Annotated in this window: 98 protein-coding genes, 3 tRNA genes, 2 rRNA genes and 1 pseudogene (2 of these 104 cut by a window edge); 62 read left to right on the forward strand and 42 right to left on the reverse strand. The window is 43.2% G+C overall.

Translation table 11 applies throughout. The features are described from left to right. From ACO6S0_RS14030 to ACO6S0_RS14055, 6 genes and pseudogenes are all read right to left on the reverse strand, one after another. Positions 1 to 743: ribosomal RNA gene (locus ACO6S0_RS14030) — 23S ribosomal RNA — on the reverse strand; it reaches 2,102 nt to the left of the window's first position. A gap of 157 nt (positions 744 to 900) precedes the next feature. Next, positions 901 to 980: pseudogene (locus ACO6S0_RS14035) on the reverse strand. Positions 981 to 984: 4 nt separating this feature from the next. Beyond that, a tRNA-Ala gene (locus ACO6S0_RS14040) sits at positions 985 to 1,061 on the reverse strand. A gap of 199 nt (positions 1,062 to 1,260) precedes the next feature. After that, positions 1,261 to 1,334, reverse strand: a tRNA-Ile gene (locus tag ACO6S0_RS14045). Between the two features lie 137 nt (positions 1,335 to 1,471). Then, a 16S ribosomal RNA gene (locus tag ACO6S0_RS14050) occupies positions 1,472 to 2,995 on the reverse strand. The 16S and 23S rRNA genes sit together here with 2 tRNA genes alongside, the layout of an rRNA operon. 306 nt (positions 2,996 to 3,301) lie before the next feature. Next, positions 3,302 to 5,500, reverse strand: coding sequence for a putative porin (locus ACO6S0_RS14055; RefSeq protein ID WP_422348955.1), 2,199 nt, complete (start codon positions 5,498 to 5,500; stop codon positions 3,302 to 3,304). 141 nt (positions 5,501 to 5,641) lie between these two features. Between ACO6S0_RS14055 and ACO6S0_RS14060 the strand changes: the two genes are divergently transcribed. The 4 genes from ACO6S0_RS14060 (at position 5,642) to ACO6S0_RS14075 (ending at position 10,858) form a co-directional block, all read left to right on the forward strand. Then, the gene (locus ACO6S0_RS14060; RefSeq protein WP_422348956.1) at positions 5,642 to 6,238 is read left to right on the forward strand and encodes a ribonuclease HII; all 597 of its coding nucleotides are present in this window, start codon (positions 5,642 to 5,644) and stop codon (positions 6,236 to 6,238) included. Positions 6,239 to 6,266: 28 nt separating this feature from the next. Continuing rightward, positions 6,267 to 8,726 (forward strand): ribonuclease HII, encoded by a 2,460-nt coding sequence (locus ACO6S0_RS14065; RefSeq protein ID WP_422348957.1) that lies wholly within the window; start codon positions 6,267 to 6,269, stop codon positions 8,724 to 8,726. Between the two features lie 129 nt (positions 8,727 to 8,855). Further along, positions 8,856 to 10,175, forward strand: a complete 1,320-nt coding sequence (locus tag ACO6S0_RS14070; protein WP_422348958.1) for an OmpA family protein — start codon at positions 8,856 to 8,858, stop codon at positions 10,173 to 10,175. A gap of 2 nt (positions 10,176 to 10,177) precedes the next feature. Next, the gene (locus tag ACO6S0_RS14075) at positions 10,178 to 10,858 is read left to right on the forward strand and encodes a hypothetical protein (protein ID WP_422348959.1); all 681 of its coding nucleotides are present in this window, start codon (positions 10,178 to 10,180) and stop codon (positions 10,856 to 10,858) included. Between the two features lie 39 nt (positions 10,859 to 10,897). On the opposite strand, the gene lipB is transcribed toward ACO6S0_RS14075, so the two are convergent. The 3 genes from lipB to ACO6S0_RS14090 are packed head-to-tail and all read right to left on the reverse strand — an operon-like array spanning position 10,898 to position 12,553. After that, entirely contained in the window at positions 10,898 to 11,614 is a 717-nt protein-coding gene (lipB, locus tag ACO6S0_RS14080) for a lipoyl(octanoyl) transferase LipB (protein ID WP_422348960.1), read from the reverse strand. A gap of 32 nt (positions 11,615 to 11,646) precedes the next feature. Then, complete coding sequence (locus tag ACO6S0_RS14085) at positions 11,647 to 12,387, reverse strand: hypothetical protein (RefSeq protein WP_422348961.1); 741 nt, start codon at positions 12,385 to 12,387, stop codon at positions 11,647 to 11,649. A gap of 10 nt (positions 12,388 to 12,397) precedes the next feature. Further along, positions 12,398 to 12,553 carry a YqaE/Pmp3 family membrane protein gene (locus ACO6S0_RS14090; protein WP_116183855.1) on the reverse strand — a complete coding sequence of 52 codons (156 nt, stop codon included), beginning with the start codon at positions 12,551 to 12,553 and terminating at the stop codon, positions 12,398 to 12,400. 91 nt (positions 12,554 to 12,644) lie between these two features. On the opposite strand from ACO6S0_RS14090, the gene ACO6S0_RS14095 reads away from it, so the two are divergent. The 7 genes from ACO6S0_RS14095 (at position 12,645) to ACO6S0_RS14125 (ending at position 22,855) form a co-directional block, all read left to right on the forward strand. Then, positions 12,645 to 13,694: a response regulator transcription factor gene (locus ACO6S0_RS14095; RefSeq protein WP_422348962.1), complete on the forward strand. Its 1,050-nt coding sequence runs from the start codon at positions 12,645 to 12,647 to the stop codon at positions 13,692 to 13,694. A 96-nt stretch (positions 13,695 to 13,790) separates the two neighbouring features. Beyond that, the gene (locus tag ACO6S0_RS14100) at positions 13,791 to 14,348 is read left to right on the forward strand and encodes a thioredoxin family protein (RefSeq protein WP_422348963.1); all 558 of its coding nucleotides are present in this window, start codon (positions 13,791 to 13,793) and stop codon (positions 14,346 to 14,348) included. A 109-nt stretch (positions 14,349 to 14,457) separates the two neighbouring features. Further along, positions 14,458 to 16,146: a lysine--tRNA ligase gene (gene lysS / locus ACO6S0_RS14105; protein ID WP_422348964.1), complete on the forward strand. Its 1,689-nt coding sequence runs from the start codon at positions 14,458 to 14,460 to the stop codon at positions 16,144 to 16,146. A gap of 146 nt (positions 16,147 to 16,292) precedes the next feature. Beyond that, positions 16,293 to 19,028 carry a PSD1 and planctomycete cytochrome C domain-containing protein gene (locus ACO6S0_RS14110; RefSeq protein ID WP_422348965.1) on the forward strand — a complete coding sequence of 912 codons (2,736 nt, stop codon included), beginning with the start codon at positions 16,293 to 16,295 and terminating at the stop codon, positions 19,026 to 19,028. 1 nt (position 19,029) lies between these two features. After that, on the forward strand, positions 19,030 to 20,538 hold the full coding sequence (locus tag ACO6S0_RS14115; RefSeq protein ID WP_422348966.1) for a DUF1501 domain-containing protein: 1,509 nt from the start codon (positions 19,030 to 19,032) through the stop codon (positions 20,536 to 20,538). A gap of 34 nt (positions 20,539 to 20,572) precedes the next feature. Then, a complete protein-coding gene (locus ACO6S0_RS14120) occupies positions 20,573 to 21,448 on the forward strand; it encodes a sugar phosphate isomerase/epimerase family protein (RefSeq protein ID WP_422348967.1) in 876 nt (291 codons plus the stop codon). 12 nt (positions 21,449 to 21,460) lie between these two features. Next, the gene (locus ACO6S0_RS14125) at positions 21,461 to 22,855 is read left to right on the forward strand and encodes a c-type cytochrome domain-containing protein (protein ID WP_422348968.1); all 1,395 of its coding nucleotides are present in this window, start codon (positions 21,461 to 21,463) and stop codon (positions 22,853 to 22,855) included. A 14-nt stretch (positions 22,856 to 22,869) separates the two neighbouring features. Here ACO6S0_RS14125 and ACO6S0_RS14130 read toward each other — a convergent pair whose 3' ends face one another. Continuing rightward, positions 22,870 to 23,415, reverse strand: a complete 546-nt coding sequence (locus ACO6S0_RS14130; protein ID WP_422348969.1) for an RNA polymerase sigma factor — start codon at positions 23,413 to 23,415, stop codon at positions 22,870 to 22,872. A 90-nt stretch (positions 23,416 to 23,505) separates the two neighbouring features. Between ACO6S0_RS14130 and ACO6S0_RS14135 the strand changes: the two genes are divergently transcribed. From ACO6S0_RS14135 to ACO6S0_RS14145, 3 genes are all read left to right on the forward strand, one after another. Then, positions 23,506 to 24,663 (forward strand): FecR family protein, encoded by a 1,158-nt coding sequence (locus tag ACO6S0_RS14135; protein WP_422348970.1) that lies wholly within the window; start codon positions 23,506 to 23,508, stop codon positions 24,661 to 24,663. Positions 24,664 to 24,739: 76 nt separating this feature from the next. After that, the gene (locus ACO6S0_RS14140) at positions 24,740 to 27,982 is read left to right on the forward strand and encodes a TonB-dependent receptor domain-containing protein (RefSeq protein WP_422348971.1); all 3,243 of its coding nucleotides are present in this window, start codon (positions 24,740 to 24,742) and stop codon (positions 27,980 to 27,982) included. Positions 27,983 to 28,099: 117 nt separating this feature from the next. After that, positions 28,100 to 29,530, forward strand: a complete 1,431-nt coding sequence (locus tag ACO6S0_RS14145; protein ID WP_422348972.1) for an SLC13 family permease — start codon at positions 28,100 to 28,102, stop codon at positions 29,528 to 29,530. A gap of 78 nt (positions 29,531 to 29,608) precedes the next feature. On the opposite strand, the gene ACO6S0_RS14150 is transcribed toward ACO6S0_RS14145, so the two are convergent. Both ACO6S0_RS14150 and ACO6S0_RS14155 read right to left on the reverse strand, forming a co-directional pair. After that, positions 29,609 to 29,911 carry a hypothetical protein gene (locus ACO6S0_RS14150; protein ID WP_422348973.1) on the reverse strand — a complete coding sequence of 101 codons (303 nt, stop codon included), beginning with the start codon at positions 29,909 to 29,911 and terminating at the stop codon, positions 29,609 to 29,611. Between the two features lie 355 nt (positions 29,912 to 30,266). Further along, positions 30,267 to 30,998: a hypothetical protein gene (locus ACO6S0_RS14155; RefSeq protein WP_422348974.1), complete on the reverse strand. Its 732-nt coding sequence runs from the start codon at positions 30,996 to 30,998 to the stop codon at positions 30,267 to 30,269. Between the two features lie 267 nt (positions 30,999 to 31,265). Here ACO6S0_RS14155 and ACO6S0_RS14160 point away from each other — a divergent pair, with 267 nt between their 5' ends. The 4 genes from ACO6S0_RS14160 (at position 31,266) to ACO6S0_RS14175 (ending at position 35,665) form a co-directional block, all read left to right on the forward strand. Continuing rightward, on the forward strand, positions 31,266 to 33,764 hold the full coding sequence (locus ACO6S0_RS14160) for a zinc-dependent metalloprotease (RefSeq protein WP_422348975.1): 2,499 nt from the start codon (positions 31,266 to 31,268) through the stop codon (positions 33,762 to 33,764). Between the two features lie 173 nt (positions 33,765 to 33,937). After that, a complete protein-coding gene (locus tag ACO6S0_RS14165) occupies positions 33,938 to 34,126 on the forward strand; it encodes a hypothetical protein (protein ID WP_422348976.1) in 189 nt (62 codons plus the stop codon). Positions 34,127 to 34,231: 105 nt separating this feature from the next. Next, positions 34,232 to 34,678: a hypothetical protein gene (locus tag ACO6S0_RS14170; protein WP_422348977.1), complete on the forward strand. Its 447-nt coding sequence runs from the start codon at positions 34,232 to 34,234 to the stop codon at positions 34,676 to 34,678. 168 nt (positions 34,679 to 34,846) lie between these two features. Next, positions 34,847 to 35,665: an SH3 domain-containing protein gene (locus ACO6S0_RS14175; protein WP_422348978.1), complete on the forward strand. Its 819-nt coding sequence runs from the start codon at positions 34,847 to 34,849 to the stop codon at positions 35,663 to 35,665. Between the two features lie 49 nt (positions 35,666 to 35,714). On the opposite strand, the gene ACO6S0_RS14180 is transcribed toward ACO6S0_RS14175, so the two are convergent. Then, positions 35,715 to 36,551: an NmrA family NAD(P)-binding protein gene (locus ACO6S0_RS14180; RefSeq protein ID WP_422348979.1), complete on the reverse strand. Its 837-nt coding sequence runs from the start codon at positions 36,549 to 36,551 to the stop codon at positions 35,715 to 35,717. A gap of 18 nt (positions 36,552 to 36,569) precedes the next feature. Continuing rightward, entirely contained in the window at positions 36,570 to 36,971 is a 402-nt protein-coding gene (locus ACO6S0_RS14185) for a DUF5367 family protein (RefSeq protein WP_422348980.1), read from the reverse strand. A 76-nt stretch (positions 36,972 to 37,047) separates the two neighbouring features. Between ACO6S0_RS14185 and ACO6S0_RS14190 the strand changes: the two genes are divergently transcribed. After that, positions 37,048 to 38,133: an adenylate/guanylate cyclase domain-containing protein gene (locus ACO6S0_RS14190; protein ID WP_422348981.1), complete on the forward strand. Its 1,086-nt coding sequence runs from the start codon at positions 37,048 to 37,050 to the stop codon at positions 38,131 to 38,133. Here the strand turns inward: ACO6S0_RS14190 and ACO6S0_RS14195 are convergent, their stop codons facing one another. Continuing rightward, a complete protein-coding gene (locus ACO6S0_RS14195; RefSeq protein WP_422348982.1) occupies positions 38,134 to 38,991 on the reverse strand; it encodes a helix-turn-helix transcriptional regulator in 858 nt (285 codons plus the stop codon). Positions 38,992 to 39,059: 68 nt separating this feature from the next. Between ACO6S0_RS14195 and ACO6S0_RS14200 the strand changes: the two genes are divergently transcribed. From ACO6S0_RS14200 to ACO6S0_RS14220, 5 genes are all read left to right on the forward strand, one after another. Further along, entirely contained in the window at positions 39,060 to 39,467 is a 408-nt protein-coding gene (locus tag ACO6S0_RS14200; RefSeq protein ID WP_422348983.1) for a VOC family protein, read from the forward strand. A 114-nt stretch (positions 39,468 to 39,581) separates the two neighbouring features. Next, on the forward strand, positions 39,582 to 40,166 hold the full coding sequence (locus ACO6S0_RS14205) for a TetR family transcriptional regulator C-terminal domain-containing protein (protein WP_422348984.1): 585 nt from the start codon (positions 39,582 to 39,584) through the stop codon (positions 40,164 to 40,166). A 113-nt stretch (positions 40,167 to 40,279) separates the two neighbouring features. Continuing rightward, entirely contained in the window at positions 40,280 to 41,068 is a 789-nt protein-coding gene (locus ACO6S0_RS14210; RefSeq protein ID WP_422348985.1) for a carboxymuconolactone decarboxylase family protein, read from the forward strand. Between the two features lie 16 nt (positions 41,069 to 41,084). Further along, positions 41,085 to 41,858, forward strand: a complete 774-nt coding sequence (gene budA / locus ACO6S0_RS14215) for an acetolactate decarboxylase (protein WP_422348986.1) — start codon at positions 41,085 to 41,087, stop codon at positions 41,856 to 41,858. A gap of 24 nt (positions 41,859 to 41,882) precedes the next feature. Then, positions 41,883 to 42,767, forward strand: a complete 885-nt coding sequence (locus tag ACO6S0_RS14220) for an SDR family oxidoreductase (protein WP_422348987.1) — start codon at positions 41,883 to 41,885, stop codon at positions 42,765 to 42,767. A 129-nt stretch (positions 42,768 to 42,896) separates the two neighbouring features. On the opposite strand, the gene ACO6S0_RS14225 is transcribed toward ACO6S0_RS14220, so the two are convergent. Next, positions 42,897 to 43,421 carry an FMN-binding protein gene (locus ACO6S0_RS14225; protein WP_422348988.1) on the reverse strand — a complete coding sequence of 175 codons (525 nt, stop codon included), beginning with the start codon at positions 43,419 to 43,421 and terminating at the stop codon, positions 42,897 to 42,899. Continuing rightward, positions 43,405 to 44,328: a DUF6607 family protein gene (locus ACO6S0_RS14230; protein ID WP_422348989.1), complete on the reverse strand. Its 924-nt coding sequence runs from the start codon at positions 44,326 to 44,328 to the stop codon at positions 43,405 to 43,407. The genes ACO6S0_RS14225 and ACO6S0_RS14230 overlap by 17 nt, the downstream gene beginning before the upstream one ends. Positions 44,329 to 44,430: 102 nt before the next feature. On the opposite strand from ACO6S0_RS14230, the gene ACO6S0_RS14235 reads away from it, so the two are divergent. Genes ACO6S0_RS14235 through ACO6S0_RS14245 form a run of 3 tightly spaced genes read left to right on the forward strand, consistent with a single transcriptional unit; the run spans position 44,431 to position 48,600 of the window. Next, positions 44,431 to 46,596, forward strand: a complete 2,166-nt coding sequence (locus tag ACO6S0_RS14235) for a TonB-dependent receptor plug domain-containing protein (protein ID WP_422348990.1) — start codon at positions 44,431 to 44,433, stop codon at positions 46,594 to 46,596. A gap of 5 nt (positions 46,597 to 46,601) precedes the next feature. Further along, entirely contained in the window at positions 46,602 to 48,143 is a 1,542-nt protein-coding gene (locus tag ACO6S0_RS14240) for an HmuY family protein (RefSeq protein WP_422348991.1), read from the forward strand. Positions 48,144 to 48,153: 10 nt separating this feature from the next. Next, positions 48,154 to 48,600: a DoxX family membrane protein gene (locus ACO6S0_RS14245; protein WP_422348992.1), complete on the forward strand. Its 447-nt coding sequence runs from the start codon at positions 48,154 to 48,156 to the stop codon at positions 48,598 to 48,600. A gap of 258 nt (positions 48,601 to 48,858) precedes the next feature. Here the strand turns inward: ACO6S0_RS14245 and ACO6S0_RS14250 are convergent, their stop codons facing one another. From ACO6S0_RS14250 to ACO6S0_RS14260, 3 genes are all read right to left on the reverse strand, one after another. Continuing rightward, positions 48,859 to 49,275, reverse strand: coding sequence for a DUF1348 family protein (locus tag ACO6S0_RS14250; RefSeq protein WP_422348993.1), 417 nt, complete (start codon positions 49,273 to 49,275; stop codon positions 48,859 to 48,861). A gap of 107 nt (positions 49,276 to 49,382) precedes the next feature. Then, positions 49,383 to 50,342: an alpha/beta fold hydrolase gene (locus tag ACO6S0_RS14255; RefSeq protein WP_422348994.1), complete on the reverse strand. Its 960-nt coding sequence runs from the start codon at positions 50,340 to 50,342 to the stop codon at positions 49,383 to 49,385. Between the two features lie 262 nt (positions 50,343 to 50,604). Continuing rightward, positions 50,605 to 51,159: a TetR/AcrR family transcriptional regulator gene (locus tag ACO6S0_RS14260; protein WP_422348995.1), complete on the reverse strand. Its 555-nt coding sequence runs from the start codon at positions 51,157 to 51,159 to the stop codon at positions 50,605 to 50,607. Between the two features lie 428 nt (positions 51,160 to 51,587). Here ACO6S0_RS14260 and ACO6S0_RS14265 point away from each other — a divergent pair, with 428 nt between their 5' ends. Then, the gene (locus tag ACO6S0_RS14265; RefSeq protein WP_422348996.1) at positions 51,588 to 51,992 is read left to right on the forward strand and encodes a hypothetical protein; all 405 of its coding nucleotides are present in this window, start codon (positions 51,588 to 51,590) and stop codon (positions 51,990 to 51,992) included. Between the two features lie 2 nt (positions 51,993 to 51,994). Here ACO6S0_RS14265 and ACO6S0_RS14270 read toward each other — a convergent pair whose 3' ends face one another. After that, the gene (locus tag ACO6S0_RS14270; RefSeq protein ID WP_422348997.1) at positions 51,995 to 52,327 is read right to left on the reverse strand and encodes a hypothetical protein; all 333 of its coding nucleotides are present in this window, start codon (positions 52,325 to 52,327) and stop codon (positions 51,995 to 51,997) included. A 115-nt stretch (positions 52,328 to 52,442) separates the two neighbouring features. Between ACO6S0_RS14270 and ACO6S0_RS14275 the strand changes: the two genes are divergently transcribed. The 5 genes from ACO6S0_RS14275 (at position 52,443) to ACO6S0_RS14295 (ending at position 55,305) form a co-directional block, all read left to right on the forward strand. Beyond that, on the forward strand, positions 52,443 to 52,640 hold the full coding sequence (locus ACO6S0_RS14275) for a helix-turn-helix transcriptional regulator (protein ID WP_422348998.1): 198 nt from the start codon (positions 52,443 to 52,445) through the stop codon (positions 52,638 to 52,640). 5 nt (positions 52,641 to 52,645) lie between these two features. Beyond that, entirely contained in the window at positions 52,646 to 53,509 is an 864-nt protein-coding gene (locus tag ACO6S0_RS14280; RefSeq protein ID WP_422348999.1) for a helix-turn-helix domain-containing protein, read from the forward strand. A gap of 80 nt (positions 53,510 to 53,589) precedes the next feature. Then, complete coding sequence (locus ACO6S0_RS14285; protein ID WP_422349000.1) at positions 53,590 to 53,823, forward strand: hypothetical protein; 234 nt, start codon at positions 53,590 to 53,592, stop codon at positions 53,821 to 53,823. Further along, positions 53,820 to 54,824, forward strand: coding sequence for an NAD(P)/FAD-dependent oxidoreductase (locus tag ACO6S0_RS14290; RefSeq protein WP_422349001.1), 1,005 nt, complete (start codon positions 53,820 to 53,822; stop codon positions 54,822 to 54,824). The genes ACO6S0_RS14285 and ACO6S0_RS14290 overlap by 4 nt, the downstream gene beginning before the upstream one ends. Before the next feature lie 127 nt (positions 54,825 to 54,951). After that, positions 54,952 to 55,305, forward strand: coding sequence for an endonuclease domain-containing protein (locus tag ACO6S0_RS14295; protein WP_422349002.1), 354 nt, complete (start codon positions 54,952 to 54,954; stop codon positions 55,303 to 55,305). 141 nt (positions 55,306 to 55,446) lie between these two features. On the opposite strand, the gene hemL is transcribed toward ACO6S0_RS14295, so the two are convergent. The 4 genes from hemL to ACO6S0_RS14315 form a co-directional block, all read right to left on the reverse strand. Beyond that, positions 55,447 to 56,724 carry a glutamate-1-semialdehyde 2,1-aminomutase gene (gene hemL, locus ACO6S0_RS14300; RefSeq protein ID WP_422349003.1) on the reverse strand — a complete coding sequence of 426 codons (1,278 nt, stop codon included), beginning with the start codon at positions 56,722 to 56,724 and terminating at the stop codon, positions 55,447 to 55,449. A gap of 87 nt (positions 56,725 to 56,811) precedes the next feature. Then, a complete protein-coding gene (locus ACO6S0_RS14305) occupies positions 56,812 to 57,669 on the reverse strand; it encodes a glucosaminidase domain-containing protein (protein ID WP_422349004.1) in 858 nt (285 codons plus the stop codon). Beyond that, positions 57,666 to 58,571 (reverse strand): 1-aminocyclopropane-1-carboxylate deaminase/D-cysteine desulfhydrase, encoded by a 906-nt coding sequence (locus ACO6S0_RS14310; protein WP_422349005.1) that lies wholly within the window; start codon positions 58,569 to 58,571, stop codon positions 57,666 to 57,668. The genes ACO6S0_RS14305 and ACO6S0_RS14310 overlap by 4 nt, the downstream gene beginning before the upstream one ends. Before the next feature lie 9 nt (positions 58,572 to 58,580). Beyond that, a complete protein-coding gene (locus tag ACO6S0_RS14315; RefSeq protein WP_422349006.1) occupies positions 58,581 to 58,910 on the reverse strand; it encodes a hypothetical protein in 330 nt (109 codons plus the stop codon). A gap of 167 nt (positions 58,911 to 59,077) precedes the next feature. On the opposite strand from ACO6S0_RS14315, the gene ACO6S0_RS14320 reads away from it, so the two are divergent. Together ACO6S0_RS14320 and ACO6S0_RS14325 are read left to right on the forward strand one after the other, a co-directional pair. Then, positions 59,078 to 59,239, forward strand: coding sequence for a DUF5522 domain-containing protein (locus ACO6S0_RS14320; RefSeq protein ID WP_422349007.1), 162 nt, complete (start codon positions 59,078 to 59,080; stop codon positions 59,237 to 59,239). A 69-nt stretch (positions 59,240 to 59,308) separates the two neighbouring features. Further along, positions 59,309 to 59,896 (forward strand): DUF4136 domain-containing protein, encoded by a 588-nt coding sequence (locus ACO6S0_RS14325; RefSeq protein WP_422349008.1) that lies wholly within the window; start codon positions 59,309 to 59,311, stop codon positions 59,894 to 59,896. Positions 59,897 to 59,981: 85 nt separating this feature from the next. On the opposite strand, the gene ACO6S0_RS14330 is transcribed toward ACO6S0_RS14325, so the two are convergent. Further along, positions 59,982 to 60,449: an Lrp/AsnC family transcriptional regulator gene (locus ACO6S0_RS14330; protein WP_422349009.1), complete on the reverse strand. Its 468-nt coding sequence runs from the start codon at positions 60,447 to 60,449 to the stop codon at positions 59,982 to 59,984. A gap of 157 nt (positions 60,450 to 60,606) precedes the next feature. On the opposite strand from ACO6S0_RS14330, the gene ACO6S0_RS14335 reads away from it, so the two are divergent. Next, positions 60,607 to 62,373 (forward strand): aromatic amino acid hydroxylase, encoded by a 1,767-nt coding sequence (locus ACO6S0_RS14335; protein ID WP_422349010.1) that lies wholly within the window; start codon positions 60,607 to 60,609, stop codon positions 62,371 to 62,373. Here the strand turns inward: ACO6S0_RS14335 and ACO6S0_RS14340 are convergent. From ACO6S0_RS14340 to alaS, 4 genes are read right to left on the reverse strand one after another with little or no spacing between them, the layout of a single operon-like run. After that, on the reverse strand, positions 62,341 to 62,967 hold the full coding sequence (locus ACO6S0_RS14340) for a DUF4230 domain-containing protein (protein ID WP_422349011.1): 627 nt from the start codon (positions 62,965 to 62,967) through the stop codon (positions 62,341 to 62,343). The two genes, ACO6S0_RS14335 and ACO6S0_RS14340, sit on opposite strands and share 33 nt — an antisense overlap. Next, entirely contained in the window at positions 62,964 to 63,926 is a 963-nt protein-coding gene (locus ACO6S0_RS14345) for a GSCFA domain-containing protein (RefSeq protein ID WP_422349012.1), read from the reverse strand. Before ACO6S0_RS14345 ends, ACO6S0_RS14340 begins: the two co-directional genes overlap by 4 nt. A 7-nt stretch (positions 63,927 to 63,933) precedes the next feature. Next, positions 63,934 to 64,587 (reverse strand): hypothetical protein, encoded by a 654-nt coding sequence (locus ACO6S0_RS14350; RefSeq protein WP_422349013.1) that lies wholly within the window; start codon positions 64,585 to 64,587, stop codon positions 63,934 to 63,936. A gap of 3 nt (positions 64,588 to 64,590) precedes the next feature. Next, positions 64,591 to 67,215, reverse strand: coding sequence for an alanine--tRNA ligase (gene alaS / locus ACO6S0_RS14355; protein WP_422349014.1), 2,625 nt, complete (start codon positions 67,213 to 67,215; stop codon positions 64,591 to 64,593). Between the two features lie 105 nt (positions 67,216 to 67,320). On the opposite strand from alaS, the gene ACO6S0_RS14360 reads away from it, so the two are divergent. The 6 genes from ACO6S0_RS14360 (at position 67,321) to ACO6S0_RS14385 (ending at position 70,981) form a co-directional block, all read left to right on the forward strand. After that, entirely contained in the window at positions 67,321 to 68,298 is a 978-nt protein-coding gene (locus tag ACO6S0_RS14360) for a M23 family metallopeptidase (RefSeq protein ID WP_422349015.1), read from the forward strand. Beyond that, positions 68,298 to 68,627 (forward strand): MerR family transcriptional regulator, encoded by a 330-nt coding sequence (locus tag ACO6S0_RS14365; protein ID WP_422349016.1) that lies wholly within the window; start codon positions 68,298 to 68,300, stop codon positions 68,625 to 68,627. The genes ACO6S0_RS14360 and ACO6S0_RS14365 overlap by 1 nt, the downstream gene beginning before the upstream one ends. A gap of 25 nt (positions 68,628 to 68,652) precedes the next feature. Then, positions 68,653 to 69,252 (forward strand): LemA family protein, encoded by a 600-nt coding sequence (locus ACO6S0_RS14370; protein WP_422349017.1) that lies wholly within the window; start codon positions 68,653 to 68,655, stop codon positions 69,250 to 69,252. A gap of 2 nt (positions 69,253 to 69,254) precedes the next feature. Then, complete coding sequence (locus ACO6S0_RS14375; RefSeq protein WP_422349018.1) at positions 69,255 to 69,692, forward strand: TPM domain-containing protein; 438 nt, start codon at positions 69,255 to 69,257, stop codon at positions 69,690 to 69,692. Next, positions 69,673 to 70,458, forward strand: a complete 786-nt coding sequence (locus ACO6S0_RS14380) for a TPM domain-containing protein (protein WP_422349019.1) — start codon at positions 69,673 to 69,675, stop codon at positions 70,456 to 70,458. Before ACO6S0_RS14375 ends, ACO6S0_RS14380 begins: the two co-directional genes overlap by 20 nt. Before the next feature lie 85 nt (positions 70,459 to 70,543). Further along, positions 70,544 to 70,981 carry a hypothetical protein gene (locus ACO6S0_RS14385; protein WP_422349020.1) on the forward strand — a complete coding sequence of 146 codons (438 nt, stop codon included), beginning with the start codon at positions 70,544 to 70,546 and terminating at the stop codon, positions 70,979 to 70,981. A 14-nt stretch (positions 70,982 to 70,995) separates the two neighbouring features. On the opposite strand, the gene ACO6S0_RS14390 is transcribed toward ACO6S0_RS14385, so the two are convergent. Together ACO6S0_RS14390 and ACO6S0_RS14395 are read right to left on the reverse strand one after the other, a co-directional pair. Beyond that, complete coding sequence (locus tag ACO6S0_RS14390; protein WP_422349021.1) at positions 70,996 to 71,466, reverse strand: nuclear transport factor 2 family protein; 471 nt, start codon at positions 71,464 to 71,466, stop codon at positions 70,996 to 70,998. Positions 71,467 to 71,492: 26 nt separating this feature from the next. Then, entirely contained in the window at positions 71,493 to 71,900 is a 408-nt protein-coding gene (locus ACO6S0_RS14395) for a nuclear transport factor 2 family protein (protein ID WP_422349022.1), read from the reverse strand. A gap of 215 nt (positions 71,901 to 72,115) precedes the next feature. Here ACO6S0_RS14395 and ACO6S0_RS14400 point away from each other — a divergent pair, with 215 nt between their 5' ends. After that, positions 72,116 to 77,683 carry an alpha-2-macroglobulin family protein gene (locus ACO6S0_RS14400; protein ID WP_422349023.1) on the forward strand — a complete coding sequence of 1,856 codons (5,568 nt, stop codon included), beginning with the start codon at positions 72,116 to 72,118 and terminating at the stop codon, positions 77,681 to 77,683. Between the two features lie 91 nt (positions 77,684 to 77,774). Continuing rightward, positions 77,775 to 80,069 carry a penicillin-binding protein 1C gene (pbpC, locus tag ACO6S0_RS14405; protein WP_422351834.1) on the forward strand — a complete coding sequence of 765 codons (2,295 nt, stop codon included), beginning with the start codon at positions 77,775 to 77,777 and terminating at the stop codon, positions 80,067 to 80,069. Positions 80,070 to 80,072: 3 nt separating this feature from the next. On the opposite strand, the gene der is transcribed toward pbpC, so the two are convergent. After that, the gene (gene der / locus ACO6S0_RS14410; protein WP_422349024.1) at positions 80,073 to 81,374 is read right to left on the reverse strand and encodes a ribosome biogenesis GTPase Der; all 1,302 of its coding nucleotides are present in this window, start codon (positions 81,372 to 81,374) and stop codon (positions 80,073 to 80,075) included. A 76-nt stretch (positions 81,375 to 81,450) separates the two neighbouring features. On the opposite strand from der, the gene ACO6S0_RS14415 reads away from it, so the two are divergent. Beyond that, positions 81,451 to 81,951 (forward strand): GTP-binding protein, encoded by a 501-nt coding sequence (locus ACO6S0_RS14415; RefSeq protein ID WP_422349025.1) that lies wholly within the window; start codon positions 81,451 to 81,453, stop codon positions 81,949 to 81,951. 14 nt (positions 81,952 to 81,965) lie between these two features. On the opposite strand, the gene era is transcribed toward ACO6S0_RS14415, so the two are convergent. Then, a complete protein-coding gene (era, locus tag ACO6S0_RS14420; protein ID WP_422349026.1) occupies positions 81,966 to 82,850 on the reverse strand; it encodes a GTPase Era in 885 nt (294 codons plus the stop codon). Then, positions 82,837 to 84,201 carry an alanine/glycine:cation symporter family protein gene (locus tag ACO6S0_RS14425; RefSeq protein ID WP_422349027.1) on the reverse strand — a complete coding sequence of 455 codons (1,365 nt, stop codon included), beginning with the start codon at positions 84,199 to 84,201 and terminating at the stop codon, positions 82,837 to 82,839. Before ACO6S0_RS14425 ends, era begins: the two co-directional genes overlap by 14 nt. 566 nt (positions 84,202 to 84,767) lie before the next feature. On the opposite strand from ACO6S0_RS14425, the gene ACO6S0_RS14430 reads away from it, so the two are divergent. Further along, positions 84,768 to 84,840, forward strand: a tRNA-Met gene (locus ACO6S0_RS14430). 58 nt (positions 84,841 to 84,898) lie between these two features. Here the strand turns inward: ACO6S0_RS14430 and ACO6S0_RS14435 are convergent. From ACO6S0_RS14435 to ACO6S0_RS14460, 6 genes are read right to left on the reverse strand one after another with little or no spacing between them, the layout of a single operon-like run. Then, positions 84,899 to 85,411 (reverse strand): hypothetical protein, encoded by a 513-nt coding sequence (locus tag ACO6S0_RS14435; protein WP_422349028.1) that lies wholly within the window; start codon positions 85,409 to 85,411, stop codon positions 84,899 to 84,901. Beyond that, complete coding sequence (locus tag ACO6S0_RS14440; RefSeq protein WP_422349029.1) at positions 85,398 to 86,588, reverse strand: hypothetical protein; 1,191 nt, start codon at positions 86,586 to 86,588, stop codon at positions 85,398 to 85,400. Before ACO6S0_RS14440 ends, ACO6S0_RS14435 begins: the two co-directional genes overlap by 14 nt. 2 nt (positions 86,589 to 86,590) lie before the next feature. Then, positions 86,591 to 88,759, reverse strand: a complete 2,169-nt coding sequence (locus ACO6S0_RS14445; RefSeq protein WP_422349030.1) for a type II secretion system protein GspD — start codon at positions 88,757 to 88,759, stop codon at positions 86,591 to 86,593. 3 nt (positions 88,760 to 88,762) lie between these two features. Then, on the reverse strand, positions 88,763 to 90,175 hold the full coding sequence (locus ACO6S0_RS14450) for a GspE/PulE family protein (protein ID WP_422349031.1): 1,413 nt from the start codon (positions 90,173 to 90,175) through the stop codon (positions 88,763 to 88,765). Then, on the reverse strand, positions 90,175 to 90,633 hold the full coding sequence (locus ACO6S0_RS14455; protein WP_422349032.1) for a hypothetical protein: 459 nt from the start codon (positions 90,631 to 90,633) through the stop codon (positions 90,175 to 90,177). The genes ACO6S0_RS14450 and ACO6S0_RS14455 overlap by 1 nt, the downstream gene beginning before the upstream one ends. Positions 90,634 to 90,656: 23 nt before the next feature. Continuing rightward, positions 90,657 to 91,070, reverse strand: coding sequence for a hypothetical protein (locus ACO6S0_RS14460; protein WP_422349033.1), 414 nt, complete (start codon positions 91,068 to 91,070; stop codon positions 90,657 to 90,659). Positions 91,071 to 91,367: 297 nt separating this feature from the next. Here ACO6S0_RS14460 and ACO6S0_RS14465 point away from each other — a divergent pair, with 297 nt between their 5' ends. The 10 genes from ACO6S0_RS14465 to ACO6S0_RS14510 all read left to right on the forward strand — a co-directional run bounded on the left by ACO6S0_RS14465 (position 91,368) and on the right by ACO6S0_RS14510 (position 107,645). Next, positions 91,368 to 92,765 (forward strand): fibronectin type III domain-containing protein, encoded by a 1,398-nt coding sequence (locus ACO6S0_RS14465; protein ID WP_422349034.1) that lies wholly within the window; start codon positions 91,368 to 91,370, stop codon positions 92,763 to 92,765. A 12-nt stretch (positions 92,766 to 92,777) separates the two neighbouring features. Next, positions 92,778 to 94,232, forward strand: coding sequence for a fibronectin type III domain-containing protein (locus tag ACO6S0_RS14470; protein WP_422349035.1), 1,455 nt, complete (start codon positions 92,778 to 92,780; stop codon positions 94,230 to 94,232). 111 nt (positions 94,233 to 94,343) lie between these two features. Beyond that, the gene (locus ACO6S0_RS14475; RefSeq protein WP_422349036.1) at positions 94,344 to 95,531 is read left to right on the forward strand and encodes a fibronectin type III domain-containing protein; all 1,188 of its coding nucleotides are present in this window, start codon (positions 94,344 to 94,346) and stop codon (positions 95,529 to 95,531) included. 35 nt (positions 95,532 to 95,566) lie between these two features. Continuing rightward, positions 95,567 to 99,157: a hypothetical protein gene (locus tag ACO6S0_RS14480; RefSeq protein ID WP_422349037.1), complete on the forward strand. Its 3,591-nt coding sequence runs from the start codon at positions 95,567 to 95,569 to the stop codon at positions 99,155 to 99,157. A gap of 92 nt (positions 99,158 to 99,249) precedes the next feature. Further along, positions 99,250 to 104,757 carry a DUF6443 domain-containing protein gene (locus tag ACO6S0_RS14485; RefSeq protein ID WP_422349038.1) on the forward strand — a complete coding sequence of 1,836 codons (5,508 nt, stop codon included), beginning with the start codon at positions 99,250 to 99,252 and terminating at the stop codon, positions 104,755 to 104,757. 2 nt (positions 104,758 to 104,759) lie between these two features. Continuing rightward, complete coding sequence (locus ACO6S0_RS14490; RefSeq protein ID WP_422349039.1) at positions 104,760 to 105,233, forward strand: hypothetical protein; 474 nt, start codon at positions 104,760 to 104,762, stop codon at positions 105,231 to 105,233. A gap of 414 nt (positions 105,234 to 105,647) precedes the next feature. Next, on the forward strand, positions 105,648 to 105,905 hold the full coding sequence (locus ACO6S0_RS14495; protein WP_422349040.1) for a hypothetical protein: 258 nt from the start codon (positions 105,648 to 105,650) through the stop codon (positions 105,903 to 105,905). Positions 105,906 to 106,072: 167 nt separating this feature from the next. Continuing rightward, positions 106,073 to 106,630 (forward strand): REP-associated tyrosine transposase, encoded by a 558-nt coding sequence (locus ACO6S0_RS14500; protein ID WP_422349041.1) that lies wholly within the window; start codon positions 106,073 to 106,075, stop codon positions 106,628 to 106,630. 162 nt (positions 106,631 to 106,792) lie between these two features. After that, positions 106,793 to 107,008 (forward strand): hypothetical protein, encoded by a 216-nt coding sequence (locus tag ACO6S0_RS14505; RefSeq protein WP_422349042.1) that lies wholly within the window; start codon positions 106,793 to 106,795, stop codon positions 107,006 to 107,008. Between the two features lie 202 nt (positions 107,009 to 107,210). After that, positions 107,211 to 107,645, forward strand: a complete 435-nt coding sequence (locus ACO6S0_RS14510) for a hypothetical protein (protein ID WP_422349043.1) — start codon at positions 107,211 to 107,213, stop codon at positions 107,643 to 107,645. A 134-nt stretch (positions 107,646 to 107,779) separates the two neighbouring features. Here ACO6S0_RS14510 and ACO6S0_RS14515 read toward each other — a convergent pair whose 3' ends face one another. Next, positions 107,780 to 108,223, reverse strand: a complete 444-nt coding sequence (locus ACO6S0_RS14515; RefSeq protein WP_422349044.1) for a hypothetical protein — start codon at positions 108,221 to 108,223, stop codon at positions 107,780 to 107,782. A gap of 105 nt (positions 108,224 to 108,328) precedes the next feature. On the opposite strand from ACO6S0_RS14515, the gene ACO6S0_RS14520 reads away from it, so the two are divergent. The 6 genes from ACO6S0_RS14520 to ACO6S0_RS14545 all read left to right on the forward strand — a co-directional run. Beyond that, positions 108,329 to 108,556, forward strand: coding sequence for a helix-turn-helix domain-containing protein (locus tag ACO6S0_RS14520; protein WP_422349045.1), 228 nt, complete (start codon positions 108,329 to 108,331; stop codon positions 108,554 to 108,556). A gap of 307 nt (positions 108,557 to 108,863) precedes the next feature. Next, the gene (locus tag ACO6S0_RS14525; protein ID WP_422349046.1) at positions 108,864 to 112,310 is read left to right on the forward strand and encodes a T9SS type B sorting domain-containing protein; all 3,447 of its coding nucleotides are present in this window, start codon (positions 108,864 to 108,866) and stop codon (positions 112,308 to 112,310) included. Positions 112,311 to 112,385: 75 nt separating this feature from the next. Continuing rightward, complete coding sequence (locus ACO6S0_RS14530) at positions 112,386 to 113,105, forward strand: hypothetical protein (RefSeq protein ID WP_422349047.1); 720 nt, start codon at positions 112,386 to 112,388, stop codon at positions 113,103 to 113,105. After that, positions 113,102 to 113,800, forward strand: a complete 699-nt coding sequence (locus ACO6S0_RS14535; protein WP_422349048.1) for a hypothetical protein — start codon at positions 113,102 to 113,104, stop codon at positions 113,798 to 113,800. The genes ACO6S0_RS14530 and ACO6S0_RS14535 overlap by 4 nt, the downstream gene beginning before the upstream one ends. Next, entirely contained in the window at positions 113,797 to 114,255 is a 459-nt protein-coding gene (locus ACO6S0_RS14540; protein ID WP_422349049.1) for a hypothetical protein, read from the forward strand. The genes ACO6S0_RS14535 and ACO6S0_RS14540 overlap by 4 nt, the downstream gene beginning before the upstream one ends. Then, on the forward strand, positions 114,252 to 115,343 hold the 5' portion of the coding sequence (locus tag ACO6S0_RS14545) for a hypothetical protein (protein WP_422349050.1). Its footprint extends 177 nt past the window's final position; the window shows 1,092 of its 1,269 coding nt (coding positions 1–1,092); its start codon is at positions 114,252 to 114,254; the stop codon falls past the right edge of the window. Before ACO6S0_RS14540 ends, ACO6S0_RS14545 begins: the two co-directional genes overlap by 4 nt.

Raw genomic sequence — 115,343 nt, forward strand, 5'->3', positions numbered from 1 at the left:
ACAGCTTCAACCTGCCCATGGGTAGATCGCACGGTTTCGCGTCTACTACTGCTAACTAAAGCGCCCTGTTCAGACTCGCTTTCGCTACGGCTGCGCACCAGAAGTGCTTAACCTCGCTAACAAAAGTAACTCGTAGGCTCATTATGCAAAAGGCACGCCGTCACCCATAAATGGGCTCCGACCGCTTGTAGGCGTATGGTTTCAGGGTCTCTTTCACTCCGTTATTCACGGTTCTTTTCACCTTTCCCTCACGGTACTGGTTCACTATCGGTCTCCCAGGAGTATTTAGCCTTGGCGGATGGTCCCGCCGGATTCACACAGGGTTTCACGTGCCCCGCGCTACTCAGGATACCACTATCTTTAATGCGACTTGCCCGTACGGGACTGTCACCCCTCTCGTGCAGCTTTCCAACTGCTTCCGGTTGATCGCACAAAGAACATCGTGGTCCTACAACCCCAACATTGCCGAAACAACATTGGTTTGGGCTGCTCCGCTTTCGCTCGCCACTACTAACGGAATCACTCTTGTTTTCTCTTCCTCCGCCTACTTAGATGTTTCAGTTCAGCGGGTTAGCTTCCCGATAAATCGGGATGACTGGCCTTCAACCAGCCGGGTTGCCCCATTCGGACATCCGCGGATCAAATCTCGTGTGCAGATCCCCGCGGCTTTTCGCAGCTTATCACGTCCTTCGTCGCCTCTGGGAGCCTAGGCATCCCCCATACGCCCTTCTCTTGCTTGTCGCACCTCCCGGCATAAAGCCGGGAAATGCCCTCGTAATCCTTATATATTCTATTCTACTTCGTGTTTCTTCTTCGACTTCGCAGCAACGGGACAAAATCCCATCGCGCTCCGTCCCAATATGTCAATGAACGTTTATGCCAAACTTGATCTGGCATCCGTGGAGAATACCGGAGTCGAACCGGTGACCTTCCCGACGCTGCGGTCGGGACGCCCTGGCCCCAAAAAACGGCCAAGTCTCTCTTTGGTGGAGAATACCGGAGTCGAACCGGTGACCTCCTGCGTGCAAGGCAGGCGCTCTAGCCAGCTGAGCTAATTCCCCATTTTCAGCGAACAGTCAACAGTTATTAGTCAACAGTCCTAAACGGCTCACCATAACGTGATAACTCAACCTCTAAAATTTCCTGTTTCAAATGAACTTCGGCCCCCTTCGCACAAGGCTCCGGTGACCACAGTAGTCTCAGGCAGACTCCCTTCGACTGCGCTCAGGGCAGACTTCTCGTCCTTCTTCGACAACTTTGTAGTCTCAGGCAGACTCGAACTGCCGACCTCTACATTATCAGTGTAGCGCTCTAACCAGCTGAGCTATGAGACTGTTTGGCCTAAAATCGCCAGTATGTTTGCATATTGCAAGACAGCATAAAAGAAACAAGAAACCACCCGATGGCGGACTTGGACGTCCGGTCGTCTTCCTGCCCCTCTACCGGATCGCTCCGGTGGGCAAGTCTCTAGAAAGGAGGTGTTCCAGCCGCACCTTCCGGTACGGCTACCTTGTTACGACTTAGCCCTAGTTACCGATTTTGCCCTAGGCCGCTCCTCGCGGTGACGGACTTCAGGCACTCCCGGCTTCCATGGCTTGACGGGCGGTGTGTACAAGGCCCGGGAACGTATTCACCGGATCATGGCTGATATCCGATTACTAGCGATTCCAGCTTCACGGGGTCGAGTTGCAGACCCCGATCCGAACTGTGACCGGCTTTGTAGATCCGCGCCCCCTTGCGGGGTGGCTTCCCTCTGTACCGGCCATTGTAGCACGTGTGTGGCCCAGGACGTAAGGGCCGTGATGATTTGACGTCGTCCCCACCTTCCTCACGGTTTGCACCGGCAGTCCCGTTAGAGTCCCCGACTTGAATCGCTGGCAACTAACGGTAGGGGTTGCGCTCGTTATAGGACTTAACCTGACACCTCACGGCACGAGCTGACGACAACCATGCAGCACCTTGTAACGAGTCCGAAGAAAAGCCTATCTCTAAGCCTGTCCCGTTACATTTAAGCCCTGGTAAGGTTCCTCGCGTATCATCGAATTAAACCACATGCTCCACCGCTTGTGCGGGCCCCCGTCAATTCCTTTGAGTTTCATTCTTGCGAACGTACTCCCCAGGTGGGATACTTATCACTTTCGCTTGGCCGCCGAGTCCGAAGACCCGACAGCTAGTATCCATCGTTTACGGCGTGGACTACCGGGGTATCTAATCCCGTTCGCTACCCACGCTTTCGTCCATCAGCGTCAGTACGTTGTTGGTTACCTGCCTTCGCGATCGGTGTTCTATGTGATATCTATGCATTTCACCGCTACACCACATGTTCCGGCAACCCCACAACGACTCAAGACCGCCAGTATCAAAGGCAGTTCTACGGTTGAGCCGCAGACTTTCACCCCTGACTTAACGGCCCGCCTACGGACCCTTTAAACCCAATGATTCCGGATAACGCTCGGACCCTCCGTATTACCGCGGCTGCTGGCACGGAGTTAGCCGGTCCTTATTCTTACGGTACCGTCAGCTGTCCACACGTGGACAGGTTTCTTCCCGTATAAAAGCAGTTTACAACCCATAGGGCAGTCATCCTGCACGCGGCATGGCTGGATCAGTCTCCCGACCATTGTCCAATATTCCTCACTGCTGCCTCCCGTAGGAGTCTGGTCCGTGTCTCAGTACCAGTGTGGGGGATCCCCCTCTCAGGGCCCCTAACCATCGTTGCCTTGGTAAGCCGTTACCTTACCAACAAGCTAATGGTACGCATGGCCATCCCTGTCCGATAAATCTTTAATCCCTCCACCATGCGGTGGTGGGATACCATGGGGCATTAATCCAAATTTCTCTGGGCTATTCCCCTGACAGGGGCAGGTTCCATACGCGTTCCGCACCCGTGCGCCGGTCGCCGGCGGATTGCAAGCAATCCCCGCTGCCCCTCGACTTGCATGTGTTAGGCCTGCCGCTAGCGTTCATCCTGAGCCAGGATCAAACTCTTCATTGTAAAAAGTTGAATAATTTCAACTCCCAAACAACCCAAGTAACTGACATCAAAATGGTTCCTCGTTATTCTCTTTTACGCTGTCTATACAATATGTCAAATGAACTTCAAAAAAAGAAGAAAAAAACAGGCCCAAAGGACCCCGTCTCTTCTTTAAAAAACGCCCCGCCTTATCAGCTAAGCGGGTGCAAATATAAACAGGTTATTTTTACTCAGCAAATAGTTTCGGCTATATTTTTTGTCAAAAAAATGAATGATTTTGTAACCCGCTGTTTTTCAACAATGAATTATCCGATAATTATTCCAACTTTATGAAAAGAAATTCCAAACCAAACCAAAACGGATTACAAAATCACGGTAAGGGTAATTTGGAGCCGAGTAATAATTAGGTTCCGAAGTAAACAAGGTGTTAAAGTGTTCCGCCTTCAGATAAATCCTTGTTTGTCTAACTTTTGCATTAATAAAGAAGTCCAGCAGCGGGTAACCTCCAAACTCCTCATTGTTTTGAATATAAAACTCCCCTAACAATGGATTGTATGCATTCATATTATAGGAAGTAAAATATTTAAACGTTACGCCTGTTTGCAAGAACATTGCTTTTTTAAATACATCCTTGGAGAAATACAAGGTGTTCCTTGTCAATACTTGAGGTAAATTAATTACGTTATTGTCCTGCGTTACATTTTGATACAAGACCGTATTGGCCAAAGCCCACCTTCTCCATTTAACCTCCTTAAAATATTTTACACGCAAATGATTTATGGTAGATGCTTCTTGAAATGGCCTCACAAAAGCGGTTTCCTCCCCATTGTCAATTTGTTCTTGGGTTGCGGTAGATTGGAAATAGGTATAATTATCAATGGCACTGTACTCTGCTTCCAAATGGCCCAAAAGCTTTGAGTCAATCCCAAAACTTATGTTCTGAATTTGCTGTTTGTCAAACGTAGCCGTGTTTTGCCAATTGTAATTTCGATAATCGCTCTGATACAACAAATAATTGAAATCAGGCATTCTGGACGAAGCATGAATTCCTCCGCTAATCTTATAGCTATCGTTGATTTGATACTCCATCCTGGCGTTAAAGGCGTTTCCTGCCAATTCTCCAGATATATTATAATTAAGGTCACCACTCAACCTTAACCGTCCCAAATCTTTGAGATAGGTTCCCCCGACACTTATCTCCTCTCCTTCCAATTTGTTTTGAATAATCCCTGTATCAGTTTCCAAAATGCTATTGAAAAAGTAGTTGTAGTTATACAAGCTCACCATTCCCGTAAGTTTTCCCAGGATACGGTTGGAAAACTGCGCGGAAACCTTATTGAACATGGTCTTTAAACGAGCGCGGTCCTCGATAGGGGTAACAAAGGGATCACTTCCAAAAGCACTATTCTGGGAAGATTGGGTAAAATCATAAAATTTGGTCTCATAAGTGAACTCATGACCCAAAGTCAAGCTGGTGGGCAATCCCTTTGTGGAATCCTTTTTTACATTGAACAGTTTCCACTGGTGATCAAAATAGTACCGCTTGCCCAAAATTCTATTGTTGGCATTGGTGTATACAACATCTATTCGGGAACGATCAGAAAAATCATCGGTGGCTGTGCTCTCAAATTGTTCTCTGAGCAATAGTCCTCCATTTTCCTCAGATTCCAAATCTTGAGCCGTAATATGACCACGAAGGGCATAATTGTTCTTCTTGTTCACATAGTTGAAGGTAGTCCTAAAGTTGCCCGATTGGGTTTGATCAAACCTATATTTCCCTAAAGACCTAAATCCTTTATACGCTATGGAAGCGCTAAACTGTTTTGAAAGATTGAAAGCCAGTAAAGCATCCAACAGCTGTCCTTGCTCCAAGGTTGTCTTAAACATGAGCTCCGTCATTGGTGTGGGGACATGATAATAATTAATGTCCTCTACTTCAAAATAATTGGCATGGCGAGCGGTGGCCCCGATAAGTGGGTAGTACGAATTCTTGGAGAACGTCCTTCCCAAAACATTATATGGACGGCCAATGTTCTCAAAGGGCATTACTTCAAAATCATCCTTTCGTAGATAATTGTATTTGTACTCCTTTCTTATGGTCAAGGTAGTATCCAAAATGGTCGTATCCCTTGCATAGGAAATAATCTTGTAATCATCAATACGAACCGTATCCTCCACCAATTCAGGTATCCTGGGCCTATTCAGCATAGGTTTTTTCTTGGTCGGTTTCTTTTTGGCCAAGGAATCCAACTTCTTTGGCTTTCTTACGGAATCTCTTGCTACCGTTACGGAATCCAGCTCCTTCATTTTAGCAATTGAATCCAGTTTCGCAGGAATTGAATCCGATTTTTTCGCCAAGGAAACAGAGTCCAACTTAACGGTCAAAGAATCCAATTTTTGAACTTTGGGAATGGAGTCCTGGCTTGTGGGCAGGGAATCAATCTTTTTTGGCGGTGGAACGGAATCCTGTTGGGCAAACAAGGACAGATTCACAACAAAGAGTAGGGCAAAAAATACAAATCTCATTCCGTACTATTGGTCAGGCAAAGGTATATGTTTTGTTTCTAAAGAAATGTGAAAGTTTAGTTGTAGAAAAACTAAGGTTTTTTTTTAGGGCATTTCTTCTTAGTTTTCAACGGTCCAAGATGATGAGTGCCATATTTAACCATGCTCAAAAACCACTACAAATTTATAAATGAAGCCGGTACCGATGAGGCAGGCAGAGGTTGTCTGGCCGGGCCCGTGACCGCAGGGGCCATTATCTTGCCTGAGGATTTTCAGAATGGCATATTGAACGATTCCAAACAACTTACCGAACTTAAAAGGGAACAGCTGAGACCTATTTTGGAAAGTGAGGCCGTTTCCTATTCGGTTTGTCACGTTTTTGAAGAGGAAATTGATAGCATCAATATTTTGAACGCCTCCATTTTGGCCATGCACCGCGCACTTGACGGATTGCAAACCACACCCAGCTTTATTTTGGTAGATGGAAACAGGTTTAAACCTTATTTGGAAATTGGACATGAATGCATCATCAAAGGTGATGGAAAATTCATGAGCATAGCGGCCGCTTCGGTTTTGGCCAAAACCTATAGGGATGAGTTTATGGCAAAAATCCATGAGGAGTACCCCATGTACAATTGGAAAAAGAACAAAGGATACCCTACCAAGGAACACCGCGACGCCATAAGAGAATTTGGTCTCACCAAATACCACAGAAAAAGCTTCAGACAGCTTCCGGAACAATTGACTCTGGACTTCTAAAAACCTAAATTTGTTCCAAACTTCAAAAATGAAACATAAGGCACTACTCTATTTGCTTGCTCCATTTCTTCTTTGCTGCAAGCCTGAAGTGCAATCAACCGATTCCTTGTTGAGTCATTTATTGCCCAACGCCAGTTTGATCATCAAGATCAATAACCTCTCCAATTTTAAAAGCGAACTGAAAAACAGTACATTTTTGGAAAAAACCAAGAGTTTTGGCATTCACCACGACTTGGAAAAGAAACTAAAGGGGCTCCAACACCTTAGTACTGACGCTGAATGTTTAGCAGCCTTTTATGAAGTGGGAAAGAACAATCACGAGTTTGTTTTTACCTTGAAACGGAATGCCACTAGCTTTTCGGCGGACAGCATTGGTGACCGCACGGTGGAGACTTTGACATATCAAAACAAAAACATCACCAAATATACACAGGGCGACCAAGCGATATTCAGTCTTCAACTGGACGATGTTTTGCATTTGAGCTCTTCCCAAATACTAATTGAAAATATAGCTAGAACCCCAAATCCCAATACCGCAAGCGGGTTGCTTAAACGATTGTACAGCGCATCGGCCCCATCCAAATCCGCAACATTTTTTGTTCATTTGGATGAACCCTCCTCAATGCCCTCAGCCCAGATCAAGGAGGGGCAAGACCGCACACAGTCCTTTTCGGATTGGTTGTCCCTGGATTTTTCAGCCAACTCGGATCAAATTAGTCTAAGCGGTGTTGCATTGGCTTCCGATTCCACAAAAAATTTCATCAATTTATTTAAAGGTACCAGTCCATTGGCCAATAAGGCCCAGCTTTTTGCTCCGCAAAACACCCAAGCCTTGGTTTCCTACACTTTTGATGACTATTCCGTCTTTGCTAAAAATCAGAATGAGTATTTAAATAGGGTGAAGCCCGCCGATTCGCTGTTCAATACCATTGAGGAACTGGGCATTATCCGGGTAAACGATGACAAGGTTGTACTTCTCAATTCTTTCGGCACAGAAAGTATTTCTGAATTTCTAAACAATGATAAATCTGGCACTTCCAATTATCAAGGGAGTGAGATTCTGTCCTTAAAGTCCAAGGATTTCTTAACCGAAGGATTTAATCCTTTATTGACTGGGTTTGAATCCAATTTTTGCACCATTCTCGAGAATACTTTTGTCTTTTCTGAGAAAAAGGAAGCACTGCAAACCGTATTGAGCAATTATAAAAGCAGTGCCACTTTTGGCAATACAGATGCATTTAAGACCGCTGCCGAAACCCTGGCCAACGAATCCAGCATTCTGTTTGTCTCCAATGCCTCCGGAGTGGATTACTTTGCCGAAAAGGATTTGGTGCCAGCAATGAGTGATGCCTTCAAGGCATCCAACTTTAAGGATCATACTTTTGCAGCCCAGTTTGTATCGGACAATGGATTTTCCCATGCCAACATTAGTATTGGTAAGATTGCCAAAACCGTTACTTCAAAATCTGTCACGCCCCTGTTCACTTTGGAACTTGATACCGATTTGGCCATAAACCCACAGTTTGTGAAAAACCATCGTACCAACAAACAAGAAGTTGTGGTACAGGATCAAAATAACATATTGCACCTTATTTCCACAGATGGGAAAGTACTTTGGAAAAAGCAGTTGGAGGGAAGAATCCAAGGCAAGATCCATCAAGTGGACATCTACAAAAATGGTAGGTTGCAGTTGGCATTTTGCACCAGCAACGAGTTTATGATCGTAGATCGAAATGGGGAAGACGTACCTCCTTTCAAAATGAAATACGAGGGAGGAAATTTGAACCCGCTTGCCGTTTTTGACTATGAAGGACGGAAGGACTATCGCTTCGTGGTCACCCAAGGTGAAAAGGTTTTTATGTACAACAATCGGGGTAAAATTGTGGATGGCTTCACCTATACCCGGGCTCAAAGTCCCATTTTATCTGCACCCAGCCATTTTAGAATGGGGAATAAGGACTATCTCGTATTTCAATTGGAGGACAAAACGCTAAAAATCCTTCACCGATCTGGGGGAGACCGCATCAAAGTGCCCGAAAAAATCGATTTCTCCAACAACGGTGTCTTTCTATATAAGAATAAGTTTTCCGTCACCAATAAAAAAGGAGTACTTCACCAAATAGATGCCCGGGGCAAACTCACCAGCACCAATTTTAATCTTAGTCCAGACCACGGAATGTACACCACCAGTAAAACCCTGGTGTTCATGGATGATAACGTACTTACAATTAAAGGAAAAAAGGTGGAGTTGGAGCTTGGGGTATATACCCAACCGAAGATCTTCTACATCTATGACAAGATTTATGTGAGTGTAACCGACATCCAAAGTCAAAAAATCTATCTTTTTGACAGCCAGGCAAAATCCATTCCCAACTTCCCTGTTTTTGGAAACTCCCTCATTGATATGGTGGATATGGACAACGACAAGCGGTTGGAGCTCGTGGCCAAGGATCAAGAAAATTCCATCATTGTCTATAGGATCAATTAAAGCCCTCAATTGCAGCTTATACATAAGTTGGAACAGATCACACATCTTGTTCTTATTTGCGGGGATAACTTTTGTAGTTTTCTAGTGGATTTTTTAACTTAAGAGACACACTATCAAAACACTATAGCAATGAAAACCTCATCCCCTGGCAAAATCCTATTGGGTTTTGTCCTCGTATTTGGGTTTTGTCTTAGCGGCAATGCCCAATTATTAAAAAAACTTGGTAAACGTGCAGAAAGAGCTGCTGAACGTACCATAGAACGACGCGTTGATAAAGAAACCTCGGAAAAAACCGATCAGGTCCTGGACAGCATTTTGGAGCCAGGCTCTGGAGGAAACAAACAAGGCCCAAACACCACACCCAGTCCAACTGGAAATGAGCCCAATACCCAAGGTGGGCAATCTGGAGGGCCAACTGGTTCATCTGGCCCTAAAACCATAGAGGTCTACAGCAAGTTTGATTATGTCCCTGGCGACAAGCAGTTGTTCTTTGATGATTTTGGGAATGATTTTATTGGGGATTTCCCCTCTAAATGGAACACCAATGCAGGTGGAGAGGTGGTGACCTTGGGAGATTCTCCACAGAAATGGTTCGGATTTAAATCGGGATACAATATTTATTACATCCCCAATGTTCCGCAACTGCCGGAAGAATACACCATTGAATTTGATTTAGCAGCGGTTGGCCTGGACAGACAAACGTCTTCCACAGCACAATTACAGATTATGCTCAGCAATGATGAAAAATTTGATATGGGCTCCAATTTTGCCTTCGCCGAAATTCCATTCTGTCAATACGCTGCCATAGGGGTAACTGTTGCAAATCGAATTAATGGCAAACGGGAAATACGAAGCACTGTTAAGGCCGATCTTCGGGATGAGGTCTTGGATACTCCCCATATCTCCATTGCTGTAAACAAGCAGCGTTTTAGACTTTGGGTGAACGAGATAAAATACATTGATGTGCCCCAATTGGTGCCAAACGGAGCCATCTTGAGTACCTTAAAGTTTCATGTAAACAATTTCAAGGACGGGAAAGAACAAGTTTTTATTTCCAACCTGAAAATTGCCGAGGGGGGTGTTGATCTACGCCGAAAGTTGATTGCCGAAGGCAAAATCTCCACCAACGGAATTCTCTTTGACACTGGATCGGCCAATATAAAACCAGAATCCATGGGTATCATTAGACAGATTTATCAAGTACTACAGCAAGATGGAACCATCAACCTAAAAATTGTGGGCCATACAGATAGTGATGGAAGTGACGAAAACAACATGGCACTTTCCAAAAAAAGGGCGGCATCGGTAAAAAATGCCCTGGTATCCGTTTATGGAGTTGACACCAATAGATTAACAGTTGATGGCAAAGGGGAATCTGAGCCGGTAGCCGACAACAACAGCCCAGATGGCAAAGCGCAAAACAGAAGAGTTGAATTTATCAGACAATAAAAATGAAAAAGTTTTTTAGCCTTTTACTGTTCCTGGGCCTAATTTTTGGCGAGTGTGCACTGGCCCAAACTGATTGTAGTAAGTACTATCCCATTTCGGATGGTGCCAAATTTGAAATTTCCATGTACAACAACAACATGAAACCACAAGGAAGAGTGGTCTATTCCGTCAAAAACGATGGTGGGGACAAAGTGCTCTATACCATGGAATTGTTTGACAAGAACGGAACTCCCATTAGCGACTCTACCTATGGCATGCAATGCGAAGAAGATGGTGTTTCCATTGATTTTAAATCCATGATGGGTTCCATGACCAACCGGTTTGGAGATATGGAAGTGGACATAAGTGGCAACAACATTTATCTGCCCAACAATTTGGAGGTGGGCAATATTCTTCCGGATGCCGAAATGGAAATATCCGTTACAGGGGCACCAGTGGCCATGAAGTCCACCGTAAGAATGGTTGACCGGACGGTGATCGGGGAAGAAGAAATTACCACTCCCGCGGGCACTTTTCCCTGCAAAATCCTTGCGTACAGCACAGAAATGAAAATGGGGATAAAAAACACCGGCTATACCAAGCAGTGGTTGGCCGAAAATGTGGGTATGGTCAAAACCGAAGACTACAACAAAAAAGGAGGGAAACTAAGAAACATTAGCTTGCTTACCTCTTATGAGCAATAAGCTGCCATCAACCCAGCCAGAATTGAAAACCGAGGAGCTCTAAACCTCGGTTTTTTGTTGTAGCAACTCGGCTTTAAAAAGTTGTACAAAATGGTACTGTAGTTTTTGCTTCACCTCATCCATATCCACCACTTTTTGACCCAACTCCACGTTTAAGGAGGTAACGGCCTTGTCCTTGATCCCGCACGGAATCATAAGGTCAAAATAACCCAAATTGGTATTCACGTTCAAGGCAAAACCGTGCATGGTCACCCATCTGCTAGCACGTACACCCATGGCACAAATCTTTCGGGCAAAGGGGGTGCCAACATCCAGCCAAACCCCAGTTTCTCCTTCGGAGCGTTCACACTTTAGTCCGTATTCTGCCAAGGTCAAAATCACCATTTCTTCCAAAAACCGAAGGTACTTGTGGATATCTGTAAAGAAGTTGTCCAAATCCAAAATGGGATAGCCCACAACCTGCCCAGGTCCGTGGTAGGTAATATCCCCTCCTCTATTGATCTTATAAAAAGAAGCCTCTTTGGCTTTCAACTGGGTCTCGTCCACCAAGAGATTGTCCATATTTCCGCTTTTCCCCAGAGTGTAAACATGGGGATGTTCCACAAACAGAAAATGGTTCTGGGTGGGCTCTTGGGTGCCGTTTCTCCTATTTTGGATTTTCTGATCTACAATTTCTTGGAACAATGCTTCCTGATAATCCCAAGTTTCCTTGTAATCCTTGAGCCCCAAATCCTGTAGAATAACTTTCTTGTTCATCCTGCAAAGATACGAACACCCTGCACAGCAGTCTAATCCTCCAGCTCTACTTCCAAATCCAAAGAAGACGGATCTTTCATCAAATCCATAAATCCGACCTCATAGAAAAGCGTTTTGCCATCGGCACTAAAAGTAGCACCCTCCACATTGGCGGATTTAACCCTTCGCGGGAAATGATATTTCAAGGTATAGGTGGATCCCGAAAGGAACATTTCCGCTCCTTGCATACTGTCCAAACTTTGTTGGAACAGTGCCTCATCCAAAATCTTGGCCTTTCGGGTAAAGGTGTTCTTGGCAAAGGAATAAGATACCTCAGTGGTAGGTTCCTCGGAGCCTAAACCTCCAGGTTGCTCCTGTCCACTGCCCGGACCAAAGGAACTGGCCCCTTGGAAGGCATTGAATGCGTCATTGACTTCCTCTATTTTTTTGAATTCACTGAAAAGATCAAATTTCATCACCTTTTCGTCCGGGTTCATGACCATGTGCATTTTAAAAGGCTCCAATTTCTTCAGTTTTGCCTGTTCCTCAGGTGATAATTGTGATATGCTGTCCTTCTTTTCTTCCAACAAGTCCTTAAAGGAAATCAAGGAATCCACAGGTTTTTCATTGGATTTTTTCATTTCCTCCCCGGCCATTTCCATAAGTTCGGAGCCATCAAAATTGATGGACAGCTTGCCCGTTCCGTCTTCGTTCAAAAAAATTTCTTCGGTAAAATTACAAGAGGAGATCAAGGCAAGTACAATAGCACAGGCCCAAAACTGGATTTTTTTCATGGAAGTGATTTTAGTTCGTGTTATTTAGGATGACCAGTGCCCCAATAACTCCAGGAACCCAGCCGCAAAGGGTTAAAAGTAATACAATAACAAAAGACCCACAACCTTTTCCGATAACTGACAAAGGGGGGAAAATTATAGCCAATAAAACACGCCAGAAACTCATGATCTTAATTAATGATTGATGATACTTATAGGTAGCTTATTTGCCTATTTTGTTACACAAAACCACTATTTTTAGTTTCCATTAGTCTTGTATGCGTGCTTTTGCATTTTTAGTTTTTTTGTTGAGCAGCTTTGCTGTTATGGGACAATACCGTTTTTCTGGGGAACTATCCAAAGAAAATGCCGGTAACATGGTGTATTTGTCCTTGGTGGAAGATTATCGCAAATCCTCCCGGGTGTATTTGGAGCAGATCATCAGAAAGGTAGTTGTGGACTCATTGGGCCAATTTAGCTTTGAGGGCAACAAGCTGCTGAATGAAAATAGGATATACCGAATTCATTTGGACGGATGCGCTGAAAATGTCAATGCGCAGCACTTTTTAGGACATTGCAATAGCAGTCAAAGTGTTCTGTTTATTGCAAACAACAGGGATACCTTACATTTTCCCACATCTTTTGGAGATCAAACCCTTTGCACGGTGAATTCCACCAACCCCAAATCATCATTAATACTCGATATTGAAGCCTTAAAGGAGGAGATGGTTTTCGATTTCATGGAATTCAGGAGCGAGGCCAACCAAAAGCTAAACTCCGATAAATGGTTTGCCAAGCTCCAAGATTTTGGACAATCTGTCGAAGAGCCGCTAGCCGAACTTTATATCTATGATTTCCTTTCGGACAAAAGAAATGAAACCTACAACCATTACCTGTTGGACATTTCTCGCAATGATTACTATGCCGATTTGTTAACTAGATTGAGGAACAGCTATCCAACCGCAGGCTTTACCCAGGAGTATGAAGCTGAAATCGTCTCGGATCAACATTTGGTCTCTTTCCGTAATGGTGATACGTGGAGTTGGAAATGGGTCTTAATAGGCTTACTGGTGCTTTCCCTGGGACTCAATTTCTATCTGGTGTTTCGAAACCGATCCAAAACCAAAAAGCAAAAACAGCAACTGTTTCAAAAACTCACTTCCCAAGAACAAAAAATAGTGCAATACATCCTCAACGACCGAAGCAACAAAGAGATTGCAGCCGAAATGTTTGTAAGCCTGAGCACGATCAAAACCCACATCAACAATCTCTATAAAAAGTTGGATGTATCCTCCAGACAGGAAGTTGTTGCCCGATTCAAAAAGTAAAAATCCACCCAGGGTCTAGACCCCAATTCCAACCCTTTCACATAAGTCCCAAGCAGTATTTAGCCCATTTTCGGAGCAACTTTAAATCCGAAAATCATGAAACGTACATTCTTAGCGCTTCTGTGGTTTTGTGTTGGAGTATTGAACTCCCAAACCTATAACCAAGAAGTTCAATTGGAAAATGGAAAGCCCTTTTTATTGGGCAAAATCAATGTGGAAGGGCTGCAAACCCAACCCTATAAGGACTGGTTCCAATCCGGGCATGAATCCTATGTTGTGGATAGCACCCTAGTGGAGCTTTTTAAAACTTCTTTGCAGGATTGTCACCTTAAACTGTTTTTGGGCACCTGGTGCGGAGACAGCAAAAGGGAGGTACCCCGTTTTCTAAAAATCCTTGAAACAGCAGGCTTCCCCATGAAAAATATGGATATTGTGGCCTTGGACCGTAGAAAGGGGAAAGTAAAAACCAGTCCCACAGGAGAAGAAAGGGGTTTGAACATTATCAGGGTACCAACCATGCTCTTCTATAAAAATGGAAAAGAGGTCAACCGAATCGTGGAAAGTCCTATTGAATCTTTGGAAGAAGACATGGCCCAAATTCTAAGTGGCCAACCCTACACCCCAAATTATGCCACAATAAGCGGGACGAGGTAAGAAATTGTGGGATAAACATTCCAAAGGAAATCCCGCTGCAGTGCATCGGAGAATTCTTTTCGATTAAAGCGCAAAAGTGTAATTTTGCGCTTTAATTTTTTTATAGCCTATGCAACTATCGGAGCAGGAAATCGTTCGAAGGGAAAAATTATCAAAGCTAAGGAAGTTGGGAATCAACCCATACCCAGCCGCACTTTATCCAGTTGATGCCACATCCAAAAGCATCAAAGACGATTTTGAGGAAGGAAAGAAGGTGGTGGTTTCTGGAAGACTGATGTCAAGACGAATCCAAGGAAAAGCCTCTTTTGCCGAGTTGCAAGATAGCGAGGGTCGTATCCAGGTTTATTTCAATCGAGATGAAATTTGCCCTGGAGATGACAAAATGCACTACAATGAGGTCTATAAAAAACTATTGGATATTGGTGACATTATCGGCATTGAAGGCGAACTGTTTACCACCCAAGTAGGTGAAAAGACGGTAATGGTCAAAAATTTCAGCTTATTGAGCAAGGCCCTTCGGCCATTGCCATTGCCCAAAGTGGATGCAGATGGAAAAGTATTTGATGAATTCAATGATCCCGAACTTCGCTATCGTCAGCGATATGTGGATTTGGTGGTGAATCCATCCGTAAAGGAAACCTTTATAAAGCGAACCAAAATCACCAACAGCATCCGTGAATTCTACAATGACAGGGGATATTTGGAAGTGGAAACTCCCATTTTGCAACCGATTCCCGGAGGGGCCGCGGCGCGTCCCTTTTTGACGCATCACAATGCTTTGAACATTCCGTTGTACCTCAGGATTGCCAATGAGCTTTATCTTAAAAGGCTTATCGTAGGAGGTTTTGATGGAGTATACGAATTCTCCAAGGATTTTAGAAACGAGGGGATGGATCGCACCCATAATCCAGAGTTTACCGTAATGGAGCTCTATGTAGCTTATAAGGATTATAATTGGATGATGGAAACCACCGAACAGTTGTTGGAGAAAATTGCCCTGGATGCCAATGGAAGCACCAAGGTCACTGTAGGGGATAATGAAATTGAGTTCAAGGCGCCTTATGCCCGTGTGCCTATTTTGGAAGCTATTAAAATACATACAGGTCATGATGTGGCAGGTATGGATGAGACCCAGCTTAGGGAAGTGGCCCAAAAACTCGATATTGAAGTGGATGAAACCATGGGCGTTGGTAAACTTATTGATGAGATTTTTGGGGAGAAGTGCGAACACCACTATGTGCAGCCCACTTTTATAACCGATTACCCCAAAGAGATGAGTCCGTTGACAAAAGAGCACCGTGACAATCCTGCGCTTACTGAACGCTTTGAGTTGATGGTGAATGGGAAAGAATTGGCCAATGCCTATTCCGAGTTGAACGATCCCATTGATCAACGGGAACGTTTTGAAGAGCAACTCAAACTTTCCGAAAAAGGAGATGATGAGGCCATGTTCATTGACCAGGATTTTTTGCGTGCCCTGGAATATGGCATGCCCCCAACTTCTGGAATTGGTATCGGCATTGATCGCTTGGTCATGCTGATGACCAATAATTCGTCCATTCAAGAGGTGTTGTTCTTCCCGCAAATGCGTCCCGAGAAGAAGCAAGTGGAACTTACCGAAGAGGAAAAAATCATAATGGATATTCTTAAGCCCATAGGAGAAATGCCTTTGGCCGATCTCAAGGAAAAAGCTGCACTCAGTGGTAAAAAATGGGATAAGAGCACCAAAAATTTGGCAAAACTTGGGCTTTTTGAGGTGCAAAAAACCAATGATGGACTTTTTGCTTCCCTAAAGTAACCCGGATTGTCCCATACAAGAACGTGCTTCTTCCCAGAACCATTGTTCAGCATCGTTCAAAAGTCGTTCGGCGAAGAATAGCTAGATCATTTTGGAAATTTTCTATTTTTATGATTCACAGCGTTTAACGTATTCTGAACATAAAAATGGGCAAAAAGGTAACATCCGGCATAGTGGTAGCATTGGGGTTATTTTCATTGGTTTTATTGTGGAATTTGCTCAAACCTTCGGAAGAAGTGGATTTCAGTGCCCAAATAAAGCCCATCCTCAATAAACATTGCATTACCTGCCACGGTGGGGTCAAAAAAAATGGTGGATTCAGCCTCTTGTTTGAAGAAGAGGCTTTTGCAAACACAGAATCGGGCAAACCTGCCATTATTCCAGGGAATGCTTCCGGAAGCGAGTTCATAAAGCGTTTGAAGGAAGAAGACCCTGAACTTCGGATGCCTTACGAAAAACCCAAGCTGTCTGACGAAGAAATCGCATTATTGACCCGCTGGATAAACCAAGGTGCCAAGTGGGGGGAACATTGGGCCTACACCCTTCCTGAAAAAGTTGAAGTTCCAAAAATTACCGAGGAAGCTGGGTTTTCCAGTGAAAATAAATCCTTCATCAAAAATGGTATAGATCAATTCATTTTCCGGCGATTAAACAAAGAAGAAATTGACCCAAGTCCTCCAGCAGCTAACCAAATACTGGCACGAAGAGTGGCCTTGGACATTACGGGATTGCCGCCCAACCCTTCCCTATTGCAAAAACTTGATTCAGGAAGTTTATCTTATGAAGGCATGGTGGACAGTCTCTTGGCACAATCTTCCTATGGTGAAAAATGGGCCAGCTGGTGGCTGGACATGGCCCGCTATGCAGACACGAAAGGCTATGAAAAAGACTTGGGCAGAAGTATGTGGCAATACAGGGATTGGGTCATCAAGGCATTGAACAAGGACATGCCCTATGATCAATTCACTATGGAGCAATTGGCGGGCGATTTGTTGCCCGACCCAACCATGGATCAATTGATAGCCACGGCCTTCCATCGTAACACCATGAACAATGATGAAGGGGGAACCGATGATGAGGAGTTTCGGGTTGCCGCAATCATGGACAGGGTAAATACCACTTTTGATGTCTGGCAGAGCACCACCATGGGCTGTGTGCAATGCCACGGGCACCCCTACGACCCCTTTAAGCAAAAGGACTATTACAACCTCATGGCTTTTTTCAACAATACCAGGGATGAGGACACTCCAGACGAAGCCCCGGTTTTACGTTTTTATTCCGCCGATCAACAGGAGTCCGTGGATCAACTGAACGCTTGGGTTTCCAAGTACGGTGATCAAAATACAGCCAAGGCTTACAAGAACTTCCTAAGGTATGGGGAGCCGGTCTATAAATCCCATGCCTTGCAGGATTTTGTAAATGGTTCTTATGACGACCATGCGTCCGCTGTGCTCTGGGACAAAGGCTCTTGTAGATTGGAGAATGTGTGGACCCACGGTGCAACATCTTTCTACCTTAATCATTATTCCAATTACAACGGTACCTCTGTCACTATTCGAAAAGATAACGCAGAAGGCGAAATCCTGTCTCAATACGTCCTAAATAAGACCAAGAAACCCATCACCAAAAGAATCCCTATCCAAAGTGTGGACGGGTTGATCAACATTCACATCAAAATAAGTAACCCCCAAGTTCCCAAAACGACCAACGCATTAAACATCTACTGGCTTGGATTTTTGCCAGATCTTCCTGGAGGAGATCAACCCGGCTTTTCCCAAATTCAAAATACTTTTGACCAAGCAATCAACTTCAAAACCCAAACACTGCCCATTACGGCAGAAAGTCCGGACTATATGGCCAGGACCACCCAAGTTTTTGAACGGGGCAATTGGTTGCTTCAGACAGATACGGTAAAACCTTCCACGCCTTTGACACTGAATTCGTGGAATGACGACTGGCCCAAGGATCGATTGGGCTTTTCCAAATGGCTGGTCAGCAAAAAGAACCCCCTGACGGCCAGAACCCTGGTAAACCGGGTTTGGCATCAAATCTTTGGGCGAGGTCTTGTTACCGCAATCGAGGACATTGGATCACAATCCGATTTCCCATCACATCCAGAGTTGTTGGACTGGCTGGCGTTGCGGTTTATGAACGAACATCAATGGAGCATAAAATCTCTTGTAAAAGACATTGTTTTATCCGGGACCTATCGCCAAAAATCAGAATTAACCCCAGAAACCTATCAGCAAGATCCAGAAAATGAACTTTACGCCAGGGGTCCCAGGCAGCGCCTAAGTGCCGAGCAAATTAGAGATCAGGCATTGGCCGTTTCCGGTTTGTTGAGTCGCAAAATGTATGGCCCAGGGGTGATGCCACCACAACCGGAAGGTGTTTGGCAAACGGTATATAGCGGCGAGAAATGGGTGGAAAGCAAGGATGACGATCGCTATAGGAGGGCTGTGTACACCTATTTGAAGAGAACCAGTCCGTATCCTTCTTTTATCACTTTTGATGCAGGTAGCCGGGAAGTTTGTACCATTAGAAGGACAGTTACCAATACACCATTACAAGCATTGGTCACATTGAACGACCCTGTTTACCTGGAGGCTTCGTACCATCTGGCAAAAGCCATGCAAACTTTTGATGAGGTTGGGGAACAGCTTTCTCTTGGGTATGAAAAGGCTACCCTGTCCAAAATAACCACAGAAAAATTGGAAGCACTGAGGGAACTCTATAGCTCATCACTGAAGGCTTTTGAAAACGACAGGGACAGCTTACTCCAATTTTTACATTTTGATGAGAGCCCAACGGCTGAACTGGCTGCTTTAACAGTGGTTGCCAATGCAATTATGAACCTGGATGAATTTTTGACCAAGGCCTGACATGGATCCAATAGAGCGACTTATTCGAGAGAAATTAATGCGGGATGCCCAAGCCAAAACCCGAAGGCATTTTATTAAGGAATGCGCAACCGGACTTGGAGGGTTGGCACTAGGTTCCATCTTTTTAGGTTGTGACCCTTTACAACCAAAAACTAAAAAGCAAAAGGTCACTTTTTCGGAACGGGATTTAAATCCGCTGGCTACGCTACCCCCTCCATACACTCCCAAAGTGAAGTCTGTCATTTATCTTCATATGGCTGGTTCTCCCTCCCAATTGGAGATGTTCGATTACAAACCTGTACTCCATACCTTGAACAATCAAGAATGTCCGGAATCCCTATTGCAAGGGAAAAAATTCGCATTCATTAAGGGAACTCCAAGATTGCTGGGGCCTCAGGCCGAATTTTCACAAGAGGGTGAATCAGGAAATTGGGTGTCCAATTACTTGCCTCATTTTAAAAAGGTCATAGATGAAGTAGCTTTTCTAAAAGCTGTACACACGGATCAGTTCAACCATGGCCCTGCCCAATTGTTCATGCATACAGGAAGTCCCCGGTTGGGAAGACCTAGTATTGGAGCTTGGGCCACGTATGGTTTGGGGTCTGAAAATCAAAATTTACCGGGCTTTGTGGTCTTGACCTCCGGCGGAAATACTCCAGATGCTGGCAAGAGTGTTTGGGGAAGTGGATTTTTGCCTTCGGTGTATCAGGGCGTGCAGTGCCGATCTGAAGGAGACCCTGTTCTCTATATTGACGATCCCAAAGGACTCTCTCGTGATTTGAAAAAAAGCACCATTGAGGCCATCAACAAAATCAACAAGGAAGAGTACACCAAATATGCCGACCCCGAAATACTGGCACGCATCAATCAATATGAAATGGCCTATCGCATGCAAATTGCCGTTCCGGAGGTTATGAATATTGAAACCGAGCCAGAGAACATCAAGGAAATGTACGGGGTGGAACCTGGCAAGGAATCTTTTGCCAACAACTGCCTGTTAGCTCGAAAATTAGTCGAGGATGGTGTTCGTTTTGTGCAGTTGTTTGATTGGGGTTGGGACAGCCATGGCACAGATCACAGCACTGCTGTTGACCTTGGTTTGCGAAACAAATGCCGCGAAATAGACCGTCCCATTACGGCTTTGCTATTGGATCTAAAGCAAAGAGGGCTGCTTGACGAAACTTTGGTGGTCTGGGGTGGCGAGTTTGGGCGCACACCGATGCAAGAAAATAGGGGCAACAAGGAAATGGGGTTTAAGGGCAGGGACCATCATGGGGATGCGTTTACCATGTGGATGGCAGGTGGAGGCATAAAAAAAGGAGCCTGCTTTGGCAAAACCGATGACATAGGGTTTTTAGGAATTGAGGGGCAAGTATCCGTTCATGATGTACATGCCACTATCTTGCATTTATTGGGTTTTGATCATGAAGAGTTCACCTTCGAATTCCAAGGCAGGAATTTTAGATTGACCGATGTGGAAGGAGTTGTCATCAAAGATATTTTAGCTTAAACCACCCAAAACCATAAGGGAACTTTAAAGATTTATGAAAAACATTCTTATTGCACTATTCATCCTTCTTTTAGGACATTCGAATGCCCAGGAGCAAAAATTGTTGTTTTTTCAGACCAATTGGGGAAACACGCTGTCATGGGATGCTTTTTGCGATAAAGCCAAAAAATCTGGTTTCGACGGCATCGATGTGTGGTTGCCCTCAAACCTGGAAAGTCAAAATGCGCTCAAAGCGGCCTTGCTCAAGCACGATTTACTTCTTAATTTGATGCATGGCACCGATAAAGGTGTCCCCTTCAAACAAAGTTTGGCCCAATTTGAAGAAAAGCTCAAAGTACTGGTCCAATGGAAACCTGTTTTAATCAATTGCCATACGGGAAGCGATTTTTTTACCATGGAGCAGAATAAGGCTTTTATTGAAGTAGCGAACAAAATTTCAGAAGAAGGCGGCATTCCCATTTATCATGAGACCCATCGTGGACGGTTTAGCTATAACCTTCCGGACACCAAAAAATATGTACGGCTCATCCCAGATTTGAAATTGACTTTGGACATAAGCCATTGGATGGTGGTCCATGAATCCCTTTTGGAAGGACAAAACAAGGAATTGGAAGAAATCGTTGACCAATCATACCACATCCATGCACGGGTTGGGCATGCGGAAGGCCCACAGGTAAACAACCCAGAGGCACCGGAGTGGCAAAAAGCTTTGGATAGACATCTGGATATTTGGGAGCAAATCATACAGAAACGTTGGTCCGAAGGACAAGGCACGGTAACTGTCACTTCGGAATTTGGCCCTCCTACCTACTTGCCGGCACTTCCCTACACCCAAATTCCGGTGGCCGATCAGTGGAAAGCCAATGTGTTCATCATGAATGCCTTGAAAAAAAGGATGAAAATTGAATAAGCCCCCTTCCTCATGGATATACTGAAGCAGTTTTTAGGTCGGTTACACCCGTTATTGGTCCATTTGCCCATTGGTTTTATCATTTTGGGGCTTTTGATGCAATGGTATGATCGCAAAAAACACGCCTACAAATCGATGGTTGCCCTAATCTTTTTCTGGGCTGGTATTTGCTCTCTTTTGACATGCGTAACGGGATACTTACAATACAGAGGGGAGGGATATACTTTTGATACAGTAAAATGGCATTTATGGCTAGGTATCATTACCACGTTGTTTTGCTTTTTGATGTATTTCAGGATTGCCGAAAAACAGTTCTTACAGCTACTGAAACAATTACCACTGGTGCTCCTTTCAATCTTGATGTTGGTTTTGATTTCATTCACTGGACATTTAGGCGGTGACATTACCCATGGCAAAGGCTACCTGATTGAACCTTTTCCAAACAGTGTAAAGTCTTTTTTTGGTTATGAAATCTTCGAAGAAAAACCTATTGTCCTTACTGAAGAAAGCTGGGAAACTTCGCAATTTTATGAAGATGTGGTTCACCCCATCATCAACAACAAATGTGTGAGTTGTCACAGTCCAAAGAAATCGAAAGGTGAACTTAAACTCCATACCTTGGAAGACTTGTTAAGTGGTGGGGAACATGGGGAGATTATTTCGACCAATAATCCGGAGGAAAGTCCTTTATACAGTCGACTTATACTGCCCATGGATGATGAAGACCATATGCCTCCCAAAGAAAAAACCCAGTTAACCAAAGAAGAAATAGCCATCATAAAAACCTGGATATTGCATGGCAACCCCTCCGAAACAACCATCGGACAATTGGGATTACCAAAAGATCTATTTCTTTCATTTTTTCCCAAAAAGGAAGATGATTTTTATCCAGATACTACCGTTGTGGCTGCCCATACGGATTCAATAAGGGCCATCAAGGAATTTGGAATCCATGTGCAGCAAATCAGCAATACCTCCAACTTTTTAAGTGTTTCCTGTATCAATAAACCTTCTTTTGGTAATGACGATTTTGAGATGTTACATCCCATTAAACAGCAAATAGTGGTTTTGGATCTTGGCGGAACCCAAATAAACGATGGTATTTTTGATAAGCTTACCTCCCTACCCTATTTGACCACCCTAAAATTGGATAACACATCCATATCTGGCAATGGTATTGCTCGTTTGTCCCAACTGGAACATTTGAAATCCATAAATCTAACCCATTCAAATTTTGAAAGTTCCTTTATCCCCTTCCTAAATGATTTCAAAAAATTGGAAAAGGTCTTTTTATATAAAACCAAGGCAAGTCAGGGAGCTGAAAAGGACCCAAATCAAGATTCGTCAATTCTGGATTTCGGCAATTACACCCTACCCATAATTGCCCAAGATTCCATTATATACTAAACCTAAAGAATAAACTACAATAGCAATACTGATGCATTCTCTCGAATAATCCGTAGGGCTTTGGACATTTGGTTTTCCACTGTTTTGACAGAAATTCCCATATCCTCCGCAATTTCGCGGTATTTGCGACGTTCCAATTTGTTCATGATAAAAATTTCCTTGCATTTTGGGGGCAATTTATCAATAAGCTCTTCCAATTTTTCCATAACTGGACGCATGGGCATATCCTCTTCCTTTTGTTCGGTATAGCCATTGTAAATAACCTCCCATCGTACCCGATCCAACAGGTCAGGGCGGGTTTTTTCCTTGCGTACGTGCATTAGAAACTGGTTATGGCATGAACGGAACAAATAGCCTTTTAATGAACCCTTGATGACAATCTGATCCCGCTTTTCCCAAAACTTCAAAATCACCTCTTGTACCAAGTCCTTGGAAAGGGATCGGTTGCCGCTCAGTTGAAAGATATAGTTACATAACCAATCGTAATATTCCTTGAATAAATACTCATAGGCAGACACATCGCCCTGCTTCAATTTTGCTATGAGTAATTTTTCATTCATTTTAAAAAATATGGGCTAAAGTAAAAAATTTATAAAAAACGTAGGGGTTTTTTGTCAAATCAGCATCTTTAAGTTGAAAGATTATCAAAAATGCAAGAATTAATTGAGAAGTTTCTGAACCGTACCATTTCCAAAAGTGAGCGAAAGCAACTCAAAAAATGGGTTTTGGCAAACAATGACAACTTACAGATCTTTAAAAATGAAATCAAAAAAAGGTCAGAAAACAATCTATACCACCATTTTGATGAGAGCGAAGCCTTCCAATTGTTTCTAGCTTCCATTGATGAAAGAAAATCGAAAAAAATAGCCGTCAATAGGATGTTGAAATATGCTGCTATTGTAATCGGGGTTTTAACCGTTGGCATATTGCTCACCCAGTTTGTAGGCAATCCATCGGAAGCCACCATTGTCCAGACAGAGCAACAAGATTCAGATGCGCAGGAACAAATAACCATCACTTTGGCAGATGGGAGTCAACAAGTCATTACCCAGGACGGTAGCACCCAACTGTTGGATAAAAATGGTAGGGCCATCGCCCAAAAACAGGATAAGGGATTGGATTTTAGCGACACCCCTGAAAGCAGCGGAACCAACTTGGTATTCAATGAAATATACGTCCCTTATGGCCAAACTTTCACGCTTACTCTATCTGACGGCACCAAAGTATGGCTCAATGCGGGTACCAGTCTTAGGTTTCCACAATTCTTGAACACATCTACCCAAAACAGGGTGGTTTACCTCAACGGGGAAGCCTATTTTGATGTGGCCAAGGATAAGGATAGACCCTTTATTGTCAATGCCGAGAATTTGGACATTGAAGTATTGGGGACCCAATTCAATGTTTCTGCTTATAAATCGGATGGGGAAATAGCTACAACCTTGGTTGAAGGCTCCGTAAGTGTTTATGAAAATTCCAATCCTGATACCAAGGTTTTGCTATCGCCTAGTTACCAAGCTTCCTTTGTCAAGGAAAATGGTTCCATCACGAGAAACAAAGTGGACACTAGAATTTATACTGGGTGGATGGAAAACCTATTGATCATCGACAATCTCAGTTTCGCCCAAATACTGGACAAATTGGAACGCTCCCATAATGTTTCCATTATTAACAATGCCACACATTTGGAGGGCGAGATATTCAATGGAGAATTTGAGAATGAGTCCATCAGCAGCATTCTGGGCACCATTGCATCAAGTACTCCATTCACCTATACAATTGAAAATAATGTAATCACTATATCCAAATAAAAAAGGAAGGTGTTGCAGCACCTTCCCAAAAATTCGATCGCTAACTCAGATTATTAACAATCAAACATTCAAAATTATGAAAAAAAGCATGGTTTTCAAGTCACCCAATTTCTTGGTGACCAGCAACAAAATGACACTAAAGATGAAGTTAAGTTTTGTACTCAGTTTCTTCGTGATTTGTCAGCTCGCTGCGAATGACATGTATTCGCAGAAGAAAATGCGTTTTCAATTTGAAAACACACCTTTGAAGGAAATTCTCAAGGAAATAAAAGAACAATCCGGTTATAAGTTCTTTTATAATGTGAATGAAATCAACGACAACAAAAAAACCTCCCTTAGGGCAGAGGATGAAAACGTATTTCCTGTACTCAACCGATTGACCTCCAAGGAGGGACTCTCCTATACTATCAATGGAAGTCAAATTGTTCTCAAAAAAATAGAAATTGGTGCTACAGGCTTACTCTTGGAACAGCATGAACTAACGGGGTCCGTAAAGGATAATCAAGGTAATCCCTTGGCCGGGGCCAATATTTTGGTCAAAGGGACCACCAATGGTACACAGGCCGATTTTGACGGGAATTTTACCTTGGAATTGGCCGATGCCAATGCAACCCTCGTAATCTCCTACCTGGGTTTTAAAACAACAGAAGTTGCCGTTAACGGACAATCCAACGTCGCTATAGTGCTCGAGGAAGACGCTGCACGTTTGGAAGATGTAGTGGTGGTAGGTTCCAGAAATCCGAATAGGACTGCAACCGAAACGACGGTGCCTGTTGACGTTATTGATGTGAGTACTATCGCCAATCAAGGACCACAGGTGAGCGTCAACCAGATTTTGAATTATGTTGCCCCGTCCTTTACTTCCCAATCCCAAACGGTTTCAGATGGTACCGACCATATTGACCCAGCATCTTTAAGGGGATTAGGACCTGATCAGGTGTTGGTGTTGATCAATGGAAAAAGAAGGCATACCACCGCTCTGATCAATGTAAATGGTACGGTTGGAGCTGGTAGTGTGGGTACGGATATGAACGCTATTCCCGCTGCCGCCATTCAGCGCATTGAAGTACTTCGGGATGGAGCTGCGGCCCAATATGGTTCCGATGCCATTGCCGGGGTCATTAATATTGTATTGAAAAAAGCGACTGGAAAATTGGACCTTTCCCTGACTACTGGAGCCAATTTCAGTGAAAACGGCAACCAGTTTGAAGGTGGAAGCGATGGGGAAAAATTCCAATTGGATGCCAACTACGGCCTGCCCATAGGTGACAGAGGGTATATCAATTTTACAGGATCACTGTCCACTCGGGAACCAGCCTTAAGAAACAAGGATTACGCTGGGGATATTTTTAGTGGATTCCACGGAGCCGAACGTGTTTTTGCTGCTGGCGGTGGCACTGTAGCCGATATGACCTTGCAGGATTACGCCAATGCCGCCCAAGGAATTAGTTATTTGGATCAGGGCATCAAAGACCAGATTGCAGGACTTGATCTTAATGATGAAACGGATATTGCCACTTTTAGAGATTTGCTCGGTTTTGATGCAGATGAAGATGAACTGGCCGCCCGAGGACTTACACGAAAGGATTTTAGATTTAAAGTGGGTACCTCACGACTTAGGGAAGGCAAATTTTTTGCCAATCTCTCCATCCCAGTTTCCGACAACACCGAGATTTATGGTTTTGGAGGTATTAGCTACCGACAGGGTTTGGCCTCTGGTTTCTATAGAAGACCGGCACAAGGCGATGGTCGTGCCAATACCCCCGCATTCCCCAATGGATTTCTGCCAAACATTGGAACAGACATTTTGGATCAGTCCCTAGCTATTGGAATTAAAGGTAAAATCAACGAATGGGATGTGGACTTTTCCAATACCTATGGAAAAAACACCTTTGACATTACCGTAGGTAATTCCAGTAATGGAACCTTGGGTGTTGCAACCCCGCGAACCTTTGATGCTGGTGGCCTTGGCTTTAGCCAAAACACCACCAACTTGGATTTCAACCGTTTCTATGAAGATATTTTTGAGGGATTCAATGCAGCCTTTGGTGCCGAATACAAAGTGGAAAAGTATGAGATTATTGCTGGTGAAGAGTCCTCATATACCAGCTATGACATCAATGGAAATCCAGTAAATAGTGTTACTCCAGACGATATGTTGGTCCGCAACAACTTTACAGGAGCGCCCTTAGGTGGCGGAGCACAGGTTTTTAGGGGATATGATCCTGGGAATGCCACAGAAAAATTTAGAAACAACATTTCCCTGTACGCCGATTTTGAAGCCGATTTTACCGAAAATTGGTTGTTAAGCTTGGCCGGTAGATACGAGAACTATTCAGATTTTGGAAGTACTTTCAATTACAAGTTGGCCACGAGAATTAAGCTATCGGACAACTTTTCTATAAGAGGCGCATCCAGTTCTGGGTTTAGGGCACCTTCCCTGCACCAGCAGTTCTTTAGCCGAACCAGTACGGTTTTTGTGGATAATGTTCCTTTTGAGCAGGGTACCTTTACCAATGATAGTCGGGCGGCCTCCCTTATTGGAATTGACAAGTTGAAGGAAGAAACTTCCAACAGTTTTAGTGCTGGACTTACCGGAAAATTTGGGGATTTCACCATCACCATTGACGGTTACCTAATCAATATTGACGACCGAATTGTGTATTCGGGAAGTTTTGGAAACGGTGGAGATCCCGAGCTGACCAATATTTTTGAAGCTGCGGGGGCTACCAGTGCCCGTTTCTTTGTCAATGCCATCGACACCAAATCTTCTGGGGTTGATATTGTATTGTCCCACAAAACCAATTGGGGAGATGCCATTGTCAAAAACGATTTTGCGGCCACCTTCAATAAAACAGAGGTAGAAGACATTTTTGTGCCAGAGCTTATCGCAAATGCGGGATTGAGCGGGTCGTTCTTTGATGGCCAGGAAGAAGCCTTCTTGACCCTGGCGCAGCCTAGGACCAAGCTGAACCTTACCAATTTGGTGACCTGGAACTCTTGGGATTTCATGCTTCGTAACGTCTTTTTTGGAGAGGTAACCGATCCCGACGATTTTAATGGAGATGCCCGTGTGGACGGTACGCCCGTAAGTGATGATGCGGTTTATGGCGGTAAATTGGTGACAGACCTTACCGTAACCAAAACCTTTACCGATAATTTATCCCTTACCGTGGGAGCCAATAATCTTTTGGATGTATATCCTGATGAAAACAGGGAAGGTGGCACCTCTGGAGATCAATTTGTGTACTCCAGAAGAACCTCCCAATTCGGTTACAGCGGAAGATACCTTTTTGCAAGATTGCGTTTTAGTTTGTAGTTCGCTCATTTATGCTTTGAATTAAGCGAGTTTAGTTTGTGATTAAACCTTCCTTAACGGAAGGTTTTTTCATATGCCTTCCACCGATTATCTTTAGGCCATTGAATTTTTGACCATATGGATAAATCCAAAATCGTTGGGTTGTTGCTTGGCCCAATAGCCTACCTGTTGTTGACTTTCCTACCTATTGAACTAATCTCTGAAAAAGGAGATCCCGTAATTGCGGTTGCCCTTTGGATGTTGATCTGGTGGATCACCGAAGCCGTTTCCATTTCTGTTACCGCCCTTTTGCCCCTACTTTTATTTCCTCTGGCAAAGGTTTTGCCCATTGCAGAGGTGGGTGCCAATTACGGTAGCCCCATTATTTTCCTGTTTTTTGGTGGATTTGTCATGGCTTTGGCCTTGGAAAAGGTCAATCTTCACAAACGCATTGCCCTGAACATTATTCGTTTGACAGGGACCACACCCAACAGGGTTGTTTTGGGCTTTATGATTGCCACAGGAGCTTTAAGCATGTGGATCAGCAATACGGCCAGCACCGTGGTGATGCTTCCGATAGCATTGTCGGTGATCAATTTATTGATCAATGATGAGGATGGATTTACCAAAAACGATAGAAATTTTGCCTTGAGTGTTATGCTGGGGATTGCTTTTTCAGCCAATGCCGGAGGGATTGCTACCGTTATAGGGACACCGCCCAACTCGGTATTGATCGGGCTCTTGGAAAATGAATACAACACCGAAATCTCATTTTTAAGATGGATGACCATTGGTCTGCCATTTTCCATAATCATGATCGGGATTTGTTATGTGGTCTTGGTTAAATGGATGTACCCCAACAGAGATCTTCAATTCAATGCTTCCAAAGAAGTTATTCAAACAGAATTGGCAAAATTGGGGCCCACCTCTGGTAAGGAAAAGCTGGTATTGACCATCTTTGGCATTACTGTCTTTCTTTGGATTTTCAGGGCCTTGATCAATAGTATTTTCCCGAAACTTGGACTTTCGGATACCATGATCAGTATTTTTGCCGCCATTGCTCTTTTCGCGGTTCCTTACAATCTAAAAAAAGGGGATTTTATCATTCAATGGAAGGATACTTCCAAACTAGCCTGGGGCATCCTGATTCTTTTTGGAGGGGGACTCGCTCTGGCGAAAGGGATGTCTTCCAGCGGCATCGTGGATTTGGTAGCTGGAGCAATTGCAACCAGTGAAATAAGCATTCTGCTTACGGCTTCCTTATTGATTGCCCTCATGCTCTTTATGACTGAATTGATGAGTAATGTGGCCCTGGTAGCCGTGTTAATCCCTGTTGTTGCGGGAATAGCCATAGGTCTGGACATTCCCATTCTTTATTTATTGATTCCCGTGACCATTGCCAGTAGCTGTGCCTTTATGCTGCCCATGGCCACACCTCCGAACGCCATAGTCTTTGCCAGTGGGTATGTAAAAGTTCCGCAAATGGCTCGCGTTGGGGTAATCCTGAATTTGATTGCTGTGGGCTTGTTGATTTTGGTGTTCCAGTTTGTTATTCCTGTGTTGTTTTAAAAACAAAAGCCCCTCCAAGTGGAGAGGCTTTTGACAAACTAAACTAACTAACTCAAAAAAAATAGTATGAAACTAACTTTACTGTATATACGGATCAAATCCGGCAGGTAGATACTCGGAAGTATCAAATCCTAATTCTATCTCATCACAGTCATCAATGTAATTGATGGCTTTTAGGGAAAAATCACCACTATACGGGTCAAAATTCTCAGGTAGATATTGGGCAGTATCAAACCCTAATCCCAAATCATTATCTTCCTCAATAAATACCAGGGTATTTACGTCAAAATGCTCCACGGGAGCATCGTTCTTTTTATTGTTCGCGGCAGCAAAGATGGTACCTATCGCGAAAACTGTTACTAATATATTTCTGATTTTCATAACCGTCGTTTTTTAATTATGAGACAAAGATAAAACCACAAATTGTGAAGATTATTACAATTAGATTTTTGTTAACGAAAGGGTTAAATGAGGGTAATAATGGAGTTGCTAAAAACTCATTTTAACAGTTACGAACCCTGTAATTTCAAGGGATTAATTTTGTCAGATTGATAGTGTTAAATGGTTTTTTTTGCCATTTACACTTGGTCGATTTTTGTGTTATTTTTTTGTTAACTGCAAAGGGGCGCAGCAAATTTTGAAGAGAATACCATGGTAAAATCAAAAAGCCCTCGAAACCGAGGGCTTTTCTTAACTAACTAACTCAAAAATTTGTAAAATGAAAATTACATCCTACCTAATCAACCCTGGAATAGGGGTCAAAGTTTTCTGGCAGATACGCTGCGGTATCAAAACCCAATTCTAAATTTTCGTCTTCCATATAGTTAATGGAAGCCACTTCCAAAACATCAGAGTAAGGATTAAATCCTTCTGGAAGGGAATGTTCAAAACCATTACCCAATTCCAACTCCACTTCAGTTTCTATATATGGAATCGCATTTAAATCGATATACGCTTCATAAGGCGTGAAACCTTCTGGGAGATAATCCTCTGTATCAAAACCAAGATCTAAATCCTCTTCCTCCATGTAATTTATGGAATGTACATCAACGATTTCCGAATAGGGATCAAATCCCTCTGGTAAGTGCAAACTGGAATCAAAATCCAATTGCAATTCGTTTTCTTCTTCGATGTATATAATGGAATTCAAATCAAAATAGGTTTCATAGGGATTAAAATCCGAAGGAAGATAATCCGAGGTGTCAAAGCCAAGATCAACTTCAACATCTTCTTCCAAGAACTCTATTTCATTTAAATTAAGTTCAAAGGCTCCTTCACTCCACATATCGTAGTATCTTGAGGTTGCCTCATTTAAATCGCCACCAATTTGAAGTAGCGTTACATTGTTCTCAAACGTACTAAGCTGTTCGGTTTGTGTTTCTACAACAGCATGGGTACTTTGCTGGTCGTTTGCTACGGCGGAACTACTTAAGAGGACGCAGCCGTAAATGATTAATAACTTGTTCATTTTTGATTGAATTTTTTGATTGATGATATATGCTTATAAGACTACTGTAATTCTAAATTGTTACAGCTTTTGGGAAATTTTAAGGAAAAACTGATTCCCCTTCAGCCCAGCTATAGGTAGGGTTTCAAGCCAAACCATCAGTAAAATTCAGGACTCCCAAAGGTTGGCACATTGTTCCAAAAAATTGAGAGTTAGTAATTATTTAACAGTCTATTTTCCTCTTTTTTAGGTTCTTTGGGGCCGTTGATTACACCAAACCGATTTCAAATGCATCAAAATTTGCTTCCTAAAGTACTTCTGCTCCTATTATTAATAGGTTCCTTCCAAACCACAGAAGCCCAGTTGTTCAAAAAGAAAAAGAAGAATACCGAGCAAAAAAGCAAGGATAAACCTAAAAATGGGGATATCAAGCCTTATGACAAGGTAATCACCAAGGAAGCTAAAACAGACGACGGTTTGTTTAAAGTTCACGAGGTAGACGAAAAGCATTTCTACGAAATTCCCGATTCTTTATTTAATAGGGAAATGTTGATGGTAAGCCGAATCTCCAAAACCGCCACGGGTATAGGTTTTGGTGGTGGAAAAATCAATACACAGGTTTTGCGATGGGAGAAAAAACCCAAAAAGGTGCTACTACGGGTCGTTTCATATGGGAATGTGGCAGCAGATTCATTGCCCATCCATGAAGCTGTGGTCAACTCCAATTTTGAACCGGTACTTTTTGCATTTAACATCAAGGCATTTAATAAAAAAGATTCTTTGAATCCAGCAACGGTCATTGAAGTAGATCCTTTGTTTACCAAGGATGTCAATCCCCTTGGTTTGCCGGAAGGCCGTCGCAAACAATTCAAGGTAAGCCGATTGGACGGAGAGCGGAGTTATATAGAGAGCATTAAAAGTTATCCGCTTAATGTGGAAGCCCGTCACGTGAAGACCTATTTTGCCAAGGAACCTCCCAGCAATCAGAGTCTGGGCTCCATCTCCATTGAAATCAACAATTCTATGATCCTTTTGCCCAAGGAACCTATGAAACGCAGATACTTTGATGAGCGTGTGGGTTGGTTTGCACGCGGACAAGTAGACTATGGGTTGGATGCCCATGAAAGCAAAACGGTTCGCTATTTGGATCGTTGGCGTTTGGAGGTGAAACCCGAGGACATTGAAAAATACAAGGCAGGAGAATTGGTAGAACCCAAGAAACCCATTATATATTATGTAGATCGGGCTACTCCTAAAAAATGGCTTCCTTATATAAAGCAAGGAATTGAAGATTGGCAAGTGGCCTTTGAAGCGGCCGGGTTTAAGAATGCCATTCTGGCCAAAGACCCACCTACGGTTGAGGAAGACCCTGAATGGTCACCAGAAGATGTACGGTATTCCGTGGTGCGCTATTTGGCCTCCCCAATTCCCAATGCCAATGGCCCACACGTAAGCGATCCCAGAAGCGGGGAGATTTTGGAATCCGATATCAATTGGTACCATAATGTAATGACCCTTTTGCGCAACTGGTTCTTTGTACAGACAGCTGCTATTAATCCAGAGGCACAAGGCGTAGCCTTTAAGGATGAAATCATGGGTCGGTTGATTCGTTTCGTTTCCGCCCATGAGGTTGGACATACGCTTGGATTACCACACAACATGGGAAGCAGTGCTGCCTATCCGGTAGATTCCCTTCGGTCTGAATCTTTTACCCAAAAACACGGTACGGCACCTTCCATAATGGACTATGCCCGGTTTAATTATGTGGCTCAACCCGGTGATGGCAATGTTGCTTTAATGCCCAATATTGGTGTTTATGACAAATATGCCATTAAATGGGGCTATAAACCTATTCTCGATAAATCGGCAACGGATGAGAAACCTATTCTGAACAGTTGGATTCGTGAGCATGAAAATGACCCCATGTACCGTTTCGGTCACCAGCAGGTTGGTGACATCCACGATCCAAGCTCCCAAACGGAGGATTTAGGAGATAATGCTATTAAAGCCAGTCTTTATGGGATTGAAAATTTAAAGCGAATTGTTCCAAATCTGGCGCAATGGACAACCGAGGATGGAAAGAACTATGATGATCTTGAAACACTCTACGGTCAGGTGGTGGCCCAATACCGAAGATACATGGGTCATGTTTCCAATAACATTGGTGGGGTTTACGAGCATCATAAAACGGCAGATCAAGAAGGTGCGGTCTACACCCATGTGTCCAAGGAACATCAGAAAAACTGCATGGCCTTCATCCAAGAGCAATTGTTTAAAACTCCAGATTGGCTAATTGATCAAGATATTTTCAATAAGATTCAATATTCAGGATCCGTGGAGAATATCCGTTCCACCCAAGTTCGCTATTTGAACACCATCCTGCATTTGGGAAAAATGGCACGTCTTATTGAAAATGAGACCATAAATGGTTCCAATGCCTATGGTTTGTTGGAAATGATGCAAGATCTGAGAAATGGAATTTGGTCAGAAACCCGAAGCGGAAAGACCATTGATACCTACAGAAGAAATCTTCAGAAAGCCCATATAGATCGATTGGAGTATTTAATGACTGCTGGAAATCAAGGAAAGCTTCCTGATTTTGGGGGTTACCGTAAATCTACGATAATCAATACCAGTCAGTCTGACATCCGCTCTGTGGCAAGGGCAGAGCTTGGTAACCTAAAAAGAGATATCAGAAATGGACTGAGCAGAATTTCCGATCGTATGAGTAGGTATCATCTTCAAGATGCTTTGGAGCGCATTGACGCGATTTTGGATCCAAAATAGCAGTGCTTTTGTAAGAATATAATACAAGACTTGATGGATTTTCGGTAAACCATGCATTTTATCGATTATACCATACATTTTATCCGATTCACATCTAAAAGTGCTATTTTCACAACATATCGTGGGAACGCGCTAACGGTTTCCCTATTTTAGTAATCCCAAATCCTAAAATCATGACCTACAAAATCAAAAGTCTACTTTATTTCTGCGCTTTTCTGATTTCAGCCACCATTTATTATGGTGTAGAACAGTATGAAGAATTTCAGCAACATATCCAAAATGGGGAAGTTGTTGAAACACAGTTCGCAGATACCTTGGAACATAACGAAACCCAAGAAGAGTCTTTGAAATCTTCCCAGTAGGTCGCCTACTAATCCAATTCTTAAAAGCTTCATAAATGTTATTTGGTTATTAAACCATTGGGCGTAAGCTATGTCCAATAACCAAATCATTAAAAATTTAAGCATATGAAACGATTAGTAGTACTTGTACTGTTGTTGACCTCTGTTGGAGCCATGGCTCAACGACATCAGGATTCCAGGATGGGGAAAAAAATTAAGGCGGATATGACGGCCGAGCAGCTGGCTACGCTCCATACCAAAAAGCTCATTTTGGCACTCGACCTTACCAGCCGTCAAGAACAACAGGTCATGGCCATTAACTTGGAACAGGCTGAGTTTAGAAAGGCCAAGCATGAGGAGTTCCAAACAAAAAAGGAAAGTGGCACCTTTAAAAAACCTACGGCAGATGAACGTTTTGCCGTGGAAAATGCGCGATTGGATCGTCAAATCGCCCACCATCAAAAAATGAAGGAGGTATTGACCGAGGAACAATACAAAACTTGGAAAAAGTTAGCACTTGGAAAACGCATGAACGGCAAAAAGAAAATGCAGGAGAAGGGAAGAAGAGGATAGTGTTTTTTGTTGATTTTAGAAGCCCCGCCTTGCCATGGACGGGGCTTCTTTTTTTTGCCCTTTTATTTCCCCAGCATTCCACGGCCTTACCATAAACCATTTTAACATTTTGCTCCGTATATAAGATAACACCCATTTGGGCTGTCTTCATCTTAAAATTGATACGATATGAAAGCAAAATTTCTGATCACGGCCCTAACCACCCTATTTACACTCCTTTTTACATATGCACAAAACAGCTATCATTGTCCTCAGGAAGAATGTTCCTTTCAGCCAGGACAACAGGTATATGTATTTGGCAATGACGTTAAACTTAGAACCTCACCCAGTGCAGAATCCAAGGTGCTGGAACTGCTTAAAATTGGGGAATGGGTAGAAATTATGGAAAAGACCAATTTCTCCTGGCCCTATAAAGGTTTTGATTCCCCATTTTACAAAGTAAAATATGATGATGGCGTCACTGGTTATGTCCTTGGTGGACTGCTCTCTTTGGAACGAAAAACGCTGAACGGTGAAAACTATTATTTCGCCTATTCCAAGGAAGGGGACAGAATTTATCTCCACATACGAAATGTAGTGAACGGGAAGTATGATGAAAAGAAAATTTCCCTATCCAATTCGCATTTTGACATAAAAACGTTTGGCGACAAGGGTATTCCAGGTTTGGACGGCATGTTGTACGTTGACTACTTTTCGCAAGCTTGTGGAGAAGACGGTGGTGGCATCTATCTTTTTGTCCAAAATGGTGAGCTTAAAGATGTAGCAGCACTTTCACAAATTTCGGACTCTGGCGTCTATTTCCATGCTGAGCAGTTTATCTTTCCCGATGACACCGGTGGGCTTCCCGACAAAATCTTGTTCAAAAAAGAACAAGGTAAAATCTACGACGAGTCCACGCATTGGACCAAGACTACCGTGGAAATACGACAATTGAGTTGGGTCAACGGCCAATTGACTCCAGATTATAGGGAAACTGTACCCAACTAAAACTAAAAAAGGCGGACCCATAGTCCGCCTTTTTCATGAATTGGATTTTTCATGCCTTTACGGTCTCATTCCATATTCCTGTGGACACCGTTCTTTCCAGATATTCGGAAAAATCTGTGGGCTTTCTTCCCAAAACTATTTCAATATCCCTCTTGATAACCTGATTATCCGGATTGGTGAGTACTTCGGCGAACAAATAACTGATCAACCAAACGTAATCCGCAGGGACTCCTAGATCTTCCATAGCCTTAACATAATCAGCTAGGGAAATGGGCATAAATCCAATCTCCCTACCCGTAATCTTGGAGATGTCGTGAATGACTTCCCTAAAGGTCAACAACCTTGGACCGGTCAATTCGTAGATTTCTCCATTGTGTTCCTCCTTCAACAAAGCTTCAACCACCACGTCTGCAATGTCATCGGCGTCCACGAAAGGAACTTCAACATCAGCATGGGGCAAAGCCACAAATCCTTGCTGAATGGGTTCCAAGAAAAAGCTTTCGCTAAAATTTTGGTTGAACCAACTGGCACGTACTATGGTATGTGCCACGCCCGAATCAATGACAACTTGCTCACAGCGCTCCGCCTCTTTTTCACCTTTACCGGATAGCAGCACTACCTTTTGGATGTTTTGTCGCTTTGCTTCCTCCATCAATCCCTGAATGGCCTCAAATGCTCCCGGGACAGCAAGGTCAGGTTGAAAAGTGATGTACATACTGTCCATTCCTTCCATGGCCTTGGCCCAAGTTTCTAGTTTGTTCCAATCAAATGCTGGAGTTTCGCTTCGGGACCCAATACGCACCTTATGTCCCATTTTTGATAATCGTTCTGCCACTCGGCGGCCTGTTTTTCCTTTACCGCCCAATACTAAAATGTTGCTTTTCATGATCTTCTGATTTTGATGTTATACTTTTTGTTGTTGTTTTGGTTTATGCACTTTGAAATACCAAAAGAGGGTGCTTATCCCAATAAATTCCAAACCGATTAGCCAGAAATCCAGGGATCCGAAGAAACTTGCATAGGTCCCTCCAGATGGAAGAATCAATAGGGGTACGGTAATTAAAGCGTCCATGGTTGCGCTTACCAGAAGCATGACCAATCCCAACTTTAAACCGTGGGTTAAGTTCCCCTTGCGATAGTACAACCATGAACCAGCCCATACCAAAATGGGGACTACCAGGGCCAACCCAATATTGGCTTGTACATATCTGTTTTCCATTATGGGAAGCTCGTAAATCAATGTGAAAGCAGATACCCCTAGAATCCAGATTGCGATGGATATTCCTAATGTTTTTATTGTCTTCATTTGTTTGGCTTTTTTTGATTACAGGACAAAACTACCCTGGGTTTTCTGGCTTGATTTGTTCAAAACGGAGGAAGATTTGTTCGAAAAGGATAACTTTGAAAATATGGTGGTAACATGGATCAACAAGCGCCGATGGCGCACCCTTAGATTCTACATTATTGGCTGGACTTTGAGTTTTGTCTTTCTAAGTATCGTTCGCGGTGTGGGGACCGAAGAAATGGGGAGTCTTAAGTTTGAATTTCTGGATAGCCTACTTCTTGCCTTTACCTTGGGTCCCATAATGGGATTCGTCTCTGGTTTGGCCCAAATTGTTACCGAAGAACGCATCTATAAGAATATTTCCCTTAGAAGGTTCCTGCTCATTCAGTTGTTGTACACCTTTCTCTTTGTAATCCTTTTGGTGATAGTGGCCTTTGGCGTTTACAACCTTTACTTTGGTACATCCGTGGATCTCCTCACTTTTGCATTTGATACGGGAAGTGTGGCCATATATTTTTACGTAACCTGCGTGAACACTTTTTTGGCCATTCTAAGGCAGGTAAACCTTATGCTTGGGGAAGGGAATCTGTTCAAATTGATCATGGGAAGGTTCTACACTCCCCATGAGGAAGAACGCATCTTTATGTTTTTGGACCTGCAAGCCTCAACCACTTTGGCTGAGCGCCTGGGTCATGTAACCTATAGTAAATTGGTGCAGGATTGTTTCAACGATTTAGGAATTGCGGCGGCCAACAATGGGGAAATATATCAATATGTGGGGGATGAAGCCGTGTTGACCTGGCCTTTGGATGAGGGCATTCACAATCAGAATCTACTCAAGACCTTTTACAGATTCAAGCAGCAATTGGAAAGCAAGCGGGAGTACTATGAAAACACCTATGACTGCCTTCCCTTTTTTAAAGCTGGCGTACACGCGGGTATTGTTACGGTAACCGAAGTGGGGAAATACAAAAAGGAAATAGCCTATCATGGCGATACCATCAATACTGCAGCCAGAATTCAAGGGCAGTGCAACAATTTGGGCAGTGAACTTTTGGTATCCGAGACTTTGAAAAATCGTCTGGATGACTCCCATTACATTTTTGAACATATAGGCAGTGTGCCGCTCAAAGGGAAAAATGGTGCCGTATCCATTTGTTCGGTTCGTGCTAATGTACGCTAACTACCCTCGTATTTGACTGGGACGAAAACCGTATTTTTTTGCAAAGGCATTGGAAAAGGAACTCAAGCTGTCATATCCCACATGCCATGCAGCCTCCTGCACCGAGGCTTCCTGATTTCGTAATAGGTCATGCGCCTTGGACAATCTTTCGTTTTGGAGATATTTAAAAACCGGCACCCCAAAATAAGCCTTGAAGTTCTTTTTCAGTTTAAAGCTGTTCAAGCCTATTTGTTTGGAAAGTTCTGATAAGGAAGGAGGCGCATCCAGATTTTGGGCCAGGATTTCTTTGGCCTGTACCAACTTTTCTTTTTCGGATGTCTTGATTCCGTCCTCATCCCGCTGTGCCAATTGTCCAAAAAAATGGGATAACAAGGTGGTAACCTGACTACGGAAAAACATCATTTTGGTTTTTCCATGGTAGGGCGAATGAAATATTTGGTGGACAATGGACTGCATTTCTGGGGTCATATAAAATTTGGGGCCTTGCACATAATGGTCGGAGGGATGCACCAACTGGTTCAACATCTGGGCAAACAACTCCCCTTCCCCATGGGGCAATTTTTCCAAATTTCGAGGGGAGGTGGCAATTAGAATGCATTCCAAGGGTTTATTTGCGGAAACCGTATGGACAAATTCCACCTTGTCATCCGCATAAAAGGATAAAGCAAGTCCTTTACTATGCCGATACGCCTTTTCTTTTCCGTCAAATTGGACGCTTAGTTCCACGTTTCCTGCTCCATAGAAGGCAACCGCAATTACCGGCTCGTCAAAAGTGCAAGAGTCAATGGTAATTTCCTCGGAATCTGCCTCTTCCACTAAAACTATAAAGTCGTTAATGTCCAATAACTCCCTAATCATTCGTCATGTATATAGGTACTTAAATTTACGTAATTTGAAAACAACACATAAACCTAAACCATACACAAATGGACATTTTTAATACGTACATCCCGGAAGGGTTCCAGACGGTTAGCAGCTACTTGTTTGTTTCTGACCCCATTCAGGAAATTAGTTTTCTAAAAAATGCCTTCCATGCCCAGGAATTAAATCGAACCAGCATGCCCAATGGCGATGTGGCCAATTGTATCTTAAAGATTGGCAACAGTTGCTTTATGATCAGTCAGGCCCGTGGGGAATTTGAAGGGATGCGAACCTCCTTTTATTTATTTGTAAACGATGTAGATCATATGTACCAACATGCTTTGGATAATGGAGCCGAATCCGTTCTTGAACCAGCCGATATGTCTTATGACGATCGGCAGGCAGGGGTTAAAGACCCCGCTGGTAATTATTGGTGGATTTCCAAAAGGCTGGTGCAAAAACCTTACAATTAGTTGGTTACAATCATATTGATAGCATTTTGACTTAAAATTGATTGACCTTTTTCAACAGAATAGCGGTAATATAAAAAAATGTGCTATTTTTGTAGACGACTGGTCTAATACAAAATGGAGACAGTAAAACAAAATACTTTACATCGGATACTAAAGATTGGTGGGGATTTGGTGATCCAAAAGGGGTTTAATAATGTTGGACTCAATGAAATTCTAGGGGCTGCAGATATTCCCAAGGGCTCGTTCTATTACTATTTTAAAAGTAAGGAAGATTTTGGCCTTCAGGTTATTAAGAACTACGGGGATGATTCATTGAAATTATTGAAGTCCTATTTGGAAGATAAGAGCAAAAACCCAAAAGAACGTTTTATGTCCTTCTTTAAGGACGTCCGATTAATCCATATCCAAAAGGACTTCACCGAAGGTTGTTTGATGGGCAACTGTAGTTTGGAACTGGGTGACATTAAATCAAGTTACGCGAATGCTGTGGCCAAGGAGCTCAACCGATGGGAAGAAGTTTTTGAAACCTGCATTAAGGAAGGCCAGGAAGATAACAGTATTGGCAATACTTCCGATCCAAGAAAGTTGGCCGCTTTTATGCTGAATAATTGGGAAGGCGCTATTCTTAGAATGAAGTCCGAAAAAAATGAAAAACCCCTCTCCCTCTTTATTGAATTTACAGACGAATTACTGAGCTAAATTTTTTTGATTATTTAATAGACGACTGGTCTAATATGAAATTAAAACTTACCCTATTTGTACTTATAAACCTCGTGACCCTAGTAGTTACTGGCCAAATCAATAAACCTAATATGAAAATCACAAAAAACGAATCATACCTGCTTGGCGTAGCAAATTTGAAAAAAATCGACAGGGATGTCGGAGAGGAAGTAATTGAGAACCTTTCTGAAATATCCCCAGAACTGTCCCAAATGATAGTTTCCTACGTCTTTGGTGAAATCTATGAAAGACCAACCATCGACCTAAGAACCAAGGAAATTGCCATTGTCTCCTCACTTATAGCACTGGATAAAAAACCACAGCTTAAGGTTCATCTAAACGCAGCTTTAAATGTGGGACTTAGTATTTCAGAGCTGCATGAGATCATCATCCAAATGTCCGTCTATTGCGGATTTCCTTCAGCTGTGGAAGCCGCAAAAACTTATAAAGAGGTCCTAGACCAACGAAGACTAGGAGGAAAAATAGATGAAGTGGGAGTTAAAGGTAAATCAACGCCAGAAGAAGAAAAGTTGAATAAAGGGAAGGAAATCTTACAGGAATTGGGGGTTGTTAGTCCCGAAAGCCTGGAAAAAGCATTCCAAGACGTCTCACCAGATTTCCTGAACTATGTCTTTCAATTTGGATTTGGTGAAGTGGTGTCTCGATCGGGTCTTGGACTTCGGGAACGGGAAATTGCCACCATTGCCGCTTTAACGGCCCTGGGAGTGAAAGACGCATTAAAATTCCACATTCAAGGTGCTTTGAATCTAGGTATTTCCAAGGCTGAAATCGCTGAAGTACTGATAACCTCCAGCGTCTTCTGTGGTTTTCCCAAAGCCACAACTGGTATAATGATCCTAAAGGAACTTCAAAATGAATAAACCCCAACTCGGAATCATGCTACTAACAATAGCTTTCATTTCTGCAACCCTAATGGCCTTGAGAACAAAAAATACTAAAGATTCTATCGCACAGCTTAAACAAAACAGTCCAAAAGCAGTCCAACATAACAATGGGAGCCTTTTGTACCAATATGAAGGTTTGGCTCGTTTCGTTTCGAAAAGGGCCTATGAAGGTAGTTTGACTTACAAGCAACTATTGACAAATGGAGGTTTTGGATTAGCAGCAGCTGACAGATTGGATGGAGAAGTGACCATTTTAGAGGGCATTGTATACCAAAGTAAGTTTGATGGTCAGACCATCATACTTAAACCTGACGACCGTACTCCATTTGCATTTGTAACCCATTTTAGCCCCACTATTACCCAAAGTATTGAACATATAGATCAAAGGGATTTGGAAAAGTCGCTGCAATCCAGTTTCAAGGATAATGAAGGGATATACGCAATAAAAATCGAAGGTAAATTTAAGTCATTAAAGCTGAGAAGCTATTCCCTGATTAGCACACCCTTCCCTGCTTTCTCGGAGGTGGTCAAGAACCAAAGTGAATATGCCATGGAAGAGGCTCATGGAACCATGGTCGGTTTTTATATACCCAACTTCTTGAATGGTATTAATGTACCCGGTTTCCACCTACATTTTTTGTCAAGAGACCGTAAAACTGGAGGGCATTTGCTCAATGCATACATCCAAAATGGTACTGTAAAATTAATGCCTTTGGAGGATGGATTTACCGTAAAATTTTCACATAAAACATTCCATAACAATTAAATATTTAATCTAAATCTATTTACAATGAACAATGTAGTAATTACAGGAAGTAGCAGCGGTTTTGGATACCTGACTGCAGTATCGGCCGCCAAAGCGGGCCATAAAGTTTGGGCCACCATGCGTAATGCAAATGGCAAGAACCTGGAAAAGAAGAGGGATCTGGAACAAATTGCTTCAGAAGAGAATGTGCAGATCCAAGTACTGGAACTGGACGTAACAGATTCCGATTCAGTAGATCGTGCCGTTGAAACCATTGTTGCGGAAGATGGTAAAATTGATGTGCTGGTCAACAATGCAGGAATCATGTTTGTTGGTATCACGGAAGCGTACAGCTTGGAACAAATCCAGAAGCAATTCGATGTGAACTTCTTTGGTATCGCCCGAACGGTAAAGGCAGTTACGCCACATATGCGCAAGGCTGGGGACGGACTGATCATCAACACCACCAGCTTGGCCGGCAGGTTGGCTTTTCCCTATTTTGGGGTGTATTGCGCCAGCAAACATGCTGTTGAGGCATATTCACAATCCTTGCGATACGAATTGGCTCCTTTTGGTGTGGAAGTGTGCATCGTGGAACCAGGTCCGTTTGGCACCAATCTCTTGTTTACCGGACCCAAAGAAGCCGACCAAACAACTTTTGAGGCCTATGGCGACTTTAAGGAAGTTCCCCATGCCATGCTCAAAAATTTTGAAGGTCTTTTCAACAGCGAAGATGCCATTGACCCACAATTGGTAGCAGACGATACCTTGAAGCTTATTGAAATGGAGAAAGGCGCAAGACCCACCCGAACCGTTTCTGGAATTGATTATGGCACAGTGGAATTCAATGCAAGGACCCAACCTATTCAGGATGCCCTGATCAAAGAAGAATTGCAAATGGAGCACTTGCTCACCGTTTCCCAAAACTGAGCCAACGGAAATCAAAAGGCAAAGTCCCATACCACAAGGCTTTGGTTGTGGAAAATGTATTTGGTGTGATGGGCTAAATGAAGCTTAATTGATAACGGCGGGGCTTTATGCCCCGTTTACCATTGTTGGTCAAAGATCGCCTTCCTCTTTAAGTAGCTTTAGTTTTTCCAACACCCCCTTAACCGCCTTGGTCATGGACTTTGCTGAAATAGTTGCTCCGGAAATGGCATCAATTTCTGCTCCATATTCCAAAGAACTATCGGAGGTTTTGCCAATAAATTGCTTTAACCATCGCTGACTCCCAATTTGCCGACCATGATTCTCTCGATAGATCAGCACCTTGGCTTTTTTAACGACAAAATCTGGATCAAAAAGCACCACATAATCAAAAACATCCTTCATACTGGGTGCCTTGCCCAAATAGGCATAGCCTAAATTCCCTTCTTGATGTTCAATCTTAAACAAGTGGTCATCACCCAAATCCGCTTTTACGGCATTCATATCAAAATCCTCCACCTCAAAAGTGGTTTGTACGGCACTTTCCAACTTTTGCTGTAATCGGGGCGAAATCTTGTCGGAGGTAAAAGCCAAAAAGAAAAAGGCCATGCACAGCACGGCCCAGTTCTGAAAATTATGCTTATTTACTTTCTTCATTGGCTTGACCTGAATCTGCAACAAACTTGTTGATCAACTGGGAAATTTCTCCAGCACCTGCTTCTGCTTTTTCTAAAGGATAAAAGTGCATGAACATGGGCTTTTCGTCTACTTTTTTGCGCAAGGTTAAATCCCCTTGGCGGTCATAGACCTGGTCCCAGGAATCGCGAACATTGGCCCAAAACTCCTTATGTTCATTCCACCAATCCACAGCCAATTGGCATTTGGAATCTTCCACTTTTTTATAAATGTTCATTCCTTTTTCTTGAGCCAGTAACACATCGGCCTCCCCCTCCTTGCGGATGATCTTATCGTTGTCTTGCTCGTGAACCCAACCATAGGAAGTGATTTCCTGACGATTACCTCGTTTCATCACGTTATAGTCACTTCGTTTGGAGTATTCGCGTCGTGGTAAAGGTGAATCCGTCTTGTTTTCCCAGTAGTGTTTCCCATCCGCATGTATCCAGGTAGCGGAACCAGAATAGCGAGGGCTATCGTCCACTTGATAAACCTTTTGGGTCCATTGACCTTTAACTTGTTCCTTTGGAAGCGTTCCAAATTTCCAAGTGTTGTCCTTGTCATAATAGAACATATTTTGGTTTTCGTATTCCCAATCCTGTCTCCAGTGCTTAATGACCATGGAATCGTTGATCACCAATAAATGTTGGATGGAAATCTTGTTTTTTTCATCGACTATGGGCAAAGCCAGTTCCAAGGCGCCCGCTGTATAGTCCATTTTCTTTTCATAATCAATTTCAGGTGCAAAGGTCTCCGTGTACTTAAAAGTAATGTCGTAGCAACCGCACATGTCCAAAATAGCTTGTCGGTCCAAATCCTTTTTTTTCTGCGCATGCATAATTGCAGTTGCACTTACTAGTAGTGCCCATAAAATGGTTGATTTCTTCATAGTGGTATTCTTATAGGTGAATCAAAATTTGAGTGACAAAAATATTAATTTTATTTAGATTGAATAAAAATAACATATATATTTGTCAACAATTAATCAAGAATGAATCTAAATAACCAAATATTCATAGCCGCAATATCTTGTTTGTTAAGTGTTTACAGTAACGCGCAACAGCTTGATTCTTTAGAGCAAGAAACCATGTCGCTAAAGCAATTGAATGAAGTTGTAGTGACCGGAGAGAGTAAAGTAATGTCCCTCAGCAAGAAATTATTTGCTGTTGGGGTGGTGGATCAAAAGGACATTGCCAAAGTTGCGGGTAACAATCTGGCCGATATTTTAAACTATAATCTCAACATTACCATTACCCCAGATGCCTCCACTGGAAGATCAACGGTAAACATGTTTGGCTTGGATGGGCAATACGTGAAAATCCTGATTGACGGCATCCCCGTAGCCAGTGATAACGGAGTAGGCAATAATATCGATATCACCCAGATCAATTTGGAGGATGTGGAGCGCATCGAAATCGTAGAAGGTTCCATGGGAGTGCTTTATGGTGATAACGCTGTGGCCGGTGTTATCAATATCGTTACCAAAAGAGGGTTGGAAGGCGACTATACTTGGCAGGTACAAGCATCAGTGCAGGAAGAAACCGTAGGGGATGAATATGCCTTGTTTGATGAAGGAAGACACATTCAAAACTTTAAGGTAAGCAATCAGGTTTCGGAAAAGGTGGATTACTCCATAGGTGCTTCCAGAAACGATTATGCTGGGTTCTATAATAACTTCCGGGGTAAAAATTATGTCAATATTCAGGACAATACCGTGGTGAACGATGGCCTGCGCGGAACCGAATGGAACCCCAAAGAACAGTTTACGGCCTTTGGCAACTTTAATGCCTCCTTGGGCAAACATCATATTTTTTACAAGCTCCAATATTTTGATGAGGCGGTAACCGTCTATAACCGCAATGTGACCGGGCGGTTGGATCCTGGAACGGGACAGGTAAAACCCACGGCGTTGGACGAGATTTTTGAAACAGACCGTTGGGTCAACAACCTTACCGTTTCCGGTCCGCTAAACGGACAGACCAACTACAATTTGTTTTTTTCGTACCAAGACCAAAAACGCTACTACCAGCAATATGTTTACAATATTCTGCAAAGGGGGATAGAGTCTTTTATCACGGACGACCTAAGCCAGTCCAGTAAAATTTACTATTCCAAGGGCTTTGTATCCAACATCGTTCCCAAATCGGAGTTTTTTAATGCGCAATTGGGGTATGAGTTTACCCGCCAAACCGGTTTTGATGCCATTGCCACTGGCTCATATTCCAATGACGTGGTAGAGAACACCCTGGAAAACTATGATTTTTTCGGGGTACTGGATTTTAACCTGTCGGACAAGCTCTCACTCTACCCAGGAGCACGGTTTACCAACAATTCCCAGTTTGGCAACCAATTGATATGGTCCCTGTCCTCTACCTATGATTTTACGGACACCTTCAAACTAAAAGCTGTCTTTGGTTCGGCATTTAGGGCACCCAATTTTGAAGAACTGTTCTTCTATTTTGTGGATGCCAACCACAATGTTCAGGGCAACCCCAACCTGCAACCGGAAGATGGAATTTCCGTGTTCTTGAATTTGGAAAATAAGTACAAAATTGGGGAAAGTGGCCTCCTAAAATCGGCTATCAAGTCTTATTATTTTGATATCCAAGATAAAATTGCCAGTGTGGTAACCGCCGATGACAATGACCGAAGCCTCTTCACCTTCGCCAATGTGGATTATTCCAAAATTTTGGGCTTTTCTTGGGAGAACAGCATCAAATTGGACCGTTGGCAAGCGGGATTGGGTGCTACCTACATGGGCGAATCTACCGCTATTGACGGCTCTACAGCTAGTAACAGCGATTACCTCTGGAGCTTTAATCTTCAGACTACCCTGGGCTACACCATCCCTTCTTGGAAAACCACGCTCTCCACCCAACTTAAATATACCGGCAAAACCCAGGTTTTGGTTCCCGGGGACAATGGTCCTGTTGTGGGCCAAACCGATGATTTTACTTGGATGGATGCCTCTGTCAGAACAAGTTTGATCAAGGATCTGGATATCACCCTTGGTGTACGAAACATCTTCGACATTGTTACCGTAAATGCCTCCGATGTGCCTTCGGGAACCCATAGCTCCAATTCGAGTGCCAGTAGGCTGTTCGGTAACGGGAGATCTTATTTTCTAAAACTATCATACAATTTAAACCTTAATTAAAAACCATGAAAAAACTTACGTTTTTATATGTGTCGCTATTTTTGGCGATTTTGAGTTCGTGCAGTAGCGATAATTCCGAAGATCTTATCGATTTCTCTGTGGCCTTTAGTACTGCTACCATTAGTGCTTCAGAAGCTGATACTACCAAGGAAATCACCCTGAATTTTTCAAGGGCGGCCACCGAAGCTGGCACCATCACCATATCCTTTACTGGCGAAAATGCGGTTTATGGCACCGATTTCTCAACAGTTCCAGCGGCTAGCTCCGGAACCATCTCTGTTCCTGTGGCCGTGGGAGATTTAAACGCTACCGTTACCTTCACCAAAATCCTAGATCCTGTTGAAGGAACCACCAAATCAGTCACCTTTTCTATAGATGGTTTTGATAATACGGACTGGATAAACGGTTCCGTAAACTCGGCAGCCGTTAGCTTTACCCCTATCCCATCCTTGAACGGTATCGTTGATTTGGAAAATGGGGGTTCCAACATGCCAAATCAGGTGTATTTCGATTTTAGCTCTGGATTGCAGACCGCTGTAAAGCGGGATACCTGGGAACTGGGACTATTCAATGGCACTGAAAACCGGGTATATTTGAATGCTTCTTTGTTGGTATCCGCAGCTAAATTGGACGGTGTTACAGACCTACTTTCTGTTACTGAAGCTACCGAATTAACCACTCCCTTGGAATTGAACACCTTGGACCCCATGACCTTCCAACCTACCACGGTAACCGTAAATACAGTGGGAGAACTGCTCCAAGGATTGCCTGTGGGTTATTTCCAGTATGGGGACATTGATGAAGGTATTGTCTTTACCGACAGTTGGCAAGGCGACTTGGAAGGAACGGCTTTTGCAGAGATCTCCACAACAGCCGATGAAAACAATGTGTACATTGTGGGCCTAGGAAACGAAATTCCCACCGAAGCCGCCGAGCCTGGAAGTATCAACACCACAGGAGATCACCGAGGTTACATGAAAGTTAGAATCCTTAGCGATGGCAGTAATTATACCATTCGATATGCTTCCTTGGAAGAAACCACCAATTTTTCGGAGGTTACGGTTCCCAAGAATTCCAGCTACTTGGTGTCCGGCTTTAGCCTGACCGAAGGTCAGAGCGTAAGTGTTGAACCTGAAGCTGATGCATGGGACATCAACTTTAGCGGGGTGTTCTCCTATTATGGCTACCAAGGTCCGCTTGTTGCCGGCTTGACCTATTCTGACTTTGCCGTACACAATACTCTAGGTGGTGTGGGCCTCTACCAGGTTACCACCTACGAAAAAGATTCCGAAGGAAATGTAACCGAGCTTGATGTGCCTTCCTATACCGATTTTGCCCGTGGTGACGTAGATGAATCTTCTTTGGTTTATGATGACAGAACCATTATCGGTAGCGGATGGAGAGACTCTTTTGGTGGGGTACTCAAAGATGACCGATACTATGTACTAAAAGATGCTGCCGGAAATTACTACAAAATGATGTTCACTGCTTATGTGAGCAACGAAGGGGTTCGTGGCAATGCCCAATTTACCTACGAAAGACTTTAAAACGGACATCATGAGCACTAAAAATATTGTTTTTATAATCCTTCGGCTGATTTTGGGAGGAATGATGGTCTATGGGGGCATCCAGAAGTTCCAAAAGCCCATTCCATCCCCGGTTGAAGTAGTGGAGAAGGCCGAGAAGTTCAAAGCTCCAGAAAAGGAAAGTACCCTTCAAAAAATATTGTACATCAGTGGAGCCAAACAGACCGGATACTTTTGGCAGGTATTGGGTATTTGTGAATTGTTATTTGGTCTGTTGGTACTGCTGCAAGGCACTAGCTTTGTGGGCGCCATTTTCTTGCTGCCCATAACCTTGCACATCTTTTTGTTTCATCTGTTCCTAGAAGCGGAGGAGCTGGGCGAACTGCTCCAGACCGGAGGTCTGTTTGCCATCAACATCCTGCTCATCCTTAAAGAAAAAAGCAAGTGGCAACACCTGCTTTGGATCAAACCTATGTAGTTAGGTTGGTTTTAGTTAGATTTTTGTGGGAAACGGGGCTTAAAAGCCCCGTTTTTTCTGTGGCACCCCGCCCCTCCGGCTCAATTGCAAATTGAGCCACCTCCCCTCTTGCGGGAGTAACTTAACTTTTTAACTAAAGTTTCTCCCCAGTCATGGGGAGATGTCCGAAGGACAGAGGGGCAATCTTACCCTTCAATTAACTTACAACTCGATTTGGGGAGGTGTGTTGATACTTCGTATCAACACGGAGGGGCGAAATCACAACCTCCTATCCCCTTCCACAATAGCCTCATCATTAATGCTCGCGTATCTTTTCTTCATCAAGCCGTTTGCATCAAACTCCCAATTCTCATTGCCATGGGCTCGGAACCATTGTCCATCCTTATTTTGATATTCGTACTCAAAGCGGACAGCAATACGATCATCCCCATGCGCCCAATACTCCTTTTTGAGTTTGTAATGCCGTTCATTTTCCCATTTGTCCGTCAAAAACGCTTGGATTTCTTCTCGCCCATTGATAAACTGCGACCGATTTCGCCACTCGCTATCCACCGTATAAGCTTTGGAAATTTTTACGGGATCTTGACTGTTCCAGGCATCTTCCGCCAATTGTATTTTCTGTTTGGCCGTCTCCAGGGTAAATGGAGGAACCGGCTGTTTAACTTCTTGTTCCATAATGTGTCGTTTATGCCATACTAAGTCGGATGAAAACCAAAAACACTACCCGCAACCTCACAAAAAAAATGAGCCGCGGGCAGTGCACCTAATTATGGGTTATTTAACTATTTTATCTTGTTTTTAGCTAGAAAATTACTGATGTACCGGGCAATCTCATCCCCTTTTTCCTCCAAGGCAAAGTGTCCGGTGTTCAACAAATGGAACTCCACATTCTTAAGATCTCGCTTGTACGGATGCGCGCCTGAGGGAGGGAAAATATAGTCGTTCTTTCCCCACACGATCAAGGTAGGCACTTGGTACTCCCTAAAGAGTTTTTGCCATCCCGGGTAGCGGTCCACATTTGTACGGTAGTCATAGAACAACGCCAATTGGATTTCGTTGTTCTCCGGACGGGTCAAATGTTGCAAGTCGTGGTGCCAATTATCAGGACTTACCTTGGTACTGTCCTGCACTCCATGCAGATATTGCCATTTTAGGCCTCCCAATTGGTGAAATCCTTCCAAAGCTTTACCATTTTCCACCGTGTAATCGTTCCAGTATTTTTTTAATGGAATCCAGAAATCGGCCAGACCTTCGTCATATGCATTTCCATTTTGCACGATAAAAGCCTCTACCCTTTCCGGATGTTTCTCAAAAATGCGATAACCTACGGGAGCGCCATAATCCATCAAATACAAGCTATACTTATTAATCTTGAGCTGCACTAACAACGCATCCACGATCTCCGCAAAATTGTCAAAGCTGTACTCAAACTCAGACATGGGCGGTTGGGAGCTTCTTCCATAACCAGGGTAGTCAGGAGCGATCAAGTGGTAATCTTGGGAGAGATCTTCCATCAAGTTTCGGAACATGTGGGAAGAAGTGGGATACCCGTGCAACAATACAAGGGTTGGGGCATCTTTGGGGCCCGCTTCGCGGTAAAAAATATCCAAACCGGCCACTTTGGCTGTATGGAAAGTGGTTGGATAGGTGTCTGCACCGGACTTGTTTCGTTGTCCGTTAAGGTTCGAGGTCACAAAAAGTGCCATTACAAATACTACTACAATTGATTTACTTGTTTTCATGATTTTAATATTAATTGTTACTCGTAATGCATTTTGGTGAAATTTGTCAGTTTGAGTGTCCCGAACTGGTTTCGGGATGTATCGAAAAGGAATTTCAACTTTAAAGCAGTTCTCGATACCTGCCCGTCCGGCAGGCGGGCGGTTTTTCGTACCTCAAAACCACTCGAACTGACGGTTGATCTTAACTTGCTTTTCAAAATGCATTACCGCTATTGTCTATTTCAATTACCGAACGTTCGGTAATTATATGGGTTAAATTTTTTTATGCTGTATATCTCTGTTCAATATCTTGTATGGCCTGGGCAAAGGGCTCCGTGCTACCTGTAGCCTTGCTAAGCACCAAACTCCCTTGGATCTCCACAAAATTCTGTTGAGCCAGTTGCTTGGACGTCGATTCATCTTTTCCAAAAGCTTCACCCAAAATGCTAAACGAATCCAACCACTGCCCAATCCCCTTTTCTATTTTATTACCAAAGAGCGACATGCCAGTGTCCATACTCAAGGAGCGGTACAGGCATACCTTGGTGCCATGGCCGTACACCTCACCAATATTGTGGATGGCATCTTTTAGCCGTTGCTGTGGTGGCACCTCCGAGTTGGAAAGTACCATATAAACCTTCTCGTTGATCCAGGCTTCCATAAAGTCCAGCACGGCATCCGTCATTTCCTTTTTCCCGCCGGGAAAGCGGTGGTAGAGACTGGCTTTTTTAAGCCCCGTGGCCTCGGCCAACTCATTTAGGCTGGCCCCGTCATAGCCCTTGGAACGAAACACGGACATAAGTCCGTTTAAAATTTCCTGATCTGATACTTTTGCCATTCTCATGGGGCAAATGTACAACGATTTTTAATTTTACCAAACGTTCGGTAATATTTTAACACACTTTAACGAACTATCGTCCTGAGCGTCCTCCTGAGTGAAGCGAAGGAACAGCAAAGGACCCCATCCTTCCCCGCTCCGCACCCAAAACAACCCCAAACCCACCAAAAAGGCCCAAAATTGTAGGAAAGCCCTAGTTTTTTTATGGAACTTGTCCAACGGTTACTGCAAAGTAAATTTTAATTTAACGTCTGAAAATTTCCAGGTAGCTATTGACAGGGTATTTAGTAGCTACTTGAAAATAAAACAATCCACTAAATACATTTTACCCCATGAAAAATCATGCTATATCCTTTCTGTGCCTTCTTTTAAACATAACGTTCATTTACGCACAAAACACAACAACCTCATCTCCCCAAAAAGTAGAAATGAAAGTCCGTGCTCTGGGCTACCGTTTTTATCAAAATGATGAACGATTAACATGGAACGAATTAGTTGATGCCACGGAATCCGTGGATAAGGCAAATGAATTGATTAAACGGGCAAAATCACAAAATACATTGGCCAATATTCTGGCTTTTACGAGTGGAGCCTTAATTGGTATTCCTTTGGGTCAGAATGCCGCAGGTCGGGAACCCATTTGGGAATTAGCCTATATTGGTGGTGGAACTGCTTTGGTTTGCTTTCATTTGGCGTTCCGTGCATTCAATAATGTGAATAAAGGAATAGATGATTACAACTTGACCATAAATTCCACCGCCCAATATAAATTTAATCCAGAGATCAAGGTACTGGCCAACAGTAACGGATTTGGTTTAGCCATAGGCTTTTGACCCTACCCCAAACACCCCTTTAACTGTTTATAGCAGGCCTCTGCTACTGGGGTCAACTCTTGGCCACTAAACGAAATGGGCAATTGCGGTGCCCGATCCAAAAATTGGCCATAGGTGGTGGTAAACTGCTCTAGTTGGGAAGCCGGCACCTTCATAAGCTGGGCTACCAAGGCCATAAGATCTAGAGCATATAGCCCGCCATCTTCCAGGCCCATGCCTTTAAGGGTATCCGTGAGCTGGCTGTGCTTAAGATCTTGGCGGATAAGGTGTATGATCAAGGTTTTATGGCGCATAGGAAGTAGGTTATTTGGTTTAACAATATTAAATAATATCATTTAATAATATTTTACAACATTTTTTTGTATCGTATTTTGCTATACCCCAAGAGATGTTTATTGAAAATTTTTACAAATACGTATTACTTCGTAATACATGTCCCAAACCAAGATAATGAACCGCATCAAAATTGTACTTAAGGAACAGGGCCGCACCCAGACCTGGTTGGCAGAAAAGATCAACAAAAGCTATGTGGTGGTCACCAACTACTGCAACAACAAGGCCCAGCCCAGTATTCCCGTACTCAGGGACATTGCCCAACTCCTGGATGTGGACGTAAGGGAGCTGTTGGAGCCCACCAAATTGGACTAGCAACCATGGAAAAAATCCCAATCGCACGGCTGGATCATTTTCAAAAAGAACCCCACCTTTTGGGGAACTTTATCATTAGGGATATTGCCCAACTCCTGGAAAAAATCCCCTTGGTACAAGAACTGCATCGGCACGATTTTTACTTTATTCTGGCCTTGGAACAGGCCGCCGGGCAACATCATATAGATTTTACCCCCTATCCCGTGGGTAACCATTGCGTGTTCTTTATGCGGCCCGGACAGGTACACGACCTGACCCTGGACCAAGGATCAACCGGTTTTGTTATACAGTTCACCTCAGACTTTTTTGACAATTGCAGCATGGATTCCAGATTGCTGCTCCGCTCTTGCAGCAACACCACGCTGTATTCCTTCGATCCTGCTTCGTATGCAAATGTGACCAAACCCCTGCATGCCATCCTGGACGAATTTTCCGCAGAACGCCCCGGTCACGAAAAAATGATCAAGGCGCAACTGGATATTTTCCTTATCCAACTTTTGCGCCAGCAGCAGGCCAAGGTTCCCAAACTTAAAGGCCCTGACCTTTACCCACGAGAGCGACTGGAGGCTTTTTTGGAACTGTTGGAAACCCATCTGGCCGCCCATAAAAAAGTTTCGGACTATGCCGAGCTACTGCACCTGAGTGCCTACCAACTCAATGCCATTACCAAATCTGGATTGGGCAAGACCTGCCGTGAGGTGATCAACGACCAAATAATCTTGGAATCCAAACGGCGATTACTGGCCACCAGCAACCAAGTGAAGGAAATTGCCCATCAACTGGGCTACCATGATGTTTCCTATTTTATCAGATTTTTTAAAAAACACGTTGGGCAATCGCCAGAGGCTTATCGGCAAAACTTTACATAAGTCCTATTCAAGCCCGCTCTTGTCCTACCTGCACAGCCCAGGTGGTCACTACTTTTGTACCCGTACATTTAAAAATCCTTATGAAAACAAGAGCCAAACTGATCGCCTCTCTCAAAATTTGGGTGGTAATCTATCCTGCCCTTACCCTGTTCCTTTATCTGTTCAAAGAACCCTTGATGACCATGCCCATATACCTGCGTACTTTACTGATGACGGTATCCTTGGTGCCCCTCATCGTGTTTATTGGGGTGCCTTTTGTTGATTTTGTGGTGAAAAAGGTCTCTTCATCCTCCACGTCCAAAACGCAGGCATGAAACCCATGAGCCGAAGAACATTTATAAGCAAAAGTGGCACGATCACGGCATCGGGCCTGCTGCTTCATCCTTTAAACCTTAGTACTCGTTATCCTATGAAAAAAAACCATTTTGATGTTATTATCGTTGGCGGAAGCTACGCTGGCCTGTCTGCCGCCATGGCCCTGGGCAGGGCCCTAAAAAAAGTATTGATCATAGACAGTGGCAAACCCTGTAACCGGCAGACGCCACATTCGCACAATTTTTTGACCCAGGATGGGGTGCCGCCTCATGAAATAGCCCAACTGGGAAAATCGCAGGTGGCCCAATACCCCACCGTTCATTTTTTTGATGGACTGGCAACCGAAGGTAAAAAAATCGCCGATGGGTTTGAAATTACCGTTTCCACCGAGGAACGGTTCACTGCCAAAAAAGTGGTCTTTGCCACGGGCATCAAAGACATTATGCCTCCCATCGAAGGATTTTCAGATTGTTGGGGCATTTCCATTTTGCACTGCCCCTATTGCCATGGTTACGAAGTTCGCGGTACTAAAACTGGGGTATTTGCCAATGGAGAGGAGGCTTTTGAGTTTGCCAAATTTCTGACCAATTGGACGCAAGATCTTACCCTTTATACCAATGGAAAGTCCGATTTGTCCCCAGAACAAATACAACAACTCAAAGACCTCAATATTGAGGTTGTGGACAAGAAAATCCAAAAAATGGAGCATGAGGAAGGCTATTTGAAACAGCTTCAATTCTTAGATGGCAGTACAGCAACTATTACCGCGCTCTATGCCCACATCCCTTTTGAACAGCATTGTGACATTCCCATTTCCCTAGGCGCCAAACTGGACGAACAAGGTTATATTGCTTTGGATGGGATGCAAAAAACAACTGTGGATGGCATGTATGCCTGCGGGGACAACGCCACCCGGATGCGAACGGTTGCCAATGCGGTCTATCAAGGTACTTTTACCGGCATGGTCGTAAGCAAGGAGATGATCATGGAGGAGGTTTAGTATTTAAATATGTCTTACAAGTAAAAAACTCCTCCCTTCGTACGAGGGGAGGTGTCCGAAGGACGGAGGGGTTTTAGCTAATTATTATTTTTACCTACCTTACCCCTACCCAATCTTACAATACCCAATGAGGCGACATAACAAACGTATGCTAAAACCGTACAGGAAAGACCTACGCAAAAACCTGACCCCAGCTGAGGCTTTTCTGTGGACCAAACTGCAACGCAAACAACTGGACGGAAGAAAGTTCAGAAGACAGCACAGCATTGATAATTTTATTGTGGATTTCTATTGCGCTTCTGAAAAACTGATCATTGAACTGGACGGACAGGTACATTTTAATGCGGTGGCCCAAGAAAAGGATTATTTACGCACCCAACATCTGGAAGGTCTTGGTCTCACCGTGCTTCGGTTTGAAAATAGGATGGTGTTTGAGAATTTGGCTTCGGTGTTACGGGAGATTCGGGAACATTTTGGGTAGTTGGTGCTAACTGCTAAATTCGACCCTTCCGTCCTTCGGACACCTTCCCTTAAAGGGAAGGAGGTCTCGTGTTAAGACCTTAATTGCTCCTTTCCCTGTTTAGGGAAAGGTGATTCCGAAAGGAATCGGCAAGGGTGAAAACTAAAAAATAGTTTTCACCGCTTCAATGGTCTTATCCAAATCTGAATAACTCAGGGCATCGTTTAAGAAGTAACTCTCAAATGCCGAAGGCGGTAAATACACCCCTTGCCCCAACATGCCGTGGAAATATTTTTTAAAGGTATCGTTATTCCCTTTGGCCGAAGAAGCAAAATCCACTACGGGATCTTCGCAGAAATGCACCGAAATCATACTACCAAAACGGTTGATTTGGTGCGTTACTCCTTTTTCAGTCAAAACCTCAGCAATGCCTTTGTGCAGATACTCCGTTTTTTCTGCCAGACTGGTGAACACTTCAGGTTTGTTGTTGAGTTCGCTAAGCATGGCCAATCCGGCGCTCATGGCCAAGGGATTCCCGCTTAAGGTTCCAGCTTGATACACCGGCCCTTCGGGAGCTAAATGCGACATGATTTCGGCCTTGGCGGCAAAAGCGCCCACCGGCAATCCGCCCCCAATTACTTTTCCGAACATTACAATATCAGCATCAATGCCCAAAGCTTCCTGCGCCCCACCTTTACCCAATCGGAAGCCGGTCATCACCTCATCAAAAAGCAACAAAATGCCTTCTTGGGTACAGAGTTCTCGAAGACCATGGATAAATTCATCCGTAGGAATAATACAGCCCATATTACCTGCCACAGGCTCCAGAATAATGGCTGCAATCTCACCTTTATTGGCTTCTGCAAGGGCCTTTACGCCTTCCAAATCGTTGTAATTGGCCAGCAAGGTGTCCTTTGCGGTTCCCTGGGTAACGCCCGGACTATTTGGGCTACCAAATGTCACCGCTCCGCTCCCGGCTTGGATTAAAAAAGAATCGGAATGACCGTGGTAACAGCCTGCAAATTTGATGATCTTATCTTTTCCCGTGTACCCACGAGCCAATCGTACCGCACTCATACAGGCCTCGGTACCACTGTTCACAAACCGAATCTTATCAATGTTCGGCACCATGGAAACAGCCAGTTGGGCCAGTTCGGTCTCAATTTCTGTGGGCATCCCGAAGGAGGTTCCTTTTTTGGCTTTTTCGATTACCGCATTGATCACAGGTTCATGGGCATGACCCAAAATCAATGGGCCCCAGGAAGCGATGTAATCAATCAATTGGTTGCCATCCTCATCATATAAATAGGCACCTTTGGCCTCTTTCACAAAAATGGGGTCTCCGCCTACGGCTTTAAAGGCTCGCACCGGGGAATTTACCCCACCTGGAATGTATTTTTTGGCCTCTGCAAACAAGGCGCTGCTTCGTTGGTATAGCATGTAGTGTTCTAGTCTTTGATGTCAGTTCGAGCGCAGTCGAGAATGACATCTATATAATCACATCTCGACTGCGCTCGATGTGACATTTTACTTTGTTCTTTCTTTTCTGATATTAAGCACCTGACCAATAGAAATGGTATTGCTGCCCAGGTTGTTCAACCGTTTCAGCTCATCCACCGAAATGGTATATTTTCTAGAGATGCCATAAAGGGTATCTCCTTTTTCCACCACATGGGTGAACACATCATATTTTTTGGGAGCCCGTACGGTGTCCAGTCCACCACGGACTACTTCATCATCATATTGGTCCAAATCGTATCGCTCTATCAGGGCAATTAACTTTTGAGGGTATTTACGGTCTGTGGCATAACCTGCCTGCCGCAATCCGTAAGCCCATTTTTTATAGTCATCCCGTCGGTAATTAAACAGAAATGCATAGCGCGAACGTGACGAAAGAAAAATACTGTGATCCCTAAACGAATACATAGGGTGGTTGTACTTCCGAAAGCACTCCCCTTTGGCATCATCGTCGTGAAAATCAAACTCTCCATCCCATCCCGTATGGCATTTGATTCCGAAATGATTGTTGGTCTTTCGAGTCAACTCACCCTTGCCCGATCCACTTTCCAAAATACCTTGCGCCAGGGTAATACTTGCCGGAATGCCAAAGGCGCGCATTTCGTACTGGGCCATTTCCGCAAATGTCTCGATGTACTCCTGGGTATCGACTATGGGAAACTTTACAAATCGGCCTGGATTTGCGGGTAATGGATACAGTTCTGATTCTTTGGGCCCGTCCTTGGGCAAATCCCGGTTAGGGTTTCTTGGAGTATTTATACTGGTTTCCACAACAGGTTTTGGTTGACGGGTTACCGTGCGCTTTTTGGACTTACAACCCGTTAGTAACACCGCGAGCACCACAACATATCCAATTCTCCTGATCATAAATCCAATAACGGTAAATTCTTTTGCTTCAGTATTTGGTTCATGCCTTTTATCCCTTGTAATCCTCCAGTATGGATGGCCAATATCTGGGTGCCAGGATTGAAAAAGCCCTTTTTAATCAGATCAAAAATACCAAAAACCATCTTTCCAGTATAAATAGGATCTAAGGGAATCCCTGTTTTCTGTTTAAAATGGTTGATAAAGTCCGCCAGTTCGGCCGTAATCTTGGCGTATCCACCAAAGTGGTAATCCTGCATCAAATCCCAATCTTCACTATCTGTTAACTTCTGAATCTCACTCGTTAAAAAGTCACCCTTAAGAGCAGGAAAGCCCAGAACTTTTTGGTGTGGTTGGGCAGAATTGATCAAGCCGGCTATGGTTCCTCCTGTTCCTACAGCGCAGCAAATAAAATCGTACTTGTTATCCGCCTCCATCAAAATTTCTTGGCAGCCTTTAATGGCCAAATCGTTGGTGCCGCCTTCGGGCAAAAGATAGAAATCATCAAAAGTCATCTTCAATTTATAAAGAAACAAATCTGTTCCTTTAGTCCGATAGTCGCTTCGCGAAACAAAATGAAACCGCATCCCATGTTCAGAAGCCAGTTTCAAAGTTGGATTATCTTGCCACCCCTCCTCTAGCTCCTCCCCGCGAATGACACCGATGGTTTTTAGTCCAGCCTCCTTTCCAGCACAAGCTGTAGCCGCTATATGATTGGAAAATGCCCCACCAAAGGTGAGCAGCGTGCTATGCCCTTGCCGCTTTGCTTCAACAAGATTGTATTTGAGTTTTCGAAATTTGTTACCTGAAATGTGGGGATGAATCAAATCCTCCCTTTTAATATAAAGGTCGATGCCACTTTCCTTAAAAAAAGGGAAATCAATTTTCTGATTGGGAATTAACAAGTCTTGGTATTATCGCATCAAATAGTTTACAAAACCATAAGGTTTTCTCTGGAAAATATACTCCATATCATTCTCATTGGCGTAGGCCTCACGTTCAAAACTGATATTTTGGTAGGCCCTATAACTATCCAGATATAATACGGTACGCAATAACCACTCGGAAATATATAGGATATAAAAAGGTATGATGAGAAGCTCCCGCTGCTGTTTCAGATGTATACGCTCGTGGTTGATCAGTACATCGTCCTTCCTAAGGGCACCTTCCTTTAAAATAATAAAGGGCCACAAAGACAAGCCAACATAGTTGCGATAAAAGAAATGTTTAAAGACTAAAATCAAACCGAATTATCATAGGTTTCCTACAAATATAACTTTTGAAGCTACTCTAGAATGGATTGCATCGATAATAAGATTAACAATTTCGGTGAATAACCCAATTTACCCTATATAAAGCCTTTCATCGGAATAGCTTAATTTTATAGGTAATTGGACAGGATTCATTATACATGAAGGAGCTTATTCCTCTTGAAGAGGGCGATTATTACTTATCCGAGGAAGGATACAAGGTCTTTACGGAACAATACCACCTTAAAAGGGGTTATTGCTGTGAAAGTGGATGCCGACACTGCCCCTATGGCTATGATAAAAAGACAAATAGCCAGCATTAACAGTATGTTCGGCATAATATTTGTGACTTATTTATAGTCTTTTCTGTTGAACTCAAAAGTAAAATTGATATGAAAAATGTAAAACTTCTCACCTTGGTCGTCTTAGCGGCGACATTTATGGTTTCCTGCTCTTCTGTACGCGTGGTCTCCGATTATGATACCCAAACGAATTTTGGCGAATATCAAACCTATGCCTTCTACAAAACCGGCATTGATAAAGCCCAAATATCAGATTTGGACAAAAAACGAATTCTAAAGGCTATAGAGACGGAAATGACTTCCCGTGGCTTTGCCAAATCCCAAAAACCCGACGTACTGATCAGCATTTTCACCAAGGAACGTGAACGCGTTGATGTGTACAACAACAACTTTGGATGGGGAGGCGCATGGGGCGGCTTCTACAATCCTTGGGTCTGGGGTCCTGGTTGGGGCTGGGGCTGGGGAGGAGGCTTCGGCAACAATGTAAGCACCCGTACCGAAGGATCCCTATATATTGATGTTATTGATGCCAACAAAAAAGAACTGGTTTGGCAGGGACGTGGTGTTGGCACGCTTAACAATACCAAGAACATTGAAAAGAAAGAGGAGCGCATCCGTGAGTTTGTTTCACATATTTTAAAAGAATATCCTCCGATGCCAGCGGTGGCATCCAACTAAAAAAATAAGTAGAACGAAGAATCTGTAGTAACTGGTTTGGAGTTTATTGCGGTTGATAAGTGAATTGGATTCTTCGTTCTCTTTTTTACAATAACGGAAAACTCGTTTCGTTTTTCACTTCCTTTAATACAAAGGCACTTTTTACCGCCCCAATATTGGGCAAAGATGCAATCTTGGTCTTGGCAAAATCGTAATAGGCGTCTAGGTCTTTGACAATGACCTTGAGCAAAAAGTCAAATTCCCCACCCACCACAAAACATTCGGTTACTTCTGCAAACTGTTTCACCTGGTTTAAAAATTCATCCATTAAATGGCCTTTTTGCGCCTCTAGGGACACAAAACTAAATACGGTGATACTGTGTTCAATCTTCTCCTTGTCCAAAATGGCAGCATAATTTTTGATGTAGCCCTCCTGCTCTAACCTTCGGATCCGCTCATAGACAGGTGTCTTGGTCAATCCCAGCTGCTCCGCAATGGCTTTTGCGATGGTTTTGGCGTCCTTTTCCAATATTTTTAGAATCTCACGATCAATGGAGTCTAAGCGTTCCTGCATATTTTCCTTTCTAGGTGTTCATTTTATGATAAAATTAGACATTATTACTAAATTTTATAAACAAAATAGACTTTATTCCTGATATTTATTCAATTACCAGTGCTATGACTATAAATTGTAACTTTATGTAGTATATATACCTTATTTATAGCATTCAATGGAACAAGGAGCCTACGAAAGCAATCCTATTTTGGACAAGCTTCCAGAACACTTAAAGCAGTTCATCAAACCGCAGAACTACGAGGAGTACACTCCCATAGACCAGGCCGTTTGGCGCTATGTGATGCGGAAAAATGTCGATTATTTGAGCAAAGTAGCCCACAAGTCGTACGTGGAGGGATTGGAAAAGACCGGGATTTCCATCGACAATATTCCCAATATGTACGGAATGAACCGTATTCTGAAGGAAATCGGATGGGCTGCCGTAGCAGTGGATGGATTTATCCCTCCAGCCGCTTTCATGGAGTTCCAAGCCTATAATGTTTTGGTCATCGCTTCGGATATTCGACAATTGGAAAACATTGAATATACCCCTGCTCCCGATATTATTCATGAAGGTGCCGGGCATGCCCCTATAATTGCCAATCCGGAATATGCCGAATATTTGAGAAGGTTTGGAGAGATTGGTTGCAAGGCCATTTCCAGTGCCAAGGATTATGAGCTGTACGAAGCAGTACGGCACCTGTCCATTATAAAGGAAGCGGCCGGCACCCCGCAATCAGAAATAGAAAAAGCGGAAAAGCACATTGAGCACTTGCAGGAAAATATGGGGGAACCCAGTGAAATGGCCCTCATCCGAAACTTGCATTGGTGGACTGTGGAATATGGCCTCATCGGAACTGATGAAAATCCAAAAATCTACGGAGCTGGGCTACTTTCATCCATCGGTGAGAGCAAATGGTGCATGCAAAGTGATGTACAAAAACTACCCTACACCCTGGAAGCTGCGCAAACTGCTTTTGATATCACCAAACCCCAACCTCAGCTGTTCGTTACCCCGCATTTTGCACATTTGAGTCAAGTGTTGGAGGATTTTGCCAACAGCATGGCACTGCGAACGGGTGGCCTGGAAGGAGTTCAAAAACTTATTTCCTCCAAGGCCTTGGGAACTTTGGAATTGAGTACCGGACTCCAAATTTCAGGGACTTTTGGCGAGGTCATGGAGCATAACGGAAAGCCCATTTACATCAAAACCTACGGCCCAACGGCCTTGGCGTACAGGGACAAGGAACTTGTAGGGCACAGTACTTTAAATCATGCGGATGGATTTGGCTCTTCCATTGGAAAACTGAAGGGAATTAATCTGGCCATAGAAGATATGAGCCCGCGCGACCTTAAAGCCTACAAAATCTTTGAAGAGGAACAAGTAGCCTTGGAGTTTGAAGGTGGCGTAAAAGTGGAAGGCACCATTGTGACCGGAACCCGAAACCTACAGGGAAAAATTATTCTGATCACGTTCAAGGATTGCAAAGTAAGCTATCAGGATGAAGTGTTGTTCTTGCCCGAATGGGGCCTATATCATATGGCTGTAGGACAACATGTGGTATCTGCCTATAATGGCCCAGCCGACTTGCTCAGTTTTGACCTCATCACACATAAGATTACTGAAACCACCATTAAAAAGACCAGGGATGCTCAGCGTTTAAAGCTAGAAGCGTATTACAAGAGGGTTCGTGATTACAGGGATGGTATCAATACCTTCATTTCCCGAGGTAAGCTTTTTGAGGAAGTCAAAGAGGAATTCCCGGAAGATTGGCTGCTACCGGTTGAGCTCTACGAACTGGCAAGAAAAGGGCAGCGAGAGGAGTTGGCCACTACCATCAAAACCCATTTGGAAGAAGTAAAAAAATTACGGCCAGAGGTTGGGCATTTGATTGACGACGGATTACAACTAATCGACCAAAGTTTTACCAAGGTCAAGTAATTCATTGGTCGAAGCAATGGGTTTTTCTTGATAAGTGAGTTTCCAACCCATCGAATTTGACAGCACGTAAATCCGCGAAAGCTCGCTCAATAATCTGTTTTCAGCATTTGATTTTAGGGATGAAGCCTCAATTTTTTTTCGGAGGGACTCGTTTACATTTTCCTTAATGGCATTATAGTCCTCTGCCTTAAAAGGATTGAAATAATCTGCCGTAACATCATAATACTCAAAATCTGGATGGATGGTAATCTCTGGTTCTGGTATCGACAAAATCCGAATGGTTTTCTGCGCCTCGATCACTTCAATTTCCAATTGGGCAAGGTCATAGGAAATGATGGCTTGGGCATTGGCCACGACCAACGCTTTTTTGTCCGCGGTGACCAAACTTCCAAACAACTCCTTGGAATCTGCATAATTATATACTTCCGAAAAATGCCCCTCGGTCACAATCAACTTGGAAACATTTTTCAATTCTTGTTGAATAAGCAAAGAGCTCTCGGATAAAACCGCTTTATCCTGAGAATAATCCGTACAAGATTTGTAGATCAAAATGGAAGTAAGGGCAATCAAAGCCCCCATGAGTATTTTTTTCATCGTTCAAAATGCATAAAGGGATACCGCTCCTTAAGATACGTGATTTTCGCCTCTAGCGACGTTCTGAACTTTTGATGTGCTTCTGATTCGGGGTTAAAGGGACGGTGTTCCAATCCTTTTTGAATTCCTTCTACTTCCTCCATTACTGGATAGATTTCTTCGGATATCCAAACCGATTTGAACCGTTCCCAGATATAGTCAACCGCCAATTCATTGGGATGGATCAAGTCTTTGCCATAAAACCGATAATCCCGTAGCTCATCCATCATGATTTCGTAGCTTGGAAAGTACGAAGCGCTAAGTGGGAAGTTAGAAGTTTTCAATAACCCATGAACTGCTGAGATAAGATAGGCCTTGCTCCGCTGATTCTCCACAAAGCCATCTTTGAGATGCCTAACAGGCGATACCGTGAACACAACGGTGGCCTTTTTGTTTACTTCAGAAATGTACTCCAAGGTACGTTCCAAGCTGGATTCAATTGCTTCAATCGGCAACAATTCCTTGTTGAACTCCTTTTGGGGCACCTTATGGCAATTGGCCACTATTTTTTGGGTTGAATTGGTTCGATATACCCAAGCTGTTCCCAAGGTGATCATCATGTGCGAAGCTGAACAAAGCCATTTTTGAGTCTCCTGTAAAGTCGAATTCAAATTTTCAAGGAGTGAATCCCTAGAATTTGTGGCTAAATCAGAATGCGCGTCAAAACACAGCCATCTTCCATTCTGTTCAAATACTTCTTCTGGTTGATAGGGTTTTTTCTGTAGAGCGCGGCTGACCAAATTCTCAATAGCGAGCGGGTGAAACAGAATCCCAAAGGGATTTAGTCTGGCTTGGAACTGGAAATAGTCCAGTTTTGTTCCCATGTTTTCCACAAAGCAGGATCCCAGCAAAAAAATTTTGCTTTGATAATCAATGCCACTACCTGCCTTTTCCAAAGGAATTTTCGTCTGCAGTATCATGTTTAATTTACTTGCAGTTGTCAATAGACTGGATCATGTTGGTGTACTGACCTTCCAACTGTTCCTCCAGCTGTCCCATTACATTTAGGATCCTCACCAATTCATTCATAGAACCGTTGCGCAGGGCAGCCGTAGCATTGTTAAGCTCTATTTTAACCAAACTCTGGGTGTTGTACAAACTTTGAAGTCCATAAAGGCAATCATAGCCAAACTCATGGAATATTCCGGTACTCTTGGCTATATCCCATGCAATGCTGCTCAAATCGGAAATCTCCAAATTCACCAAGGCCCCCACTTCATATTGGAACAGATCGTCCCCAATCCTCACCGAATCAATTTCAGAAAAAAAATGGGGATATCTACCCACAAACCCCCGCATGATATTGGGAGTGGTCACGAGATGGTCGTTTTCCCCTTGCAAGCTGTCCATTTCGGCAAAAAAAGCGGGGATTTTTTGATTCAGTGCACTATTGGCTATAAGTTCATCCCTATTGGCTTCTATTTCCTCCTTGATCTTGACCAAGGCCACCTCCTTGTCTTTTTGGATGGATTTGGAGGTATTCCAATCGTTGAACCAAATGGCCAAGTTAATACCCACAAACAACAAAAGGATTTCTCCAAAAATGTACTTCCAGTTGATATGCTTTAGCTTAAAAGGCACTTATTATGTGGTTGCTTTTACAATTTCAAGGGCATTGTCCAATGCTGTGGGAATACCGGACGGGTTTTTTCCTCCCGCTGTGGCAAAGAACGGCTGTCCGCCCCCTCCACCTTGGATGTGTTTTCCCAACTCACGAACAATGGCTCCGGCATTTAATCCCCTGTTGGACGCCAATTCTTTGGAAATGTAACAGGATAAAAGTGCTTTTCCATCTTTTTCAGCTCCCAGAAGAAGAAAGAGATCATTGATTTGCCCACCCATTTCAAAGGCCAAATCCTTGATTCCAGCTGCATCCAACTCCACCTGTTTGGCCAGAAATTGGATTCCGTTTACCTCCTGCAATTCCGAGATCAATTCATTTTTAAGGCCTTTGGCCTTGTCCTTCAACAATTGCTCCACCTGCTTTTTTAGGGCATTGTTTTCTTCCTGCAGTGCAGCCACCGCCTTTACCGGATCTTGGGTCTTGTTCAAGAGGTCCTTAATCTCAAAAAGCATACGGTTATTGGAAAAGTAGAATTCCTTCACCGCATCCGAGGTAATGGCCTCAATCCTTCGGATTCCTGCTGCTACCGCGCCTTCCGAAGCAATCTTAAAATGCCAGATATCGGCTGTGTTCTTTACATGGGTGCCTCCACAAAGTTCAATGGATTGGCCAAAACGCACCGTCCGTACGGTATCGCCATACTTTTCCCCAAACAGGGCCATGGCACCTTGATCCATTGCCTCTTGCAACGGAATGTTCCTATTTTCTTCCAAAGGCAATTGCCCCTCTATTCGTGCATTGACGAAATTCTCCACATCCCGAAGTTCTTTGGTGCTCAACTTGGAAAAATGGGAGAAATCAAAACGTAAATATTTGGAATGCACTGCAGAACCTTTTTGCTCCACGTGGGTTCCCAGCACCTCTCTCAAAGCCTGGTGCAATAAGTGGGTTGCCGTATGGTTGCTAGCCGTGCGCCAACGTTGTTTTTGATCGACTGCTGCTTTAAAGGTCCCAGAGATATTCTTAGGCAGATTTTCCGTAAAATGGACAATCTCGTTGTTTTCCCTTTTGGTGTCGATGATATAGACCACATCCCCATTGGATGCTTCCAAGTAGCCCTTATCCCCAACCTGTCCTCCGCCCTCGGCATAAAATGGGGTTAGATTGAAAACCAATTGATATTGATCTCCACCTTTTTTGCTGGTTACCTTGCGATACTTGACCACCTTCACCTCAGCTTCCAGCTGATCATAACCAATAAATTCTTGCTCCGAGTCCTCCAAGAGTACCGTCCAATCTTCCTTGGATACTTCAGAGGCAGCCCGAGATCGGTCTTTTTGGGCTTTTAGGGCTTTTTCAAAACCTTTGGTATCCAACTGATATCCCTTTTCTTCCAAAATCAAGGAAGTCAAATCAATAGGAAACCCAAAAGTGTCATACAATTCAAAGGCTTTTTGCCCATCAATGGTTTTGTCCTTAGCGGATTTGATCACCGAATCCAACAAGACCAAACCTTGCTCCAAAGTGCTCAGAAAGGAACTTTCCTCTTCCTTGACCACATTTTCTATAAGTTGATATTGCTCCCGAAGTTCTGGAAAAGCTTTCCCCATGGTCTCTCCCAACACCTTTACCAAGCGATAGATAAAAGGTTTGTTGGTTCCCAAAAAGGTAAACCCGTAGCGAATGGCGCGTCTTAAAATTCTTCGGATTACGTACCCCGCCCCATTGTTGCTAGGCAACTGTCCGTCCGCAATGGAAAAGGCCACCGCCCTTATGTGGTCTGCCACCACCCTGATGGCAATATCGGTTTCCTCTTTTTTGCCGTATTTCTTGCCCGTTATGGTCTCTATTTCCCGAATCAAAGGGGTAAATACATCCGTATCGTAGTTGGATTGAACCCCTTGCAACACCATACAGAGTCGCTCAAAGCCCATTCCCGTGTCCACGTGCTTTTCCGGGAGGTTTTCCAATTCTCCATTGGCCTTACGGTTGTATTGCATAAACACCAGGTTCCATATTTCCACCACCTGCGGATGGTCTTGGTTGACCAGGGAAGCGCCTGGAACCTTCGCTTTCTCCTCCTTAGATCGTATATCCACATGGATTTCAGAACAAGGACCGCAGGGACCTTGGTCTCCCATTTCCCAAAAGTTGTCCTTTTTGTTCCCCATAATAATTCGGTCCTCAGGAACAATGGCCTTCCATAGCTCAAAGGCTTCCTTGTCCAACTCCAAATTGTCTGCATCATCACTCCCCTCAAAAACTGAGACATACAGGCTATCCTTGTCAATTTTATAAACCGAAGTGAGCAATTCCCAAGCCCACTGAATGGCCTCCTTTTTAAAGTAATCCCCAAAACTCCAGTTCCCCAACATCTCAAACATGGTGTGGTGGTAGGTATCTTTGCCCACCTCTTCCAAATCATTGTGTTTACCGCTCACCCTAAGGCATTTTTGGGTATCAGTTACCCTCTTGGATTTGGGTACGGAGTTTCCCAAGAAAAACTCTTTGAACTGGTTCATTCCCGCATTGGTGAACATCAAAGTGGGATCATCCTTCATGACCATGGGGGCCGAAGGGACAATCTTGTGTTTTTTGTCCTTGAAAAAGTTTAAAAAGTGGTTTCTGACTTCTTGGGATGTCATCGGAAATGCTAGGGTTTTATTAAATTTAACACTTTAAGCAAAACAATTTTTATATTTGTTTGTTCTCCTTAAAAAGAATGCGCAAAAATAGGATAAAATCCCTACATGTCTAAAGTTAAGTACTATTACGATCCGGATACACTTTCATACCGAAAGATTGAACCCAAAAAGTCTAAAAAGTACCGAAATTTTCTCTTTTTCCTGTTGGGTTCTGCATTATTTGGCATTCTTGGATTGATTGTCCTCCTTAACACCAGTTGGTTAAATACCCCCAAGGAACTTTCCCTGGATAGGGAGGTGCGCAACTATGAGCTTCAATTTGAGATTTTAACCAAAAAAATGGAGCAAATGGAGCAGGTTTTGGCCAACATTGAGGATAGGGACAACAATATTTACCGCTTGTATTTTGAAGCCAACCCCATTCCTGAAGAACAACGCAGGGCAGGTTTTGGGGGAATCAATCGATATAAATCCTTGGAAGGATTCAACAATTCAGAAATCATAATTAATGCCACCAAGCAATTGGACATCATTCAGAAGCAGATGGTGATTCAGTCCAAATCCTTGGATGAAATTGCCAAATTGGCTGAGGAAAAAGAAAAGTTGCTGGCCGCGATTCCTGCCATTCAACCTGTGCGTAATGAGGATTTAACTCGAATGGCCTCTGGATTTGGATGGCGTTCCGATCCCTTTACCAAAGCCAGAAAGATGCATTGGGGCATGGATTTTACCGCACCTAGAGGAGTTCCCGTTTACGCTACAGGAGATGGGGTGATCAAACGTGCGGACAATAGATCTTCCGGATATGGAAAACACATTCGAATAGACCACGGTTATGGTTATATGTCGCTCTACGCCCATTTGAGCAAATACAATGTTACCAAAGGGCAAAAAGTCAAGCGTGGAGACCTCATTGGTTTTGTGGGAAATACGGGTCGGTCAGAAGCCCCGCACTTACACTACGAAGTCTTTAAGGACGAAGAACGGATCAATCCGATCAACTTCTACTACGGAAGTTTGACGGCGGAAGAGTTTGAAAACATGCTCAAGTTCGCCAATCAAGAGAATCAATCCTTGGATTAATGCACGTAGATCTTCCGGAAAAACGATATTATGGCATTGGCGAAGTGGCCAAAGCTTTTGGGGTAAATACCTCCTTGATTCGCTTTTGGGAAAAGGAATTTGATGTGCTCCAACCCAAAAAGAATGCCAAGGGCAACCGTAAGTTTACTCCGCAAGACATCAAGAATCTACAACTGATTTATCATTTGGTCAAGGAAAGGGGCTTCACCCTTGAGGGTGCCAAAACCCATCTGAAGGAGGAAAAACAAAAAACCCTTTCCAATTTTGAGGTCATTCAAAAATTGCAAAAAGTGAAGGCCGAACTGCTCAAGATCAAGGAACAACTATAACTATATAAACACTAAAACCAAGAAGATGAAAAAAGGCATTCTTGCAGTCATTGTATTAATTGTGCTCGCCGTTGTTTTTGGCGGTTGGTACGTTAGAACCAATAATACGCTTGTGGACATGAAAGGCCAAGCCACCAAACAATGGGCCAATGTAGAAAGTTCATACCAGCGTAGAAGTGATTTAATTGGTAATTTGGTAAAAACGGTACAAGGCGCTGCAGATTTTGAAAGAGGAACACTGAAGGATGTAATTGAAGCTAGAGCCAAGGCCACTTCGACTACCATAGATGCCAACAATATTACCCCTGAACAACTAGCTGAATTCCAACAAGCCCAGACTGGACTTTCTTCCGCTCTTTCAAGATTGTTGGTTACCGTGGAGCGCTATCCCGACTTAAAATCCAATCAGAACTTTTTGGAACTTCAGTCCCAATTGGAAGGCACCGAAAACAGGATCAATGTAGAGCGGAATCGTTTTAACGATATTGCCGGGGAGTACAACATCAAAATTCAAAAGATACCCACCAACATTATTGCAAGTATCGCCAATTTTGACCCATTGGCCTTGTTCAGTTCCAATCCTGGAGCCGAGAATGCGCCTGATGTTAATTTCGATTTCAATTAAACATGTCCAAAGTAGAGGATTTCCTTAGCTTTGAGGAAGAACAAGATATAGTGACAGCTATTCTTGAAGCAGAGAAAAACACTTCTGGTGAAATTCGGGTACATATAGAGTCCACGGCGAAAATGGATCACTTTAGCCGCGCCCAGCAGGTGTTCCATTTCCTAAAAATGGACAACACCAAAGAAAGTAATGGTGTGCTACTGTACGTTGCGGTGGAGGACAAGAAATTTGTAATCTATGGTGATACGGGAATTGACAGGGTGGTACCCAAAGGTTTTTGGGAATCCACCAAGGAGGTTATTTCCAATCATTTTAAAACTGGCAATTTTAAACAGGGCATTGTAGAGGGCGTGCAACGCGCCGGGAAGGAATTGCAGGTTCATTTCCCCTGGGACCTAACAGACACCAACGAATTGAGCGATGCCATATCCAAAGGTTAACCTGCTCCTTGCTCTCTTTTTTACCTCCATCTCCTGGGGTCAGTTTACCATACCTGAAAAACCCCAAAAACAAACCAGTGTCTACGACTATGTAGACCTATTGCCTGCTCATCAAAACAGGGCTTTGGAGCAAAAACTTATTCGATATTCAGATAGTACCTCTACCCAGATTGTAGTTGCCATTATTGACACCACCAAAGGGGAGGACATTACATACCTTGGGGCTCAATGGGGGCATAAATGGGGCATAGGCCAAGCAGATGAGGACAACGGCGTATTGATACTTTTAGCTAGGGATGATCGAAAAATTGCCATCAACACGGGTTATGGCATAGAGGGCTCCCTCACGGATTTTATGTCCAAGCGCATTATCGAATCCGTTATCATTCCCGAGTTTAAAAAAGGGGATTATTACGGGGGACTGGACAAAGGCACCGATGCCATTTTTCAGGTTTTGAATGGCGAATTCACGGAAGACCGAAGTTTTGGGAACGATTCTGGATTTCCTTTTGAAAAACTGCTTCCCTTGATCATATTTCTTATCGTTTTGATCATTCTCTTCCGAAAGGGCAAAAACAACCGCGGCGGTCGTGGTGGAGGCCGAAGACGAGGCCCGGATATCTGGGACATGATCATCTTGAGCAATATGGGCAGAAGCTCAGGTTCCTCTGGTGGATTTGGAGGTGGTGGTTTCGGCTCCGGTGGCTTTGGTGGAGGCTTCGGCGGTGGCGGATTTGGAGGCGGGGGTGCTTCCGGAGGATGGTAACTATTTCCCAATAGTCTGGTAATTAGTCTCCAAACCCTTGCGAAAAGCAACTTTTTTGGTTAAATTTTATCAAAAAAACTTCGCCATGATACGTAGACTGTTTCTCCTGACCTTACCCGCCCTCCTTTTTTTGTCCTGTTTGAATTCTGACGATGAGAACTGTTCCGACTTATGCCCGCGGTTGGGCGTTTTGGCGTTTGATGTTCTTCTGGATGGTAACAATGTGTTTGATAATGGCACCTATAGCATCAACGATGTGACTGTGGATGATGAAAACACCCAATTTTCATTGGAATCCATCTCAAGTCCAATCCTGTTGGTTCAAGACCCCGATTGGAGTGAGGGTTCCTTTAATTACTTCATTAGGCTTAGTGATGAACACTCATTTACCGTAAATGCCACCTTCGAGTTTTCGCAAGCAACAGAGTGCTGCAGCCCAATTCCAGTTCTAACAGCCATTAGGATAAATGATATCAACCAAGAGGTTCCCCTAACTGATGGGGTCGCCATTGTTAATCTGTAGAAAGCCCAGGATTACTAATCCATAGGCGAGCTATGTGTGGCTATAGCCCTCACCTTGCCCTCTTGTTTCCGGTAAACATCTGTAAATCGCAACTTCAAAATTGTGGTATCCTGTTTGTCGGCTCCTAAAATCACCATTCTTTCCCATCCCCTGACCACTGCTATATTGTCGTAAAGCTTAACCTTTAGGTCGTGGTACTCAATCTCGTCAAATGAGTAGTCCGCTTGGCTAAACTCGTCAATGGTGGCAATTTTATTTGTGGTTTTTCCATCGCTGGAGCCAGAGTATTCCCAAGTATCATCCAGTACTTCTATGAGGGGTGCGGCATCACCGCCTAAATAGGCATTGGTCCAGGTATGAAGCAGGTCCAAAGCTTCCTCTTCGGTTATTTTATCTTCTGTTTCCAGTTCAGCAACCGGCTCGGCTGTTTGTTTGCAAGCGGCAAATACAAGCATTGCCGCCATAATCAAAGCAGTTCTTATCATTTTAAAAAAGTTATTGGGATTATGACTTAGTCTATGCGTCTATAGAAGATCTTGTTTACAATTTTCCACTCCCCATCAATTTTGAGCAGGTTCATGAAATCCACAAAAGTGAAATCTGGATATTCCAGTTCCAATCGGGCGTTGGCAGCATGACCCGAGACCGTGATTTCTGCAATTCGGTTCTTGCGGTTTACCCGATCCCCTGTTTTCATTCCGCTGAAAAACTCCAGTGCATTAACTTCTTTGTAGCCTTCTTCCGTAATGTACTTCATGGTGGCCGTTTCATGAAAGGCCTTTTTTAAGGTGTTGAAGTCCCTATTGGAACCTCCCTCCATATAATAACCCAAGGTTTGTTCAATCAATTCATAGTCAGATTGGGCATTTACCATTCCCATGATTCCAAGGGAAAATAGGCAAAGAAAAAGATTTCGCATGATGTTCGTTTTTAGGTTGTTGTATGAATTTCAAGATATTGTTTTTGAAAGCCATTTGAAATGACCAAATCATAAATTTTTCATAAGGTTCCGTCCAGTCAAACAGGCCATCCGTAAATCATAACACGCTCTTCATAAGATCGTCACCCCTTCTCTCCATAATTGAGTTATCTTGTCCTTGGCAAATTCATTGTTCATTAAATTCCGTTTTCAAGATGGTTCGCACACTTCGTTTTCTATTCGTTTTCCTTTTGATATGTATCGTATCCTGTAAAAAAAAGGTAGATCCAGAAAATCTGGACAACCTGTTTAAGTTTAAGGATTATATCAGTTACCATACCCATGGCAATGAAAGTATTGCCACACCCATCCAAATAGTGCTGGCCCAACCATTGGATCAGTTTGAACTAACACAAGAACTTCCTTCGGAATATTTAAAAATATCACCAAAGGTAGACGGAAAATTGGTCATCGAAAACGGTAGGGAGCTCACTTTTCAACCATCGGAATATTTAAAACCGGACACGGAATACATGGTAAGCTTGCAACTCCACAAATTGTTTGATGACATTGAACGTGATTTCAAGCAATACACCTTCGGATTTAAAACCCTTGCTCCCAATTTTAAGATTAGCCTTGGCAATCTTCAATCCTACAGCAAAAATTGGCAGTATTTGACGGGTACCCTGGAAGCTTCCGATGTCTTATCCGCTGAAAAAATCTCCGCTATTTTGTCCGCAACCCAAGAAAATAAAAAAGTTGCCATCAACTGGCAAAACACTACAGAAGACGCCAAATACTTCAGCTTTACCATAGACAGTATTTCCCGAAAAACTGATGACAGTGAATTACAACTCAGCTGGGACGGTTCCGAACTCAATATTGACAACGAAGGCTCAGAGACCTATACCATTCCAGGGCTGAACAAGTTTGTAGTGGTCGATGCCAAAACCTCAACAGCTCCCAATGCCGCCCTAACCCTGAACTTTTCCGAGCCCTTGAATGAAAACCAAAATCTGAACGGACTGGTCACCATTGAAGGTGCTGAAAGTCTTCGTTATGAAGTGGATGGAAATGTCCTCAGGGTTTATCCTTCAAACAGGATACTGGGAGAAGTTAAAGTGAATGCTTTTGAAGGTATCAAGAGTGCTTACGGATTCAGTCTTAAAAACAGTTTTTCCAAGTGGATTTCCTTCGAACAGCTCAAACCCAATGTTCGGCTCATCTCCCAAGGTACGATACTTCCCAATGCCGCTTCCACCCCTATGTATTTTGAAACGGTCAATCTCGCGGCTGTGGAGGTAAAGGTCATTCAGGTTTTTGAAAACAATATGCTGCAATATCTGCAAAACAATAACCTCACACCCCAATACCGGTCGGATTTAAGACCAGTGGGACGAAGGGTGGCCCACAAGGTCATTCCCCTCGCTACAGAAGGAGATGAAAACTCAAGCTATTGGAAAGCACATGCCCTGGATTTATCCGAATTGATCCGTATAAACCCAGGTTCGTTGTATCGTGTGGAGTTCAGTTTTAAAAAGGAACATACAACCTATAGCTGTAATGAAGGAGAGGAAAGCGAGATGCTTGCGGCGCAAGAGACGGTGAACTCTTCACTAAATGCTGAGGAAGAGCGTCTGGAGGAGCGCTATTGGGACAATGAAATTTACTATTGGAGAAATTACTCCTACAATTGGGAGGAACGGGACAATCCTTGCCATCATGCATATTACAATGAGGACAGAATAGCTTCCACACATTTGTTGGGCAGCGATTTGGGATTGATCGTAAAAAAAGGGAACAACCGCTCCTATCATTTTGCAGCCACCAATTTACTGACAGCGATGCCAGAGGCCAACACCAAAATCAAGCTTTACAATTTTCAGCAGCAATTATTGGGTGAAGTGACTACGGACGCCTCCGGTTTTGGCATCTATGATGGTGGGAAAAGTTTGGCATTTGCTGTGGCAGAAAAAAACAACAATTTCGCCTATGCCAAGTTAGCGGATGGCAATGCGCTTTCCCTAAGTAAATTTGACGTGTCTGGGGAAGAATTGCAAAGCGGACTGCAGGGATTTATATATACCGAAAGAGGAGTTCACCGACCGGGTGACACGGTACATTTAACCTTTGTGCTGGATGACAGAAACAATCCATTGCCTCAAGGGCATCCAATCACCTTGGAAGTCAACGATGCTCGTGGAAAATTGGTGCAACGTACCTTATTGAAAGAGGAAAGCAACCAGGTTGCCGATGGACTATATGCCATAAAGGAAGGACGGTTCTACTATTTCCCAATACCCACCAAACCCAATGCCCCCACTGGAACGTGGAACGCCAAAATTGTGGTTGGTGGCGCCCATTTCCATAAAAGTCTAAAGGTTGCTACCATAAAACCCAACCGTTTAAAGGTAGATTTTGCTTTTGAGGAGGAGATTTTAAAAGCAAATCAAAATACCAAAGGGCAGGCAAAGGTGCAATGGCTCCATGGTGCTCCAGCTCGAAATCTCAAAGTGGACATCAATGCCAAATTGCAAAATGCTACATCAGCCTTTTCCGGCTTTAATGGTTATGTATTTCAAGATCCGGTGCGCACATTCAATGAAATTGAAACCCAATGGGTCGATGCCAAACTTAATGAAAATGGGATTTTGGACATCAATAAGAAATTGGACGTCAATGCAAAAGCCCCAGGGATGCTTCAAGCGGTTTTTACCACAAAGGTATTTGAAGGTGGTGGTGATTTTTCCATAGATGTTTTTAGCAAAAAACTGGCACCATTTACACATTTTGTGGGACTGCGCTCCCCAAAAGCCAAGCAATATGGTTCTTTCCTGACCGATGAGAACAACAACTTTGATGTGGTCAGCGTGAATGCATTGGGTAAAACCGAGGGCAACCGAAAACTCAAGGTGCAAATCTTTAAAATTGAATGGCGATGGTGGTGGAACCGGGGATATGACAATCTTTCCCGATATGAAAACGCAACGGTTCACCGTCCTTTCAAGGAAATGTCGGTCACAACCAAAGCGGATGGCAAGGGTAGTTTCAACCTCAACATTCCCGATGATGATGGCGGGCGTTTCCTGATCAGGGTCATTGATGAGGCATCTGGACATGCTACAGGTCGCACGGCATACTTTTACAGAAACTGGTGGCGTAGACCAGCTTCCGGAGACACGGAAAGTTCCAAGATTCTCATTTTTTCCGCAGATAAAGAGAAATATACGCTGGGCGAAAACGCCGTGGTTACCTTCCCTTCAGATAGCGGAGGGCGAGCCCTGCTCAGCATAGAAAATGGCTCCGAAGTCTTATCTCAACAATGGATAGAGACATCGGCCAAGGAAACCCAAGCCAAAATTCAGATAACGTCAGAGATGGCCCCCAATGTTTATGTCAACATTTCCCTTTTACAACCACATGGGCAAGTTAAAAATGACCTCCCCATACGACTGTACGGTGTGGTACCCCTATTGGTGGAGAACCCAGACACTTTTCTAAAACCCGAATTAAAAATGCCGGAAGTGCTGCAACCGGAACAATCTTTCAAGGTAACCGTATCCGAAGCCGATAACAAACCCATGACCTATTCCTTGGCAGTAGTGGATGACGGTCTCTTGGATCTTACCCGGTTCAAAACCCCTGATATTCATAGTTCGTTCTATGCCAGACAAGCGCTTGGCGTCAAAACCTTTGACATTTTTGATGATGTGATGGGAGCCTATTCCGTAAGTGTGGACAATATCTACGCCATTGGCGGAGGAGGTATTGGAGAAGGTGCCAAAAACCGTAAAGCGCAGCGTTTTAAACCTATGGTGACCTATCTGGGGCCCTTCAGTTTAAAAGCCGGGGAAAAAGCAGACCACACCATAAAAATGCCCAATTATGTAGGTTCTGTGCGAACCATGGTGGTGGCCGGTAATCAAAATGGAGCCTATGGCAATGAAGAAAAAACCACTCCGGTTCGGAAACCGTTGATGGTATTGACATCCATTCCCAGAAAGTTATCCCCTGGAGAAAAAGTAACCATCCCTGTAACCGTTTTTGCCATGGAGAAGAAGGTGAAAAATGTTAGGGTCTCCATAGAATCGGACAAGGCGTTGAAGCCAATTGGTCCAACAACCAAGGATATCACATTTGATTCTGTTGGGGAACAAATCGTCAATTTTGACTTTGAGGTACATCCAACAACCGCCTTTCAGAATATAAAAGTTACAGCCTCGGGAGCAGGAGAAAGTGCTAGCAGTGCCATAGAGATTGATGTGGAAAACCCAAATCCAATCACTTCTCAAAACAGCTTACATACTATTGAAGGCAATGAATCCCAAATGGTCACATGGGAACCTTTCGGAACTTCCGGGACAAACACAGCATTTATCGAGTTTTCCACACTACCGCCGATGGACTTCTCCAAACGTATGGAATATTTGATTCGATATCCCCATGGTTGTGTTGAGCAAACTACTTCTGCCGCTTTTCCACAGCTCTTTTTGGCCGATGTCCTTGATATCACTTTTGACAAGGAAAAAGAGGTGGAGAAAAATGTGAAGGCTGCCATTAAACGGTTAAACGATTTTCAGATGCCCAATGGTGGACTCAGTTATTGGCCCAATTACGGAAGTGCCAACGATTGGGGAACCTCTTATGCAGGCCATTTTATGTTGGAAGCCAAGCAAAAAGGATATCAATTACCCCTCACTTTTTTGAGCAATTGGTTGCGCTATCAGAAAAACACGGCCAAGCAATGGAGCAATCAACGCAGCAGTTACAATGATGATATGGCCCAAGCGTATCGATTATATACCCTGGCCTTGGCACAACAACCAGAATTGGCAGCCATGAACAGATTATGGGAATCCAACAAGCTGAGCAATGAGGCCAAATGGCGATTGGCAGCGGCCTATGCCTTGGCCGGCAAAAAAGAAGTGGCCCAGCAAATTGCGCAAACCGCCAATATCAATTTTCAATCAAATGGCTACAATTATAGAACCTATGGTTCTGTTTTCCGGAATAGGGCCATGGCGTTGGAAACCATGGTAATTCTGGGTCATGGCCTACAGCGGGAACTAGCCGAATCTATTGCAAAAAACCTGTCGTCCCAAAGGTGGTACAGCACTCAAGAAACCGCCTATGCCCTGCTTTCCATGGCAAAAATGGTGAGCAAAAACGGAGGTAAGTCGTTGGATTTGGGCTTTACCCAGGATGGTAAAAAAGTACGTGTGAAAACAGATAGGGCCATTGCCAAACGACCCCTTACGATAACATCTTCCACTAATCAGGTGCAGATAGAAAACCATCAAGGGAATATCATTTATGCTACCCTTTCGCTCAGTGGCCGACTTCCAGTAGGACAAGAACTTGCCCAACAACAGAACCTAAGGCTTTCGGTAACTTATCAGGATCCTCTGGGAAATGCAGTGGATGTGCGTCAGTTGCGACAAGGAACCGAACTTCAAGCCCGAATTAATGTGTTCAATACTTCCAACGATTTCATCAATGATGTGGCACTGACCCAGATTGTTCCAAGCGGATGGGAAATTGTGGACACGTCTTATACAGGTTTTGGAAATGATAATTCGGGAAATGCATCTTATATGGACACAAGGGATGACCGAACCCATTTCTATTTCGATTTAGAGGCTAAAAAGAGTAAAACTTTTACCGTAAAATTAAACGCCTCTTATCTAGGAGATTACTATCTGCCTGGAGCACAAGTAGAGGCCATGTACGATAATAACTATAATGCCCGAAACAAGGGGCAATGGATCAAAGTGGTACAATAACATCAAGTACAGGATGATAAACCTCACATCCATATACAACAGGCTAACAGTGAAGCACAAGATTGGGCTGGGATCCTTTCTGATGCTCTGCATGATATGGCTGTTTTGTCTACCTAAATTGCTTTTTGATGACCCCACCTCTACCGTGGTTTTAAGCTCAGACCAGGTATTGGTCGGAGCCCGGATTGCAGCGGACGGGCAGTGGCGTTTTCCTGAGCTTGATTCGGTTCCCTTCCGGTTTAAGCAGTCTGTTCTATTCTTTGAGGACGAGTATTTTTACCAACATCCTGGTTTTAACCCGGTTTCCATCTTTAAAGCGATACAGCATAACCTTACCAAGAAATCCCGAAGGGGTGGTAGTACAATTACCCAACAAGTGATACGGCTGAGTAGAAAAAACAAATCCAGGACCTATTGGGAAAAAGGAATTGAACTTTTTCTGGCCACCCGACTGGAACTACGATATTCCAAAGAAGATATCCTGCGCCTTTATGCCAGCCATACCCCTTATGGTGGAAATGTAGTGGGATTGGAAACTGCTGCCTGGCGCTACTTTGGCATTCCAGCCCATGAGCTAAGTTGGGGGCAATCGGCAACCTTGGCCGTGTTACCAAACGCTCCATCCCTTATTTTTCCGGGAAGAAACGAGCAAACCCTCAGAAACAAACGGAATCGCCTATTGAAAAAATTATGGGTCAAGACTATCATTGATCAAACCACCTATGAACTTGCCATAGCTGAGCCATTGCCTCAAAAACCACTGCCCCTGCCCAATATTGCGCCCCATTTAACGGAACGAATCAAAAAAGAGCATCCAGGAAAATCGATTACCACTTCTCTGGACAGGCAACTGCAAATACAGGTCAACAGGCTTGCTGAACTACATTATCAACGCTTAAAAAGCAACGAAATCCATAATTTGGCCATTCTAGTTCTTGATGTGGAAACCAGAAAGGTCTTGGCCTATGTGGGAAACTCCCCTGCATCTGAAGAACATGGCAATTATGTGGATATCATCACCAAAAACCGAAGTACGGGAAGCACTTTAAAGCCCTTTTTGTTTACATCCTTATTGCATGAAGGGCAATTGCTCCCGAACAGTTTGGTCAATGATATTCCTACGGTGATTAATGGGTATCATCCGAAAAACTTCAACAAAAAATATGCAGGAGCTGTTCCAGCAAGCTGGGCGCTTTCGCGATCATTGAATGTGCCAGCCGTACGATTATTAAGGCAATTTGGGCTTCAAAAGTTTTATAACAAACTCCAAAAAATGCAAATGAAATCCCTGGACAAACCCGCTGATCATTATGGGTTGTCCCTGATTTTGGGAGGTGCTGAAAGCTCCTTATGGGACGTCACCAAAAGCTACGCTTCCGCCGCGTCAACCCTAAATTACTTTGTGTCCCATTCAAGTACCTATCGTTCCAATGAATTTTCCGAACCTTCCTATCTAAAGGAGCAAAAAACCGATTTTGGGCAAGAGCAGTTCGAAGCCCCAATATTTGGTGCAGGATCCATTTATCATACGTTTAAATCCTTAAGGGAGGTCAATCGCCCTGAAGGGGATGAAAATTGGCAGTTTTTTGATGCCGCCCAGCCCATAGCCTGGAAAACTGGAACAAGTTTTGGCTTTAAAGATGCTTGGGCGGTGGGGGTGACCCCAAAATATGCTATAGGCGTTTGGGTCGGTAATGCGGATGGCGAGGGCAGACCCGGATTGGTAGGCATTTCGGCAGCGGCTCCCATTTTGTTCGATGTTTTAGCCACTTTACCCCATAGTGGCTGGTTCCAAGAACCCTATGACGACCTTGTTGCTTTGGAAACCTGTACCAAAAGTGGACAACGGGCTTCCATTTTTTGTGAAGATACCCAAGAACTGCAACTTCCGGCCAACGGATTTAAAAGTGCTACCTGCCCATACCATCATCAAATTTTTTTGGATGCCCAAGAATCTTATCGAGTTACTTCCTCTTGTTATCCGATGGAGGATATGGTTCAAAAAAGTTGGTTTAGCCTACCACCTGTTGTGGAGTACTACTATGCTGATACCAATCCCAATTATAAAAGTTTACCCCCCTATCTTTCTGGATGTGGCTCTGAAGAACAGCAACTGATGCAATTCATTCATCCCAAATTAAATGAGGAAATTCTTATTCCCAAAGATTTGGGAACAAGTCAAAAAGATGTGGTTTTTAAATTGGCCCATCAACAAGAGGATAGTACGGTGCACTGGTATTTGGATGAGACCTATGTGAACACGACCACCAGCTTTCATGAGCTGATTTTGCCAGTGAAGCCAGGAACATATACGCTCACTGCGGTAGATAATGGTGGTAACCGGATTCAACAGCCTATACAAGTGGAGTTGGCTTCCCGCCAATAACATCTACTTTTTTCGCATAAAAATGGTGATGGGCACACCGCTAAAATCAAAATGCTCCCGCAGCTTGTTCTCCAAAAAACGCTTGTACGGGTCCCGGACATATTGAGGCAAGTTGCAGAAAAATGCAAACTGTGGATACGGGGTAGGTAGTTGCGTACAGAATTTTATTTTCACATACTTTCCCTTATAAGCCGGAGGTGGTGTATGCTCAATGATGGGCAGCATAATATCGTTTAGCTTCCGTGTAACAATCTTTTTTGAGCGGTTTTTGTACACGTCAACGGCGGTCTCAATTGCCTTGAATATCCGTTGCTTGGTAAGTACGGAAATGAACAAAATAGGGACATCGTCAAAAGGTTCTATGGCCTTTTTTATTTTCTGGGTGTACTCCTTGACCGAATTGGTTTCTTTTTCCACCAAATCCCATTTGTTGACAAGAATTACAATCCCCTTGTTGTTGCGCTGTGCGAGCCAAAAAATGTTCTGCACTTGACCATCAAATCCACGTGTAGCATCCAACAATAAAATACAAACATCGCAATGTTCAATGGCCCTTACGGATCGCATTACGGAGTAAAATTCCAGGTCTTCCTTTACTTTGGCCTTTCTTCGGATACCTGCCGTATCCACCAAATTAAATTCAAACCCAAACCTGTTGTATTTGGTATCTATACTATCTCGGGTTGTCCCGGCAATATCGGTAACAATGTACCGTTCCTCCCCGATCAAGGCATTGATGAAGGAGGATTTGCCAGCATTGGGCCTTCCCACCACCGCAAAGCGGGGCAGTTCACTTTCTTCTTCCTCTATCTCCGGAAGCACCTCGACCAAGGCATCCAACAACTCCCCCGTTCCACTACCATTGATACTGGACAAGGTGTAATAATCTCCCAATCCCAAGGCATAAAACTCCACGGCATCCGATTCGCGCTGGGCATTATCTACCTTATTGACAGCCAAAAACACAGGTTTGTCCACTTTACGCAGTAATCTGGAAACATCTTCATCCATCCCAGTAACCCCAGATTCCACATCCACCATAAAAATAATGGCATCTGCCTCATCAATGGCCAACTCAACCTGTTTATCAATTTCCTGCTCAAAAATGTCATCACTCCCAACTACATACCCACCGGTGTCGATCAAAGAAAATTCCTTGCCGTTCCAATCGCTTTTTCCATAATGGCGATCGCGTGTAACCCCGCTAACAGCATCCACTATGGCTTCCCTTCGTTGGATCAATCGGTTAAAAAAAGTGGATTTGCCTACATTGGGTCTTCCCACAATGGCTACAATAGCTCCCATCCGCATTAAATTTTGGCAAAAATACCATTATTTATGAAGAAAAAACGATACCTTTTTTTATCAATGTCAACCACTTATGAGTGATTTTACCAATGAAATTGTACTTAGGCCGCGTTTTGAGATTTCTTTTCACGAAGATTTGGAACAACTAAAGTCTGTTTTTGACAAAAAAGCCCCAGATCCTTTTTTGATCAAGCGTTTGGATGAGCATATTTACATCCGGTTCAAAAAGTCGGAAACCAATTTTTGGACCCCCCAAGTGCACTTGGAGCTCACCTCCTTTGAAAAAGGGATTAGTAAGATTCATGGGGTTTTTGGGCCAAATCCTACCCTTTGGACCTTTTTTATGTTCCTACATTTTGGAGTAGGTACGCTATTTGTGATACTGGGCGTTTTTGCCTATTCCAATTATTCGTTGGGGTATGACATTACGCTTTGGCTGGCGGGAATGTTCTTTTTAGTGGTTATCTGGTTTGCCCTGTACGCTTTCGGAAGAATGGGACGGGCCAAGGGTCAACCACAAACAGACCAACTTAAAACCTATATCAGGGAACTGATTGCTGGCCTCAAGCGATAAAACAGCATCAGGTTTTAACTATTATATCCGAAACGGCGTAGCTGGGATGTATTGTTTCTCCAATTTTTGTTGACCTTGACATACAGCTCTATATGAACTTGTTTATCAAAAAACTTCTCCAAATCCTTTCGGGCCTCCACCCCCACTCTTTTTAAGGCACTGCCCTTGTGACCAATGATGATTCCCTTTTGGGTATCGCGTTCTACCATAATTACCGAACGGATCCTGATAATGTCCTCGTCTTCAATAAATTCTTCGGTTTCCACCTCAACTGCATAGGGGATTTCCTTTTTGTAATGCAAAAGTATTTTCTCCCGTAGAGTCTCATTCACAAAAAAACGTTCCGGTTTATCCGTCAATTGATCTTTGGGATAATAGGGTGGTGCTTCCGGAAGCAACTCCAAAATTCGGTCAAAAACTTCTTTCACATTGAAATTTTCAAGGGCGGATATGGGATGAATCTCTGCCTTGGGAAGTAGTTTTTGCCAATGCTGAATCTGTTCTTCCAGAATTTCTTGTTCCGAGGTGTCAATTTTATTGAGGAGCAACAGCACCGGTATTTTGCTGTTTTCAATCTTTTTGAAGAAAGCTTCATCCTTAAGCGCTTTTTCACCGATTTCCACCATATAAAGCAGTACATCGGCATCTTCAAAGGCCGATTTTACAAAATCCATCATTGAACTTTGCAACTCGTAAGCTGGTTTAATGATTCCAGGGGTATCGGAGAGTATCACTTGAAAATCATCCCCATTTACAATACCCAGAATACGATGCCTGGTGGTTTGTGCTTTGGAGGTAATAATAGAGAGTTTTTCACCAACAAAAGCGTTCATCAAGGTAGACTTCCCCACATTGGGGTTGCCTATTATATTTACAAAGCCCGATCTATGCTTGTTCATGTTTCAATTTTTGAAAGTATTTTTTGGCCGCTGTATTTACCTTGGGAGCCAAAATCAGTACGGCTATCATATTGGGAATCACCATTAAGGCGTAGGACAAATCAATTAGGTTTTTGACCAATTCCAACGAAGCCACGGCGGCAAAGACAATCATGATCACAAAATAATGGTTATAAAATCTCCCAATCTTTGCGTTGGTTAAAAAGGACAAACATTTTACTCCATAATAGGAATAGGTGAACAAGGTGGACAAGGCAAAAGCGGTAACAATAATCATTAACAAATCATCCCCAAAACCAAACAAGGTGGTCCTAAACGCTTGCAAAGTCATAACTATTCCGCTGGAATCATCCAAATAGGCACCACTTAAAATAATAACCACCGCGGTAAAGGTACAAACCAAAATGGTGTCAATAAATGGACCCAACATAGCCACCAAACCTTCACGAATGGGCTCATCATTCTTGGATTGCCCGTGATACATTGGCGCACTGCCCAAACCTGCTTCATTGGAAAACATGGCGCGTTTAACACCAATAATGACCAAGCCCCAGAATCCACCGGTTACTATGGTCTTAAAGTTCCAGGCTTCAGTTATGATAAGCTTTAAAGCAGGAACTACTTGGGAGGCATTCAATATCATAACAACGATTACAGCCACTAAATATACCATGACCATTACCGGAACAATGGCCGTGGCCACCTTGGCAATCTTGGTCAGGCCCCCAAAGATTACAAAGGAGGTAATGATGGCAAGAACAATTCCTACGCTCAATTTCCAATTGAAGTCGCTCATGGCAAAAAGCGAGTCAGCAGGTTCAACCACGCTCATAAAGGTCTCGGTAAATTGATTGGCTGTGAAAACGCCCAGAAATCCAAAAATGCCCGAGAGGCAAAAGAAGATAGCCAAGGGCTTGTACTTTTTCCCCAATCCCTTGGTGATATAAAACATAGGGCCTCCTTGCAGTTTTCCTTCGGAATCCTCCCCCCTGAACATAATGGCCAGACTACAGGAATAAAATTTAATGCACATGCCGATTAAGGCCGTCATCCATATCCAAAAGACAACCCCAGGTCCTCCATCATGAATGGCAATGGCAACGCCGGAAATGTTTCCTAGACCCACGGTAGCTGCCACTGCAGCAGATAATGCCTGCAATGAACTTACATCCCCTTTGGCATTTTTATCATCGTACTTTCCTCTGGTGATGGCAATGGCATGACCAAAAAAACGATATGGGGTCAATTTGGAATAAAAAATCAAGAAGAGGCCACCTCCTATCAATAAGATGAACATGGGCCAGTTTGCCCATGAATTGGCATCTACCAAAAAGCTGTTTATTTTTTCCATGGTTTCGAAGGTAGCTATTTCGGATAAAAAACCGATCAATTACAAAAAAGATACCGCGCCAAGCCCGGTATTGGTTCGACCATTTGATTTGAATTCACCACGTTTTTCAAATCAAGCTTGAAAACCACGCGCAAACCACAAAGAGATACCGCGCCGAGCCCGGCATTGGTTCGACCATTTGATTTGAATTCACTACGTTTTTCAAATCAAGGTTTAAAAACACGTGAAAACCACAAAGAGATACCGCGCCAAGCCCGGCATTGGTTCGACCATTTGATTTGAATTCACTACGTTTTTCAAATCAAGCTTGAAAACCACGCGCAAACCACAAAGAGATACCGTGCCAAGCCCGGTATTGGTTCGACCATTTGATTTGAATTCACTACGTTTTTCAAATCAAGGTCTCACTAAATTTGGAAATAAAGGAAAAACGGTTGTATATTTGCCGTCCACATCGCGGGATAGAGCAGTATCCTTCGACTGGGCTCAGGATAAAGTACCTACTTTACTTCTGGGAAAAGAACAACAGAATATTTAGGTTGTAAAAATCTAAACAAATTATATATCGCGGGATAGAGCAGTAGGTAGCTCGTCGGGCTCATAACCCGAAGGTCACAGGTTCGAGTCCTGTTCCCGCTACTAGAAAAAAGGCTTTCGAAAATTCGAAAGCCTTTTTGTTTGAATCTATTTTAAGAATTCATTTCACCGTTTCAAGATAAATAGTAGCCTTAAGGTAAGTTCTTTTACGCCTAATGTCCTTTTCCTTTGCTAAGTCAAGATGGGATACCCTTCCAAAACTTCCCTGTTTTTCCAACTCATACAACATTTTTAGAATTGCGTTGTATCCTCCTTCCAGGGTAAACATCTGAGTTTTTATTTGAGAGGTGTTCTTGGGGGCAGAATGGGGTGCGTCAAATGCCATAATTTTTATCCCAGCACTTTCACTTTGCGCGTTCAATACTCTTAAGAGATTGTTTTGCAATGAAGTATTGTCCAGGTGCAGACTACTAAGCTCCTGGTCCAAACGTTGCTCCTTAACGGACAGTTGCATGAGCTGTTGATTAATATTCACTTGCTTCTCCTTCTGACCCTTTATAGCTGCCAGCTCATCCTTGAGCTCAAACGTCTTTTTAACTGCTAGGAAATAACATACAGATGTCATCGCAAGAATACCACCAATCAAGTATTTGTTCTTTTTAGTCAGCTTCATCCAGATACACTTTTAGAGCAAACCGATCCCTTTGTTTTGATATGTACTCGTAGGAGTCGATTTCCACTTTTTCCACCCACAATTTACTTTCCAGTTCAGCTGTCCATTTCGTGAATTCCAGCTTGCTCTGTGCAACACCCGCAACAAGAATCACTTTCTCCTGTAGCTCAATAAGCTTCCCATCCCTAACAGGTTTTAATGTAGGTTGATAGGTTAGTTGGTCCAACAAAACTGAAGATGGTATTCCAATCGCAATACGATCCAAGTAGAACGAGGACTTGGAATTGACAGCGTTGGTAACCGTCTTAAGCTTTTCCTCTTTTAATGCCACGCGCTCTTGTAAGACGGTCAACAGATTGGTTTGGGGCTGCGTCGATGCATGGATTTCCATGTTTCGCAGTTCATCCTGATAGCTTGAATAGTATACAAAGTTGATCAGTAAAAGCCCTAGAAAAATACCCAGCGACCATCGCAATCCGAAGTGAAAGAAACGTCCATTTTGGTATAGATTGTAAAGGTAAGAATTGACTTTTTCAAGATTCCCCAAAATGGGCTTTCCACCTAAATATCCCAATATTTGTGCAAAAGATGTCAAACTCCTTGAAGATAATATCAACCCGCCCACCTTCACTTTCTCATCTGTCGTGTTGTGGGTCATCTCCAATTTCCCATCTTGTGACAATTTGTAGTTGGATCCAAGGATTTTGGCTGAATCCATGTGCCCTAAAATACATTGAACGGGTGTAGGCCCCAATGCAACTTGCGCGGGAACAATCCCATACGGGGCCAACTTTTCCAGCAGGGGGTCCAAATAGTCTTTTTTACTGATGGTCACTTGTTGCTCCCCATGCATGTCCATGGTTTGGAAATAGAAATTTTCCAGATCCAAATTGGGAAAAGCGTTCATAACCAACTGCTCCGGTCCAAGTTTGGATTCTTTACCCACACTCCTGATCAATACTTTGGAGGTGTTAACGGAAAGAAACAAAATGGTATGGCGGCGAACATATGAGGATGCGTTCTCCAAGGAGTCAAAGGTCTGCTCAAACTTCACATGGAGCTCATCCTTTTTTTTCTGGATGTGCAGGATTGCATACCAAATTTTGCCTTCGATTTCGAAAATCTCCAAACCTTGATAGCTGTTGCCTTCAACGATATGTTTTAACCAACTTTTCAAAATCAATAGATTACGGTAGGCTTGATCAAAATGGTCAATTTTTGTTTGGTGTCTTCACGCTTTCGCTTGCTAAAAAGCCATTTTACAACAGGGACCCTTGCCAATAGGGGAACCCCACTTCCGGAATCATTTTTAATTTTCTCCTCAAGTCCGCCCAAAATGGCCAAATCTTGGTTTTGCATCCTGATTATGGAACTGAATTCCCTGGAGGTCAATCCGGGAGGGGCGTCTTCCTCAATACGCTCCCCGCTAAAATCCGACTGGATCACATTGATGTCCAAGGTTACCTGTCCGTCCCCAGAAACCAAAGGTTTTATGCTTACCCCAAGCTCGGCATCAATTGGCGCATAATTCCGTACTTCGGAGGTTGTCGGTACCTGGGAGCCGAAAAAGTTCTGGTTGGTAATGACATAATAGGTGGTTTCCCCAATGGACAGATTCGCTCGATGTCCATTTAAAGTGGACAACTTAGGGGTAGATCTAATTTTGATGTTTCCATCCTCTTCCATGGCCTTGATGGTGGCAAAAAATTCCGGCACCACTTTACCGATATTGAATGATCCAAACCCGTCAAACCCGCCGATGACTTTGTTCACAGTTTTGGCACCTAGAGTCAAATCTGTATTGGGAAATAGATTCCCTTTGGTCTCCACGGGACCGTCCCCAATCCCCCAACTTATTCCCGTCTCCACCAAAGAGGATTTCCGGACTTCAATGATCATCACTTCAATGAGCACAACAGGTATGGGCTTATCTATTTCCTGAATGAATTTTTTAAATCTTTGAATGTTCGCCGAGGGTCCGCTGACCAAAAAACTGTTCAGTTCAAAATCTACTTTTATGTCCAGCTCGGCCTTTATTTCCTCTGGGAGAATGTTCACCAAAGCCTCGGTATTGCTTTGGTAGCTTTCAAATCCACTTCCCCTGGTATTTATGGACCGTTGATTGTCCAGATTTCGCTGACCATTGGGTCCAAACGAATTTTGACCGTTGGAGAAGTAGTTTACGTTGCCCGTATTGGTTCTGCCTGCCGTTCTATATCCCCCTGAATAGTTCGTAGGGTCGCTCATCAACTCCACGGAACGGTGCATCATCTGGATAATTTCCACCTTGCGTAGGCTCAGTTGGTCCGCTGTTCCAAAAAAATAAATGTTGTTTTCTTTTTTGAATGTGAAGTTATCCGTGACAGCCGTACTTTGATTAGCATTGTTATTATTGGGATTGTTCCTTCCCCTAGGCTGATTGGTTTGTGGAATGGGAGTCGGACGGCTCTTGGACTGCCCCTCAAAAATATGCGCCAAAAGGTCATCAAAATAGATGTTCCTGGCATTAAATGTGACAATTCCGGCATTCTCAAGAGGGGTAGCTGTGTACACATCAAGCTTTAAGTCAAAACTCAAGGATTCAATTATGTTGGCAATTGGGGCATTGGCGAAATCAACATTGAGAATCTTGTTGATGGTGTCCAAAACCTCATAATGCATGCCATTCCGACCACCTCTTCCCAAACGCATATTGTTGGGGCCTCCCTCACTGGCACTGAAGAGATAAAACCCATCCCGGGATTTGGAATGGCTCAGGTTATTGAGTTCAGCCAACTTTTCCATGGCCGTATCAAAGGGAACGTTATTGAGATAAACATTGATGGGATTGTTCTTAAGGCTGTTGGCATAGAGTAAATTCTCCCCGGAAGACTCCATGATTTTTCGGAAAACCTGCTCCAAAGGTATCTCGTTGATATCCAACGTAAGGCTATTGGCCCCTGGGTTCCATTGGACCAAAAAAGCCTTCTGGGTTTCCTTTGGCGGAGGAGGAAGGTACTTTTTGATGGCCAAGATACTTCCAGTGAAATCAATGGTCAAATTGTACTCCTTGCACATAAAAAGCAACAGATCGGAAATGGTGACATTGGAAAAGTTGTTGACGATTTTGATATTGGAAATATCGTTGGCGACACTAAGGTTCAGGTTGTGCACCTTGGAGACCGCAATGAGAAAATTGGGCAGGGTCACATTGCTCACGTTCACCTCCAACTTTAAGGTTTCGTTGAATGATGGGTTCTCTACCGCAAGCAGTTCCAGATGGTTGCTTATGTTTTGAAACCTGTCCGAATGTTGGGCAAAACCAAAACTGCCCAAAAGAAACAAAAAGAGAAAAACACTTTTTTTCATAGATCAATTACTTAGCAGGGAATACACTTCCTCTACAGAGGTTACCCCTTGCTTGACCAGCTCCAGGGCATTGCTTTTTAATGTTGAAATATTTTTTTCCTTCAAATAGTGCTCAATCTCCAGAACATTGTCCTTTATGGGTTTTGCCAATTCCTTTGAAATAGGTAAGATTTCATAGATGGCTTTTCTTCCCTCGTAACCGGTATGATGGCATGCATTACAACCCGGGGCCACGTAATGCGATTTCAAATCCGTAGGAATATCAAAATTGGAGGGAAAAATGTCCTTGTTCACAGGTTTCTCTTTTTTGCAGCTATTACAAAGTTTCCGAACCAAACGTTGCGCCACGCTCATGTTCAAGGTACTGGCAATCAGAAAGGCAGGTACGCCCATATCTATAAGTCTTGAAATAGTGGCCCATGCCGAGTTGGTATGGATCGTGGACAACACCAAATGTCCGGTCAAGGCTGCCCTAATGGCCATATTGGCCGTTTTCACATCCCGAATCTCCCCTACCATAATGATATCTGGGTCTTGTCTTAAAAAAGTTCTCAACGAACTGGCAAAGTCCAAACCAATGTTCTCCTTTAACTGTACCTGGTTGATTCCCTCCAAAGTATATTCAATAGGGTCTTCTATAGTTAGGATATTGCTCTTGCCCGTGTTCAATAGTTTCAAAGTGGCGTAAAGCGTGGTGGTTTTACCTGAACCTGTTGGGCCTGAGATCAAAACAATACCATTGGGCTTTTTTATGCCTTCCGTATAGCGAAGCAGCTCTTTCTCATTCATCCCCAAATCCTCCAGCTGCACTGCTGCGTTGTCTTTGGACAAAATTCGCAGCACCAACTTTTCACCATGCAAAGTAGGGAGGGATGAAACCCTGATATCAAACTCGCCATTATTGGCTTTCACGGTAATCCGCCCGTCCTGGGGCAATCTTTTTTCGGCTATGTCCAATTGTGCCCTGATCTTCACCTTGTTCACCATGGTGGGATAATCCTGGATGGGAATGCTATAATATTCCAAAAGTTTTCCGTCCAACCGAAATCTTACCCTGCACTGATTTTCATAGGGTTCAAAGTGGATGTCACTGCTCCCCAAGGATTTAGCCTCCAGAAGTATTTTCTCCAAAAAATCGGTTGTATAGGTAAGCTGTTCCGAATCCTTGGATTTGGCCTGCCGATAGTTGGTGGTGAGGTATTGCTGCAGTTCTTCACTATCACAGGCTTCCAAATGCACTTTGGAATCCAATACAATGTTGAGCTCAGCCAGTAACTCTTGAAGGGATTCACTATCGGTTTTAAGTTTAAGGCCATTTTCATCCTGGGCTACAGGAACCACCCTATAATGAAAAGCCTGTTCTGCCGAGATGCATTGTTGCAGTTGTGGTGATATGTGAAACTGTTTGTTTTTCATTAAATAAGATATAGGGATGGGAAATTTGGGAAAAAACCACAGAGTACCACCCCAATAAGATAAAGTGCCATCAACCCTGCCAAGGGCACGGAATCCGTCTTCTTGAAAATTCGCATAATGGTGAAAGCGATCAAGGAAAATCCAATCGCAGATACAAAAAGGATGATAAAGGTCAATGTGGGAAATCCCAATGCGAATGCATAGAAGAAAAGCATATCGCCAAGACCAAAACTAACGTCAAGAAATGCTTTCTTAAAAATGTATTTGGTGCACAACCAAAGAACCAGTAGGACGCAGCTAATAAGCAAAAGGTTGGAAAGGGCAAAGAACCAAAAAAACTCAAGACCAACATGCCAAATATGGAGACAGGCCAATAAGACCCCCAATATGGGAAGCAATACCCAGGTAACAGCCCTTTCCTTGAAATCCTGAAAGGCCACTACGGCAAACCCCGTCATTGTAAATAATTGTATTAGGAGCATCAGTCCTTGATGGTTTGTTTAGGGTTTCCGCTTTCGTCTATTTCCCAAACATTCATTATTCCATCACCATCAAAATCGGTAATGGCTTCTGCCCTGGCCTTGAAGGTTGCGTTGGATGCTTCCAAAACTTCATAGCGATAATTGGCGGTCCCGTTTTCTTCCACAGTCCTGGGTGCCACAAAATCCAGTTCTTCAATATCCAGGGTATACTTGCTATGCAGATACCTGTAGGTAGTCTGGGAGTTGTAAAGTGCCTTGAGCTGGGTCTGTGCCTCAATGCTCTTTGCCTTGGATATCAAGGGCATCAAATTGGGAAGTGCCAACAAGAGCAATATTCCGATAATAGCTAGTACAATAAGGGTTTCCTGTAGGTTTAGTGCCGGAATTTTCCTTTGCAGAATGCTTTTTGACATAAATAAGATAGTCTTGATTTGGTGATACCATTAACTGAAAAAGAAATTGATTATTATAATTATCTGTAAAAAATGTAAGTTTTTTCATTTTACATTGTAGTTCATCGAAAAAAGAAAATTATTATACTAATAATCAGAATAAAGCGATATAATTGCGGCGTAAATATTTTTCCCAAATAAAGTATTTACATATTAAATCAACCTACTAAGCATGCCCCAATTACTTGTTTTACGGACAATCGAGCTCCGTTTTTGTACCAACAACTTTTTCCTTTTACATCTTAATCCAGCATTAACATGAAACACCTACTAGCGTTTGGTGCATTTACTCTATTTACCCTTTTTATTTCTTACAGTCAAACTAACTTGCTGGACACTTCTACCTGGACATTGGGCAGCGATTACTTGTCGGACTTTCCCAGATATGGTTCAGCTGCAAAAAATGTACGCGAACTTGATTACGGACCACATTCGACAACCCAACTAGTTATTATCTGGAAAGGTTTAGCAGATGATACTTCAACCAATGATGGTGGTTGGCTAACCCCATATATGACCATTGACCCTTCAAAAGAATATCGCCTGACTGTATGGCTCAAAAAAATAAATTCCAATGATGGAAATACCTATTTTGGGTTCAATGCACTTGATGCCTCTGATAATTCAGCATCGCTAAATCTGGATGGTACAGCTAATAACAACCCTTATTTTGGGTCATCAAATGTATCGTTCCTGTCGTTTAATGAGTGGTATTTATTCGTGGCTTACGTAAACCCGCACACACATACCTCTACTACAATTGAAAGTGGAATATACAGCACCGATGGTACAAAGGTGGCCAGCTTAAGGGAATTCAAGTTTGCCCCAACAGCAACTAAAATTAGACACCGAGCTTTTTTAATAGATGATAACAACTTGGACGAATTACATTTTTACGAGCCAACTATTTATGAAGTAAATGGACAAGAACCAACGATAGCCGAGTTGTTAAATCCTTCAGTGGGAAACGACACCCAAGCCCCCTCCGTGCCAACAGGTTTACAGAGCACTGCCCAATCCCAAACTACGGTTGACCTTTCCTGGAATAGTTCAACTGACGATGTTGGAGTGACCAACTATCGAGTTTATAAAGACGGAGTTTTAGATGGCACTTCTGGTAATCTAACCTCTTATCAGGCCACTGGTCTAACCTCCGGAATCGCATACGACTTTACCGTATCTGCCTTGGATGCCGCCGAGAATGAGAGTTCCCAGAGTACGTCCATTTCCGTGACCATGGATACCACTTCCGGCGGAGGAGGAGGAAGTTCAGTTTGGTCTGAAACTGGATCTACAGCAAGCTACACTGGTGATGTGGTTATAGGAACAAGTGCGGTCCCTTCTGGGTACAAACTGGCCGTTGACGGCGATATTCGCACTAGGGAAATCCGTGTAGACCAGGACAATTGGCCCGATTACGTTTTCGATCAAGATTATGACTTACCAACATTGGAGGAAATCAAATCCTTTATTGAAGCGAATGGCCATTTGCCCAAAATACCATCAGCAGAAGAAGTAACCAAACATGGCACCGACCTAGGAAAAATGGACCGGCTGCTACTGGAAAAAATAGAGCAACTTACACTATACGTACTCGAGCAACAGAAAGAAATACAACACCTCAAAGTTCAGTTAAAAAATCAAAATAAAAATTAGGCTCTTACCAAAATGAAACACACATTATTCTTTGGGGCGTTAATCGCCTTATTATTCAACCCGATTAGTTTTTTCGCCCAAAATCTCATAGAAGCAGATTTATCACAATGGGTAAGTGGTCAATCGGGAGGCACTACCTCTTTCAATGAATTTGGAGGCCATAATGAAAGAATAACCGTCAATGGCCCTTTTGGAAACCAGGTCACTGTTTGGAGTGCAGAATCTACAGCTACCTCTTCAGGAAGCGGTCAAAGTGGAGGCTGGATACACTCAGGTTTAGATCTTAATACTTCAAAAACCTATAGAATTTCATATTGGATGAGATCAACAGGCTCTACTTCATGTCTAAATAATGCTGGAGTCTATTCAGTACCCCTTTCAGGGGGATCAAACGTAAGTCTCTTAAGAATTGAGTCAAACATGGCCGCCTTTACCTGGCCCACAATATACAATGCAGAACTGACCACAGATAAGTGGTTTTTGATAATTGGGTACATTTATGCGAAGGACGCAACGACGTACAATTTTACCAGTGGAGTCTATGACCCAGCAACCTTTGACAGCTCCTCTGGCAATCTACCCACTCCAGTAGCTACCACTTATAACTACAAATTCCCAAGTTCGCATGAGGAATTAGATGTCAGGCTTAGAAATGATCTATGGAACTGCCAAGTGGGTGAAATACAATATTCTTATTCACCTCGTATTGAGGAAGTAAATGGCAGTGAACCCACTATCCAAGATCTCCTCGGCAATAATAACCCATTGGATACCCAAGCCCCCTCCGTGCCAACAGGTTTACAGAGTACTGCCCAGTCCCAAACTACGGTTGACCTTTCCTGGAACAGTTCGACTGACGATGTTGGAGTGACCAATTATCGAGTTTATAAAGACGGAGTTTTAGATGGCAATTCTGGTAATCTAACTACTTATCAGGCCACTGGTCTAACCTCCGGAATCGCATACGACTTTACCGTATCCGCAATGGATGCCGCTGAGAACGAGAGTGCCCAGAGTACTTCCATTTCTGTGACCACGGAAAACGGGTCCAGTGGAGGGGGTAGCACGGTTTGGACAAAGAGCGGTTCAACGGCGAGTTATTCCGGTGAGGTCGCCATTGGAACCAGTACTGTTCCCAGTGGTTACCAACTGGCAGTTGACGGCGATATTCGCACTAGGGAAATCCGAGTAGACCAGGACAATTGGCCCGATTATGTTTTCGATGAAGATTATGACTTACCAACATTGGAGGAAATCAAATCCTTTATTGAAGCGAATGGCCATTTGCCCAACCTACCATCAGCAGAAGAAGTAACTCAAAATGGGACCGACCTAGGAAAAATGGACAGGCTGCTACTGGAAAAAATAGAGCAGTTGACCTTGTTTGCAATTCAACAAAATAGATTGCTTGAAAAGCAGCAAGAAGAGTTAAACCAGCTTAGGGCGGCACTTAAATCCAAACGATAATCTAAAAAAAACGGAAAGAAAATTAGAACAACCGTTCGCAATTAATTTCAAAGTATAGTTATAAACTAAAGTTAATCTATAGGAATAATATTTTATTAAACAACAAATACAATGAACAAATTAACCCAAATCCTTATTGTGGCAACTATGTGCTTCGGCAGTAGTTTTGCCCAAGAACTTCATACCGAAAGTAATGCCGGAAGCATTGCCAATGAATCCAACGCAATAACAGGATGGACTCCGCAAAACGAGAATGTAACCACAGTCTCCGTAGAGACCAGCGATGTTTACGAAGGATCTTACGCCTTACGTATCGAGACCATCGCAGAAGCAGCGAGTCGTGGGAAATACACTTTTGCCACAACAGCCAATACCCAGTACAAAATAGTTATACACGCCAAGTCATTGAGCTTGGATGGTGGTTTTTGGTCATGGGACGGTTTTAGTGATTTTGCCGGTGTGGATTTTTATGGAACAGGCTGGCACCGTTATGAGTTCAACGTGACAGCAAGTGGAACCTCGGCCACCTTGAAGGTATATGCAGGTGCCCCCTCGACTATTGGGGAGGCCGTATTGATTGACAATATCTCCATCCAGGAACTGGACAGTTCGCCTCCGACACAACCTGGTCAACCCACCCTTGTTTCCAAAACAAGTAATTCAGTATTTTTTAATTGGACAGCGGCCGATGACGACATAGGGGTCACCGGATATAAGGTATACCAAAACAACGTCGCTAAGGACACAATTTCCAATGTTCTGGACTATACGGCTGACGGACTGGCCCCGTCAACTCCATATCAGTTTCATGTGACCGCCTTGGATTATTATGGCAATGAGGGACCTGCAAGTCCTTTTTTGGACGTAACCACGGATCCTGCACCTGCTGGCGGCGGTAACGCGGAATGGACAAAAAATGGTACCACGGCTAGCTATTCAGATGAGGTTGCCATTGGCTCAAATTCGGTCCCTTCCGGATACAAATTGGCCGTGGATGGAAAGCTCATTACCGAGGAGGTTAGGGTTGAGTTCTCAGGGACTTGGCCGGACTATGTTTTTGAGGAGGGCTATGATCTTCCCACATTGGAAGAAATCCAAAAACATATAGATGAGCATGGCCATCTGCCCAATATCCCTTCTGCCAAAGAAGTACATGCCAATGGTATGGATGTAGGCCAAATGAACAAGCTCTTATTGGAGAAAATTGAGGAGATGATGATTTACATCATCGATCAAAACTCTAGGATTCAATCGCTAGAATCTAGACTAAATAATTCATCTAAGAAGTACTTCAAATAAAATCCATTTAAAACAGGCAAATACTAGATAATATTATGATGTATAAGCTAAAATTCACGGCTATTGTTTTTGCTATGGGCATTCTTTCAATTGTTGGACAGGAAGAACAATACAACAACATGAACGAATTGGCGAAAATGGTTCAGATACCAAATTCCCCAGAAGCTGAAGCCTTCACAAAATATGGCAATACTGCAGTATCATTATATACCGGAGTACCAAACGTTGGCTTGCCACTTTACACATACCAAGGGAGAGAATTGGATATTCCGCTCTCGTTAACCTATGACGCAAGTGGCGTCAAAGTTGAACAAATGGCTTCACAAATTGGTTTGGGATGGAATCTTCAGGTGGGCGGTAGAATCTCCCGAGTTGTCAATGGATTTCCAGATGATTACAATCACGCAAATCCTGCATATCATAGTTTTTTTAACGATAAGGATAACCTTGGAATTCAAACATCTATGTTGGCCTATATTAATGAAAATAGCATTTTCAATTCTGACCCAGCTGTAAGGGACTATTTTGATTTTATCAAAAAAGTAAGCACCAATGAATATGAAACTCAACCTGATTATTTTAGTCTTAATGTGCTTGGAATTGATGATTATATTGTAATTAATGTTTCTGACCTAGAAGCCAAAACTTTAAAAAATCCCAGAATAAGTGTTGAAATTTTAAAAACAACCGGTGGACCTCAACAACCAATCTCAATTACGGGGTGGATTGTAACTCACGAAGACGGGACCAAATTTCATTTTACACTGGCTGAAGAAACAATATTTCAAGGAGACGACTATATTACTGGTCCAGATCAACCATATGGCTGGGCTCGGCATTACAATTCATCATGGTTATTGACCAAAATTGAATCTGCCAACAAAAAAGATATTTATGACTTCAATTATGTTGACTTGGGATCTTGGGCTGGAGACAACATTGCAGCGCCTGTTCAACATATGACAAATAATGCAGATGATTCAACACCTGGACCAAATTTTTATCCCAATAACTATGGTAATTCGGCTACTTATCTTTCCACATATCATATAGACCAGCTTTTTCTATCTGAGATATGGCATAATTCAAAAAAGATAGTATCCATGAATCTCGGTCCAAGACCTGATGCCGATCCTGACTCTGCAATAGAAAGAATTAATGTTCATCTACCTGATGTAACTGAAACAGTTCTTAAATATTTTGATTTTTTTCATTCGAGTTTCGGGGATCCAAATGATACTTTTCAGTTTGATAAACGCTTGAAACTAGATTCGTTAAAGATATATTCTTCCAACAACAACCAATATCAGCACTATGGCTTCGAATATGAAAGTTCCGATTTGGTTCCTTCAAGGGCATCAGTTGATCAAGACTATTTGGGTCTTTATAACAAAGCAAACAATCCTGGGCAAATACTATATCCAAAAATAAAAATTGGAGAGGACACTTATGATGGCGCAAATAGAAACCCAGATATTAATTATGCCAAAATTGGCAACTTAAAGAAATTGATATATCCTACGGGCGGGTACACTGAGTTTGAGTACGAATTGCATGCAACTCCGTATGAAGCTGAAGATTTGCAAAATGAGACCATGGTGGAAGTTGATTTTGCTGGATTCCAATTACTGGGCGGAGTACAACAAGCTGATTTTTATGTCCCAAACCTGGCCGATTGTTCCGGGATTTGGTGCCAAGACCAATACATAGATCCCCCAAATGTTTCTCAAAACTTATTTCATATAACTGAGGATGGTTTGTATGATATCCTGTACCAAAGCACAGGAGGAACAACACAATTCCCCAAGTATGGCTATTTGTACTATCATGGTCAAGGGACATGTTCTGCATTTAGCACCGTGGATTTGGATCAATTAATTGATTTATCCAATGGACAAGCGCTTAATCCCGACAACATGGTTCTTTCTGCGAATGGAAGTTACCAAGGAACAGTATTTCTTAAGGCAGGGTGCTATCAAGTCTCCATGATCAATGGAACTCATGGGAATACTAGTACATTTAGCGTTTTTGGTGAGGTTATTCAAGGTGGAAGCACGCAAGTTGGTACAGGTCAAGAAGCAAGGGCAGGATTACGGATTAAATCTATAAAAGATTTCAGCGAAAATGGAAAGTTGGCAATTCACAAAGAGTACCAATATACAACCGAACTTGATGGAAATACCTCTTCAGGCCGAATAATTCATAGACCTTACCTCTCCTACATCACAAATCAGCAAGTATTCATGCAACCCAGTCAGAATAATGGCAATTCTGGTGTGTACAATCTCAAATTGTTAAATCGGATTGGCCATTCTTCGGGAGGTAGTAGACCCCATATTGCCTATGGAAAGGTATTCGAGATTTTTAAATCCAACACTATAGATCCGAATATATCTGAAACTAACCAACGAAATGGTTATAACGAATATACCTTTTACAATGAAGGGAACGGCCCAGAATCTGGTTCCGGAATCTACACAACTGGACTACCTCCCTTTGGCACCTATTTTATTCAAAACTATGAAGTCGGCAAAGAGAAAGATATTGTTGCCAAAACCACGAATGGCACCAGTGTCACAGCGAATCGATTTGTTTATGAGGACCATTTGTATTATTTGAACAAAGGAATTTTTCTGGAGAATGAATCAGGAAACACCTTTAAATATGTCAAAGTGGTCCCAACCACAGGTGGTTTCACCTATCAATTTGAGGATGCCGTTTTCACATGTCTTGCAGGAAATCCCGCACCTGGACAGGGTGCTGGTGATTGCTGGAACCAACTGGTTGCCCAGCCATGCTTAGACCAGGATTGTATCAATGACATTAGTTTGGCACGAAATGTTATGAGAATTACAACCGCAGGTGGCAGGGTTGGTAATACAATTCAAACTACCAATCAGGTTTACAATAGCAATACTCCAGTAACAACGGTGACGAGTATGGAGTATGATCAGAATGTTAGCTGGCAGCTCAGAAAGTCAACGCTTACCGGGAGCGATGGTGAGACCAGCTCTGTTCAGTACTATTACCCCCAAGATGATCCCACAACCTACGCCTCCCATATCGCAAAAAATCGATTAACAGATATTGTAAAAATGGAAACCTTAGAAAATAGCAATGTGGTTTTTACACGCGAAAATGAGTATTTCAATAATACAGATGTTTTGGCTCCTTCAAAAATCCGTACAAAAAAGGGTTCTCAAGCATTCGACGATAGGGCTAATATCCAATATTACACCAATGGTAACGTACAAGAAACTTATGCCCAGGACGGAAGTCACACGGTCTACCTTTGGGGCTATGACAATAAATATTTGGTAGCCAAAATTGACAATGCTACGTATACTCAAATTGAGAGTTTACCAAATTTTGGTTCTAATTTCACACTTGGTTCCGGCGGGCTCAGCGTTGCGCAGGAAAGTACGCTTCGCACCCATAGTTCTTTGGAACAAGCAATGGTTACCACCTATACGTATAAACCAATGATTGGCTTGGATACTGTAACTGACCCCAGAGGTTACGTTATGAGGTATGTGTATGACGAGTTCAACAGACTGAAAGAAGTAAGGGATGAGCAAGACAATATTGTTTCTGACTATCTATATAACTATAAAACCCAACAATAAAAATTGGTATGGACAGATTGAAAAATTCAGTGGATGTACCTAGACTTTTATCCAGGGTAAAAATCAAACACAAGACCCCCAAATCGAAACCAATGAATAAATATACCTACAGCATGATCTCCAGTTGTAAATTAGCGAGCACTTTACTTATACTATTCTTTGGAATAACTACGTATGCCCAAGTAACCCTGCAAGTTCCAGCGTCCGCCGTCGTTGGTGACAGTATTACTGTAAGCCTTTCGAGCTCTGCGGGCACCGATACCCAATGGTGGCTGGAGGGGAGTGCGCAGGCAACAATCTTTGGCAGCAATAATAATGCACTAAGGTTGATCATGACCAGCAGCGGAACCTTGGTGGTCCGTGCACGCATATTGGACGATACAACAGTGATATATGATCTGACAGAAAGTTTCCCGGTATCCGGAGGAGTGCCAAACGACCCAGGTAATCCCACAGTCCTTTCCAATAACTGTGGCGCACCCGTGCTGCAGCGTACCGGATTTACAACTGAAACCGGGGACACCTGGTACTGGCAGGGAACCGACGATAACGGATTTCATACCAACATGGGAAGCGGCTCCACATATACCGCTTCAGGTAGTGGAACCTATTATATCCGGGCGCGGAGCACCACTGGGGAATGGAGCCCCGGATTGGGAAGTGTAACAGTTACAGCGAATGACCTGGACCCAGGTTCAATTACTATCACTGGTACACAGATCATTTGTTATGGGACGGATTCACCGTTAATATCCAGTAGCGAAGATGCAAGCCACGGGACTACCTATGACTATCAATGGCAGGTATCCACCAATAACAGTACATGGACCAATGTCACGGGCGAGACCAATGAAGATTTTGACCCCTCCGCAAACCTAACCTCAGACCGCTGGTACAGACGTGGAGTTACCTCCTGTGGTGATACCCAAACAGTATATACAACACCTATAAAAGTTACGGTTATGGACCCCTTGAACGCAGGTACCTTAAATACGGTGGCCAAAATTTGTTTTAATGGCGATCCGCCAAACCTTACCAGCGACTTAGGCCCCAGTAATGGTTCTGTATATTCCTATCGATGGGAAAGCTCTGTGGATGACACCAATTGGAACCCTATTACTGGGGAGACATTGTCCACTTATGACCCCCCGGCGGGGTTAACAACTCCAACATACTACCGAAAGGTGGTTATGTCCTGCGGACAGACCGATGAGACACCCAGCATCTTGGTAGATGTTTACGACCCCCTTACCGCTGGATCTATCCAAGGAGAACAGGTGCTTTGCTATGGTGCCAATCCCGGGCCCATTACCAACTTGACCTTACCTGCTGGAGGAAAGAACGACTATGAATATGTATGGGAATCCTCCCCTAGCGGAGCCGACGGTACCTGGACCCCAATCACGGGAGAGGATCTTGCAAACTATATCCCGGACCCCAATGCCACTGCTACCACTTATTACCGTAGGGGTGTCAAATCATGCAATTATACCTTGTTTGCAGAGGTACCCGTAAAAATTGAGGTACTATCACAATTGCAGGCCCCTACCGGCACCATGTCCGTTGACATATGCTCGGGAGCATCAGCTTCACTAGTTCTAGTGCCCGATTCCAATGCTAATTCCATTCGCTGGTATGCTGCTTCTACCGGAGGTCCCCCCCTTTTGGTCGGTACCATTTTCGAAACAGATTCCTTGACATCTGGTGCCAGTTATTATGCAGCCAGTTACGATACAAGCACCCAATGTGAGTCTGCATCTAGAACCCGTGTTGATGTCAATATAGTCAGTTCCACCACTTATTATCAAGATGTTGATAATGATGGGCTTGGAGACCCTGGCAGTTCATTGACCCAGTGTGAACAACCTCCTGGCTACGTGCTGGATGCCACTGATGCTTGTCCGTTGGTCTACGACCCCACCAATGCATGCACCATACAACCACCTAGTGCCAATGCGCAAGACCATAATTATCTCTATACCAGAACTTATCAGCAAAGTGCAAGCGAGATGGGTATTACAACCAACGATTCAATACCATTTTTCACCGAAAACGACGCTTTGTTGCAGGAAATTGCATTCTTTGATGGCTTGGGAAGACCTACGCAGCATGTTGGTATAGATCAGACTCCGAACAAAGGGGACATTGTTTCTCATGTAGACTATGACAATTATGGGAGACAGGCTAAGGAATACTTGCCCTATTCAGCGGACGGTACCATTGGCCAATTCAATATAGATCCATTAGCTGGAATTTCCCAGTTGTACAATACTACCAAGTACGAAAATACCACAAACCCTTATTCAGAAAAGGACTTTGAACCCTCCCCTACCAACAGGGTGTTAAAACAGGCCGCTCCTGGAAATGATTGGGCCTTGGGACAGGGTCATGAAATAGGTTTTACATATGGGTACAACAGCTTAACTGATAACGTAAGGCATTTTGAAGTTCAAATAACCGTTTCTGGCAATATGTACCAAGCTAGTTTAATTGAAAATAGCAATAACTCATACTACGGCGACAAACAACTTCATAAGCATATCGTTTATGATGAAAACCACACTGGCGGCAAGAATAACTCCTCAGAGGAATTCACCGATAAACAAGGTAGGGTAGTTCTAAAACGTACCTATGCCGATTTTGAAGGTCAAACGGAAGTACCCCATGACACTTATTACGTGTACGACGAATATGGTAATTTAACCTTTGTGCTTCCCCCGCAAATGGGTGCCAGCTTAGCTACAATCTCCAACATTAACAGTGCAATGGCAGAGTTAGGGTATCAGTATACATATGATCAACGAAATCGCTTGGTGGAAAAACAATTGCCGGGCAAGGCTAGGGAATATCTTATATATAATTCTTTAGATCTTCCTATTATGACCCAGGATAGTGTTCAAAGGGTTACCGGGGAATGGTTATTTACTAAATACGACGCCTTTGGCCGAGTTGCTTACACCGGGAAGGCAGTGGAGATGGATGGCGCCAACCCAAGATCAAGGGTGGATGTTCAGGCCAATGCAAACAACGAAAGTGACCTTTGGGAAACACGGGGAAGTGGATTTACCATGACTAACATGACGGTGGAATACAGCAACAATACGTACCCAAACACTTCAGTAAGCGAGTTGTTGACCATCAACTATTATGATGATCATACCTTTGATACCGAGGATGAACCGACACCTCCGAACACCGTGTTTTCACATGCCGTGGACAACCGAACCAAAGGTCTGCCCACTGGTACCAAAGTAAGGGTTTTAGACCCTATGGCCCCAATGGCACAACAAACATGGATTACCACTATTACCCGCTACGATGCCAAGGGACGTGCCGTATATAATTACAGCGAGAATGATTATCTGCAAACAGTGGATCTAGTGACCACACAGTTGGATTTTGTGGGGAAACCTAAAAAAGTGCGAAGCCAGCACACCCGTAACAATAACACTGTGGTAACCATTGATAACTTTACCTACGACCATAGTGGCCGCTTGCTAAAACAGACCCAATGCATTGGCGATGAAACACTTGGAGAAAGCTGTGGAAACATCATATATGATAATGTTTTGGTATTGGACCAGCCTACTTATACCACCAACCAAACCGCAACGGACAGGATTGAGGTAAAGGCCACCAACAATCCCGTGACTTTAAGTGGCACTTTGACATTGCAAGTAGATCCCACAGCAAACAGTGGCGGTGGGGGAAGTGCAAACGAAGAACTTATCGTATACAACGATTACGACGAGCTGGGCCAATTAACTGGCAAAAAAATAGGCGGCACTGCCGGAAGCGACTATACCGGAACATCTACAGCGTTGCAGACTGTTGATTACACCTATAACGTAAGAGGTTGGCTCAAAAGCATAAACGAAGATGCCAATGTGGATGGAGACCTTTTTGATTTTAGCATCAATTACAATACGGTGGCACACGCCGGTTCACCACTCTACAATGGCAACATTTCGGAGACACAATGGAAAACCGCGAACGACAATGTGCAGAGGTGGTACCATTACGGTTACGATGCCCTTAACCGAATAACAGGTGCAACCAGCTATAACGGGGATTATGATGTTTCCAATATTACATATGACCTAAACGGGAATATCCAGTCCTTGCAAAGACAGGGCAATACCGGCCTTATTGACAACCTCACCTACGCCTACCACAATACGGATACCAGTAACCGTTTGCTAAGTGTGGCGGATTCCAGTGGGAGTACAGAAGGATTTTTGGATGGTGCTACCGGTACCATAGAATATACGTACGATGCCAATGGGAACCTAAAGACGGATACCAACAAGGGTATTACCGCTATTGGATACAATCATTTGAATCTACCTACAAGCATTGCGATAAATTCTGGTACAATTACCTATATTTACGACGCAACAGGTATCAAACAAAAGAAATTGGCAAGTTTGGGAGGTAATACCACAGTAACTGAATATGCCGGAAACTATATTTATTCTGGTAATGGTAATACCACTCAGCTAGAGTTCCTTAGTCACGCAGAGGGATATATCACCCCAAGCGGGGTACAGGGATCATACGACTATGTATACCAATACAAAGACCATTTGGGCAACATAAGGCTGTCTTTTGTGGACAATAATGGTACCACGGAAATTGTAGAGGAAAACAACTACTACCCCTTTGGCCTTAAGCACAAAGGGTACAACGAAGCGGTTTCTGAATTGGGCAACGATGTAGCTCAGCGGTGGAAGTTTGGTGATGAAGAATTTGAGGAAGATCTGGATAAAAACACGGTTGCATATCAGTGGAGGGATTATGATCCTGCTATTGGAAGGTTCAATAAGATTGATAGGTTTGCCGAAGACTATGTCGGAATTAGCCCTTATGGCTTTACTGCTAATAATCCTATTCAATTTAGGGAGATTGCTGGTGATAGTATTTTAGTAACTGTAAGAACAAGAGGTGCCAACAATCAAGTAGTCGAACAAAACTTATATTGGGATCAAGATCAAAATGGAAACTATGCGTTCATAGATACAAGTTCAGGTAATACCTATCAAGGTAGCGACCAATTTGTGTCGGACTTGACAGCAGGATTAAATGATTTAATGAATGGAGGGCAAGTTGGTCATGATTTAGTTTCGCAGTTAGCTGGGGATCAAAACAAGAGTGTTGAAATATTGAAATCTGGAGGGAACAATGCGGATGATAATGGAACCTATGTTAAATGGAATCCAAACAATACAAATGGTCCTCCAGATGGAGGCAATAATCAAAGACCAGCATTTATTGGTTTGGGACATGAATTAGCTCATATTCAAGACGTTTGGAATGGAGGGGCTGATCAAAACACGTGGTTTACGGTTCCTGGAGCCAACGGAGCGGTTCAATCAGTACCTAATGCCGAGATTTATTCGACACATGTGGAAAATCAATTAAGAGCTGAGAACAATCTACCATTGAGAACAAGCTATGCAGCTGATCCAAATGGCAATCCTTCAGGTCCAAGTTTGCTTTTTCCCAATTCTAGACAGAGTAGGTATTACAACTCAAATGGAAATACCAACCAAAATTATAGACCAATTAGAAGACGAAGACAAACACCATTTACATATTGATTATGAAACAAGTATTTTTATTATTAATTGCTGTCCTTGTTAGCAATTGTGGAGCTGGAAAAAGAGTTTCAACTGTTAACGAGGTTTTTGAAACGCTCAGAAGATCAGCAAATAAATCTAAATGTGGAATCTATCCCGAATCATTTTATAGTAACAGGAAGGGTTTATACCCTGAAATGGATTTTTTAAATATCAATCAAGATACTATCTATGTATTGCAAGAATATGATATTGAAACCGGTGAACATAAAGAAAGTATTTGGAATAAAGTTTCCAAACTGGAATATACAAGTTTCAAAGGCAGTACAAAGAAATCCCTAACACCTCTGTTCGAGTCAAAATACTACAAGGCTTTGAACAATTGGAACAAGAACGGTCTTGATGATACATCTGAGGATTTTGGTACTAATGATATCATTGCTTACAGAATAGCCATTTTCCAAAACGAGGCTAAGATTGATTGTATGGTTTTTTAAAATCCCAGATACTCCCAGTGCTTCGGGTTATGGTTCAAAGGGATTGATATTCGGGGATAAGTTGAGGCAATACAGACATTATCAAAAATTGAAAAAGTTAGGGTTGTCCCTCCCTCTTTATTATATATATCATAAACCCTCAAACCAGTTATATAGATATACTCCAACAAAAGGGGATATCCCTATAAAAAAAATTAATAAGAGTAGTGATTTTTATAAAGGAAAATATAAATGATGTTTTACGTTAGATTTTTAATAGTGATTTCTTTTTTGATCGTAGTAAGTTGTGGTTTGGACAATAAGAGTCTGATAAACCCGAAACTTCAAAATGCAATCGAATCGTATATAAAGAAGTGCGAAATTCAATCTAATAATGATTCGACTTTTGAGGAAACGGATATTTATATGGTGTATATGGACAATTCAAAAGATGAAGGGATTGAAATACAATTGTTTCAAAACACTTATTACCTAAAAGAGAACCTTGATGGATATATTAAACTAGGTGACAACAAAGTTTTCTTTTATAATTCAGACAAAACTCTGATTGATATAAGCAAACTAACCAAGAATGGATTAGAAGGTATCCCAGATGAAGACTCAGAATATGCAGAACAGATTTTTGATCCAAAAGTAGAAAGGCTACATTACAAGAATGGTATTCTAGAATAGATATATCCCTAGCTACTCCCGCTACCGCTAGATTGCATCTAGTGGTCATATAAAAAGAGTAATCAATTTAAAGGCCAGTTTCTAAAGAAACTGGCTTTTGTCCATTCAAAACGGCCATCCATCAATTCAGCCCTGTTGCGGAGACATGAAAAACCTACCTTCTGCACATGAGCAGAAATTACAAGTTCCACAACCCAAACGGTGCCTATTTTGTGTCCTTTGCCACCGTGTTTTGGATAGATGTGTTTACCAGACAGGCCTATTTCAAGATTTTGGCAGATAGTGCTGACTTTTGCAGGAAAGAAAAAGGAATGGAGCTGTTTGCATACTGTTTTATGCCCAATCATGTACATTTCATTTTCCGATCGGACAATGGTGACCCTTCAGGATTGATTAGGGATTTCAAACGACATACTTCAAGGAAACTGATCCAAGCTATTGAGTCCAACCCTCAAGAAAGCAAGAAGGAATGGCTCTTGCAAATGTTTGAAAAGGCCGGAAAGGATAAGGGCAATATAACGGGATACCAGTTTTGGCAGCACCATAACAAGCCAATAGAGCTATGGAGTCCCAAGGTCATTAAACAAAAACTGGACTACATCCACCAAAATCCTGTTCAAAGTGGGTTTGTGACAAGGCCGGAGGACTGGAAATATAGCAGTGCCAAGAATTTTGGTGGAAACCACTCTATCCTAGAGATTGATGAAATAGGGTTTTTAGCTTAAGTTTGATTGTGAAATAATGGAGGGTGAAGATTGCCACAAGATGCAATCTTGCGGTAGCGAGAGGATGGAGTAATTGATTTAGGAAAAAACAATAGTGCTGGTTGGTACGATTTTGTTATCACGGATAGAGGCGAGTTAAGGTTAGGGAATGGCCATCATAAATTGGCAAATGACGGCACTGACGATTTAATTGGAGCAGGGGAAGCCTTTTTTATAAGAGTAACAATTGAAGGATTTTCTTTTGGGATGGGATCTATGGTAAGACAAGTTGGAGGAGATAGAGTTGCGGAAGAGGTAACGAATACGGTCTTAAGCAGAACGGGAGAAGGAGTACAAAAAGCAGTGACCGATGAAAACAAGAAAAAACAAGGAAAATAAATAAACTTTATAATGAGCTACTTTTGGTTAGTATTTGGGTTAGTTGGGTGTATAATAGGAGTACTAATTCACCCAATGGCCAATAAGAGAATTAGGAATGATGAGGTAAATCATCTTACGGTGAAAGGATATGTTTTATCATATGTCTTAGTAATCAGTGGTATAGTTCTTATTGTAAGAGAGTTGATTAAAGTTTTTTGAAATGAAAAAGATACAACTTTTACTTCCTTTGCTACTGTTTGTTTCCATTAAAAGTTACAGTCAGTGTGACGGACTTGAGATGGGTACGTTCATTTCAATTGATAGCATTGCTGGAACTACGACTATTCAACGTTTGGGTAATGTCCAATTGGAAGTAAACGAAAAACTAGGAGTTAAAGCAATTCAAAAATTGAATTGGATCTCACAATGCAATTACTCTATCACAAATATGCGCATGTTGAGTAACAAAGGTGTTATTGGTAATCCAACTGGAAACTTTCATGTTAAGGTTGAACAGATAAACGATAGTGTTTTTAATCAAACCGTTACGATAGAAAGTCATGACTTTGTTCACACCAGTATTATTAAAAAAGTAAGTGATGAAGTTTCAGAAGGATTTAAGGAGTTATTGAAAGAGCATTATCCTAACCGATAATCTCCCCGCTACCGATAGTTCACATGGACAAGCTCAGTGCAGGTCCAACTAGTGGTCTTGAAAACCAACAACAGCAGTTCAATTTGGGCTGCTGTTTTTTTACCCGCCCAACCCCTCTACCCCTTTTTAGCTGGTTAAGTGGACGAGCTGTTCATTTTAACCTTGTTTTCCACAGGCTTTAATCCAGAATATACATGCTGTACCCTGAGTCCTGTATGGGCTTCGGGCCCATCAATCGTAAACTGTAGGGTGAGCTTTTCTGTATTTATCTCCAAAACACCTTGGCTTAGGGGTTCGGGTAAATCTGTTACCTCGTTTATATAATATTCGGTAGTAGGAGGAGGCACAAACCGAAACCAAAATTGAAACACCAAATCATCTTTTACGCTCATTTTGGCCGTGGGTTTGTTTGGCGTCTTGTAGATGACCAAACGGCTGTTGGGACGAATAATGGAGTGCAAAGCACAGGGGTTGTTCAACAAGCGTATTTCGGTGTATTCAAATTGAAGTTTGAGGCTTTTCTTCGAACTATGCTCCAAAAACTGTTTAATGGTTTGCAGAATATCCAATTGTGGCATAAGGAAGGTTTTAGTTAAGAATAAGATTGGGTTGGGATAGTCAAATTTAATAAAAACAACCGTTCAGTTGTTATACAGTTGCAAATTTGACCTCAACTTGTCTAAATGAAATATCCGGAAAAGGAAGAATTACTTAGAAATTTAGCCTTACGCGTAAAAGAATTACGTAAAATCAAGGACGTTACGCAAGAAGAAGCGCTCCATGACACCGGAATCCAGTTTTCCAGAATAGAACAGGGCAAACGGGACGTTCAGCTTTCCACCATACTAAAGCTTTGCCACTATTTTGAGATTTCCATGGCGGAGTTTTTTGACAATACTTTTGAAAAGTAATGTTAAGTTTTAAATGTTGAATGTTATAAGTCCTCATTCATAAGTTATATCCGAGTTCTGACAACTGATTTCTGATACCTACAGAGCAAAGACTCAAGACTAAAAATCCAACAATCCAAACTTCAAACACCTAGCATCCAGCACCAAGCATCGAGCATCTATCACCTAACATTTTCAACTTTCCACTTTCCATTTTAAAACCTAGAGGCTCTTAAACCAAATTCCGTTCCGTTTGAAGAATAATTTTCCCTACCAGCCACAAATTACCTACATTTAATTCCTAAATAAACTATCAACCTTTACCTACTTGAACCTACGACTTTTCTGTGCTGCTATAGCCCTCCTTTTTTTTGCGCATGCCCAAGCCCAGTTGGAAGCCTCCATTTGGTATTTTGGTATAAATGCTGGCCTGGATTTTAGGAGTGGTACCCCCGTTGCCTTGGAAGATGGACAGGTGGTAACGGATGAAGGATGTGCCACCATCTCAGATCCTTTGGGTAACCTGATTTTTTATACGGATGGTACCACGGTTTGGAACCGCAATCATTCAATCATGCCCAATGGTACCGGGTTGCTCGGGACCAGCAGTTCCTCACATTCAGGGATAATTGTGCCCAAACCCAACGACCCTGATATTTTCTATGTTTTTACGGTATATCAAGAAGGGTCGCCATACGGGGTCAATTACTCCGAAGTGGACATGACCCTTGATGGCGGACTTGGAGATGTTACGGCAAAAAATGTGCATTTGTACGGTCCTTCCTTGGAAAAACTGACTGCAGTGGAACATGCCAATGGCAGGGATATTTGGGTAATTACACATGATTGGGGCAATGCCGATTTTTTAACCTACCTGGTTACCCCTGCCGGCGTAAACGCTACCCCGGTGGTGAGCACAGTGGGTTTTGATATGTCCGGAAGTCTGGATGAAACGGATGCTATAGGGTGCATAAAAGCTTCCCCTGATGGATCCAAGGTGGCCATTAGCCATAGGGATACCGGCTCTGAACTACTGGATTTTGACACCACCACGGGCGTCCTCAGCAACCCCATTCTTTTAACAACAGCCCCATTCCAATACGGTGTGGAATTCTCACCTTCTGGCCAGGTGCTGTACCTCTCTTCTTTTACCAATCAAATTTACCAGTATGATCTAACAGCGGCCGACATTCCGGGCAGTGCCATCAATATCAACGAAAACAACGGAGGTGAAGCCGGATTGCAGTTGGGCATTGATGGTAAAATTTATATCACCAATTTCCTTCGCAATTCTCTAAGTGTGATTCATGATCCCAATGTTCTTGGGCTCGGCTGTAATTATGAATACGCCGCAATTGACCTGGGTACTGGACAAAGTTTTTGGGGACTTCCGCCATTTATACAGTCTTTTTTCTATATCAGTGACATCCAGGCCAACCACCTATGCCTGGGCGATGCCACGGAATTTAGCATCAATGTTTCAGAACCCATAGTTTCCATTTTATGGGACTTCGGGGATGGGAATACCTCCGCGGATGAAAGCCCAAACCATACGTATACCCTGCCCGGTAATTACACGGTCTCCGTTACGGTGAACACTGCTTCTGAAACCCAAGTGGAAACCACGGACATTGCGATTTCTGAAGTTCCTGTTGCCAACCCGGTAACCGATCCGGTAGTTTGTAACGCCACAAGCACTTATAATTTTGATTTGTCCACTTTGGATACAGACGTATTGGGTGCCCAATCTGTTACCAATTTTGAGGTGTCCTATCATACTACCCTTGCGGATGCGGATACAAATAGCAATCCAATGAGTTCCATCAGCACTTTTGGATTGGGGACCACCCCGGTTTTTGCACGTATATCCAATCGTGCAAATCGGGATTGTTACGATACCACAGCTTTTACCATAAACATCAATTTGCAGCCCAGCTTGTACACGGTTACGGATTGGACCGTTTGCGATGATGATACAAACGGCTTATATACCTTTGATCTGACCTCTAAAGATGCTGAAGTGTTAAATGGGCAGGATAATTCCATATTTACCATTAGCTACCACAGTTCCCAAACGGATGCAGACAATAGGACCAATGCTTTGGGAGTATCCTACACCAATACCTTGCCAGTGGAAACTCTTTTCTTCAGAATAGAAAACAGCAGTGAAACCGATTGTTATGAGACCGGTAGCTTTGCTATTGAAGTGATCGAGCAAGTGGTGGCAAATGCCCCTGCCAACCTGGAATTCTGCGATACGGACAATGATGGAAATGCCACTTTTGATCTGAGTTTGGTGGAAACCGAGGTCGTTGGCACCCAAAATCACGCCAGTTCGGTACTTTCCTATCACAGTACCCAAGCTGATGCGGACGCGAACACCAATCCTTTGGCCACTAACTTTAACAGTACCAACTATCAAGAAACCATCTATGTACGTTTGGCCAACACCTCTAATTCGGATTGCTACGATACTACCTCGTTTCAACTCCTGATTTTTGATACCCCTGTAGTGCCTACCGTGTCTGACTGGTATGCCTGTGATGATAATAACGATGGGGTTCTTTCATTTGATTTATCCCAAAAGACCAATGAGATCTTGTCAAGCTTTCCCAGTGGTACAGTTTCATTCCATGAAACCCAAAACGATGCCGATTTGGACCAAAACGTGATTGTTGGAAATTATTTCAATACAGCCAATCCGCAAACCATCTATTTTAGGATTGAAAATCCCGGCAATGCCAATTGCTACAATCTGGGGCAGTTTCAAATTCAGGTGTTTGATACACCTTCGGCAACTATGCCAACGGATATTGTGGTCTGCGATGTAGACGAAACCGGACGCTACTCTTTTGATCTTAGCCAAAAGGACCTGGAAGTTTTGAACGGGCAGGATCAAAATGTATTGGATGTACTATACTTCAGTTCGGAAACAGATGCCTTGTACAATTCAAACGCCTTGCCAGCAACGACTTACAACAACCATTCGTTAAGTGATGTCATTTATGCACGGGTGCACAATCCTCTTTTCCCGGATTGTTTTGCCATTACCAATTTTTCGGTGTTGATCAACTCCTTGCCCCAGATAGGATTACAGGATACTTACGTCATGTGCCCGGACAGTCCAGACCTTACTGTTCAGGCTGGCATATTTGAATCCTATGAATGGACAGATCATGCCGGACAAGTTCTGGGCAATGCGCGAGAACAGTTTATTGCAGCGTTGGGCAACTACAGTTTGACCGTTACCGAGACCACGAACGGAGTTACTTGCAGTAATACCTTCAATTTCGAGGTAGTGTCCTCGGGTGCCCCGGACAGTTTTACCGTGTCCACCGATGGAGTTTCTGATGAGATAACCCTTACTGTGGATGCTGTTGGCATTGGTACTTTTGAATATTCCATAGATGGGATCAATTACCAAACGGACAATCAATTTACAGTCTTTCCAGGGAGATATACGGTCTACGTCCGCGACCCTTTCGAATGCCGTACCCTAAGCCAGGAGATCATTGCCTTGGGATATCAAAAATTCTTTTCGCCCAACGGCGACAACTATCATGAATATTGGAATGTAATCGGCGCTGAACAGTTCCCAAATTCCAGGCTTTTTATCTATGATAGACTGGGTAAATTACTGCGTCAAATCTCTCCGCAGGGACAGGGCTGGGATGGTACATATTTAAGACGTCCCATGCCGGCATCAGACTATTGGTTTCGCTTTGAATATGGTGAAGGTGAGGTACTTACGGGCCATTTTAGCTTAAAAAGGTAATATTTACATCTGTATACTCATTTTTCGTACAACACTTCTCGGAAAAAAGCGTTAACTACCTACAGAATCTTATACATGAGACCTACAATTACCGTTTTGCTACTGGCAATGCTGTTAAGTGCCTGTGGCCCAATGCGCAACCTACAAAAAGTAGAGACGCGCATTCCCTGTCTGGGATCCGTGGGAAAAATCAGTACCACCTTGTTTACCAAAGATTTCGAAAAAGCTGGGGAACCAAGCTTGGATACCCCTCTGGAAGTTTCATTGAATGTCTTTGATTTTTCCCAGTCCACCCTTTCAAAATATAGGAAATTCAAAGAGCGTCAAGGAGGAAAAACCATGGAATATGCAGAGGATTCTACCCAGCTGGCCGTCTCTAAATACTATAAGCTGAAAGTTTCAGATTTGGTGGGTTTGAAAGCTCAATTGAACGCTGCCAAAAACCTTACACTGAAAGAATACCTTCAGGACGATCCAGAATTGGGAATTTTAACAGGCATCTCATTTGTTGCCAGGGGAGATTTGGACTCCAAATTACAGACCGCACATCATTTTTACCTCAAAGAATCTCGTGGAACCTTGGTATTGGAGGTGCATAACGGAAAACAGTTTTCTACCATAGAGATGGCGGGGCTTCAGGTTTTCGATTTTGAAACCTCCCAACTCTGCTGGAAACGAAACAATAGGGGTAAATTGGAAATTGCCGCGATCACGGGTTCAGGCAGCCGTTGTCCCGGAGATACGGAAAAGGACCCCAACAAATTGGATTCCACCAAAAACTATTTGAAATTATGAGTCTGAACAAATTGCTATTATGTCTACTAGCCGCAGCCCTGCTTGCTTTGGGCTGTGAAGATATCCTGGAAGTGCCTGACATTTCCTCCCAGATAGTGGATATTCTGGCCCCGACCGAGGGCAGCGTGCTCACTACCAATGCCATTTCCTTGAATTGGGAAGAGGTAGAGGATGCAACTGCATACCAAGTACAGATTGCGACCCCAAGCTTTGAAAATGCGGCGCAATTGGTATTGGACAGTATTGTGGAAGTGGATTCCTTGGACCAGATCAAAACCCGAATTCATAAAGATTTGTTCAACGGAAACTACCAATGGCGGGTAAAAGCCTTGAACAGTGGTTATGAAACAGCCTATACCTCAAGTGGTTTTCAAGTGAACGGAGATGAAAATTTGGATCTGACCCCTCCCAATACCCCTCAACCGGTAAGTCCGGCCAATGGAGCATCACTTACTACAACCGAGGTCAACTTTTCATGGACACGGGTAGATGTTGCGGGAAGTGCGGAACGTGACAGCATCTTTATCTATGCCGATGAAAGTTTACAGTCCTTGGAAACCAAGGGCTTGGGAGCCAATAAAACCTTCACGACCAATTTGTCCGATGGAACTTTTTATTGGGTAGTGCGCGCGTATGATGCTGCCGGCAATCAAAGTGGGGACAGCAATACTTTTAATTTTACCATCAGCAATTGAGCAAACAGACCAAGACATATTTGCTTTTGGGCGTAGTCCTGGTTATCTGGGGCGTGATCGGGTTTAAGGTGGTCAATACCCTATCCCCGAAAGAAGAACCTCCAATAGTACAAAAGCAAGCGGTGGATATTCCCAGGGCAACCACCAAAAAGGATACGTTTACCCTTTATGCCAACTATAGAGACCCCTTTTTGGGCACATTGCAAAATCCGAATAAAAAGGTAAAAAAGAAGGTTCCGAAAAAAACTGACCTACCCAAAAAGAACATCACTTATGACGGTTTGGTATCACAGGCGGGTTCTGGAAAATCCATGTTCTTTGTTACCATAGATGGGCAACAGCATATGATGTTCCCCAATCAGGAAGTGGACGGGGTACGATTGCTTAGCGGAAATGTGAGCAAAATACGTGTGAGGTACAACGGCCAACACGAGACCATTACCCTTTCTGAATGATGGGACTGAAAAAAATAAAGGCAGGGGCACTACAATTCGTGCTTTTTATGGGTGCCATCATAGCTGTGCTCCTCATGTCCTTTGTACTGGTTTCCTATACCCAGGTGCTGTTCAAAAAGAAAACCTATGTGACCCTGGATTTGATTCAAGCTGCTCAAACAGGACTGGAAAGTTCCTTTAAGGAACCCATGAAACAAGGGGAACCATTGGAGATGTCCATTCAGGCGACCACGGAAATGGAAGTGACTGTATCCAAAAAATATTGGGGATTGCTGGAATTGAGGGAGGTAACAGCAAAAAAAGGCCAATTGCAGTTTTCCAAAATCGGATTCGTGGGAAAAACGGTTGAAAATCGCCCCGCTTTATATCTTGAAGACAACCAAAGACCCATGGTCATTGCCGGAAAGGCCAGGATCAAAGGAGATGCCTTCTTGCCCCAAAGGGGAATTAAAAGAGGAAATATCCGAGGACAGGGATATACGGGTTCCCATTTGATCTACGGCAAAGAAGAAAAAAGTGCGACCACGCTACCCCAATTGAATTTGGAACTACAATCCCAACTGGAGACCCTGGCCCAACCCTTTTATCAACCCAAGGGGGAGACAGTTCGATTTCAAAAGGGAATGGTGCTTAAACAAAGTTTTAACGAGGAAACCAGGGTCGTCAAAGGAGATTTTTTGGAGTTGGACAAGGTTTCACTTAGCGGAAACGTCTTGGTTTGGGCAACGCATAAAATAATTATCCATCCATCTTCGCAGTTCAAAGATGTGTTGCTGATTGCTCCCCAAATAGAGATAAGGGATGGAGTTTCTGGAAATTTTCAAGCTATTGCCAGTAGAACCATAAAAGTGGGACAAGCTTGTAATCTTCAATATCCAACAGTGCTTGCCATCCATCAACCCAAAACAGAAGGGTTGGATAAAAATAAAAGAACACCTCCGAACATGATTTTGGACAAGGGGTCCACAATCAGGGGGATGATGGTTTATCAGACCAAAAACGAGGAGGCAAAGTCTACCGCCAATATCCATCTAGCGGAAAAGGCAATGCTGATTGGGTCCATGTTGTGCCAGGGGAATTTGGAACTT

This window comes from Flagellimonas sp., from assembly GCF_965233845.1.
In the GTDB taxonomy this organism is placed as follows: domain Bacteria; phylum Bacteroidota; class Bacteroidia; order Flavobacteriales; family Flavobacteriaceae; genus Flagellimonas.

Bases quoted from the DNA above. Each gene is read 5' to 3' on its own strand.
- ACO6S0_RS14055 (WP_422348955.1), bottom strand. From the start codon at position 5,500: ATGAGATTTGTATTTTTTGCCCTACTCTTTGTTGTGAATCTGTCCTTG.
- ACO6S0_RS14060 (WP_422348956.1), top strand. From the start codon at position 5,642: ATGCTCAAAAACCACTACAAATTTATAAATGAAGCCGGTACCGATGAG.
- ACO6S0_RS14065 (WP_422348957.1), top strand. From the start codon at position 6,267: ATGAAACATAAGGCACTACTCTATTTGCTTGCTCCATTTCTTCTTTGC.
- ACO6S0_RS14070 (WP_422348958.1), top strand. From the start codon at position 8,856: ATGAAAACCTCATCCCCTGGCAAAATCCTATTGGGTTTTGTCCTCGTA.
- ACO6S0_RS14075 (WP_422348959.1), top strand. From the start codon at position 10,178: ATGAAAAAGTTTTTTAGCCTTTTACTGTTCCTGGGCCTAATTTTTGGC.
- lipB (WP_422348960.1), bottom strand. From the start codon at position 11,614: ATGAACAAGAAAGTTATTCTACAGGATTTGGGGCTCAAGGATTACAAG.
- ACO6S0_RS14085 (WP_422348961.1), bottom strand. From the start codon at position 12,387: ATGAAAAAAATCCAGTTTTGGGCCTGTGCTATTGTACTTGCCTTGATC.
- ACO6S0_RS14090 (WP_116183855.1), bottom strand. From the start codon at position 12,553: ATGAGTTTCTGGCGTGTTTTATTGGCTATAATTTTCCCCCCTTTGTCA.
- ACO6S0_RS14095 (WP_422348962.1), top strand. From the start codon at position 12,645: ATGCGTGCTTTTGCATTTTTAGTTTTTTTGTTGAGCAGCTTTGCTGTT.
- ACO6S0_RS14100 (WP_422348963.1), top strand. From the start codon at position 13,791: ATGAAACGTACATTCTTAGCGCTTCTGTGGTTTTGTGTTGGAGTATTG.
- lysS (WP_422348964.1), top strand. From the start codon at position 14,458: ATGCAACTATCGGAGCAGGAAATCGTTCGAAGGGAAAAATTATCAAAG.
- ACO6S0_RS14110 (WP_422348965.1), top strand. From the start codon at position 16,293: ATGGGCAAAAAGGTAACATCCGGCATAGTGGTAGCATTGGGGTTATTT.
- ACO6S0_RS14115 (WP_422348966.1), top strand. From the start codon at position 19,030: ATGGATCCAATAGAGCGACTTATTCGAGAGAAATTAATGCGGGATGCC.
- ACO6S0_RS14120 (WP_422348967.1), top strand. From the start codon at position 20,573: ATGAAAAACATTCTTATTGCACTATTCATCCTTCTTTTAGGACATTCG.
- ACO6S0_RS14125 (WP_422348968.1), top strand. From the start codon at position 21,461: ATGGATATACTGAAGCAGTTTTTAGGTCGGTTACACCCGTTATTGGTC.
- ACO6S0_RS14130 (WP_422348969.1), bottom strand. From the start codon at position 23,415: ATGAATGAAAAATTACTCATAGCAAAATTGAAGCAGGGCGATGTGTCT.
- ACO6S0_RS14135 (WP_422348970.1), top strand. From the start codon at position 23,506: ATGCAAGAATTAATTGAGAAGTTTCTGAACCGTACCATTTCCAAAAGT.
- ACO6S0_RS14140 (WP_422348971.1), top strand. From the start codon at position 24,740: ATGAAAAAAAGCATGGTTTTCAAGTCACCCAATTTCTTGGTGACCAGC.
- ACO6S0_RS14145 (WP_422348972.1), top strand. From the start codon at position 28,100: ATGGATAAATCCAAAATCGTTGGGTTGTTGCTTGGCCCAATAGCCTAC.
- ACO6S0_RS14150 (WP_422348973.1), bottom strand. From the start codon at position 29,911: ATGAAAATCAGAAATATATTAGTAACAGTTTTCGCGATAGGTACCATC.
- ACO6S0_RS14155 (WP_422348974.1), bottom strand. From the start codon at position 30,998: ATGAACAAGTTATTAATCATTTACGGCTGCGTCCTCTTAAGTAGTTCC.
- ACO6S0_RS14160 (WP_422348975.1), top strand. From the start codon at position 31,266: ATGCATCAAAATTTGCTTCCTAAAGTACTTCTGCTCCTATTATTAATA.
- ACO6S0_RS14165 (WP_422348976.1), top strand. From the start codon at position 33,938: ATGACCTACAAAATCAAAAGTCTACTTTATTTCTGCGCTTTTCTGATT.
- ACO6S0_RS14170 (WP_422348977.1), top strand. From the start codon at position 34,232: ATGAAACGATTAGTAGTACTTGTACTGTTGTTGACCTCTGTTGGAGCC.
- ACO6S0_RS14175 (WP_422348978.1), top strand. From the start codon at position 34,847: ATGAAAGCAAAATTTCTGATCACGGCCCTAACCACCCTATTTACACTC.
- ACO6S0_RS14180 (WP_422348979.1), bottom strand. From the start codon at position 36,551: ATGAAAAGCAACATTTTAGTATTGGGCGGTAAAGGAAAAACAGGCCGC.
- ACO6S0_RS14185 (WP_422348980.1), bottom strand. From the start codon at position 36,971: ATGAAGACAATAAAAACATTAGGAATATCCATCGCAATCTGGATTCTA.
- ACO6S0_RS14195 (WP_422348982.1), bottom strand. From the start codon at position 38,991: ATGATTAGGGAGTTATTGGACATTAACGACTTTATAGTTTTAGTGGAA.
- ACO6S0_RS14200 (WP_422348983.1), top strand. From the start codon at position 39,060: ATGGACATTTTTAATACGTACATCCCGGAAGGGTTCCAGACGGTTAGC.
- ACO6S0_RS14205 (WP_422348984.1), top strand. From the start codon at position 39,582: ATGGAGACAGTAAAACAAAATACTTTACATCGGATACTAAAGATTGGT.
- ACO6S0_RS14210 (WP_422348985.1), top strand. From the start codon at position 40,280: ATGAAAATCACAAAAAACGAATCATACCTGCTTGGCGTAGCAAATTTG.
- budA (WP_422348986.1), top strand. From the start codon at position 41,085: ATGCTACTAACAATAGCTTTCATTTCTGCAACCCTAATGGCCTTGAGA.
- ACO6S0_RS14220 (WP_422348987.1), top strand. From the start codon at position 41,883: ATGAACAATGTAGTAATTACAGGAAGTAGCAGCGGTTTTGGATACCTG.
- ACO6S0_RS14225 (WP_422348988.1), bottom strand. From the start codon at position 43,421: ATGAAGAAAGTAAATAAGCATAATTTTCAGAACTGGGCCGTGCTGTGC.
- ACO6S0_RS14230 (WP_422348989.1), bottom strand. From the start codon at position 44,328: ATGAAGAAATCAACCATTTTATGGGCACTACTAGTAAGTGCAACTGCA.
- ACO6S0_RS14235 (WP_422348990.1), top strand. From the start codon at position 44,431: ATGAATCTAAATAACCAAATATTCATAGCCGCAATATCTTGTTTGTTA.
- ACO6S0_RS14240 (WP_422348991.1), top strand. From the start codon at position 46,602: ATGAAAAAACTTACGTTTTTATATGTGTCGCTATTTTTGGCGATTTTG.
- ACO6S0_RS14245 (WP_422348992.1), top strand. From the start codon at position 48,154: ATGAGCACTAAAAATATTGTTTTTATAATCCTTCGGCTGATTTTGGGA.
- ACO6S0_RS14250 (WP_422348993.1), bottom strand. From the start codon at position 49,275: ATGGAACAAGAAGTTAAACAGCCGGTTCCTCCATTTACCCTGGAGACG.
- ACO6S0_RS14255 (WP_422348994.1), bottom strand. From the start codon at position 50,342: ATGAAAACAAGTAAATCAATTGTAGTAGTATTTGTAATGGCACTTTTT.
- ACO6S0_RS14260 (WP_422348995.1), bottom strand. From the start codon at position 51,159: ATGGCAAAAGTATCAGATCAGGAAATTTTAAACGGACTTATGTCCGTG.
- ACO6S0_RS14265 (WP_422348996.1), top strand. From the start codon at position 51,588: ATGAAAGTCCGTGCTCTGGGCTACCGTTTTTATCAAAATGATGAACGA.
- ACO6S0_RS14270 (WP_422348997.1), bottom strand. From the start codon at position 52,327: ATGATATTATTTAATATTGTTAAACCAAATAACCTACTTCCTATGCGC.
- ACO6S0_RS14275 (WP_422348998.1), top strand. From the start codon at position 52,443: ATGAACCGCATCAAAATTGTACTTAAGGAACAGGGCCGCACCCAGACC.
- ACO6S0_RS14280 (WP_422348999.1), top strand. From the start codon at position 52,646: ATGGAAAAAATCCCAATCGCACGGCTGGATCATTTTCAAAAAGAACCC.
- ACO6S0_RS14285 (WP_422349000.1), top strand. From the start codon at position 53,590: ATGAAAACAAGAGCCAAACTGATCGCCTCTCTCAAAATTTGGGTGGTA.
- ACO6S0_RS14290 (WP_422349001.1), top strand. From the start codon at position 53,820: ATGAAACCCATGAGCCGAAGAACATTTATAAGCAAAAGTGGCACGATC.
- ACO6S0_RS14295 (WP_422349002.1), top strand. From the start codon at position 54,952: ATGAGGCGACATAACAAACGTATGCTAAAACCGTACAGGAAAGACCTA.
- hemL (WP_422349003.1), bottom strand. From the start codon at position 56,724: ATGCTATACCAACGAAGCAGCGCCTTGTTTGCAGAGGCCAAAAAATAC.
- ACO6S0_RS14305 (WP_422349004.1), bottom strand. From the start codon at position 57,669: ATGATCAGGAGAATTGGATATGTTGTGGTGCTCGCGGTGTTACTAACG.
- ACO6S0_RS14320 (WP_422349007.1), top strand. From the start codon at position 59,078: ATGAAGGAGCTTATTCCTCTTGAAGAGGGCGATTATTACTTATCCGAG.
- ACO6S0_RS14325 (WP_422349008.1), top strand. From the start codon at position 59,309: ATGAAAAATGTAAAACTTCTCACCTTGGTCGTCTTAGCGGCGACATTT.
- ACO6S0_RS14330 (WP_422349009.1), bottom strand. From the start codon at position 60,449: ATGCAGGAACGCTTAGACTCCATTGATCGTGAGATTCTAAAAATATTG.
- ACO6S0_RS14335 (WP_422349010.1), top strand. From the start codon at position 60,607: ATGGAACAAGGAGCCTACGAAAGCAATCCTATTTTGGACAAGCTTCCA.
- ACO6S0_RS14340 (WP_422349011.1), bottom strand. From the start codon at position 62,967: ATGAAAAAAATACTCATGGGGGCTTTGATTGCCCTTACTTCCATTTTG.
- ACO6S0_RS14345 (WP_422349012.1), bottom strand. From the start codon at position 63,926: ATGATACTGCAGACGAAAATTCCTTTGGAAAAGGCAGGTAGTGGCATT.
- alaS (WP_422349014.1), bottom strand. From the start codon at position 67,215: ATGACATCCCAAGAAGTCAGAAACCACTTTTTAAACTTTTTCAAGGAC.
- ACO6S0_RS14360 (WP_422349015.1), top strand. From the start codon at position 67,321: ATGTCTAAAGTTAAGTACTATTACGATCCGGATACACTTTCATACCGA.
- ACO6S0_RS14365 (WP_422349016.1), top strand. From the start codon at position 68,298: ATGCACGTAGATCTTCCGGAAAAACGATATTATGGCATTGGCGAAGTG.
- ACO6S0_RS14370 (WP_422349017.1), top strand. From the start codon at position 68,653: ATGAAAAAAGGCATTCTTGCAGTCATTGTATTAATTGTGCTCGCCGTT.
- ACO6S0_RS14375 (WP_422349018.1), top strand. From the start codon at position 69,255: ATGTCCAAAGTAGAGGATTTCCTTAGCTTTGAGGAAGAACAAGATATA.
- ACO6S0_RS14380 (WP_422349019.1), top strand. From the start codon at position 69,673: ATGCCATATCCAAAGGTTAACCTGCTCCTTGCTCTCTTTTTTACCTCC.
- ACO6S0_RS14385 (WP_422349020.1), top strand. From the start codon at position 70,544: ATGATACGTAGACTGTTTCTCCTGACCTTACCCGCCCTCCTTTTTTTG.
- ACO6S0_RS14390 (WP_422349021.1), bottom strand. From the start codon at position 71,466: ATGATAAGAACTGCTTTGATTATGGCGGCAATGCTTGTATTTGCCGCT.
- ACO6S0_RS14395 (WP_422349022.1), bottom strand. From the start codon at position 71,900: ATGCGAAATCTTTTTCTTTGCCTATTTTCCCTTGGAATCATGGGAATG.
- ACO6S0_RS14400 (WP_422349023.1), top strand. From the start codon at position 72,116: ATGGTTCGCACACTTCGTTTTCTATTCGTTTTCCTTTTGATATGTATC.
- pbpC (WP_422351834.1), top strand. From the start codon at position 77,775: ATGATATGGCTGTTTTGTCTACCTAAATTGCTTTTTGATGACCCCACC.
- der (WP_422349024.1), bottom strand. From the start codon at position 81,374: ATGGGAGCTATTGTAGCCATTGTGGGAAGACCCAATGTAGGCAAATCC.
- ACO6S0_RS14415 (WP_422349025.1), top strand. From the start codon at position 81,451: ATGAGTGATTTTACCAATGAAATTGTACTTAGGCCGCGTTTTGAGATT.
- era (WP_422349026.1), bottom strand. From the start codon at position 82,850: ATGAACAAGCATAGATCGGGCTTTGTAAATATAATAGGCAACCCCAAT.
- ACO6S0_RS14425 (WP_422349027.1), bottom strand. From the start codon at position 84,201: ATGGAAAAAATAAACAGCTTTTTGGTAGATGCCAATTCATGGGCAAAC.
- ACO6S0_RS14435 (WP_422349028.1), bottom strand. From the start codon at position 85,411: ATGAAGCTGACTAAAAAGAACAAATACTTGATTGGTGGTATTCTTGCG.
- ACO6S0_RS14445 (WP_422349030.1), bottom strand. From the start codon at position 88,759: ATGAAAAAAAGTGTTTTTCTCTTTTTGTTTCTTTTGGGCAGTTTTGGT.
- ACO6S0_RS14450 (WP_422349031.1), bottom strand. From the start codon at position 90,175: ATGAAAAACAAACAGTTTCACATATCACCACAACTGCAACAATGCATC.
- ACO6S0_RS14455 (WP_422349032.1), bottom strand. From the start codon at position 90,633: ATGACGGGGTTTGCCGTAGTGGCCTTTCAGGATTTCAAGGAAAGGGCT.
- ACO6S0_RS14460 (WP_422349033.1), bottom strand. From the start codon at position 91,070: ATGTCAAAAAGCATTCTGCAAAGGAAAATTCCGGCACTAAACCTACAG.
- ACO6S0_RS14465 (WP_422349034.1), top strand. From the start codon at position 91,368: ATGAAACACCTACTAGCGTTTGGTGCATTTACTCTATTTACCCTTTTT.
- ACO6S0_RS14470 (WP_422349035.1), top strand. From the start codon at position 92,778: ATGAAACACACATTATTCTTTGGGGCGTTAATCGCCTTATTATTCAAC.
- ACO6S0_RS14475 (WP_422349036.1), top strand. From the start codon at position 94,344: ATGAACAAATTAACCCAAATCCTTATTGTGGCAACTATGTGCTTCGGC.
- ACO6S0_RS14480 (WP_422349037.1), top strand. From the start codon at position 95,567: ATGATGTATAAGCTAAAATTCACGGCTATTGTTTTTGCTATGGGCATT.
- ACO6S0_RS14485 (WP_422349038.1), top strand. From the start codon at position 99,250: ATGAATAAATATACCTACAGCATGATCTCCAGTTGTAAATTAGCGAGC.
- ACO6S0_RS14490 (WP_422349039.1), top strand. From the start codon at position 104,760: ATGAAACAAGTATTTTTATTATTAATTGCTGTCCTTGTTAGCAATTGT.
- ACO6S0_RS14495 (WP_422349040.1), top strand. From the start codon at position 105,648: ATGGACAATTCAAAAGATGAAGGGATTGAAATACAATTGTTTCAAAAC.
- ACO6S0_RS14500 (WP_422349041.1), top strand. From the start codon at position 106,073: ATGAGCAGAAATTACAAGTTCCACAACCCAAACGGTGCCTATTTTGTG.
- ACO6S0_RS14510 (WP_422349043.1), top strand. From the start codon at position 107,211: ATGAAAAAGATACAACTTTTACTTCCTTTGCTACTGTTTGTTTCCATT.
- ACO6S0_RS14515 (WP_422349044.1), bottom strand. From the start codon at position 108,223: ATGCCACAATTGGATATTCTGCAAACCATTAAACAGTTTTTGGAGCAT.
- ACO6S0_RS14520 (WP_422349045.1), top strand. From the start codon at position 108,329: ATGAAATATCCGGAAAAGGAAGAATTACTTAGAAATTTAGCCTTACGC.
- ACO6S0_RS14530 (WP_422349047.1), top strand. From the start codon at position 112,386: ATGAGACCTACAATTACCGTTTTGCTACTGGCAATGCTGTTAAGTGCC.
- ACO6S0_RS14535 (WP_422349048.1), top strand. From the start codon at position 113,102: ATGAGTCTGAACAAATTGCTATTATGTCTACTAGCCGCAGCCCTGCTT.